This window comes from Finegoldia magna ATCC 29328, from assembly GCF_000010185.1.
Lineage (GTDB): Bacteria > Bacillota > Clostridia > Tissierellales > Peptoniphilaceae > Finegoldia > Finegoldia magna_H.
In genome coordinates this window covers 1095757-1185000 of sequence record NC_010376.1, presented here as the reverse complement: position 1 = coordinate 1185000, position 89244 = coordinate 1095757, and the positions used below count along the sequence as shown (strand labels likewise).

Below are 89244 nucleotides of genomic sequence, written 5' to 3'. Positions count from 1 at the left end.
CGATGAACAGGAGTCAGACCATGAGGGATAAGCTTCATAGTCAAAAGGGAAACAGCCCAGACCACCAGTTAAGGTCCCAAAATACAGATTAAGTGGGAAAGGATGTAATACTACTCAGACAACCAGGATGTTGGCTCAGAAGCAGCCATACATTTAAAGAGTGCGTAATAGCTCACTGGTCAAGTGGTAATGCGCCGAAGATGAACGGGGCTAAATCTGATACCGAAACTGTGGGATAGAAAAGCAATTATGCGAGAAGTATGAAGTAAAAGTGATTAGGAAATATATCAACTAGTAAAGTAAGAGAGAAAGACATAAACAAAATTTGTGAAAACACAAAGCGTAAAACTATTAAACGATACAATTTCTAAAACTTAACAACATACAACTGGCATAATAGCTTTTCTATCGGTAGAGGAGCGTTGTATATGAGAAGAAGCAAAAAGCGTAAGCAATTGTGGATTATATACAAGTGAGAATGCTGGCATGAGTAGCGAAAAGGGATGTGAGAATCATCCCCGTCGAAAGCCCAAGGATTCCTGAGCAAGGCTCGTCCTCTCAGGGTAAGTCGGGACCTAAGGCGAGGCCGAAAGGCGTAGTCGATGGACAACAGGTAGAAATTCCTGTACTACAAGATTGTGATTGAGAGAAGTACTGACGCAGAAGGAAAAGTCGAGCGTGCGAATGGTTGTGCACGTCCAAATAATAAGCCAGAATATACAGGCAAATCCGTATATTCGTCAACGTAAGTTATGATGGGGAGCAGAAAGATGCGAAGCGACAGATTCAAACTGCCAAGAAAAGGTGCTATCGAATAATCTTGTACCCGTACCGCAAACCGACACAGGTAGGCAAGAAGAGAATTCTAAGACGCGCGGAAGAACCTTTGTTAAGGAACTCGGCAAAATAATCCCGTAAGTTAGCGAGAAGGGATGCCTAAGAAATTAGGTCGCAGAGAATAGGCCCAAGCGACTGTTTACCAAAAACACAAGTATCTGCTAAATCGAAAGATGAAGTATAGGTGCTGACACCTGCCCGGTGCTGGAAGGTCAAGGGGACTTGTTAGAGCAATCGAAGCAACGAACTTAAGCCCCAGTAAACGGCGGCCGTAACTATAACGGTCCTAAGGTAGCGAAATTCCTTGTCGGGTAAGTTCCGACCCGCACGAAAGGTGTAACGATTTGGGCGCTGTCTCAACAAAGGATCCGGTGAAATTGTAGTAGTCGTGAAGATGCGACTTACCCACGGTAGGACGGAAAGACCCCGTGGAGCTTTACTGCAGGTTGACATTGAATTTTGGGATTAAATGTACAGGATAGGTGGGAGACGAAGAAGCAAGCTCGCCAGAGTTTGCAGAGTCACTGTTGGGATACCACCCTTTTAATTCTAAAGTTCTAACTAGTTACCATGAAGCTGGTAATAGGACACTGTCAGTCGGGCAGTTTGACTGGGGCGGTCGCCTCCAAAAAAGTAACGGAGGCGTTCAAAGGTTCGCTCAGAATGGTTGGAAATCATTCAAAGAGTACAAAGGCAAAAGCGAGCTTAACTGCGAGACATACAGGTCGAGCAGAGACGAAAGTCGGACTTAGTGATCCGGTGGTACCGAGTGGAAGGGCCATCGCTCAACGGATAAAAGCTACCCCGGGGATAACAGGCTTATCTCCCCCAAGAGTCCACATCGACGGGGAGGTTTGGCACCTCGATGTCGGCTCGTCTCATCCTGGAGCTGGAGTAGGTTCCAAGGGTTGGGCTGTTCGCCCATTAAAGAGGCACGCGAGCTGGGTTCAGAACGTCGTGAGACAGTTCGGTCCCTATCCACCGTGGGCGTGAGAAATTTGAGAGGATCTGTCCTTAGTACGAGAGGACCGGGATGGACAGACCGCTGGTGTACGAGTTGTACTGCCAAGTGCACAGCTCGGTAGCTACGTCTGGGAAGGATAAGTGCTGAAGGCATCTAAGCACGAAACCAACCTCGAGATAAGATTTCTATGAGATTACTTGAAGAAAACAAGATAGATAGGTCAGAGGTGTAAAGATAGTAATATCAAAGCTAACTGATACTAATAAATCGAAAACTTGACTGGAAATATATACTGTTATTGATTGAGATGAAAAAGAGAATAAGTATGGTGATAAAAGCAAGAGGGATACACCTGTACCCATGCCGAACACAGAAGTTAAGCCTCTTAACGCCGATGGTACTACGATGGAAACGTCGTGGGAGAGTAGGTAGTCGCCAAACAATTAAGATCTAGTGATGACAATGTCCGCTAGGTCTTTTTTTGTGTTATATCAAACCTACGAGCCCACTTGTGGGAGACCTAGACCTAACAGAAATCTATGATTTCGTAGTAGGTCTGGTGCAACCAGTTGCCACGAATCTATGATTCGTAGGAACTGTCTGCTGTAGGTAGTCGCCAAACAATTAAGATCTAGTGATGACAATGTCCGCTAGGTCTTTTTTTGTGAGTTCTTTTTTGTGAGTTCTTTTAGCTATACTAATATAGAAAATGGTGTAAAGATTTCTCTAGACAACAGTTGCAGGATACACATAGGTATATACCTTAGCAAACATCTTGCACGAATATCTAGACTACGAAAATAAATAAATTCTAAGCTTGTGAACCTAAAATCGCAAACTCGCTAACGCTCAAACAGTGCGATTTTTTAACGGTTCCCTTCGCTTGAATTTATGATTATTTTCTCCGTATGATATTCTTAGCTTAGATTGTTTGCTTGAAGGTTTCGCAAGATTTACAGTTGCAAGACACACAGAGCTCAAAAATCAGAGCAAACATCTCGCACGAATATCTAGACTCCGAAAATTAATAAATTCTAATCTTGTGAACCTAAAATCGCAAACTCGCTAACGCTCAAACAGTGCGATTTTTTAACGGTTTCCTTCGCTTGAATTTATGATTATTTTCTCCGTATGATATTCTTAGCTTCGATCGTTTGCTTTAAGGTTTCGCTATGTTGAGAATTGCAAGACAAGGGTAAAAATGGTGCAAATATTTCGCCAGACAACTGTTGCAGGATACACATAGGTTAGGCTAGAAGCAAACATCTCACACGAATATCTTAGGCTAAATTCAATGATCTCACTCGCTCATAAAAAACACTAAATTTTATGTGATGATATTCGGTTCGATTGTTTGCTTAAAGGTTTCGCTATTTTGAGAATTAAAGGACAAGGATAAAAGTTGTGTAATGATGTCATAAATATTTTAACGGGAAGGTTAAGGTGTAAATAAGAAGGTAAGTTTGATATAATAGTTAAGTAAATCAATAGTAATTTTAAATATGATTAATAGAAGCAAAGAAAGGAAATAATTATGAAGGATAATAAGTCGAAGATTTTTTTAGTTATAGGATTTATTGCTGTGGCTATTTTGGTCATGGTTTTTGTAAAAAAGAAGCCTAATGGAACAAGTGAAGTTAAGTCAACTCAATCTGAACAAAATGCTAGTGAAAGCTCGAACAGCTCTGAAAAGATAGACACATCAGACTTAAATAGTTTTAAGGAAGCTTATAAGCAAGTAGACAAGGAAGATGTTTTATTTGCTGGTAAGGATGCTGGTTTTGAGAAGTTTTTCTCATACGATAAGCCTGTGTTTGTAAACTTCACATGGATTGAATGTGCTCCTTGTAAGGAAATGGCTCCGTATATTGAAAACACGTTCGATAAGTTTAAAGGAAAGGCTGTTGTTAAGGATGTTGAAGTTAATGTAAACAATGATTTCGCATCACAAGCTGGTATTAGGGTTACGCCTACTCAAATTTTCATTCCTTTAAAAGAAGATTTTAAATTTTCCGATAAGGCTAAGAGTGTGATGGATGAATATTTCCAAGAGGTTACTGTAAATGGTAAAAAGGGATATATTCACGAAGGTTTGTTGGAGGAAAATGAATTAGAGATTTTGATTTCGGATATGATCAATGGATAGTTTATTAGAATTTTTATCGAAAATAGTCAAGGATTATGTTTATTTAGCTCCGATTATTTCTTTAGTTGCGGGGATTTTGACTAGTTTTCTTCCCTGCTCATTGCCGATGATTCCAATTATAATTGGGTATTTGTCGGGAAATAATTACGATAGAAAAAAATCGTTCAAGGTAGCTTTGGTTTTTAGTTTAGGTAGTATTTTAGTTTTCACAATTTTTGGATTAACTGCTGCCTTGGTTGGTAAAATTTTAAATCAATTTAGTAGAGTATTTTATATTATTATTGGAATACTTTTAATTCTTATGGCGTTTCAAAATTGGCATGTTATCAAGATTATTAGTCTCAATAAGTCTAGTAAGATTACAAAAACTGGACTTCTGGGAGCTTTTATAGCTGGTGTTATCCAAGCGGTGTTCGCATCGCCATGTTCAACACCTGTTTTGGTTTCGTTGATGGCTATAGCGGCTAATACTAGAAACATTTTATTTTCTATTGTTTTATTTGTATTCTACGGCATAGGTAATTGTTTTTTGGTGTTTATGTCTGCTTTATTGATGGGTAAAGTTGAAGAGATTATTCAAAATGATTCATATACTAAGGTTTCTAAGATTATTGAAATAGTTCTTGGTGCAGTATTGATGTTATTTGGATTATATTTCTTGTACCAAGGTATTTAGGAGGAAATTTATTGGAAAAAGACGTATTAGAGTCAAAAAAATTGCAAGATTTGAAAATTATTGCTAAGGCTGTCGGCGTTGCAGGTATTAGCAAATACAACAAGCAAGATTTGATAGAAGAGATTATTAGTCAGGTTAATATTAATGAGAGGAATAATTCTGAAGAAGATTATGACGAATCATCTTCTAACGATGAAAAAGATTTGAAAGATCCATTAAAAGTTGAAGGAATATTGGATTTGCACGAAAATGGATATGGATTTTTGAGATCAGAAGGTTATGATTCAGGAGATGATGATATTTATGTTCCACCTGTTCAAGTTAGAAGATTTAAGCTAAAAACGGGAGATTTTGTAGAAGGATTATCTCGTGAAAAAAAAGATAAAGAAAAATTCAATGCTTTGATTTATGTGAACCGTGTAAATGGAGATACTGTAGAAAATCTAAGAAATAGGCCTGATTTTGAAAATTTGACGCCGATTTATCCAACAGAAAGATTAACGCTAGAAAGAGATTCTAACAATGTATCGATGAGAATTATGGATTTGATAAGCCCTGTTGGAAAGGGACAAAGAGGATTAATTGTTGCCTCACCTAAAACTGGTAAGACGACTTTGCTTAAAAATATTGCAAATTCTATTAGAAAAAATTATCCAGATATTCACGTTATTGTTTTGTTGATTGACGAAAGACCGGAAGAAGTTACTGATATGAAGCGTTCTGTTTTGGGAGCAGATGTTGTAGCTTCAACTTTTGATGAGATGCCTCAAAATCATATTAGGGTTTCTGAAATCGTGATTGAGAGAGCCAAGAGGCTTGTAGAACATAAAAAAGATGTTGTAATATTGGTCGATTCAATTACTAGATTATCTCGTGCATATAATGTTACTAGCCCTTATTCAGGTAAGACTTTGTCTGGTGGACTTGATCCTCTAGCATTGAATGGCCCTAAAAGATTTTTCGGTGCTGCGAGAAATATAGAAGAAGGCGGTTCTCTGACTATATTGGCGACGGCTTTGATAGAAACAGGATCTAGAATGGATGATGTTATATTCGAAGAATTCAAGGGAACTGGAAATATGGAAATCAAATTGGATAGGAGCCTGTCGGAACAGAGAGTGTTCCCTGCAATTGATTTGAATAAATCTGGAACTAGAAAAGATGAATTGCTTCTTACTAAAGAAGAATTATCTGCAATTAATAAAATAAGAAGACAATTGAATTCACAAGAAAATAAAGATATTGCAGATCAAATTATAAAAATGATTAAAAACACAAAAACAAACAAAGAATTTGTAAAATCAATAAATGATTTGCAAAGTTTGTAAATAAAATTATAATGAAATATTCAAATTTGGTAGACAAGTTCATACTCATGTGTTATAATAGGTAAGTCGAAAATAATTTTGAGAAAAACGAGGTGATAATATGAAAAAAGATTTACATCCAGAATACCACGAAGCTACAGTAACTTGCGCTTCTTGTGGCAATACTTTTAAAGTAGGATCTACTAAAGAAAACATAAACGTCGAAGTTTGTAGTCAATGTCACCCATTTTATACAGGACGTCAAAGATTTGTAGAACATGGTGGTAGAGTAGAAAAATTCAAGAAAAAATACAACATGGATTAGCATTTTTGCCAGTGCCTTTTTGGTGCTGGTATTTTTGTGTTAAAAAATAGATAATGAACAATGAAAAGGTAAATTGAAATGAAGAAAACTACAATTGGGGGACAAGCCTTAATCGAAGGAATTTTGATGAGAGGTCCTTCAAAGTATTCCGTAGCCGTAAGGAAACCCGATCAAGACATTGATTTGGTTGTAAAAGACTTAGAAAACAATAAAATAAATTTGATGAAGATTCCTTTTATTAGAGGAGTTGTTAGCTTGTTTGATTCTATGAAATTAGGAATGGATGCATTGATGTATTCGGCAAGCTTCTACGAAGATGATAGCGAAAATTTTTTCGATAAACATTTTAAAAGCAATGCCAGAAAGATAGAAAATGTGTTTTCTATAATAGTATCAGTGGCATTGGCGTTATTGTTTTTCTTCTTTATTCCAACTTTTCTTACATCATTTGTTAAGCTAAACCATTCATCTTTTAGCTTCAATTTAATAGAAGGACTGATACGAATTATAATATTTTTTACATATCTTTTTATAGTTTCTCGTTCAAAAGATATGAAAAGAGTATTTGAATATCATGGAGCTGAACACAAAAGTATTTATTGCTATGAAAAAGGACTTGATTTGACAGTTGAAAATGTTAGAAAACAAAGTCGACTTCATCCAAGATGTGGTACTAGCTTTTTGTTTACTGTTATGATAATTTCAATCTTGGTGTTGGGTTTAGTTGGATGGCCAAATCCACTGATGAGAATGTTGTATCGTATAATATTACTTCCGGTGATTGTGTCAATCTCTTATGAAATTAATAGATTAATCGGAAAATATGATAATAAACTTACTGCAATGCTTGTTAAGCCAGGATTATGGGTTCAAAAGTTTTTCACAGTAAGAGAACCTGATGACAAGATGATTGAAGTAGCTATCTTGGCGCTAAAAAATGTAATTCCAGAAAAAGAAGATGAAGATTTATGGTAATAAAAGATATTTATAATTTGTTCGATAAATCCGATTGTCTTATGATTTTGGAAAAATTGTATAACTATAATTTCTCTGACTCTATTATCCATTCAAATGACAAGATAAATGAGAATGATGAGAAAACAATATTAGAATATAAAAAACTTTATGATGAGGATATTCCAATCGAATATATACTTGGGTTTAAATACTTTTACAACAGAAAATTTTATACAGATTCTAGTGTGTTGATTCCAAGATTTGATACTGAAATTTTGGTAGATGAAATAATAAAAATAAATCGTAAGTTTGAGAACATATTGGAAATCGGGATTGGATCGGGGATAATATCAATCACTTTGAATTTGGAATTGAATTCAAAAGTTTTGGGAGTAGATATAAATAAAAAAGCTATTGAACTTTCCAAGAAAAATGCAGAGAGTTTGAATGCGACTAACGTTGAATTTATTTATTCTGATTTGTATGAGAATGTGAATTATAAGTTTGATTTGATAGTTTCCAATCCGCCTTATATAGACAAAAAAGATTTCAATTCACTTGAAACAAAAATTTTAAAAGAACCACGATCTGCACTTTTCGGTGGAGATGATGGACTGTATTTTTATAGAAAGATAATAAATCAAGCTAGTGATTATTTAAATGAAGATGGTATGCTCGCTTTTGAAATAGGTTATAATCAAAGAGAGAGCATATTTGAGATTTTAGATGAAAACGGATTTGAAAATCACTATTGCATAAAAGATTTTAACGGTTTTGATAGAGTAATAATTGCGAGGAGGTAATTATGTTTGAAAATTTAGATAGTGTTGTTGATAAATTCAAAGACTTAGAAGTAAAAGTCGCAGATCCTGAAGTTATCGCTGACATGGAAAATTGGACGAAATTAATGAAAGAACACGCTGATTTAGAACCAGTTGTTAATAAATATTTGTCATACAAAGATAATTTGAAAAATTTAGAAGAAGATAAGGAGCTGTTGGGTACTACTGGAGATAGTGAAATGGAAGAACTATTGAAAGATGAAATCTCAACATTGGAAGAACAAATCGAAAAAGACCAAGAAGAATTGAAAATTTTGTTGTTGCCTAAAGATCCTAACGATGAAAAGAACGTATTTATTGAAATAAGAGCCGGCGCCGGTGGAGATGAAGCGGGATTATTTGCTGGTGAACTTTTGAGAATGTATCAAATGTATTCCGACAAAAAACACTGGACAACTGAAATAATGGATATTCAACAACAAGGTGTTGGTGGAATCAAAGAAGTTGTAATGATGGTAAAAGGAAAAGGCGCTTATTCTAGATTAAAATATGAATCTGGAGTTCACAGAGTTCAAAGAGTTCCTCAAACTGAAAGTTCGGGAAGAATTCACACTTCTACTGCAACTGTTGCGGTATTGCCAGAAGCAGAAGATGTCGATGTAAAAATCGAACAAAAAGATTTGAGAATAGACGTGTTCAGAGCGAGTGGTAATGGTGGACAATGCGTAAACACTACTGACTCTGCTGTCAGAATTACACACATCCCAACAGGTCTTGTAGTAACATGCCAAGACGAAAAATCACAAATTAAGAACAAAGACAAAGCTATGAAAGTTTTGAAATCTAGATTGTATGATTTGATGGAAGAAGAAAAGAATAAAGATAGAGCAGATGCTCGTAAATCTCAAGTTGGTACTGGAGATCGTTCTGAAAGAATTAGAACTTACAACTTTCCACAAGGAAGAATTACTGACCACAGAATCAACAAAACAATATTCCAATTACAAAATTTCTTAGATGGAGATATAGAAGAAATGATTGATGATTTGACAAGCTACGATCAAGCTGAAAAATTAAAAATGATGAATTAAAAATTAACTCGAGTTTAATCGCTCGAGTTTTTTATATTATAGTAAGTAATGATATAATTAGATATATATTTAGATTTAGGAGATAAAAATGAATAGCGAATTAATTTATGAATATTTAGATAAAATCGGAAGAGATGGTTACAAGTTGGGACTTGATAGAATGCAAAAAACTTTGAAGATTCTAGGCAATCCCGAAAAAAGTTTTAAAATAATCCATGTTGCTGGAACTAACGGGAAAGGCTCAACATCAACTTTTATATACCAAACGCTTAAAGAACATGGATATAAAACTGGACTTTTCACATCGCCTCACATAATTAATTTCTACGATAGAATAAAAATCGACAAGGAAATTTCAGAAGAAGATTTCATGAGGATTTTCGAAATTATCAAGGATACTATTGAAAAAAATGATATAAAAGTGTCTACATTCGAATTTATAACTTTGTGTGCGATTTATTATTTTGCAGAACAAAAATGCGAATATGTTGTACTTGAAGTTGGAATGGGTGGAAGATTGGATGCAACAAATGCTACAGATGAAACATTGTTATCAGTAATTACAAAAATTGGATTGGATCATCAAGAATATTTGGGAAATACATTGGAAGAAATCGCCTACGAAAAAGCTTGCATCATGAAGCAAAACGGAAGATGTGTCGTTTACGATCAACAAGAAAGTGTATTGGACGTTTTCAGAGAGGTCGCAGAAGAAAGAAACAACAAACTATATATTTGTGATTTTGATGAAGCTAAAAACATCGAAATCAACGCAACACACAATTCTTTTGATTGGAAAAATTTGCACATTGAAACTAGATTAGTTGGTAGATATCAATTATTTAACGCTCAGTTAGCATTGACTGCGATTGACGTATTAAGAGACGAACTTGATTTGTCTGATGAAGATATTATAAATGGGTTCAAAAACGCATACATTCCTGCAAGATTTGATGTAATTAGACACAATCCTACAGTGATTTACGATGGTGGGCACAATGCCGACGGCGTAAAAGCATTAAAATCATCAATAGAATCTGTGTTTGGCGATAAAAAAATTGTATTTGTTTACGGAGTATTGAAAGACAAAGACTACAACGACGAAATCAAACTAATTCATGAAAATGCCAAAGCATTTGTTACATTTACTCCAGATTCTCCAAGAGCATTAAAAGCAGAAGATTTGAAAAAACAAATTGAAGTTTATAGTGATAATGTTGTTGCAAAATCAAATGTAAATGACGCCGTGGATTATGCTATTGAACATTTCAAGGATGATGTAATTATAATTTTTGGAACATTGTACAGTGCGGAGCAAGCCTATGAACATTTATAAACAAGTTTTTGATGGAAAAAACATCGGGGAAATCTTGTACGATGAACCGATGAAAAATCACACTACTTTCAAAATTGGAGGTAATTGTGATGTTATGATATTTCCACAAAATGAAGAACAAATAATAAATTCTCTCCAATTAATTAAACAAAACGACTTTGCATACAGAATTATAGGCAACGGATCGAATTTGTTAGTTAGCGATGATGGGCTAAGAGAAGTTGTAATTAAATTACACGATAATTTCAATGAAATAAGAATTGATGGTGATCTTTTAATAGCACAATCAGGCGCGTTATTGAGCTCTGTTAGTAAATTAGCTATTAACAACTCATATGCTGGTTTTGAAGCCGTTAGCGGCATACCTGGAGACATTGGAGGGGCTATTACAATGAATGCAGGTGCCTATGGAACTGAAATGAAAGATATTGTTCACAGAGTTAAGGTGATTGATACAGATTTGAAAGTAAAATATCTTAACTGTGACGAGATGGATTTTTCATACAGACATTCAAGAGTTCAAGATGAAAAATTAGTCGTGTTGGAAGTTGAATTTATACTAAAAAAAGGCGACCAAAAAGAAATTCTCGATAATTTTCACGACTACACAGAAAGAAGAACATCAAAGCAACCTTTAGAGCTTCCTTCATGCGGCTCAGTGTTCAAAAGACCAGAGGGACACTTCGCTGGACAATTGATTGATGAAGCAGGCCTCAGAGGCTATAGGTACAATGATGCGATGGTTAGTGAGAAACATTGCGGTTTTATAGTTAATGTTGGAGATGCAAAATGCTCTGATGTTGTAGCTGTTATAGAACATGTGCAAAAAGTAGTGTTTGAAAAGTTCAATGTGAAATTAGAACCAGAAGTGAGAATTATCGGTGGAAAATAAAATAAAATTAACCAGAGAATATCACGTGCATTCAGTTTACAGTCGTAACAATCACGGAAAAAGTACAATCGAAGAAATTGTACAAGAAGCTAGAGCAAAAAAGTTAAAGACTATAAGTATAACGGATCACGGTCCAGGGCACATGATGTATGGAATAAAAAGAAAGTTAATTCCAGTACAACGTCAAGAAATCGACAGACTCAAAGAAAAATACGACGACATTGAAATTTTGATGGGAGTTGAAGCCAACGTAATTGGATACGATGGCCAAATAGATATTACAGAAGAAGAAAAAAAGTATTTTGATTTTATTAATGTCGGATTTCACAATGGAGTTAGATTTGTAGATAAGAAATCTTTTTATAATTATCATGTTTTAAAAAGATTGAGTTGGATGGGTCCATCAGTCAGAGAAAAAATGATTGATTTGAACACAACAGCAATGGTAAAAGCATTGGAAAAAAATGATATTTTCATAATAACTCATCCAGGAGATAAAATAGATGTGGACATCGAAAAAATCGCACAAACATGCGAAAAAACAAATACGGTAATGGAAATTAACAACCACCATCCACATTTATCAGTAGAAGAAATCAAAATTTCTTCACATTATAATGTTAAATTTAGTCTAGGAAGTGATGCTCATCACAAGAAAAATATTGCGAATGTAGATGACAGCATCAGAAGAGTAATTGAATCAGGTTTGGATATTAGTAGAATTATAAACATCGATTAGGAGAATTCATGGAAGTTGTAATTGTTACAGGAATGAGTGGAGCTGGCAAGAGTGCTAGCAGCCATATTTTAGAAGATTTGGGATATTATACATTAGATAATATGCCTCCATCTCTTTTATTAAGTTTTATAGATTTGACTACAAAAAGCAAGAAAAAAATCAATAAAATCGCGTGCGTAGTTGACATTAGAGGTGGAGAATTCTTCGCTGATTTGATGAAGTCAATAACACTTTTGAAAAATCAAAGTATTGATGTTAAAATTTTGTATTTGGATGCATCGGATGAAATTCTAATCAGAAGATACAAAGAACACAGAAGACCACATCCTTTGGCTATCAATGGAAATATTTCACAAGGAATTTCTAATGAAAGAGAACTTTTGAGTGAAGTTAGAAATTCAGCAGATTCAATCATCAACACATCAAATCTTACACTAGGAGAATTGAGAAGAAAAATTTTATATGTATTTTCTCTTAAAGATGTAGACACCAAACTTGCAATATCTGTTGTATCATTTGGATTTAAGCATGGGATTTTGTTGGATGCAGATTTGGTATTTGATGTAAGATTTCTCCCAAATCCTTACTACATTGAAGAATTAAAAAAATCTTCGGGATTAAATACAGACATCAAAGATTATGTATTCGGCTTCGATGAAGCAAATGAATTCTTAGATAAATTAGTAGATATGGTGGAATTTTTGATTCCCAAATATTCAAAAGAAGGAAAAACAAACTTGGTTATAGGAATAGGATGCACCGGTGGAAAGCACAGGTCCGTTGCAATAGCACAAGCTTTGACAGCAAGGCTTGAAGGAAATGGAGAAAAAGTTTATGTATCCCACAGAGACCAAAAATTTTGGTAAAAAAATAGTAACTATCGGTGGAGGAACAGGCAATTCTATATTATTAAGAGGAGTAAAGAATTTCACATCAAACATAACCACAATTGTAACTGTGGCTGATGATGGTGGTGGAAGTGGAGTTCTAAGAGAAGATTTGGGAATGCTACCTCCTGGTGATATTAGAAACTGTCTTGTGGCCCTAGCTAATACTGAACCGATAATGGAAAAATTAATTAATTATAGATTTTCAAATGGCCAATTAAAAGGACAGAGCCTAGGCAATTTATTGATAGCAGCGATGAATGATATATGCGGAGATTTCAATGAAGCGATAAAAGAAATAAGCAATGTCCTTGCGATTACAGGAAAAGTGTTGCCAATGACTTTAGATAATGTCAAATTATTCGCTGAATTGGAAGATGGATCTACAATTGAAGGTGAATCTAATATCACGTTTTTGAACAGAAAAAACGGAGGTAAAATCAAAAGGGTATACACATCACCAAAACTTATTTTGCCATTGAAAGAATCCATAGATAGTATAATGGATGCAGATATTGTTCTTTTAGGGCCAGGATCATTATACACATCTATAATTCCTAATCTTCTAGTAACAGATATATCACAAGCCCTAAAAGAAACAAAGGCAGAAGTTGTGTACATATTGAATATAATGACACAACCTGGAGAAACTAATGGCTACAGCGTTACAGATCATGTAGCTGCCATTATCGATCACGCAAATTCAAATATTATCGATAAAATAGTCGTTAATTCCAAAGAAGTAGACAAATATGCCAAGTACAGATACAAATCAATCGAAAATTCTACTCCTATATATCTTACTGATGAAGATCGTGAAGATATGAAAGAATTAGGAATAGAAATTATCGAAGCAGATATATGTGATATAAGCTATGACTATATTGTACACGATCCTAATAAATTAATGAAAGCTATATTAGAAAGATATTAATATGAATACAATTATTGAAAATTTAGATGAAAAAAATAAAATAAAATCACTTGAAAAAGCTGCAGAGTTGATAAAAAATGGAAGCGTAGTAGCATTTCCTACAGAAACTGTTTACGGATTAGGTGCAAATGGATTGGACGAAGAAGCTTGCAAGAAAATATTTGATGTCAAGAGAAGAAAAAGAGATAATCCATTAATTTTACACGTAACTAACGAAGATATGGTGAAGAATTTATCATCAGAAATAACTGAAGATCAGAAAAAATTGATGGATAATTTGTGGCCAGGCCCATTGACTATAATTTTTAAAAAAAGTGATAAAGTTAATGATGTGGTAAGTTGTGGTGGAGATACAGTTGCAATTAGAAATCCTTCTGATGAAATTGCGAGATTTTTGATAGATAAATCAGGATGTCCAATAGCAGCCCCTTCTGCAAACAAATCAGGAAGACCATCTCCAACTAACGCTCAAGATGTATACAGCGATATGCAAGGCGAGATTGAAATGATTTTGGATGGAGGAAGTTGTAACATTGGAATTGAATCAACAGTTGTTGATTTGACAGAAAAACCTTACACAATACTTCGACCAGGTTTTTACACAAAAGAAGATTTGGAAGAGTATTTGGATGAGGTTGTTTACGATAAATCATTAATTGATTCTAACACTATTCCAAAATCACCAGGACAAAAATACAAACACTACGCTCCCAAAACAAAACTTATAGTAATCAAAGGAAACATGGATAACATACAAAATTACGTGGATAACTTGGGGATAAATACTGATGAAATTGGATTTATACTCACAGAAGAAACTGCAGAAAATGTAAATTTTGAAAATGTAAAAATAATTTCGAAAAGAAATGATTATTTAAATTTTGCGCATAACATATTCACATACCTCAGAGAATTAGACAAATTCAACTACAAATTATTAATTTGTGAAGGGGTAAATGAACAAAAAATGGGTATAAGTATAATGAACAGGCTTAAAAAATCTTGTGCTAATAACATAAAAGTAATTTAGTGTGTTATAATAAAGAGTATAAAGTTTATTTTATAGGAGGAATTATGAGTAAAGTAACTGTATTTGATCATCCGTTGATTAAACACAAATTAACAATTTTACGTGATAAAAACACAGGAAGTAATCAATTTAGACAGTTAGTTTCAGAAATAGCAACTTTAATGTGCTATGAAGTTACTAGAGACTTTAAATTAGAAGATTGCGAAGTAGAAACTCCGATAGGAAAAACTACCGGCCAAACATTGAGTGGTAAAAAGCTGGGAGTAGTTCCAATTTTAAGAGCAGGTTTGGGAATGGTTGAAGGATTTTTAAGTGTATTACCAGCAGCAAAAGTTGGACACATTGGATTATACAGAGATCCAAAAACATTGAAACCTGTTGAATATTATTGTAAATTGCCAAAAGATGTTGAAGAAAGAGATATTATCGTTGTAGATCCAATGCTTGCAACAGGTGGATCTGCAGAAGCAGCAATTACGTTCTTAAAAGAACATGGATGTAAGAACATCAAATTGGTGAATATAATAGCAGCTCCAGAAGGAATCAAAATGGTTCAAGAAAAGCATCCTGATGTTGATATATACGTGGCAGGTCTAGATGAAAAATTAAACGATCACGGATATATCGTACCTGGTTTAGGCGATGCAGGAGACAGATTATTTGGTACTAAATAGCTTTAAGCTTTTAGTTATATACTTATGGTTTTAGAATAATTTTCAAATATTCTAAAACCATCTCTAAATTAGGAGGTGAAACAATGTCAGATACTGCTATATCAAAAATTAAAGAAGCTGAAGAGAAGGCTAGGCTTATTGTCGATGAAGCTAATGAAAAAAGAAAAAGCATTGTAGAAGATGCAAAATCAGAAGCTAAACAAAAATACGACGAAATTATCAACGAAGCTCAAAAAGTTCGAAATGAAAAACTTGAATCTTCAAAAAATAAAGCTATTGAAGAATCAAAAGATTTAGAACAAAAAGCTAAGATGAATAACGAAAGTATTAAAAACATCGACTTAGATACAGTTGAAGGACTTGTAGACAAAATCGTTGAAAGGATAGTGAGTTAATGGCTATTGTAAAAATGAGCAAATTTGATTTGTATTCATTTGATTATGATAGAGAAAAATTACTCGAAGATCTTCAAAAGTTTAATTATGTTCATATTGATGAAAAGAAAGTAGAAGACGAAAATCAAGGTGTAAGGAATTTAGATAATTCTGAACAAATTGTTAGCATTAGTGAAAAGCTTACCAAAGTAAAATGGGCTATAGATTTGCTTGAAAAGTATTCAGAAAAGCACAATAAAATAGACGAATTAAAACAAGGTAAGAAAACATTTAAGCTAGATGAGCTTACTAAAAAAGCACTTGATTTTGACTTTGATGAACACTACAAAGAACTTTCATCTTTAGATAAACAACTGATAGAGCTCGATCAAAATAATCAAACTTTGAATCAAAAGAAGTCCGAATTAATTCCTTGGGAGAATTTGGATTTGGATATTTCAAAAATCGATGATTTTAAAAGAGTTAAGGTAGTTACTGGAACCGTGAGTGATAAATTCATCGATCAGTTGAAATTAAACACAAAAGATATTGAAGATATTTATATCGAAGAAATTTCTCGAAATTCAGGCTTTGTATACTTGCTTGTTATCGCTAAGGATTATGAAAAAGCTCAAGATATCCTCAGAGACAATGGATTTGTCAATATTAATATTAAATCACATGGACTTGTAAAAGATGAAATTAAAAATATTGATGAACAAATCATTGAAAACAAAAAGCACTACAAAGAAATAGAAGATCAAATTAAATCAAAAACAGATTTGACTGAACAATTTAAGATTTATCATGATTATCTTGAAAACAACAGCTTAAAAGAAGAAGCTACAAGTAAAATTAAGAGGACAGATAAGATTGATATAATCGAAGGATACATTCCTTCTGACAAGGAAAAAGACTTTGAAACTCTATTACAAAACTCATTAAATAATAAGTATTATTTGGAAATGAATCCAGCAGATAAAAACGATCCAAATGTACCAATTATTTTGAAAAACAGAGGATTTGCAAAAGCTTTTGAAAGTATAACAGGAATGTATTCATTGCCAAAATACAACGAAGTTGATCCAACACCATTATTGGCACCTTTCTATTGTTTCTTCTCAGGAATGATGATTGGTGATTTAGGATATGGATTGATTGTATTTATAGCAATAATAGCAGCACTCAAGATTTTTAATCTTGATGAAAAGAAAAAGCAATTCTTGAAGTTCTTTATGTTCATATCAATTGCATCGATGTTTTGGGGATACATTTATGGATCATTCTTTGGTGGAATTATACCAATGACTCCAATCATCGACACAAGTAAAAATGCTATGACTTTAATAATTTTATGCTTAATATTTGGTTTTATACATTTATTCTTTGCATTGGGAATCAAGGCATACATGTTGGTGAGAGATCACAAGCCTTTGGATGCATTTTATGATGTAGGACTATGGTATCTAATTATTATTAGTATATTAGTTTTACTAATTGGCAAGTCTTTAGCATTTCCGGCTATTGCATTGACAATTGCAAAATGGATTGCTATTGCATCAGCTGTTGGAATTATTCTTACAGCAGGAAGGGATGCAAAAAGCATTGGTGGTAGACTTGGCTCAGGTTTGTATTCATTGTACGGAATATCAGGCTGGATAGGAGATTTCGTATCTTACATGAGACTTATGGCTTTAGGTTTATCAGGAGCATATATTGCAGTAGCAATTAATATGATAGTAAAAATGATGGCTGGTTCAAGCATTATAGGATTTATATTTGGACTTATCATATTCGTGGTTTTCCAAGCGTTCAACGCATTCTTATCATACTTGTCAGCATACGTTCACTCTGCAAGATTGATTTTCGTAGAAATGTTTAATAAATTCTACGAAGGTGGTGGAGTGCCATTCAAGAAACTTATAACAGAATCAGATTATTTTAACATAACAAACAAATAGGAGGATATTATGGAAAAATTCTTTTTAGAAAATGGTGGATTAGTTTTAGGAGTATTATCAGTAGTAATAGCAGTTTTGTTCTCAGGTATGGGATCTGCTAAAGGTGTAGGTATGGCAGGGGAAGCTGCGGCTGGAGTAGTTATTGAAGAACCAGAAAAGTTTGGTAAATCATTAGTACTTCAATTATTACCAGGTACACAAGGTTTATACGGATTCGTAATTGGTATCTTAATTCTATTCAAACTTGTAGGTGGAAATATTTCTTTGGCACAAGGTTATGTTTACATCGCAGCAGCATTGCCAGTAGGTGTTGTAGGATATTTCTCAGCAATTGCTCAAAGTAAAGTAGCAGTTAGTGGTATCAACATCTTAGCAAAGAATGAACCTCAACAAGCAAAAGGTATTATCTATGCCGTAATGGTTGAGTTATATGCCATCTTAGCATTCGCTATTTCATTCTTATTAATGAACCAAATCCAAGCTTAGTGGTGATTTAGATGTCTAATTTAGATAATATAATTAATGAAATTCTTGAAGATGCAAAAAAAGAATCAGAACACATTCTAAATGATGCAAATCAAGAAAAAGAAAAAATCATTGAAACTAAAATAGACCAGGCTAATCAAGAAAAAGATACAATATTAAAAAAAGCAGAATCTGAAGCAAAAGGTGTATACGACAGACATTTATCTCAAGTTGTTTTAAAATCAAGAGATAATGCGCTTTTTGCAAAACAAGAAGTAATTGATAGTGTTTTACAAAAAATTAAAGATAAATTAAAAAACATGTCACTTGAAGATTATAAAAAATATTTAACAAATAGTTTATCCAAAATGGATTTGAATAGCGATGATTTGTTAGTATTACAATCAGATAAATACGACAGTTTGAAGAATGAAAACTTTAATGTAAAATTATCAGATGAAACAGTTGACAGCGGATTTTGTATTAAAAGAGGTAATGTATTAATTAATAATAATTTTTCTTCACTGGTCGATTCAATGAAAGATGAATTGGAAGTAGAAATTGCAAAAACTCTTTTTAAGAAGTAGGTGATAATATGAAAAAAGAAAATTTCATACATCAATCTGCTATAACTCGTGTCAAAGAAAAAGAATTATTGAGCAAGAATGATTATGAAAGACTGATAGATGCAAGTAACTTAGAAGAAACCGTAAGACTACTTTCAGATTCAGTATATCAATCAGAATTTGCGAAGCTTGATAATTATAAGAATTACGATGTTGCTTTGAAAAATGAGTTAAAAAAGACTTATAAATATATGTATGATATGAGTAGTTTCCAATATCCTGTTGATTTAATTGCATTAAAATACGATTATCATAATTTAAAAGTGTTAATTAAAGAATATCTAAAAGATGAAGATTTTTCTTCTATGTTAAGTGATATAACTAGAATGGAATTCAAAACTATGAGGGATTCTATTAAAGAAAATACCGAAAGTGAAATGGAACATTTCGATAAAGTTATAAGAGAATCAATCGCTGATTACGAAGAAAACCAAGATCCTCAAATGGTAGATATTTATGCTGACAGAGAGTATTTTGTGGAAACATCAGAAATTGCAAAACAAATAGATTCAGTTTTGATAAATGAATATGTTGAAGATTTGATAGACTTTACAAATATTAAAACTTTACTTAGAGTACAAAATCAAAAGAAAAGCTTAGAATTTTTGAAAAAAGTTATTATTCCAAATGGAAGTATTGAATCTGAAAAATTTGAAGCTGAATTGCATTCTGAAATTACTGAAGATAGTCCATTATTCAAACAAGCTAGAATTTACTACTATGTGAAGGAAGCTATCAGTGAATATAAGAAATCAAATAGTTTGTCTGTTTTTGAAAAAGCAATGGATGATTATTTGATGGAAAAAATCAAAGAAATCAAAAAGGTTACTTATGGACCTGAGGTTTTGTTTGGATATTTATTTGCAAAAGAAACTGAAATTAAGAATTTGAGGATTATTTTTGTAGGAAAGATTAACTCATTGAAACCTGATTACATCAGGAGTAAGTTGAGGTTAAGTTATGCGTAAAAAAGTAGCTGTAGTAGGTGATAGAGATTCTGTATTAGTCTTTAAAGCTTTGGGAGTAGATGTATTTGAATCTATTGAAAGCACAGATGCTAGAAAAACTGTAGACAGACTAGCAAAAGAAGATTACGGCGTGATTTTTATTACTGAACAAATAGCAGAAAAAATCAAAGAAACAATAGACAGATATAATGATAAAGTTTCACCAGCTATTATCTTGATACCTTCTAATCAAGGTAGCTTGAACATTGGAATGAACAGAATCAACACCAATGTTGAAAAAGCTGTTGGAGCAAACATTTTGTAAAGGAGAGCTTATATTGAAAGAAGGTAAAGTATTAAAAGTATCCGGACCTTTGGTAGTTGCTGAAGGAATGGAAAACGCAAGCGTATATGACGTGGTTGAGGTTTCAGACGATAAGCTCATTGGAGAGATTATTGAAATGAGAGGCGATAAAGCCTCAATTCAAGTATATGAAGAAACAACAGGAATAGGCCCTGGAGATAAAGTTGTATCTACAGGACATCCACTTTCAATCGAATTGGGACCTGGTATATTAGAGCAAATGTTTGATGGTATTCAAAGACCATTAAAATCTTTGCAAGAAAAAGCTGGAGACTTCTTATTAAGAGGAGTTAGCGCTCCATCATTAAACAGAGAAAAGAAATGGGAATTCAAACCTGTTAAATCTGTTGGAGATGAAGTTGAACCAGGAGATATTATTGGTGAAGTTCAAGAAACTGAAGTTATTGTTCACAAAATAATGGTTCCAGCAAATGTATCTGGTAAAATCAAATCAATTGAATCTGGAGAATTTACTGTTGAACAAACAGTTTGCGTTGTTGAAGATAAATCAAACGATATTGAAATAAACATGATTCAAAGATGGCCTGTAAGAGATGGTAGACCATATAAGGAAAAAGAAGATCCAATTAAACCATTGATTACTGGTCAAAGAGTTATTGATACATTCTTCCCAGTTGCAAAAGGTGGTACCGCAGCAATTCCAGGACCTTTCGGTAGTGGTAAAACAGTAGTTCAACACCAATTAGCTAAATGGGCAGACGCTGAAATAGTTGTGTATGTAGGTTGTGGAGAACGTGGTAACGAAATGACAGACGTACTTAACGAATTCCCTGAGTTGATTGACCCTAAGACAGGACAATCATTGATGAAGAGAACTGTTTTGATAGCAAACACTTCAAACATGCCAGTAGCAGCCAGAGAAGCAAGTATCTACACTGGAATTACAATTGCTGAATACTACAGAGATATGGGTTATTCAGTAGCAATGATGGCCGACTCAACATCAAGATGGGCAGAAGCTCTTCGTGAAATGAGTGGTAGACTTGAAGAAATGCCAGGTGATGAAGGTTACCCTGCATACTTGGCATCAAGAATTGCTGATTTCTACGAACGTGCTGGTAAAGTAAAATGTTTAGGTAGTGATGGAAGAGATGGATCATTAACAGTTATTGGTGCGGTATCTCCTCCAGGTGGAGATATTTCAGAACCAGTTACACAATCTACACTTAGAATTGTAAAAGTATTCTGGGGATTGGATTACGCATTAAGTTACATGAGACACTTCCCAGCTATTAACTGGATTAACTCTTATTCATTGTATCAAGATAAGATTGACGAATATTTGGATGCAAATGTAGATTCTAAATTCTCAGATTATAGAAAACAATCTATGAAGTTATTACAAGAAGAATCATCTTTACTAGAAATAGTAAGATTGGTTGGACGTGATTCATTAAGCGATGAAGATCAAATCAAACTTGAAACTTCAAAATCTTTGAGAGAAGATTTCTTGCAACAAAACGCATTCCACGAAACAGATACATTCTGTTCATTGGACAAACAAGCAAAAATGTTGGATTTAATATTAACATTCCACAAGGAATCCTTGGAAGCTTTGCAAGAAGGAGCTTATGTTTCAGAAATTTCAAAACTTCCTGTAAGAGAAAAAATCACACGTGCAAAAAATATTCCAGAAGACGAATTACAAAGATTTGACGAAATTAAACAAGAAATTAAATCACAAATTACCGATTTAGTTAATGGAGGTGAACGTTAATGATTAAAGATTATAATTCAGTAACAGAAGTAGTCGGACCATTAATGGCGGTAGAAGGTGTAGAAGGCGTAAAATACGACGAACTTGTTGAAATAGAATTACAAAATGGTGAAAAAAGACGTGGTCGTGTTGTAGAAATTGACCACGATGTAGCAATGGTTCAAGTATTCGAAGGTACAAAAGGAATCAACTTACAAGAAACTACAGTAAGATTTTTGGGTAGACCTTTGGAACTTGGAGTATCTGAAGATATGATTGGTAGAGTATTCGATGGTTTAGGTAGACCAATAGATAATGGCCCTAAAATTATTCCAGAAGATAAAGTGGACATCAATGGTTCATCTATCAACCCAGTATCGAGAGATTATCCATCAGAATTTATTGAAACAGGTGTTTCTACAATAGATGGTTTGAATACTCTTGTTAGAGGACAAAAACTTCCTATATTCTCAGGATCAGGTCTTCCTCATAATAAATTAGCAGCCCAAATAGCAAGACAAGCAAAAGTATTAGGTAAAGACGATAAATTCGCCGTAGTATTTGCTGCGATGGGAATAACATTTGAAGAAGCTCAATATTTCATCGGAGACTTCAATAAAACTGGAGCCATCGACAGAGCAGTATTGTTCATGAACTTAGCGGATGACCCAGCAATTGAAAGACTTTCAACTCCAAAAATGGCACTTACTTGTGCAGAATTCTTGGCTTTTGAAAAGGGCATGCACGTATTAGTAATCATGACAGACATGACAAACTACGCAGAAGCACTACGTGAAGTATCAGCAGCTAGAAAAGAAGTTCCAGGACGTAGAGGATATCCAGGATATTTGTATACTGACCTTGCAACTTTATACGAAAGAGCTGGTAAGATTGTTGGAAGAGAAGGATCTATTACACAAATTCCTATCTTGACAATGCCAGAAGATGATATTACTCACCCAATACCAGACTTGACAGGATACATTACAGAAGGTCAAATCATACTTTCACGTGAATTATACAAGAAAGGTTATGAACCACCTATCAATGCGATTCCATCACTATCAAGACTTAAGGATAAAGGTATTGGTAAAGGCAAAACAAGAGAAGACCACGCAGATACAATGAACCAAATCTACGCAGGATATGCATCAGGACTTGATGCAAAACAATTATCCGCAATCCTTGGGGAATCTGCGTTAAGTGATGCTGATAAAGCATTTGCTAAATTTGCTGAAAGATTCGAAAGAGAATATGTAGATCAAGGTTATTATACTGATAGATCAATCGAAGAAACTCTTAATATAGGTTGGGATTTATTAAAAGAAATACCACGTACAGAATTGAAGAGAATCAAAGATGAATTAATAGATAAATATCTTGGAAATGGTGAAGGGACTGATGAGTAATGGCAAGACTCAATGTCAATCCTACAAGAATGGCTCTTTCGGAGCTGAAAGCTAGGCTCAAAACATCTTCTAGAGGTCACAAGTTATTAAAAGACAAACAAGATGAACTTATGAGACAATTCATCGAAATGATTAAAGAGAACAAAGCTCTAAGAGAAAAAGTTGAAGCGAAACTTCAAAACTCTTTTAGTGATTTTCTAATGGCCAGTGCAATAATGAGTCCAGAGTTTTTAGATGAAGCGGTATCTTTTCCAAAAACAAAGGTAAATGTTGATATCGAAACTAAAAACGTAATGAGTGTTATTATTCCACAAATGAAATTTACTCGTGAAGGTGAAGCTGATTCTAGTGAAATATATCCTTATGGATATGCTCAAACATCTCAAGATTTGGACTTGGCAATTGATTCATTGAATTCAGTAATGGATGAAATGTTAGAATTGGCACAAATCGAAAAAGCCACACAATTAATGGCGGATGAAATTGAACAAACTAGAAGAAGAGTAAACGCTTTGGAATATAGAACAATTCCAGACTTAGAAGAAACAATTAAATATATCAGAGCTAAGCTTGATGAAAATGAACGTGCTAATATTACAAGACTTATGAAAGTTAAAGATATTATAGCAAAACAAGAAAGCTAATAAATTAAAATTAGACTGTATTTGATAAATAAAATTATTAAATGCAGTCTTTTTTTATTTTTTTGGATAAATTTTTTTAAAAATTTCGCATAAAATTATGATTAGTTATGTTGATAATATTTATTAGCTATGCTATTATTTTAGTAGTATTAATCTAAGTTCGAAGGATAAATGAAAAAATTTTTATCAGATTTAGTTATTTAATTTTTTGAACTATTTTAAAATATTGTTTTTTATTAAAAATCGCTTTTAATTAGAATTTTTTAAATAAAAAACTTTATACTTGGAAAGGGACTGCTCAATGAAAATTACGATAGATTATAAGAAACAATTATTGGATATTATGTTTGATATTTACATAAAAGACCATAAAAGTGAAAAAGATTCGATGGAAAGCCTAAGGATGTATTCTCACAATAGATTGGAAAATTGTCAGAATAAAGATAAAAGAAATTTTTGTTCATCATGTTCAATTAGATGTTTCAGCAAAAACAGAAGAGAAGATATCAAGAGAGTTATGAAATATTCAGGGCCGAGGTTGATTTTTTACAGACCATTAGCGCTTCTCAGACATACATTTAATCACTTTTGGAGGAATTTAAATGATAAATAAAAGACTTATTGCTATGATGAAGGATTCAACAAAATATGTTTTGTACACTGTTTTATTAAACTGGATTGGGCTTGTTTTTAATATTATTTTTGTAATAACGATTTCAGGCGTTATTCAAAATATTTATGAAAAAAAAGAAATTGGAGACTCATTTTACATTTCTTTGGTTATTATGATTTTGACAATAATTGTAAGGTATTTTACAAGTTATAATAGTCATATTCTATCGCAGAAAGCATCTGTTATAGTGAAAAAAGAGTTGAGACATAAATTATACGAAAAATTACTTAGCTTCGGTACATCATATAACAAATTCGTAAACACGTCAGAATTATTGCAACTTGCGGGCGATGGAATAGAACAACTTGAAATGTATTTCGGTGGATTTTTACCTCAGTTTGGATATAGCATTCTTGCACCAGTTACTCTATTTGCGGTACTTATGTTTTTTTCTCCAAAAGCAGCTTTGGTGATGATAATAGCAGTTCCGTTGATTCCATTATCCATAGTAGCAATTATGAAATTTGCAAAAAAACTTTTGGGAAAATACTGGGGAAATTACGCAAATTTAGGACAGACATTTCTTGACAATGTAGCTGGTCTTACTACATTGAAGATATATCAAAGAGATTACGACTACGAGAAAAAAATGGACAGGGAAGCTGAAGATTTCAGAAGGATAACGATGAAAGTTTTGAGTATGCAGTTAAATTCCATTACCGTGATGGATGTAATCGCATTTGGAGGAGCTGCGATTGGTTCTATCATATCAATAGTTCAACTTGTAAATGGTCAAATTTCACTAAAATCTGCGATTATTGTGATATTACTTGCAGCAGATTTCTTCATTCCACTAAGGCAACTCGGTTCGTTTTTTCACGTATCAATGAATGGTATGGCAGCAAGCGATAAAATATTTAAAATACTTGATTCTCATATTGAAGAAAGAGGAGATAGAGAATTTCCGAGAGAACTATCTTCTATTAAATTTGAAAATGTGGATTTTTCATACGATGGAATTAGAAACATAATAAACAATTTGTCTTTTTGTATAAGTTCCAATTCTATTACTTCTTTTGTTGGAGAATCTGGTTCGGGAAAATCAACTGTTGCATCTCTTCTTCTCGGTATAAACAAAAGAACTTCCGGAAAAATAATGTATGAAGATACCGAGCTTTTCGACATTAAAGAATCTGATTTGATGAAAAATGTGACGATAGTTTCGGCTAACAGTTATATTTTCAAAGGCAGTCTGAGAGATAATCTTTCTATGGGAGATGTAGATGTATCAGATGATGATATGTATACTATACTGAAAAAAGTAAATCTCTATGATTTTTTCGAATCTGAAAACTCATTAGACACAAAAATTAACGAAGCGGGCTCAAATCTATCGGGTGGACAAAGACAGAGATTGGCAATTGCGAGAGCCATACTAAAAGATAGCAAAGTATATATTTTTGATGAAGCGACATCTAACATAGATTTGGAAAGCGAAGAAATAATAATGAATCTCATAAATGAAATTGCAAAAGACAAAATCGTTGTGTTGATTTCTCACAGACTTGCAAATGTTACTTCATCAGAAAAAATTTACGTTTTGAAAAACGGAAATATTATAGAGCAAGGTTGCCATAAGCAATTAATCTCGAATGATGGTTTGTATAAAAAGATGTTCACAGAGCAATATAAATTAGAAAATCTAGGAGAAATATAATATGAGGAGAAGTGGATTTAATATTATGATGAAATTGATAACTCTTGTAAAACCGCTAATAGGGTTTATGTTTCTGGCAATAATAGCAGGAGTTATTGGGAATTTGGCAGCAATTTTTATCCCTGCATATTCTTCTTATGTAATTGCAAATATTGTATCAAGAGCAGATCAAATTAATTTGAATATGAGCTTCATATTGTTGATAGTGCTGGCGATTTCACGAGGATTTTTGAGATATGTAGAGCAGTTGTGCAACCACTTTATCGCGTTTAAGCTACTAGCTATAATAAGAAATAAAGTTTTTAGAGCGCTTAGGAGACTTGCACCAGCAAAGCTAGAAGGAAAAGAAAAGGGAAATCTTATTTCTCTTATTACAAGCGATATAGAACTTCTTGAAGTTTTTTATGCACACACTATATCGCCAATTTTTATAGCTTTTATCACAAGCGTTATTGTTGTTTCGATTTTATTCGCATACAGTGTTAAAGCTGCGATTTTTGCGATGATTTCATATTTAATTGTTGGGCTATTTCTACCTATCTTTTCTTCAAAAAGTGGCAAGAAGGAAGGGTTGGAATTGAGAAATGAATTTGCAGATTTAAATTCATATCTTTTGGATTCTTTGAGAGGAATGAAGGAAGTAATACAATACTCTTATGGAGAAAAAAGACTCGACTACATTGATGAAACGACTGTGAAACTCAATAGAAAACAAGAACGTATAAAAGTTTTTGAAGCACAAAATAGGGGTTTTACAACATCGATTGTTGCACTTCTTGGTCTTATTATGTTTGTAATTATGAAAAACGAAATGGTAGCTATCTTCGATATAAATAAATTAATTGTAGTCACAGTTCTTTTTATGTCGAGTTTTGGGCCGGTGATAGCTCTTTCAAGTCTGTCGGCAAATCTTAGAAGCACTTTTGCCAGTGGAGATAGAGTGCTAAACATACTTGAAGAAAAACCTCAAGTTCTCGAAGTTTACGACCAAAATAAAACGTATTTTAGAGATTTGAAAATTGAGGACATAACTTTTAGCTATAATGATGAGATTATTTTGAATGATTTCAACCTCAATTTAGAAAATGGCGAAAAATTAGCGATTTTTGGAAAAAGTGGATCTGGAAAATCGACTCTTTTGAAACTTATAATGAGGTTTTGGGATGTCGACAAAGGCGAGATTAAAATATCGGACAGAAACATCAAACAAGTCAACACAAAAGATTTGCGCGACATAGAAAATTATATGACTCAAGAGACGTTTCTTTTTCAAGGTAGCATACTAGAAAATATTAAGATAGCAAAAAAAGATGCGAGCTTGAATGAGGTGATAGAGGCTTGCAAGAAAGCATCGATCCATGACTTTATTTGCTCGCTTAAAGATGGATATGAGACAAATGTCGGAGAACTCGGAGAAAAATTGTCCAGTGGTGAAAAGCAGAGAATTGGTCTAGCAAGGGTTTTTCTACACGATGCGCCATTATATATCTTAGATGAGCCAACTAGTAATTTAGATGCGTTGAATGAGGGCATTATTTTAAATGCGATTTCGAAAGAAGAAAACAAATCTATGTTAATAGTGTCCCACAGGAAATCTGCGTTAAATATCGCTGATAAGACTATTGAGATAAAGACAAAAAGAAATTCGTAAAGATTTGATTGAATAGATGAAAATTTCTTACGAGCGATTTTATCACGAGTGATTTGAAAATATGAACAGGAACGGATAATGAAAATTATAATTTCACCAGCGAAAACATTTAAGATTAGAAAATTAAAAAAAGAGAATATTGATTGTTTATTTGAAAATAAGAAAAATGCGCTAGTTTCAATAATGAAAGAAAAATCCATTGAAGAACTAAAATCAATGTGGAAATGTTCGGACAAAATAGCTGAGGAAAGTTACAAGCTATATAAAAACTTTGATGTATCACCAAAAGGTTGTGCTATAAGAAGCTTTGACGGGATTCAATATCAGTACATGGATGTTGACTCATTAGATGAAGATAAACTCGAATATTTAGAAGAACATCTCAGAATTTTATCGGGACTTTATGGAATACTTAGACCATTTGATCAAATATCAAAATACAGATTGGATTTCGAAGATAAGTTTATTAATCTGTATGAGTTCTGGGAAGATGAAATAAGAAATCACTTTGAAGGTGAAGAAATAATCGACTTGGCTTCAAAAGAGTATGGCCAAAATATTTACAAGTACCTAGATAAAGCACCAGTTAAAATTGAGTTCAAAGAAGAAGTATTGATCGATGGAGATATTAAATTGAAGACAAAAGCGACTCCATCGAAAATTCTTAGGGGTAGAATGGTAAATTATATGGCAAGAAATCATATTGAAAATATTGAACAGCTGAAGAAATTTTCTTGTGATGGATATAATTATTCTGAAAAAAACAGCGATAAGAAAAAGCTGGTGTTTGTGAAATCATTAGTGTCTGAATAAGTAAAAAAAGACTTTGTTTGAAACATTGATATGTTAAACAAAGTCTATTTTTTTATTTTTTTGATTTTTGTTTTGTATTTGTTTCTATAATCGTTAGGAGTGACTTTTACAACTCTACGAAACGCTTGATCAAAATAAGATTGTGAATTGAATCCGCAGAGTTTTGCTATATCGTTAATAGGCTTATTTGATGTTTTTAATAACAACATTGCTGATTCCATTCTTCTGTTGAGCAAAAACTGCATTGGAGTTTTTCCGTAATTATTTTTAAATTCATGAATTAAATGTGATTTGGAGATCATGAATTTTTCTGATATGGAGTCAAGTGTTATTTCTTGGTTGAAATTTTCATAGATGTAATCATGGACATGTTTAGTAAATGAATCTTGTGCGGGATCATCCATTGTAAACTTTAGATCTCCTCGTCTTTGAATTTCTGTAATCAAAATACTTATCAAACAAGAGCATACCCTTTGATATCTAAATCTCTTGTACTTGGCTTCTTCAAGAATTTTGTTAATATAGTACAAAATAACCATATCTCGGTCATTAATGTGGTTGTGTTTGATGCTTAGTACGGCTTTATCTTTTTGTTCTGTATCAAATGAAACTTCCGAAATAGCTAATGTATAAAACTCAAAACTTTCTGATTTTGAAATTTCTGTTATTTTGGATCCTTGATTGACGATTAATACATCAAAAGGTAGTATTTCTATTTTTTTGTCGTTTACAATAAAAGTTCCATTTCCTTTTAGACAATAGTACATTTGGTGAAAAGGAAGAATTCCTCGTTTTATTTCTTCGTTGATTTTCAGTTCTGTTTTTGAAATAAACAATAACTTGATGTACAAATCATCTCTAGGTTCAATCTTGTAAAACTCACTATTCATTTTCTTTATCCAAACAGTCCTTACATATTCCATTAATCAAAATATTTGTAGAATTGATTTTGAATCCTTTTAAATCGGAACTTTCGATTGTATTTTCCGTATTAAAATTGTAAATCTTACCACATTTTTCGCATTTAAAGTGACCGTGAGTTTCTGTTTTAATGTCGTATCTAAGTTCAGAATTATCGATATTAAGTTCGGACACAATTCCTGCTTTGACAAAAACCTTAACTGTATTATAGATAGTTGTCCTGGATAATGTAGTTAATTTTGGAGCTAAATAATTGTAAATATCATCAACAGTAGGATGAATAAGATTATTTTCCAAATAATCTAAAATTACAATTCGTTGATATGTAGGTTTGATACCATTGTCTAGTAATTTTGTTCTCAAATAATTTCCATTGTTTTCCATAATAAATTCCTTTCAAATAACGACTTTTATTATATCAGTTAGAAGATATACAAGTCAAACTACTTGAAATATATTTGACTTCAATGTAGAATATAAAAGATAAAAAATCAAGGAGGATTTATGAAAAGAATTATTGGAGTAGACGAAAAAGTATCTCCAAAGATGCTAATACCTCTAAGTATTCAACATACTTTTGCAATGTTCGGTGCAAGTGTATTAGTACCTATAGTTTTGGGGATCAATCCTAGTATTGTTTTACTAATGAACGGTATCGGGACACTGTTATTTATTTTGATTACAAAAAGAAAAGCACCTGCTTATTTGGGAAGTAGTTTCGCTTTCTTGGGACCCGCAACAATAATTATTGGGCAATCGGGATTTCGTTATGCACAAGGAGCCTTCGTTGCAATAGGACTTATTGGATGTATTCTGGCATACATAATTTATAAATTCGGAACGGATTGGATTGATGTTGTTTTGCCACCTGCAGCTATGGGGAGTGTTGTAAGTTTGATAGGATTTGAACTCGCACAAGCTACTGTTTCTGGCGGTAAAATCGGTGCAAATATTATGACAGATACAAGAACTACAAATGACCTTATAGTTTTCTTGGTTACATTGTCAGTAGCAATTTTAGGTTCAGTTTTGTTTAAAAAATTCTTAGCTACAATACCAATTTTAATCGCAATTATAACAGGATATATTGTAAGTGTTGCTTTAAAGATGGTTGATTTTACACCGGTTATGCAAGCATCACTATTTACATTACCTAAATTTCAACTTCCAATATTTGACCTAAAATCAATAATCACAATGTTGCCTGTAATTTTGGTAATAACTAGTGAACATATATCACACCAAGTAGTTACAAGTAATATCATAGGAAGAGATTTATTAAAAGAACCTGGTCTTCATAGATCGATTTTTGCAGATAACTTTTCAACTGCATTATCTGGTTTTATCGGAGGAGTTCCAACTACAACTTACGGTGAAAATATCGGCGTAATGGCAATTACTAAAGTTTATTCGGTATATGTAATTGCAGGAGCAGCTTGTATATCAATTTTAATGGCATTCATTGGACCATTATCAGCATTAATATCATCGATACCAGGTAATGTAATTGGTGGAGTAACATTCTTACTTTACGGAATGATTGGAACAAGTGGTATCAGATTATTAGTAGACCAAAAAGTAGATTACTCACAATCCAAAAACTTAATATTAACTTCTGTAATATTTGTAACTGGACTTTCAGGATTGAAAATAAACTTCTTGGGAGTATCATTATCAGGAATGGTTCTCGCATCAGTTGTTGCAGTAGTGTTAAGCTTATTATTCTATGTATTTGATAGAATGGGAATAATGAACGATTAGTAAATATAATTAGTGAACTTTTATTAGTTCACTAATTTTTTTATTGCGACAATAGCATAAGTATCATTTTCACTTTAGTTTATGTATAATTTTAGTATGAAGGTTTTAATTATTGAAGACGATAAAATAATTTTAAATTCGCTTAAAGAATATTTAGAAAATTGGGAATACGAGGTGTTCACAAATTCTGGAATAGATATTATGGAGGATGTCAAGAAAATAAAGCCAGATATAATTTTGATGGACATTATTCTTCCTAGCTTTAATGGATATTTTTGGTGCGAAAAAATACGAAATACAACTGACATTCCAATAATTTTTATATCCTCAAAATCAGAAGATTTGGATATCATAATGGGAATGCAGATGGGAGCAGATGATTATATCACCAAACCATTTAATTTTGATGTACTAATGGTGAAAATTAATGCCATAATGAAGAGATATTACGGAAATAATACAATCAAAAGTGCCTTAGATTTTAATGATGCTGTGCTCTTTATTAACGAATTTAGGCTGGAATATAAAGACAAGGATACTAATCTTACCAAGACAGAAATGCTAATTTTAAAATCGTTATTCGAAGCTAAAGGTGAAATAGTAACTAGAGAAAAATTGATGGATCAGTGTTGGCAAAATGATTTTTTCATTGATGATAATACATTAGCCGTGAATATCAACAGAATCAGAAAAAAATTAAATAAACTTGGCTTGGATAACTTCTTGTTGACGAAGAAATATTCAGGCTACTATTTAAATGACGGAAGTAATCAAAATGAATAAATTATTATACTTTTTGAAGAAAAATCTCAATTCGATTTTGTTTTTTATATCAATACATGCTATCTATTTTATAGTCTGTTATTTGAACAATGTGGATATAAGAGTGTTTATCCAAGGATTTGAAATATGTTTGATTGTATTTTTTATTTATTTGGTAATTAAATACTTTGATTTTCAAAAGGAATTGTCAAATGAAGAGAAAATTGAAGAATTAGAAAAGCAAATTGAAAGTATGAGAAATGACTACATTTCATGGCAAAAAGATATCCAAGAATATTTTTCTATGTGGGTACATCAGATCAAAACACCAATAACTTGCTTGGAAATTCTGACAGAAGATAATAAAGAAATGAAAATGCAACTTAAATCAATCGACAACTACACGAATATGGCTATAAATTATTTGAAGCTTAATTTGCACGAAAAAGACATGGATATAAGTGTTGTAGATGTTGATAATCTACTCAATATGTTGATAAAAAAATACTCACTTCTGTTTATTAACTCACATATACGATTGGATTTTAGAAAAAACGGATTAAAATGCATTACAGATAGCAAATGGCTAAGTGTTTTGTTGGAACAAATTCTCTCCAATGCGATTAAATACTCCGAAAATTCACAGATCATTGTAGATTCTTTTAAGAAAGACAATTCTATAGTGATTTTAATAGAAGATTACGGAATAGGGATTCCAGAGGAAGATATCAATAGGATTTTTGATAAAGGATATTCGGGATTTAATGGAAGATTAAAACAAAAATCGAGTGGGTTGGGTTTGTATTTGGCAAAATCTATCGCAGATAAACTGGAAATAACTTTGAAAGTCGATTCTACTGTAGGTCAAGGTAGTAAATTTTATATAATTGTGAATAACTAATCTTACGATTTTGTAAGATTGAATGATTTTTGTTAGTTTAGATAAATGCTACTTTTTCTAAATTCATTTAACATATAGTTATGGAGGGTGTTATGAATATTTTAGAATTAAAAAACATAAGAAAAGTATACAAAACAAAAAATGTAGAAACAGTAGCATTAAAAGATGTGAATTTTTCTGTAGAAAAGAATGAATTTATAGCAATAATGGGAGAATCAGGTTCAGGTAAAACAACTTTACTGAATGTAATATCAACATTAGACAAGCAAACTAATGGCAAGGTTGTGATAAATGGCAAAGATATATCCACTTTAAAAGAATCGGAAGTTGCAAAGTTTAGAAGAGAAAAACTTGGATTTGTATTTCAAGATTTCAATTTATTAGATATTTTCTCAAACAAAGACAATATATTTTTGCCAATGGTACTTTCAGATTATAAGCCAAAAGAAATGGAGCAAAGATTGTCTGAAATCCAAGGATTATTGGGAATTGAATCATTTGTCAACAAATATCCTTATGAGGTTAGTGGTGGACAAAGGCAAAGAATTGCGATTGCAAGAGCTTTGATTACAAAACCAGATTTGATATTGGCAGATGAGCCTACAGGGGCATTGGATTCAAAATCATCAGATATGATACTTGATTTATTCACAAAAATCAATAAATTAGGACAAACTATATTGATGGTAACTCACTCTGTGAAAGCAGCTTCATTTTCTAACAGAGTAATATTTATAAAAGACGGCGTTGTGTTCCATGAAATTTACAAGGGAAACAGTGACAACAAAGAATTTATGGAGAGAATTAATGAGTCATTGACTGTTATTAATAATCGAGGTGTAGATAATGAATTCTAAATTATCTACGAAATTTGCTCTCAAAAACTTAAAAGCCAACAAAATCGTAAATATTCCATATATTTTGTCAACGAGTATTATGGTGGCGATTTTGTTCATAATGATATCTTTATTAGATAATAAATACGTTATGCAAAAAGATGAATTTGGAGCAATAATAGTTTTCGGATCAATTATAATATCGATATTTACATTCGCTATTATTATGTATGCTAATAGATTTTTGATAAAAAGAAGGTTCAAAGAATTTGGATTGTATCGTGTTTTCGGATTGGAGAACAAGCACATAAATAGAATTTTATTAAAAGAGAAGTCGATATTTTTTGTGCTTATTTCAACATTAACAATTGTTTTTGGAATCACATTGGGAAAAGTATTGTTCTTGGCAGTTGGAAAATTGATGCAAGAAAATTTCAGTATAATGCAGTTTGGGGTTTCGATACTAGCGGTTATATTAACGTTGATATTTAACTTCGGTATGAGTGTGTTGACTTATATTTTTGATATCGTGAATATAAAATCTGCTACAACTAGAGATTTATTTGCAAAAGGACAAAAATCGGAATCAGAGCCAAAAGTCAAAGTAGTATTTTTCGTTTTAGCTATAATTCTAACTGCAATTGGCTATTATATTGCGTTGACAATCGAAGGAAGCTTGGAAAGCTTGTTGATGTTTTTCGTGGCAAGTTTACTTGTATTGTTTGGAACGTACTGTGGATTTGTTGCAGTAACTATTTTTGTACTAAAAATGATGAAGAAAAATAAGAATTTCTTCTACAAATCGAAAAATTTTATTACAGTTTCTGGAATGCTTTACAGAATGAAATCAAATGCGGTGGGATTAGCTAGTATTGCAATTTTGTGCACAGGAGTTGTAGTATCATTGTCGACTACAATGGCAATCTACAATAGTGCAGAAAAAGTTGTAAACTCAACAACAAACAGAGATTACAAATTGACAGGATTGATTACACCAGACAAGGATTTTTCTAAAAACATCGAAAAAGAAAAAACTAGATTGAAAAATATGATTACAGAAAAAACAAATCCTAAAAATGATTATTATCAAGTTAGTACAATGATGTTTGCAAACCTTGATGGCAATAAATTTTCTAAAATTGGAAAGAATAATACCAAGCCTGTCTATATTATGATTCAAACTTTGGATTCTTTTAACAATAAGTTTTCAAAAAATTATTCATTGAACGACGGAGAAATTTTATTGAATTCAAATTACATGAAGTATATAACATCTGATAAGATAACTTTGGGAAGTGCTGATTACAAATTCAAAAAAATCAACGAGATCGAAGGAAGAAATATTGCTGCGGATATGTTCTACGTCGTTGTAAAAAACTATGAGGATTTGATAAGATTTTGCGATGATTTCAGAATGCCTACGGATAATGAAGTGGCAAGTAAACCTTTAGAAGTAGATGTATCTTACTTTTTAGATTCAGACAAAAAACTAGATGGAAAAGAATTTATCTCCAAGGACAGTTCTCTTCAATTTGTATCTAGACAAGAAACAAAGTCCGCTGTGTACACTATGTTTGGAGCATTCTTGTACATTGGTTTCATCATAAGTTTTGTTTTATTAATTGGAACTTCAATCATTGCGTATTACAAGCATTTATCAGAAGGGATTGAAGATAGGAAAAACATTCAAACGATGAAAAAAGTCGGACTATCAAATAAAATGATAAAAAAGACATCATCGCAACAAATTTATTGGATGTTCTTCTTACCACTTTTTGTGGCAGTAATTCATTCTGCAGTTGCATCAAAAATGTTGTATCAATTATCGGGAATGTTCGGGGTAAGAAGTATATCTGAATTTGCAATTCCATTTGCAATATCAGTAGCTATAATAATTGTAGTGTATTTTATAATATTTAAAATAACAAGCAACGTATATTATGATTTGGTTAGCGAAGAAGAATAAACTGGAGGAAACTCCAGTTTTTTCGTTGTGTGTTTTAAAAAATAAAGATTTCGTGATAAAATAGGAATATCAATTAAGAGGGGTTTTTAAATGAAAGTAGTTAGAACTGAAGATGCGGTAGGTCACATTTTACCGCATGATATGACTAGAATTGTAAAAGACGTGGTTAAGGAAAGAGCTTTTAAGAAAGGTCACGTTATTACAGAAGAAGATATTCCTGTTTTGTTGAGCATGGGCAAAGAACATATTTACGTTATGGAATTAGAAGATGATGATTTGCACGAAAATGATTGTGCAATTATATTGAAAGATATCTGCATCAACGAACACATGCACTCATCTGATATAAAAGAAGGTAAGATTGAAATAATTTCCGATGTGGATGGATTTTTGAAAGTCGACAGAGATAGATTATTTAGGTTGAATTCAATTGATGACATATCCATTGCAACCGTTCTGGGTAATCAACCAGTAAGAAAAGGACAAAAAATTGCTGGAATGAGAATTATCCCGCTTTTCACAAAAGAAAAAGTAATGGATGAAGCGAAGAAAATAATGAATGGTGTTCCTATTTTAGAAATCATTCCATTTGATACGACAAAAAAATGCTCCATCATTACAACGGGATCTGAAGTGTACAAAGGTCTTATCAAAGATCAATTTGGGCCTGTGTTAAAAGAAAAAATGAGAAATTACAATTGTGAAGTAATAAATCATGTAATTGTCGATGATAATAGCGAAAATATTACACGAGAAATCAATAAGGCACTAGAAAACAAATCAGATATCATTTTGGTTTCTGGTGGAATGAGTGTCGATCCAGATGATATGACACCAAAAGCGATAAAAGATTCCAAGGCAGAAGTGATAACTTATGGTTCTCCTGTACTACCAGGGGCTATGTTTATGTTGGCTTATAAAAACGACACTGCAATTATGGGACTTCCAGGATGTGTCATGTTCAACAAATCTACAGTTTTCGACATTATTTTGCCTTATATTTTTGCAAATATTAAAGTTACGAAAGATATGATTAATAGTTTGGGTTATGGTGGATTTTGCATGCAATGTTCAGACTGTCACTTCCCAAATTGTGAGTATGGTAAAGGGTTATGATTGGAAAGGTAATAAATAAGAAAAAAATATATTTGTCAGCGGTAATACTTGTGGCTTCATTAATTTTTGGAATGGTAATTAGAAAACAATCAGGTCTATCTTTTGAACCGAAAATAATGAATTTTGCACAAAATCTTACGAGTAATTTCACTTTTTATATTTTCAAAGCATTCACAATACTTGGAAATTTCAGTACGTATTTTTTAATATTGGCGATTAGCTTATATTATTCAAAACGTATTGGCAAGAATTCTTTTTTTACTATTACACTTATATCTTGTCTGATTGGGCTTGTGGCTATGAATGTTTACAAATATAGTTTTCTCAGAGTAAGACCTCTAGATTTCTTCAAAATAGAACAAGGCGGTTATAGTTATGTCAGTGGACATAGTTTGGTGAGTACAAGCTTTTATTTCACTTTGAGTTATTTGTTATGCAGCTTAAAAAATTACAAATTCATCTATCTGAGAATAATTCCATTTGTAATTGCTTTTAGTAGGCTTGTTGTAGGAGTGCATTGGCCAACAGATGTTTTTTTTGGAATGCTAGTTGGATATGTAAGTTATTTGGCTACGGTATTTGTGGCAGAAAAATATATAATAAAATCAAATAAAATTCTTGATGAACTATAAATTTATTTTTATGGTTCATTTTTTATTGGAAGTTTTCCTACTATACATTTGAACTTGGTTGGTATAAAATTTAAGATGAAGTATAAAAGGAAGGATTAAAAATGAATAAATACGATTGGTTTGTAATAATTTGTAGTATTGTTCTATTATTGATTACTTTTTTTCTAGGGTTTGTTGTATTAAAAGATACTGAAACAAACTTGGATAGAAAATTAAAGGATCATTTTACAAAAATGGGACAAAATTCTCTTATTGCGATGATGGCAAAAATCACAAAATTTGGTAACGTTGAAACACTTATGATTATAAGTATACCTATTGTGTTTTTTACTGTGAGTCAGCACAATTATGTATCAGCATCATCAATAATCATGAGCGTTATGCTTAGTGTTATTGCAGTTCACACATTAAAATTTGTGTTTAGAAGAAAAAGACCGAAAGTAAATAAAGGAATAAATTATTTTGGGTATTCTTTTCCTAGCGGTCATTCATGTGTTAGTATGAGCTTTTATTTGACGATTGCGTATGTACTAAGTTACGGATACAAGTTTTTCTTCGTGACGATGCTTATAGCGATTGTGTTCGCATTTATGATTGCGGTTTCCAGAATTATTCTTGGAGTGCATTGGTTTACGGATGTCGTGATAGGAAGTTTGATAGGGCTAATATGTGCATATTGGTCTATATATATGTTTAGAATGAATTATTATTTTACATTTATTTTTGGTTAGGAGTGAAATTATGAGTACAATTGAAAAATTAAGAAAAGATAAAATGTTGGCAATGAAGAACAAGGACAAGTTAAAATCTGGAGTTATTTCTTTGATGATGAGCAATATTTTATTGGAACAAAAAGAAAAGAAAAGAGATTTAACAGATGATGAACAAATAGCATTTGTTAAGAAAGAGCTTAAAGAAACTGTGGATGCTTTGGAACAAACACCAAAAGACAGAGTAGAAACTATAGAAGAAACAAAACAAAAGATTGAAATTATCAAATCTTATCTACCAGAACAAATTTCTGAAGAAAAACTAAAAGAAATCATAGAAAAATTCATGGAAGAAAATTCACTTGAAAAATCTAACAAGTCAATTGGTCAAATTATGAAATATATGATGGCAGAATACGGCAAATACACTGATGGTAAGACTGTTAACAAAATAGTTCAAGAAATTATAGGTGCGTAGTGGATAAGAATACTGTATTAGATTATTTTAGGGATTTTTCTAAAATAAATAGATGTTCAAAGCATGAAGAAAAAATAGCAGATTATTTGGAAAAATTTGCTCACGATAATGATTTAGAGTGCAAGAGGGATAAATCAAATAATATCTACATTAAAAGAAAAGCTGACAAAAGCTTGGAAGAAAGTCCTGGAATAATCCTTCAAGCACACATGGATATGGTGTGCGTTTCCGATGAAGAATATGATTTTGACAATGGAATTAAAATCATAGAAGAAGATGGATTCATGTTTGCTGACAAGACAAGTCTTGGAGCAGACAATGGAATTGGCCTTGCAATTGCTATGGCTACTTTGACATCTAATCAAAAACTTCCTCAAATAGAAGCTGTGGTGACTACTAGTGAAGAAGTTGATATGAGTGGTGCGATGAATTTTGATTTTGATTTGTCTGGGAAATATTTCATAAACATAGATTCAGAAGATGAAAATGAATTGATTGTAGGCAGCAGTGGTGGAGAAAATGTCAACGTTGAAGTTGAAAAAAATTACGGTTCAGAAAGCTTGTCCAATTTTTACAAAATTTCTGTAAAAGGACTTAAAGGTGGACACTCTGGAATGGAAATTGATAAGAACCACCAAAATGCAATCAAGGTTGTTTTTGAATTCTTAAAAACACTGGATGATTATTATATCTGCGATTTTTACGGTGGTACAAAAGACAATGCCATTCCAACAAATGCAGAAATAGTTATATCTACTGATGAATCCATTGACTCACTTAACAAGAAATCAGAAGAATTTATATCTAAGATTGATTTGGAAGATTTTGATAAGGATTTGAAACTTGTATTTGAACAAGTAGATGAACAAAAATGTCTGGATAAAAAAACAACAGAAAATCTTACGGATTTAATTATAGAATTAAATTCTGGTGCTATTTCTTACATCGAAGGTCTTGATGAAACTGTAGAAACATCATGTAACTTGGCGATTGTAAATTCACTGGATGATAAATTTGAAATCATAATATCTAGTAGATCTTCAACCCATGACAAATTATTAGAGCTAAGGGAAGATATAATTTTAAAAGCAAAAAAACACGATGCAACTGCATTCGACTACAATTATTATCCGACTTGGGAATTCAATGAAAAATCCGAATTGATGGAAGTAGCAAAGAAAGCTTTCCAAAAAATAAATGATAGAGAAATTTATGTAAAAGTTATCCACGCTGGACTTGAATGTGGCGTATTTGCAGAAAAATATAAAAACATTGATTGCATATCAATAGGACCTACAATGTACGATGTACACACAACAAAAGAAAGATTAGATGTTGAGTCTTTAGATAGATTTATAAAATTCTACAACGAAATTTTGAATATGTTGACTAATTAGTGCTGCTGTATTATAATAGTATTACAGAGATACAATTAGGAGGTCGTATGAAAAATAATAAAAGATTTGCAATTATTTTAGCTATAATTGCCTTAGCCTGTGTTGGCGGATTGATTTTCAAATTAGTAAATGCTAATCAGAAAAATGAAACTAAGTACAAATTGTATACAGTATCACAAGAAAGTGATTTGATATTTAGTGCAATATCAAAAACTGGAGATGTACAACAAGTTTACAACAATCAAGCTTATGGTGAGGTTGAAAAAGTTCATGTGAAAAATGGTCAATCTGTGAAAAAGGGAGATTTATTGATTACTTTTGTAAACAAGGAAGTTGAAAAACAAATTGATCAAATGCAAATGCAATTGGAACAAGCTAAAAGTCAAGCAGGTTATGCTCTAGAAGATAGAAATAATGCATACAAATCCTACAATAAATTGGTAGAAAAATATAACGAATCTTTTTCACCTGAATTGGAAATGCAAATTGATCAAATGGAGCCTTCGCTTAATCAATCAAATAGAGCTTACAAGCAAGCTCTTGATCAAGTAGAATTACAAAAGAAACAACTTGATGATTTAAAAGAAAGTGCCAGAAAAGCAATAAAAGCTACAATTGATGGAACATGCAAAGTAAATGACAAAAACATCGAGAATCCAATGAGTCAAGGAGCTTTGATTGAAGTAACTAGTGATGAAAATATTATTGAGGGAAATATTTCAGAGTACGACTACAACAAATTAAAAGAAAATGACAATGTGGAAGTAATTCCTATTAATGGTGATGAAAAAACGAAAGGAACAGTAGTAGAGATTTCTAATACTCCAGAAAGTCAAGCTGGATCATTTGGATCCAATCAAATGCAAAACATGACGGAACAATCTGGAAGTAATTCTTCGAATTTCGTATTCAAAATAAAAACACAAAAGCCTATTCATGTTGGATTTAATGTTCAAGTTAGAAAAAAATCCGATAAAATTGAAATTGCAAAAGACATGGTAAAAGAAGAAGACTCAAAGTACTATGTATTTGAATACAAAGATTCAAAAGCTGTAAAAAAACAAGTTCAGCTAGAAAAAAATGCAAATTCATACACAGTGATTTCTGGATTAAAATCTGGTGACAAAATTATTTCTAAAGTAAAAGATTTGAAAGATAATCAAGAAATAAAGGTTGAAGATTAGTCATGATAGATTTAATAAAAATTAACAAGTTTTATAATTCAGGAGAGAACCAACTTCATGTTCTTAAAAATGTTAGTTTGGATATTAATAGCGGGGATTTTGTTGCAATAATGGGAGAGTCTGGATCTGGGAAGTCCACATTAATTAATATTCTTGGGTTTTTGGATAAGAATTTTACAGGAATATATAGGTTTGAAAATGTGGAGATTAGCAAATTTTCAGATAATAAATTGTCCGATCTTCGCAACAAATCTGTAGGATTTATTTTCCAACAATTTCAACTTATTCAAAACTACACAATAGCTGAAAATGTAGAATTACCTCTTTTGTATCAAGGGAAATCTTACAAATACGCCAGAGAAAAAGCATTGAAAGCTTTGGATTTGGTCGGGATTAAAAATCAAGCAGACAAAAAGCCAAAACAACTTTCAGGAGGTCAGCAACAAAGAGCTGCGATTGCTCGTGCTATCGTTCACAATCCAAAATTTATCATAGCCGACGAGCCAACAGGCGCGCTTGATTCAGAAACTAGCAAGGAGATAATGACGCTATTCGATGAACTGAATAAAAAACTGAAAATCACAATAATAATGGTTACGCACGATAAAAATATTACACATAATTGCAACAGAAAATATTTTATGTTAGATGGTGTTTTACAAGAGAGGGATAGTTATGAAGTTTAATGTTTTATTTAATACTGCCTTCAAAGATATCATCAAAAACAAAAAACGTTCATTGTTGACTATGCTGGGAATTATTATTGGGATTGCAGCAGTAATAACTATTATTGCAATCGGTAGAGGTTTCCAAGACTACGTTGTTGATAGCTTAATGGGTGGAGAAGATAAGGAACTTAGCGTTGCCTTTTATTTCCAACCTGATAATCCAACAAATTCTGTTGGAAGCAATACATCAGTATTCACCGAGAAAAATATTAGAGATATTTCACAAATGACAGATGTCGTAAAAGTTGAATCTGATCCAGATCAATTTCAAAATGATTTGCTAAATGTTTCTATACGAAAAAATGATGGCAAAATGGAAAGCGCGTTCGCAAAACCTGTCGAAGAAACTGAAAGCAAAATTGTAAATGGAAGAGCTATTACGAAATTAGACGGAGAAAATAACCAAAAAGTTGCAGTCATTTCTCAAAAAATAGCCGACGAAATATTCGAAAATGAAGATCCAATCAACAAGACAGTTCTTGTAAAAAATGATTATTTTGTTATTGTTGGAGTAAAAGAGAATAATGCTGCGACAAGTTTATTCAGTATCGGAAATGATGTAGATTTGCCAAAAGGTACACTTCAATCACGTCAACCGAAAGACAACAATTCAATCTCAATGATTAATGTTGTTTTAAAAAATGGTACCAAAGTTCAAGATAAAGCAAAAGAAATTAAAGAATATCTCGAGAAAAATGGACCTATGAAAGCGGCAGGATCATATAGTTTCGTAGATATTGCAAAACAAATTGAAGGTATCAGCAGTGTATTGGGTTCAATCACTATTTTTATATCTTTAATAGCTGCCATTTCTCTTTTAATCGCTGGAATTGGAATGATGAATATGATGTACATTTCGGTTGCAGAAAGAATCAAAGAAATAGGGATTAGAAGGGCGATAGGCGCAAAGAAAAAAGAAATCTTGTATCAATTTATGCTAGAAGGAATTATTGTTACTGTAATTGGCGGAATAATTGGATACATCATTGGAATGATTGCTGCATTTATTGCATCAAAATTCTTGCCATTCCCAATTAAACTAGAATTAATGCCAGTTCTAATATCTTTAGGTATTTCTTTGGGAATAGGAATCGTATTTACTTATTCTCCAGCAAATACAGCAGCAAACAAAAATGTAATAGATATTATTTAAGATTTTGAAAATGAGTTTATTATTTAATAGACTCATTTTTTTATTTGATTTTTAGTATAAAATCTTATATATTTTTATTGGGTGATAATATGATACTAATGATAGATAATTACGATTCGTTCACATATAACATTGTTTCTTATTTGAGAATATTAAAAGAAGAAGTTATTGTGAAAAAGAATGACGAGATAAATTTGGAAGAGATAAAACAATTAAATCCAGAAATCATAGTGATTTCACCAGGGCCAAAAACGCCGAAAGAATCCAAAATTTCTCTTGAAATATTTGAAAAATTAAAAGGGAAATATCCAATTCTTGGTATTTGTTTGGGCCATCAAGCATTGGCTTATTCAATGGGACTTGACATTATAAAAGGGCCACGACCAATGCATGGTAAAATGACAGAGATTAATCATGACGGTAAGGGAATATTTTCAAATATTACAAATCCAGTAAAAGTAATGAGATATCATTCGCTAATCGTTGATGATAGTAAATTTGAAAATGAAAAATATGGAGATATGATTATAACATCGAAAACGTTTGATGGAATAATTATGGGATTTAGAGATTCTAAAAACAAGATAGAAACTGTTCAATTTCATCCAGAAAGTGTGGGAACTGATTACGGACTAAAAATGATTGAAAACTTCTTAAAGGAGGTAAGAAATGATTCGTTCTAAGAAAGTTAAATCAGATGTAACAATTCTAGATATTCTATACAACATCAAAGATAAAAACTTGCCTTTTTTATTAGATAGTGCGAAGGGAAGCTATAATCAAGGTAACAAATCATACATAGGTTTCAATCCAGAAATTGTTTTGAAATCGAAGGATAACAATGTTGAAATCAGTGGACTTGTAAATAAAAATATTAGCGATAATCCACTTAATCAACTTAAATTAATAATGGATGATTATTTGCAAGAAGATGATAATCAATTTATCGGTGGAGCAGTTGGACTCTTGTCTTATGATTTTACGAGTTCCAATTGTAATGTCGTTTTAAATTCTGAGAAAAACACTGATGTGTACGATGCTTATTTTGGAATTTATTTTAAAATAATTGAATTTGACAATAATACAAAAGAATACACAATCTATTACTTGGAAGATACAGATATTACAGATGTTGAAGCCGTATTTGTAAAACCAAATTATGAAGAAAAACAATACAAAACATCTGAGCTTATCAAAACAATAAAAAAAGAAGAATATGCGAAAAGCTTTGATGACATCAAAACTATGATTGAAAATGGTGATGTGTATGAAGTTAACTTAACTCAACAGTTTATTGTAGACACGACCAAGGATAAGTTCGACATTTATAAGAAACTTCGAGAAGTTAACAAGGCAGACTTCATGGCTTATATGGATTTTGGTGAATACTGCGTTTTATCTTCATCTCCAGAGAGATTTTTCGATTGTCAAAATGGACACGTTCAAGCGAGACCTATCAAGGGGACAATTCGAAGATCTGATGATAAAGACGAAGATGAAAAATTGAGAAATGAATTATTAAATAGTGACAAGGATATTTCAGAGTTATTGATGATAGTTGATTTGATGAGAAATGATTTGGGAATGAGTTGTGATGCAGAAACCATAAAAGCTATTAGCAATTATTCATTGGAAACTTACGAAAATGTTCATCATTTGGTGGCTACTATTGTTGGTAAATTAAGTGAAGATGAAGATGTATTCAGTTTAATTAAAAATATTTTTCCAGGTGGATCAATCACGGGAGCTCCGAAGCTTGCTTCAATTGAAGCGATTGACAAGGTTGAAAAATTCAACAGAAACATTTACACAGGATCCATTGGTTACATTTCTTTCAACCAAAATTGTGATTTCAACATTTTAATCAGAACAATTTTAAAAATAAATAACCGCTGCTACTTCTCAGGTGGTGGAGCAATAACTTGGGATTCTGAAATGAATAGCGAATATGATGAAACAATTCAAAAATCAAGAAAAGTGTACGAGGCTTTGATATGAATGATGGAATAAAATACGGCAAGGGGCTTTTTGAAACTATAAAAGTAGTAGATTCAAATCCTGTTTATTTTGAAGATCATATTGAGAGACTTGAAAATTCTATGAAATTTCTAGGGATTAATGCAGATAATTTAAGAGAAAATATAAAAGACAAAATGCAAAACATCAATTTAGCTACTGATTGTTTGAGAATTATGGTCTTGGACGATAATGGTGATTATGATTTGTTTGTTACTACAAGAAGTACTGATTATTCCGATGAAAAATACAAAGAAGGATTGAAATTAAAAGTTCTCAATCAATTACGAGATAAAAACAACCCTTTAATTTATCACAAAACAAATAATTATTTGCTAAATGACTATTTGCACAAAAAATTATTGGAGGAGGGATTTGATGAGGGGATATTTCTAAATAAGGATGGAAATGTGACAGAGGGAACTTATACTAACGTGTTTTTTATCCAAAAAGAAACAATATTAACTCCACCGGTAGAAGATGGAATATTGCCAGGCATTTTTCGCAAGAAATTAATAGATTTTTTACGAGTAAAAAGGTATAATATAGTTGAAGAGTCAATTAAGTTAAACGAATTACGAGATATGGATTGTTGTTTTGTAACAAATTCTCTGATGGAAATGAGATTAGTTAAACAAATTGATGAAATATTGTTTTCAAAAAATAATCTGTTCTGTGAAATATCGAAAAAACTGAGGATAGAAAATTAATTACGATTTTCGAATGACTGGTAAAAATATTTGGAACTGGAGGATTTTATGGATCAAGATTACAAAGAATATATGAAGTTAGATAAACAACTCTGTTTTCAACTTTATGCCGCATCACGTATAGTAACAAATACATACTCAAAATTTTTGAAACCTTTAGGATTAACTTACACTCAATATATTGTGTTTTTAGTTCTTTGGGAAAAAGATGGGATTACAGTGGGGCAATTGTGCGATAAATTATACTTGGATAATGGTACTATTACTCCTATAATAAAAAAGATGCAATCCCAAGGCTACCTTGAAAGAGTGCGTAGTTCAAAAGATGATAGGATTGTAATGATTTACTTGACAGATGAAGGGAAAAAATTACAAGAAAAAGCAAAAGAAGTACCTAAGTTAGTTTCTGAGTGTGCATATATTTCTGATGATAAAAAAGTTCAAATGAATAATATATTACAAGAGTTTTTTGATAATTATAATAAAACAAAAAAATAAAAAGCAAAAAAACGATTCAGTATTGATATTAATACTGAATCATTTTATTTTAATTAACTCTAGATAGTAATAATTTTACTATTTCACTGTTATCATCTAATTTTATTGAAGGGATAGTTCCAACTTCTTCGTTAGTAGAACCGTCTTCATTTAATCCTTGTCCTAGTGGATACTCTACGATTAATCCTGTGTTAGGAAGTGACTTGTAAGTGGGAACGATATTTAATCCATTTCCTGAAGTTGTTTCTCCGACAGTAGTTGCAAACTTAGTTCTGTTCGCAATTTGGCACACGAAATCCGCACTATTTCTTGTGTTCTTGTTCTGCAATATATAAACATCACATTGTTGTTCTCCTGTTTTTTTAATAGTTAAATTAAACTTTGTAATGTATTTTATATTTTTTTGATTATCATTTATTTTAATATTTGAAACATTCTCTGTGGTTTTGAAACTTATACCATTTCTATCTAAAATATTTTTAGAAATAATAGGTTGAGTTTTATTTGCAACATTAAAATCAACATTGATATCAGATTTCAATAGAGGTTTGATTATCACATTAATAGCATAATCCAAATTATCGGAATCATTATCTCTTAAATCTATTATGATTTTATTTTTCTTTTTATTACTTTTCAAAATATTTTCAAAAATTTTAGCGTCTTGTTCAATATTCACTGAATCAAAATCTGACACCTTAACGTATAGTGCATCCTTGTAGTTATCGATAGAATATGCTCTAAAATTTTTTTCAGGAATTTCATCTGCTAGATTGGAATACCTATTCACAGATAAATTATTTAAAATTTGATTCTTGTTTTCTTGTTGTAAAATTTGATTAAATGTGTGTTTATCGGCTATTCTTACATTTGAATCATAAAGTTTCTTTAAAATATCATTATACAAATCACACACTTCTTGTGTCGACATTTCACCATTTTTTTTAGAAGATTCCAATTTGATTTTTGATTTGAAATTTGGTTTTAAGGATAAAAAGTCTGTATCTTTGTATTTTTTTGTCTGTGGTAGATTCATATATGAATTGTCGATTTGATTACATATTTCGTCAAAATCTTTTAGTATATATTTTTTGGGAATTACTGGACTATACTCAGCAGGCCTGGAGTTTATGTATTTATAAGTGAATAAAGCGAAAATAAGAATTAAAAATAATAAAAAAATTTTTCTAAAAATTTTTACCCTATTTTTGCTATTTGCATAGATTTTACGTGATCTTTTCATGTCTCACCTCTTTTTAATCAGTATAATATAAAAAAAAGTCCTGGTCAATTGAATAAAATAATAGAAACTGGGTATATAACAATATAGAGAGAAGAAGAGGTTAGTTATGAATAATGTTTTACTGATAAATAGAATAATTCCCACAATTGATGATGATAGAATTTGCAATGTTACTTTTGTAATTGCCGATATGCATCTACAAGAGGTGCACGACAAAATTATTAAAGTCATTGGTTCATCGGAATATATGGATTTCAATAATACAGAAATAAGCTACAATGGGTTTACCACTAAGCAGAAAGCTAAAATAATTCCAGAAATTATGAAACTTTTGGTGGAAAATAATTTGCGAGTTTATGGTGTGTATGATTTATATTCATAAATTTGATGTAAAATGATTAACTAACAGTCTATAAATTAATTTAAGGAGTATGATAAAAATGAAAAGAGAAGAATTATTAAAAAAAATTGACGAACAATTAGTTTTTGAATTACAATCAGGCTACGAATATAAACAAATGGCTTCTGAATTCAATGATATGGATTGGGATGGATTTGAACACTTTATGGAAATGCAAGCCCATGAAGAATATGAACACGCTGAATACTTCAGAAAATGGTTACAAGAAGTTGGATATAAGATTGAATACAAAACAATCGAAGCTCCAAAAGCTGACTACGATAAAGATGTATTAAGCATTTTTAAAGCGGCTTTAGAACACGAAAAAGAAGTTACAAGAAGAATCAGAGAATTATTTGATGCAGCTCATGAAATCAAATTCTATGAAGTATACACTCTTCTACAAAAATTCATTGACGAACAAATCGAAGAAGAAGCTACTTTTGATAATATCATAACTAAACTTGAAAGAACTGAAAACAGTAACGCAGGTCTTGCAATATTAGATCACGAAATGGCACAAAGACAATAAATTGTTTATAAGAAAGCGACTTTTTTAAGTCGCTTTTTTAGTGAAAATAATCTAAAGTTTTGTTATAATAAGTGGTATATTTCTTAGATATTTAGTGGAGGTGAATATGAAAATAATTAACTCTGATTTAGAGAAAATTGCTTTTTTAATAGAACAATATCCTGATGAATCTCTGCCAGAAATTGCTTTTTGCGGTAGAAGTAACGTTGGCAAATCATCTTTTATCAATTCTATTTTGGACAGAAAAAACTTAGCAAGGACTTCTTCAAAGCCCGGAAAAACTCGTACGGTAAATTTTTATAACGCTAATAATGAGTTCAGATTGGTGGATTTGCCTGGATATGGATATGCTCAGACATCAAAATCTGAAAAGAAAAAATGGGCTCAAGTTATAGAAACTTACTTAAATAATAGAAGAAATTTGTATGAGGTATTTTTAATTGTAGATATTAGACATAAACCTACTGTTCAGGACAAGGAAATGTATAATTGGATTATTCAAAGTGGTTTTTGTGGATTTGTAATTGCTACAAAATTAGACAAAATTGGTAAAACAATGATAAAAAAGAATTTGAATATCATAAAAAAAGAACTAAACATAGATGATGACAATCTCATCTACGAATACAGTTCAACTTCGAAAACAAATAAAAAAGCTGTTATGGAACAGCTCGAAATGATTTTAAAATACGGTAGTGGAATTGAAGAATAAAAGTAAGAAAACCCCATTGTTGGGGTTTTAATTTTTAAACTACTTTTATACGACAATAATATTTTTTATGTCATGTATGATTTATTATTGCCAATCATAAAAATTTATTGGATTATTCTACTTCTGAAAAGTCGTCTTTTCCAGCACCACAAATTGGGCAAACCCAATCTTCAGCTAAATCTTCGAAAGCTGTTTGTGGTTGAACACCTGCATCTGGATCTCCTTCAGCTGGATCATAGATATATCCACATACGTCACATACATATTTTTTCATGATTAATTTCCCCCTTTAAGATAATTACCTGTTATCAGGTACAAATTATATATACCCACTGTAAAAAATTTTAATCATTATTTCATTTTTATTTTTATAACAAATAATTAATGGCGAAATGTTAAAGTATTTTAGTATTTGGGTATAATCATATTGGGTGATAATATGTATATATTTAAGAGGCAGTTTGTCAGCGATAGGACAATTGCTACTAAAAATATTCATACTATGCTCAGACTATTAAGAAAAGTTGTACCAGATGAAGAACTTCTTTATGATTTAAGATTGATAATTAATGAATTGATTTTTAATGGGCTAGAACATGGTAACCAGTTTGATATAAATAAAAAAATAACTTTTAAAATAAAATTGAACGATGATTATATTCGAATATGCGTCAAGGATGAGGGCACGGGAATTGATTATTGTTCTAATAGTTATTTCAATAATGATATTTATGTCAGAGGTAGAGGATTATTTATAGTAAGTAAATTGGCTGACGAGTTAAAAATTAGAGAAAATTGTGTAGAAGCGAAGCTATTAGTGAAACCTAATTAATAAGTGATCTAATAGCTTCTTTTATTGAGTAAAATTAGTAAATGCGATTTTTACACAAATTTTTCTTTTATTTTTTTGAATTTATGATATAATGAATTGTCACAAATTAGAGGGAAGTGGAATTTTGAAAAGAGAAGATGTAAGAAATGTAGCAATAATCGCCCACGTTGACCACGGTAAGACAACTTTGGTAGATGGGTTATTGAAAACAAGTGGTATTTTTAGAGAAAATCAAGATGTTCAAGATCGTGTAATGGATAGCAATGACATCGAACGTGAAAGAGGAATTACTATTTTATCTAAAAATACGGCAATAAACTACAAAAATCATAAAATTAATATTATAGATACTCCGGGTCACGCAGACTTCGGAGGAGAAGTAGAACGTGTATTAAAAATGACAAACGGAGTTGTGTTGGTAGTAGATGCGTTTGAAGGACCTATGCCACAAACTAAATTTGTTTTGAAAAAGGCTTTTGAATTAAATTTACCTACAATTATTTGTATCAATAAGATTGATAGAAAAGAAGCTAGGGTAGATGAAGTAGTTGATGAAATTTTAGATTTATTTATTCAGTTAAATGCAGATGAATCATATTTGGACTCACCATTTGTATACGCTTCTGCAAGAGAAGGATTTGCAACTGATGATTTAAATGAAAGACCAGAAGATATGACAGCTTTGTTGGATAAAATCATCGACTATATTCCAGCTCCAGAAGGAGAAGAAGATGCTCCTTTCAAACTTTTGATTTCTACAACTGATTTTAGCGATTACGTTGGAAGAATTGGTATTGGTAAAATTGAGCAAGGTAAAGTAAAGGTTAACGATAGCTGTGTAATTGTAAATTACAATGATCCTGATAAGAAAAAGAAAATAAAAGTAACTAAAATTTATGAATTTGACGGATTAAATAGAGTCGAGGTTAACGAGTCAAAATTCGGTTCTATTGTAGCTTTAACAGGCGTTGAAGGAATAGAAATCGGAGACACTTTAGCGAACGAAGAAGACTGTGAACCTATTGAATTTGTAAGTATTTCTAATCCTACTTTGGCGATGAATTTTTCGGTTAATAACTCTCCATTTGCAGGGCGTGATGGAAAGTTTGTTACAAGTAGACAAGTTCGTTCAAGATTATATAAAGAATTAGAAACAGATGTAAGCTTGAAAGTTGAAGATACAGATTCTACAGACACTTTCAGAGTTAGCGGTAGAGGAGAGCTTCACTTGTCTGTATTAATTGAAAATATGAGACGTGAAGGATTTGAATTCCAAGTATCTAAACCAGAAGTATTATTTAAAAAAGATAAAGATGGAAAAGTCCTTGAACCAATCGAAATTGTTACAATTGATATTGAAGAAGGATTTGTTGGAACTGTAATCGAGAAATTAGGTACTAGAAAAGGTGAATTGCAAGATATATCAAATACTTCTAGCGGATACACAAGACTTATTTTTGAAATACCTTCAAGAGGCCTTATAGGATACCGCCAAGAGTTTTTAAGTGATACAAAGGGTAACGGAGTTATCAATACAGAACTTAAAGGATATGAGCCATATAAAGGGGAAATTCCAAAACGTCAATTGGGTTCATTGATTTCATATGACACAGGTACTGCAACAGCATATGGATTAAACGCGGCACAAGATAGAGGGATATTATTCGTTCAACCTCAAGATGAAGTTTATGAAGGAATGGTTGTTGGTTCTAATGCAAAGGGATTAGACATTGAAGTAAATATTTGCAAGAAAAAAGCTCAAACAAATATTAGATCTTCAGCAGCTGATGAAGCATTAAAATTATCTCCTCCAAAAATTATGAGTTTGGAAGAAATGATGGAGTTTGTTGAAGAAGACGAATTAATAGAAATTACTCCTCATCATTTAAGATTGAGAAAAAGAATTTTGGATACTCAATTGAGATACAAATCAAAAAAATATAATAAATAATTTTAAAGGAATTTATCGTTTGATAGATTCCTTTTTTTATTCTAAAATTAGTTAAAATCAAATTTAACAATAAATTAATACAATTAGAATAAACGCTGGTTGTTTTGGGTATATAAAGTTTATAAAATTATAAAGTATGATTGTTTTTCTAATAAATTAGTTTAATAAGATACAATAGAATTTTAATTTAAAAAAATATTTGCTTTAGTTTGAAAAAGCGAGTATACTTAAAATATAAGAGGCATTATATTTATATTATTAATAGGTAAAGGTTACCTAAAAAAATTTAAGGAGTAAAGTATGGGAGAAATCAATATCAAAGACAAAACATTAGATGAGTTTTTCGATGCAATTATGATGCTAAATGGTAGAGAAGAGTTACAAAGATTTTTTGAAGACGTTTGCACAATTAGAGAACTTCATTCAATTTCACAAAGATTAGAGGTAGCAAAACTACTAAAAATCAGAAAAACATATAGTGAAATTGAAAAAGATACTGGTGCATCTACTGCTACAATTAGTAGAGTTAATAGATCTTTACAAAGTGGGGCACAGGGCTATGAATTAGTTTTGGATAATTTGATAGCAAAAAACTTGGAAGAAAAAAGAAAAAGAAAACAAAATTAATTTATTATCCGCAAATTAAAGTTTGCGGATATTTTACTATCTTTTAACATTTTGGGTATATAGTAATAAAGAGGTGATTTAATGAAAATTACATTTTTAGGAGCGGCACAAGAAGTAACTGGTTCTTGCTATGTAGTAGAAACTGAAAAACATAAATTTATGGTTGATTGTGGATTGTTTCAAGGCAGCAAAGAATTAGAACAAAAAAACCATGATGAAATAGATTTTAGTGATGTTGAATTCATGCTTTTGACTCATGCACATATTGATCATACTGGAAGAATTCCACTATTATATAAAAATGGATTTAGAAAACCAATTTATTGTACAAAAGCTACAAAAGATTTGGCAGAAATAATGTTGATGGATAGTGCGAAGATTCAAGAAAGTGATGTTGAATGGGAAAATAGAAAAAGACAAAGATCTGGAAAACCTCTTCTCATCCCACTTTATACGACAATTGATGCGATGAGTTGTATTTCATTGTTTAAGGGACGATTTTACGATGAAGTTGTCAAAATAAATGAAGATATACGAGTAATTTTTAGAGATGCTGGTCACATGCTAGGATCATCGAGCCTTGAAATATTTATAACTGAAAACAAAAACACTACTAAAATTATATTTTCTGGAGATATTGGAACTTCAAATAATCCGATTTTAAACAATCCTTATGTTTTATCAGGTTGCGATTATTTGGTTATGGAATCTACTTATGGTAACAGAATTCATGAGCCTTACAAAGAAAGCGTTCATGAATTGATAAATATAATTGAAAAGGTTTCAGCAAAAGGTGGGACAGTGATTATTCCTAGTTTTGCAGTGGGAAGAACTCAGGAGATAATTTATGAGTTGAATAGCTACTATGATTATCAAATTAAGGATCATTATGAAAAGAAAGTTCCGGTATATGTGGATAGCCCGATGGCTCTTGAAGCGACTAAAGCATTTATGGAAAATACTGATTTGTTTAATCAAAAAGCTAAAGATTACATTTCCAGTGGAGATAATGTTTTTGAATTTGAAAACTTGCACTATGTTAAAAATATTGACGAATCTAAAATGCTAAATAGCGTAAAATTCCCAAGAGTTATCATATCTTCAAGTGGAATGGCTACAGCAGGTCGTGTTCGTCACCACTTGAAACACAATTTGTGGGATGAGAAAAATGCTGTAGTATTCGTTGGATATCAAGCTCAAGGTTCACTAGGAAGGATTTTATTGGATGGAGTTGATGAAGTTAAGCTATTTGGTGAAACAATTAAAGTAAACGCCAAAATATTTAATTTAGGTGGATTTTCAGGACATGCCGATCAAAATAATCTGATGGAATTTGTAGATAATATGAAAATAAAACCTAAAAAAATTTTCATCACACATGGCGAAAATGATGGCGCAGAGACTTTATCTAAATTGTTAATAGAAAAGTATAATGTTGAGGCTATTATTCCAGAAATTTATTCAACAGAAGAATTTGAACCTGGAAATTATAATATAGAACAAGAAATATCGACAAATCGTGAAAATAACGATTTGTATGAAGAATTAGAAAAAATAAAGAAAAAAATAGATAGATTGTATGAAAACAAAGAATTGTTTGACCACAAAAACATGGATTCTGAAGAATATAATCAACTTAACAATCAAATTTTAGATTTAAAGAATAAAGTTATGACGATAAACATGATAACTGGAGAATAATTTTAAATATTGTATCACTTTTATAGCTTGGAGAATATATGGAAAAATATTTTTATCATGGAAAAAATGAAACAGATGTTTATTTATTTCATGAAGGAAACAACAATAATTTGTATAAATTTTTAGGATCACATATTTATACGGATGATATTGGGACCTACACCAGATTTTTGGTGTGGGCTCCTAATGCAAAAAATGTAAATTTGGTTGGAGATTTCAATAATTGGAACGACTATTCACTTCCGCTTAGAAAATTACAAGATGGAGAAATTTGGGAGATATGCATTAGAAATGTAAAAATATTTGATTCATATAAGTACAGAATAGTCACTCAGGATTCAGATGTTTTGTATAAAGCTGATCCTTTTGCATTTCATAGCGAATTAAGACCGAAAACTGCTAGCAAAGTTTATGATATTGAAGGCTATAAATGGAATGATAAAAAGTGGCTTAAAAAAAGAGAAAAAACAGATAAATTTAATAGTCCTATGAGTATCTATGAGATAAATCTTTCTTCATGGAGAAAACATGGTGAAAATTATCTGTCTTATGTTCAACTATCAGATGAATTGGTAGCTTATCTCAAAGAAATGAATTACACTCATGTTGAGTTTATGCCATTAATGGAGCATCCTTTTGATGGCTCGTGGGGATATCAACTTACGGGATTTTTTGCAGCGACTTCTAGGTTTGGATGTCCAAAAGATTTGATGTATTTGATTGACAAATTACACCAAAACGACATTGGAGTTATCATGGATTGGGTTCCAGCTCATTTTTGCAAAGATGATTTTGGCCTTAGAAAATTTGACGGAAGTAATTTATTCGAAAAAACAGATCAATATTTAGCTGACAACGATCAATGGGGAACGTTGAACTTTGACTTTTCAAAAAAAGAAGTTGTAAATTTCCTTATATCTTCTGCGTTATTTTGGTTCAAGTACTATCACTTGGATGGGCTAAGAGTTGACGCAGTGGCTTATATGATTTACTTAAATTTCTCTGGAAAAGACATCCGTAACGAAGATGGTGGATACGAAAACAAAGAGGCAATTGAATTTATCAAAAAATTAAATAATACAATTAAACAAGAGTTCCCTAGTGTTTTTGTCATTGCGGAAGAATCGACTGCTTGGCCAAATGTAACAAAGCCAGTAAAAGAAAATGGTCTTGGTTTTGATTTTAAGTGGAATATGGGTTGGATGAATGATATCATAAAATACATGAAAATGGATCCTCTGTTTAGAAAAGATCACCATAACTTACTAACTTTTTCGATAATGTATGCATTTAATGAAAATTACATTTTGCCATTTAGCCATGATGAAGTTGTTCATATGAAAAACTCGATGATTGGAAAAATGCCAGGAACTTACGATCAGAAATTTGATCAAATAAGACTTTTGTATTCGTTCATGTTTGCACATCCTGGTAAGAAACTTTTGTTTATGGGTAATGATATAGGCCAATTTGATGAGTGGAATGAGTATAAAGAAATCACATGGGAAGTTTTGGAATACGAAAAACATCAAAAACTTAAATATTTCATGAAAGATTTGAATAAATTCTACTTAAATAATGATGAATTTTATGATTTGGATACAAGCTATTCTGGTTTTCAATGGGAAGATGTGAATAATACAAATGAATCTTTGATAATTTTTGAGAGAATTAATTCTAAAAATGAAAAAATTTTTTGCATTTTTAATTTCACACCAGTTAGAAGAAAAAAATATCCAGTAGGAGTAGACGAATATGCACTATATTCAGTTGTACTTAATTCTTCGATGAAAAAATACGGTGGAAGTTTACTAAGAAATAAACCTTATTATTCAAAAAATAAAGAACATAACGACAGAAAATTTTCTATTACGGTTGATATAGAACCATTTTCTGCAATGTTTATTAAATTGAACAAACTTAGATGTATCAATAAAAATTAGGAGGACTTATGAAGGCACGAAATAGAGTAGTAGCTATGCTTTTAGCGGGAGGACAAGGCTCTAGATTAAAAGCTTTGACAAAAAAAGTTGCAAAACCAGCAGTTTCATTTGGTGGAAAATATAGAATAATTGATTTTGCTTTGAGTAATGCTGCAAATTCTGATATAAGAGATGTGGGAATTTTAACACAATACAAACCATTTAAACTTAATTCACATTTAGGTAATGGATCTAGCTGGGATTTATCCAGAAATTCTGGTGGTTTAAGAATTTTGTCACCATTTGCCACAGAAGTTGGCGGTAATTGGTATGAAGGTACGGCAAATTCAATTTACGAAAATATGAATTATTTGGATGAATTAGATGCTGAATATGTTTTAATTTTATCTGGTGACCATATTTATAAAATGGATTACAATGAGATTTTGAAATATCATAAGGATAAAAATAGCGAACTTACAATTGCTGTAATGGAAGTAGATTGGAGTGAAGCTAGCAGATTCGGTATTATGAATACCGATGAAAATGGAAAAATCGTTGAATTTGAAGAAAAACCAAAAAATCCGAAGAGCAACTTAGCTTCGATGGGAATATATATTTTTAATTGGCACACTTTGAAAAAATATTTGATTGAAGATAATAAAGATAAAAATTCTAAACACGATTTTGGAATGAATATAATTCCTAAGATTATAGATGACGGTTTGAATGTTTTTGCTTGGAAGTTTGATGGTTACTGGAAAGATGTGGGAACTGTAAGAAGTTATTGGCAAGCAAACTTGGATTTATTAAATCCTGATAATAAGCTTGATTTATACGATACTAGTTGGAGAATCTACACAAAAAATAGAAATCTTCCTCCTCATTATGTTGATGAATTTGCAGATGTTAAAAAATCATTAATCAATGAAAATTGTTTGATTTATGGAAATGTAAATAATTCTGTATTGTTTTCATCGATAACTGTGGAAAAGAATGCAGAAGTTCATGATTCTGTAATTTTAAGTGATACTGTAATAAAAAAAGGAGCAAAACTTTACAACTGTGTAGTAGCAGAATCCATGACTATTGAAGAAAATCAAGTCATCGGCGAAAAAGACTCCGATAAAATCTTCTTAGTTAGTGAAGATGGAATTGAAGAGTGCTAGGAGGAAATTATGCAAAATTGTATTGGAATTATATATGGTGGAAAAGGTAGACAGGATTTCGGATATTTAACTGATTCTAGACCAGAATATATGCTTCCTTATGGGGCTAGATATAGAATTATAGATATTGCTTTGAGTAACTTTGCAAATAATGAATTTTCAAATGTTGTTTTGTATGGCGGAAAAATCATGAGATCTACTCTAGATCACTTGGGAAATGGTGAAAGTTATGAATTAAATAGAAGAAGAAACGGACTTGTTATTTTCCCTCCGACTTTTGAAAATTCAGGCAAGGAAATTGTCGCTTACAACGAAACAATAGAGTTTTATTTGAGGTCAAAAGAAGATGAGTTGTATTTCTACGATCCTATGGTTATTTTTAGAGAGGATTTTTCAGTATCACACGATAGATTTATCGAGCAAGATTTGGATATACTTTTATTTTGCAAAAAGGTAGATAATGCAACAGGATTATTTATCGGAGAAACAAGACTAAACTTAGATGATAATGGTAACTTGATTAGTATAGGAACTAATCAAGGGATTGATGATGAATTTAATTTGATGACAAATATTGGGTACATGAAAAAATCTGTTTTCTTAAATTTGATTCACGATGCAGCAAAGAATTCAAGTTCCAATGAGTTAATTGATGTTATTATTTCTAATTTAGATAAATTAAAAATCGGCGTGTACATGATAGACGGATATGTTGAAGTTATCAGAAATTTGACGCAATTTTATGATGCAAATTTAAAATTATTAAATGAAGATGTTTACAAAAATGTATTTTTCAAAAATGGATTGCTACTAACAAAATCAAAAGACGAGCCATCTGCTTTGTATGGAGAATCTGCTTGCGTGAAAAATTCATTGATTGCAAACGGAGTCAAAATAAACGGAAAAGTCGAAAACTCAATTATTTTCAGAGGTGTAGAAATTCAAGAAGGGGCAGTTATTAAGAATTCTGTTATTTTTGAGAGGTCAATGATTGAAAAAAATGCTGTTGTTGTAAATACAATTACAGATAAAGGGGTTTTAGTAAAAGAAAATGTAACTGTGGTTGGTAATCCAAATTATCCATACGAATTAAAAAAGAATGCTATATTAGAAGATAAATAGGGGAAGTTAAATGAAGATATTATACTGTGCAGCAGAGGCTGATCCGTTTATAAAAACTGGTGGACTTGCAGATGTAGCTGGAACACTCCCACTAGAAATGAAAAAACAGGGTCATGATGTAAAAGTGGTCATCCCTTTGTACAAATTAATTGATGAAGAATACAAAAAGAAATTTGAATTTGAAGGAAGCTTTTACGTAGACTTGGATTTTAAGCATCATTATGTTGGCGTATTTAAATACATTCATAGAGGTGTTGAATTTTATTTTCTAGATAATGAAGATTATTTCAATAGAGATAATGTTTACGGAGAATATGATGACTGTGAAAGATTCGTGTTTTTCTCAAAAGCTTGTGTCCAACTGTTAAGATATATAGATTTTGATTGTGACATTATCCATTCAAATGATTGGCACACGGCCATGGTTAATGTTTATGCCAGAGACTTTGCAAAAGGGGATCCTTTCTATGAGTCAATTAAAACAGTTTTTACAATTCACAACTTAAAGTATCAAGGTGTTTTCAGTTCCAATTCATTAAGGCAAACAGACTTATCACCGATGTATTTTACCGAAGATGCATTAAAATTCTATGATGCAATTAACTTCATGAAAGGCGCAATAGTTTTCAGTGATAGAGTTACAACTGTTTCCAAAACATATGCCGATGAGATAAAATATTCTTTCTTCGGAGAAGGATTAGATGGAGTTATCAGACAATATCACTATAAAATATCTGGAATTACAAATGGCATTGATACGACAATTTGGAATCCAGAAACAGACAAATATTTATTCAAAAATTATTCGTTGAAAAATATAAAAGACAAGGATGAGAACAAAAAAGCACTACAAAGAATGTACGGTTTAGAAGAAAAAAATGTGCCTGTATTCGCCATGGTGACTAGATTGGTTGAGAACAAAGGACTAGAACTTGTTAGATACATTATGGATGAATTTTTGACGACAGAAGATGTTCAAGTGGTAATTTTGGGAACAGGTGACTATTCTTATGAAGAAATGTTCAAATACTACGAGTGGAAATTCCCAGATAAATTAAAAGCAAATATTTATTATAACAATGAAGAATCACACAAGATATATGCGGGTGCAGATTTCTTAATGATGCCTTCAATATTTGAGCCTTGTGGTATATCACAATTAATCGCTATGAGGTATGGAACAATACCAGTAGTGCGTGAAACTGGAGGTTTGAGGGATACTGTTCAATCATTTAATGAATTTAGCAAAGAAGGTAATGGATTTTCATTTACAAATATCAATGCACATGACTTCTTGTATACATTGAGACGAGCAATATCTTTTTACTACAATGATGATTTTAATATAATCAAAGAAAATGCTATGAATTCTAAAAATGATTGGGAAAAATCTGCGAAAGAATACATCGAACTTTACGAGGAGATCATTAAATGATTGGAATTTCAGAAGATCAACTAAGAAGATTGCTACAAATCAAATTATCATATAATTCGTTGGTTGATCTTCAAGATGCTAATCTCTATGAAATTAGGATTGCGCTAAATGAAGTAATTAAAGAATTGCTTTCTGAAGAACAAACTAATATTAACACTGGAAAATCATCGAGATCATATATTGTATCATTTGAACTAATGGTAGAAAATTTATTTGAAGATTATCTTGAAAAACTCAATATAAAAACTCATTTGCAACATATTTTACAAGAAAAATATGATGATGTTGTAAATATGAATAATGATTTGCACTTAGGACAAAGTTACATTGGAAGATTTTCTGTAGATTTGTTCGAGAAAATCTCAAAACAAGGTAAGTTTTGTAAAGCGTATTCAATTTTTTACAAAAACTCACAGTTCAAACAACAAATAATCGATGAAAACCAAATCGAGACAGTATTCCACGAACCAAAAACAAGCGTAGTTTTTAAAAGATCTACACAATACGATATAGAATTAGATAATAATAAAATAAAATCTCAAATTTATGATATTCCTTATTTAAATGAGAATACTAATTTTATTAGATTATTTGCACCAAAAGCTAACCCGAATCTAAATTATGAAAATTTTATTCGCGGGAGAATTGAGGAGATTTATTCTGAAGAAAATAAAATTGATTCGATACGTCAATTCGTTTACACTCCTGAAGTAGATGAATTCGGGAAATATATTAAATTCTTGCAACAAAAATTTCTATCGGATTCAATAGTGGAAGACGTATTTAATGATGAAATAAAATTTTTCGAAAACTCAGATAAAATTGAACAGCATATTCAAATAAATATTGTTGAAACGAATGTTTCCTTAGTAATAATTTCATTTTTACAAAAACTTTTGGATTTGGGTTATGATTTTGAAAAAGCTTTGAGAAAGTGTAATAAAATTTTCGGATATATCAATATTAATCTGCACAGAGAGTCATTTGAATTAATGGATTTGAGGTATTTGTATCAGTTTGCTGATATAAAAAAGATAATTGAATTAATAAATGGAAATGCTCTTAAAAATGGATATCCAGAAATTATCAAGGAAGATTTCCTAGATTGTTTTAATCTTATAGCTTTCATATCTCACGAAATAATTGTAGGTTCGAATTATCATAAGAAATATTTATTAGAAAGCGAATATATAGATATTGACACAAATATTCAAGATAAAATTGCGATACAAACTTATGGATTTAACGACGATTTATTCAATAATAAGATAGATTGCGATAATTTACATGCTAGCAAACTAAAGTACAAGAAAAAACTTGTCAATAAGTATAATCTGGAAAATATAAATGATAAGAGTATTTTTAATATGCAATTATCTGATTTTCACGAAGGTAAAAGACAAGTTTTAAATGTTTTTTATATCTTGTATTTATATTTAAAATTAAAAGATAATGTGAACACGATCATTACGCCTACGACATTTTTTATTGGCGGTATGAGTTCATTTGATTATTTTTTTTGTAAGAAAACAATAAGTTTGTGTATTGGTTTATCAAATATAATTAATTCAGATAAACTTATTCAAGAAAAAATCAAATTGGTTTTTGTCGAAAACATAATGCTAGACCAATTGCCAGACTTTGCTAAAGCAAGTGATGTTTTCAATTATATTCCTTACAAAAACTTCGATGTTTCAAATACTTATCCCTATGCTTTTATGAATAACGGAGCAATTTTATTAACTAGTAATTCAAATGTTTATGAAAATGTAAATAATTTAAGCGAAAATAACGGAGTGTTCAAATTTGATAAAAAAATCTCTGCAAATACTGAATCTAGTTGTATGAACTTTATATTAGAAAATATAGAAATAATAAAAAATCAAAAAGTTATAGACGAATTTATGGAGATATATAATTTGATTATCAAATATAATGATAGTTTTAATGTAATAAACTCTTTTGACAATTTTGCTGAAGTTAATGAAAAAGTTCAAATAATGTATCTAGATGAAAATTTGTGGAATGATTATATGTTGAAAAATATAGAAATATCGAACAATTTCGGAATTAATTATTTAAAAGATTATTAGGAGTTATAAATGTATGAGTTAGGATTTAATTACAACAAAGAATATACGTTTTTCAAGATTTATGCTCCTAAAATAAATAGAGTAAAGTTATTACTTTATGAAAATTACAATGATGTAAGATACCAATCTGTTAATATGTATAAAAATGGTGAATATTTTGAAGTCAAAGTTGAAGGAGATTTGGATGGAATGTACTACAAATATCAGATTGATGAAAAATTCGAAATTGTGGATCCATTTTGTAAAGCTTCTTCAATTAATAGCTTAAAGTCATGTGTAATAGATTTGAATTCCACAAACCCTGATGGTTTTATTCATGAAGAATACGAAATAGCAAACAAGAATGAAGCTATAATCTACGAATTATCAATAAAAGATTATTCATCTGATATATCGAGTAAAATTAGAGTTGATTATAGAGGAAAATTTTTGGGATTGATAGAGGAAAGTGATGTTTCTGGGATAAATCATTTGAAAGATTTGGGTATAACACATGTTCATTTGATGCCTGTATTTGATTTTGTAGGTGTTGATGAGAGAAATTCAGAAAGATTTTCTGGAGATAATTACAATTGGGGATACAATCCAGAAAATTATAATTGCATCGAAGGGAGCTATTCCACAGAGCCAGAAAATCCAAAGAATAGAATCATTGAATTCAAAAAAATGATTCAAACATTACATGCAAATCATATTGGTGTGATTATGGATGTGGTTTATAATCATACTTTTAGAAACAAAGATCATCCATTTAATTTGATTTATCCACAATTTTATAGACGTGATAAGGATGGAAATTTCACAAATGGATCTGGAGTTGGAAATGAATTAAACACCGAAGATGAATTCGTGAGACAATTTATTATCGATAGCTTATTGTATTTTCAAAAAGAATTTCACATTGATGGTTTCAGATTTGATTTAATGGCTCTAATAGATTCAGAAACAACCAATAAAATCGTAAGTGAACTAAGAAAAAATAATGAAAATGTAATTATTTACGGAGAGCCATGGATGGCAGATGAATCTCCGTTACAGAAAAATAAAAGAACGATTTTTGGTAGTCAAAAAGGAAAGGATTATGCTTTTTTTAATCCTTTTTTCAGAAATGCCATCAAAGGCGATAATGATGACAATTCTACAGGTTTTGTTCAAGAAAATGTAGATAAAATTGGTTTGGAAACAGGAATTTGTGGATCGATTCATTATGATGAAAAAAGACATGGTTTTTGCGAAAATTCTAATGAAACCATTAATTATTTTAATTCACACGATAATTTAATTCTTCAAGATAAATTAATTAAAACAAACGCAGATGTCGTAACTTCCACGAAGCTTTGTTTTGATTTGATAATGCTAAGCCAAGGCATACCGTTCTTTCATTGTGGAAATGAGTTTCTAAGAAGTAAGTCGATGTATAAAAACACTTATAATCTATCACTTAGTATAAATGCAGTTGATTGGAAATTGAAATACGATAACGCTGAAATATACGAATATGTAAAATCGTTGATTGAATTTAGAAAGATGCATCCGGAATTTAACTTGAAAGATGTGAATGAAATTAGAAATAAAATTAAATTTTACAATGTAAATGATTGTTGTATTTGTTTTAGTATTAAAAATAATGGAGGATTTTTGCTGGCTTTTATGAATTCGGGAGAAAGCTTTAAATTTGATTTGAATGATTATTTTGAAGATTTTAACAAATGCACGAAAATTTTTGATGAAAAAATCATTGAAATGGAGGTCAATGATAATGTAATTTTGATTGATAGAAGAAAAAGCGGGGTATATTCTATAAGTATGGAGAAATAATGAATACTAGATATGAACTTAAAGATGTAGATGAAATTTTGAATATTGAAGGTTTTTTCGGTGGAGATCAACAATGGTTTGAAGATATTTTGAATTCGAACTATCTCACTAAAAAGGGCTGTTCTGTAATTGCCATGACAAATTATTTTATCTACATTGCTAATACAAAAAGAGAATATGCCAAGTTAGTTCCAGAAAATCTTTTGGGAAAAAGAATAACTAAAACTAAATATATAAAATTTGCAGATATGCTGTCAACATTTCTGAAGCCTAAAATATACGGCGTACCATTTTTATTCCCTATGAATAACGGAATAAGAAAGTATGCCAAGAAAAATGGAATGAGTCTTGTAGCGCAAAACTACAATTTTACTTGGAAAATCAGAAACATTGTGACATATATAATAGGAGCAATAGCAAATGGCTATCCAGTTTTGATGTTGACATTAAATCACAAAAACCCCGATGTTAAATTTCATTGGGTTACGATAACTGCGATTTATTATGATAATAGTTGGAAAATTGAATGCTCTAATTGGGGAGTAAAGAGAGTTTATGATTTAGAAAAATGGTTTAAGCAAAAATCTTTGTATAAAGGTTTAATTTATTATCAATAGGAGGATTTATGGATTATTTAAAAGTATACAATGAATGGTTAAATGATAAGTCTTATGATGAAGAAACAAGAAATGAATTGGAAGCAATAAAAGATAATGATGAAGAAATAAAAGATAGGTTTTATAAATCATTGGAATTTGGTACTGCTGGATTGAGAGGAAAAATTGGAGCAGGCACTAATAGAATGAACAAGTACAACATCATGAAAACTACACAAGCACTTGCTGATACTATCAAAAATTACGGAGATGAAGCTTTGAAAAGAGGCGTTAGCATTAGCTACGATGTTAGAAAATTTTCAAAAGAATTTGCAGAAATCTCCGCAAATGTACTTGCATCTAATGGAATAAAAGTTTATTTGTCGGATGATATAAGACCAACTCCAATGTTGTCGTACTCTATTAGAAAATTTAATTGCATTTCTGGAATTATGATTACTGCTTCTCACAATCCAAAAGAATACAATGGATACAAGGCTTATTGGGAAGAAGGTAGCCAAATTCTTGAAGATAAGGCTGATGAAATTTTGAGTAATTTGGACAAAATCAAAAGTTTTACAGAAGTTAAGATAGGAGATTTTGAAAAATTAATAGCTGAAGGTAAAATACAATATTTTGGAGAGAATTTGGACAAAGATTATTTTGAAGATGTTCTAAGTCTTACAATTAATGATGACAACATTGATAAAGATGTGAAAATTGTTTATACTCCATTGAACGGAACTGGAAATAGATTCGTAAGACATATTTTAGATGTTAGAGGATTCAAAAATGTTTACGTTGTAAAAGAACAAGAAAATCCTGACAGCAATTTTACGACTGTTCCTTACCCAAATCCTGAAAATCCAGAAGCATTTGAATATGCAATTAATTTGGGAAAAGAAGTTGGAGCTGATTTGCTATTAGCAACTGATCCAGATGCAGATAGAACTGCTGTCGAAGTTTTAAGTAACGGAGAATATGTTTTCTTAGATGGCAATAAAATCGGAGCTTTGTTGACAAACTACATTTTGAGCCAAAGATATGAAAAACATGATTTGCCAGAAAACCCTGCAGTTGTTAAATCAATTGTAACGGGTGATTTATCATCTAAAATCGCCAAAAAATACGGCGTTGAAATGATTGAAACTTTAACTGGATTTAAAAATGTTTGCGGAAAAGCTAATGAATACGAAAAAACTGGAGAAAAGTCTTGGGTATTTGGCTACGAAGAAAGTATTGGTTATTCTTATGGAACATTTGTAAGAGATAAAGATGCAGTAAGTTCTTCAATGATGATTTCAGAAATGTTAGCTTATTACAAGACACAAGGAAAAACTTTGATCGATGTTTTAAATGATTTATATAAGGAATTTGGATATCACGAAAATTCACTATCTTCCGTTGTTTTAGAAGGATTGGATGGTCAAGAAAAAATCGGAAGAATCATGGAAGAATTCAGACACAATCCAATTAGTGAAATAGGTTCTACAAAATTAGTTGAAACAAAAGATTACGATGTAAATTTTGAAGATTATGGAACTCCAAGATCAAATGTTTTAAAATATTATTATGATGATGGATCATGGTATGCGCTACGTCCTTCTGGAACTGAACCAAAAATTAAATTATATATTTATTCTGTTGCAGATTCAAAAGAAAAAGCTGAACAAAAAGTTTTGGATATTGAAAAAATAGCAAAAGAAAAAATGATGAATGTTAAGTAACTTTATAATATCACTTATTCTATATTTGAGAGTAAGTGATATTTTTTAATTGGCAAATATTGTGATTTTTTGATATTGTATGTATAATATATTTATTAAATTTTAGGAGATATAAATGAGAAAACTTGAAGAGAGAATAATGAAAGACGGTTTGGTATTACCGGGAAATATACTGAAGGTAGACAGGTTCATTAATCATATGATTGATCCTGTTCTTTTTGAAGATTTGGCAAATGAATTTTACGAAAAATTTAAGGATAAAAAAATCAATAAAATACTTACAATAGAAGTCAGTGGAATTGCAATAGCATATGCATGTGGTATTAGATTTAATTGCCCAGTTGTTTTTGCAAAGAAAACAAGCTCAAAAACGTTGGGCGACAATTGCTACAGAACAGAAGTTTTTAGTTTTACAAAAAACAGAAGCTATGAAGTAATGGTTTCAAAAGAATACTTAGATGAAAAAGATCATGTTTTATTGATAGATGATTTTCTTGCAAATGGTAAAGCTTTGGAAGGTTTGATCGATATTTGCTCACAAGCAAATGCAACTGTTGAAGGAATTGGAATTCTAATCGAAAAAGTTTTTCAAAAAGGTGGAGAAAATCTAAGAAGACAAGGATACACCATAGAATCATTGGCAAGAATCAAAGGATTTACTGACGATTCTGTTATATTTGAAGATTAATTTTGACAAATTGTAACTTTATTATTCATTTATTAAGTTCAAAATGTGATATATTATATTAGGATAAAAATGAGAAAGGATGGAATTCTATGAAATACATTATTGACATATTAGATGCATTCTTTTCTATACAAATTACTCCGAATTTAAAATTATATAATTTAATTTCTATGTTTTTTAAATATTTGTTTGTAATAATCATTTATTATTTTATTTTCAATATAATCAAGATGATTTATTTGGATATAAAAGGAACAAACAATATGAATTACAGTTCAAATACGTATTTAAAACTTATTAATAGAAAAGAAAATTTGCCTTTTAAAATACAAGAGCATTATTTTATAGGAAGAACTGCCACTATAGGAAGAGATGATAGCAATCAAGTTGCATTGAAGGATAGGTTTATCTCTAAGAGACATGCACGTATTTATAAAGAAAAAAATAATTATTATATTGAGGATTTGAATTCTGCTAATGGAACTTTTTTGAATGGAAATAAACTGATTAATTCTGCTAGACTAAACGACAAAGACTTAATAGATATTGGACAAATTGAATTCATGTTTGTAAATGGTGACAAAGATGCAAACTAAACGTAAACAAAATAGCAGATTCAAAGAATTTATCGATAACTTAAAGCCAATGCGTGTTAATGGTAGGATGATTAAGCCAGTTTATTTAATACTTTTGTTTAACATATTTGGCTTTTTTCTTGCTTTAGGATCAAACGAAAAAGGATTAGATACAAAAGCACTAGCTTACTTTTTGTTTGCTACGATTTTAATGTTTTTAGCAAATAAATACGTAACAAAAATCACTAGGGGAGACGGATATATATTACAAATTGCATGTATGCTTTTTAGTATAGGTATAATCGTTATTTACAGACTTAATCCCCACGAAGGATTAAAACAAATAATGTGGTTCACAATTGGAATACTGTTGTTTTTTGGAACTTTTTTTATTTTGAAAAGTTATAAAAAATGGTACAAATTTACTGCACTTTATTTGATTGGTTGTATAGTAATGTTTTTAATGACGCTACTACTTGCAGAAGATAAATATGGTGCTAGAAACTGGATAAGTATTTTTGGTATTGGTTTTCAACCATCTGAAATCACTAAAATATTGTACGTATTTTTCTTAGCAAGTTATGATTATAATACTGATTTATTGGACAGAATAAATTTAGATTCAGCAAAAAAATACAAGAAATACATTCCAATAATCAAAAGATACTTTCTAATGATTGTCGTGTATTTTTTTATAGGATTGTTTTTCTTGCAAAAAGATTTGGGAACAGCGATGATTTTTTACGGATTATTTTTAGTTTACCAAATTGTTAATCAAGAAGACATCAGATTAATTATATTGAACTTACTAATCGCTATAGTTGGAGCAGTGGCTGCGTATATGCTTTTTTCTCATATAAGAATAAGAGTGTCTACATGGCTTGATCCATGGAAGAATATTGACGGAATAGGATATCAAATCACGCAAGCTTTATTCGCAATAGCAAGTGGAGGATTTTTTGGGACTGGACTTGGATTAGGAAGGCCTGATGTAGTTCCTGTTGTCACAAGTGATTTTATTTTCGCAGCAATTTGCGAAGAAATGGGAACTTTCACAGGAATGGGTGTAATAATGTTGTTTTTGATTTTGATATATAGAGGAATGAAAATTTCGTTGTATCAATCAAATAAGTTCTACAAAATTGTTGCCCTTGGAATTTCTGTTATTTTTGCAATTCAAGGTCTTGTTATGTTCGGTGGAGTTATGAAATTGGTTCCTTTGACAGGAATCACAATACCGTTTGTAAGTTATGGTGGTACTTCAATGGCGATGTCATTTATTTGCTTGGCGATTTTACAATTCTGCTCAACTGATCAAGGAGAGGAAGATATTTATGCAAAATAAAATGAACAAAAGAATTATAGTGGTTTTATCTTTCTTGATGACTTTGTTTGTGCTATTGGTTTTGTATTTGACTTATTTCCAAATAGTAAAAGCAGATAAAATAGCAAACAATGAATACAATAAAAGATTATGGGTAGATGAAGATAAGGTTGAGCGTGGAACTATCTATGACAGAGATAAAAATGTTTTGGTAGAAACTAAGAAAGATTCAGCTGGAAAAAATTATAGATTTTTTGATTATGCTGATATTTATGGAAATATTACAGGATATAACTCAAAAACTTACGGTACAGCTGGTCTTGAAAAATCTTATATGAAAGAATTGTTGAATATTAACAAAGACACTCCTTTATCACAATTGAGAAATATAGTAAGTTCAAATAATAAAGGTAACGATCTTGTATTGACAACAAATTCTACTTTACAAAAACTTGCCTACAATTTGCTAGATGGAAAGAAAGGTTCAATCGTAATGATGAATCCGACTACTGGAGAAGTTTACGTAATGGCGACTTGCCCATCCTATAATCCAAATGAAGTATCTTCACAATGGCAAGAACTTTTGAACAGGGAGTCTTCTCCATTATTAAATCGTGCAACACAAGGTATGTATACTCCAGGATCTGTTTTTAAAATAATAACTGGTAATGCAATATTGGAAAACGAAGATAAAGTTGACAAAGTTGTTGAGGATAACACGGGTACAATTGAATTTAATAAATACACTATTTCAAATAACAATGGAGCTGTGTATGGGGAGACTGATTTAAGAAAGGCTCTTGTAAAATCATCAAATGTTTATTTTGCATCTCAAGGTGTAAAATTGGGCAATAAAATTTTGCAAGAAAATACTTCGAAATTTATGATTGGTAAGAAAATTCCTTTTGATTTGCCTGTTGCAGTGAGCGTCAATGGATATATGAAAACAAAAAGTAATGCAGATATTGCAACAACAAGTTTTGGACAAGGAGAAACCTTGGTAACGCCATTGAATATGGCGATGGCTATGAGTGCTGTTGCTAATAATGGACAAATGTTGAAGCCATACTTGGTTAGTCAAATAATAGATTCTGAAGGAAAAGTTGTTAAAGAAACTAAGCCTGAATTATTATCTGAAATTGGTAATAAAAAAAATATGGAAATATTAAAAGATTATTTGAGATCGACTGCAGAAAGCTACGATACATTAAATGTGAGTACTTCTGTGATTGCAAAATCAGGTACAGCAGAAATTAAGGATAAAACAAGTACACATGCTTGGTTTGTTGCAGCTGCACCTGCCAAGAAACCTAAATTTGCTATAGCAGTAATCTTGGAAGATGATAACTCTTACGGTGTAAAAACTGCAGGACCTATAGCTTCAAAAATGCTTAACGCAGCAATTAATGAATTGGGTTTAGAAAAATAAAAAAACATGGATAGCTTTGATAATTCATTGCAATCCATGTTTTTCTTTTTATAAGAATTTGTCTTTGATATTTAACCAATACCAGTCTTTTAAGAAAACTAATTTGTTGATATATTGATCAGAATAAGTGAAATTTACATAATCTACATTATCATAGCTTCTGTTCAATCCGTCTGCCAAAACTATGGAACTTTTTCTGTCAAAATTGTGGTCTCTAAAATACAATGTAACATTACTTTTCGATGGAACTACAAGAGAATTCAAAAGTGAACGATAAGCTTTCGAATTAATTGGAGCTAGTGGAGTCACTTGGAAACCATCTAGACCATGATACAAAACAGATCCACCCGCTGAGAAGTTATATGCAGTTGACCCAGAAGGAGTGGAGACTATTATTCCATCTCCAGCAAATGATTCTAAGTGATTATCATCGATGTATACATCCAAATATACAATAGAGGAGTCATCGCTTTTTACTACGAACTCGTTAAGTGCTTTGTGTGTATAAGTTTTGCTGCTATTTCTGATTGCGGTTTTTGATTCTAGTAAAGAAATTTTTTCAATTCCATAATTTTCATTGATTAAATCTGAAATAAATTTGTCGATATTTGGAATTAAAATTTCTTGATAAAATCCAAGATGTCCTGTATTTATTCCAACGAAAGGAATTGTTGAAAACTCGTATTTATGAACAGCTCTTAAAAAAGCACCATCCCCGCCAATGCATAGATTAATTAGTGCATTTTCGTCAAAATCAAATGTAGGTTTGAATCCTTTCTGTTCTAATTTATCTTTGACAATCAGCGCTGTTTCCAGCGATTTTTGGTTATCGTTTACATATATATTTATAATTTTGCTGTTATTGTTCATTTATTCTAAAAGCTCCTAATATTTGTTATAATTTTATTATACCAAATAACTGGAGATTTAAACAATGAGACAAATTAGTTTTAATGTAGATAAAAAAATAAGATTAGATGAATTTTTGAAAAAAAATCACATTTCCCATAATTTATTCATCAGTATTTACAAAGACGATATTTTTATAAATGGGAAACATGCTAAGAGAAACTCTAAGTTAGAAAAAGGAGATATTGTAACTATCAATCTTAGGGATGAAGAAAACAAATATGAGCCAATTAACATGGACATCGAAGTTCTTTATGAAGATGATGATATTTTCGTATTAAATAAACCTGACAAGCTAACTATGAATAAAGATGGAGAAAAAAGCTTGGCAAATTTCGTGTCTTATTTGTTTGAACAAAGAAATATTAAGCAGAAAGTTAGATTTATAAATAGATTGGATCAAGACACATCAGGTGTTGTAATGGTTGCGAAAAACAAAATAGCACAAGCATATTATCAAAAAAACTCATTTAAGAAAAAATATTTGGCGATTGTTAAAGGAAATCCTAAAGACCAAAAGATAGAATTGAATTTGAAACGAGATGGAATTAAAACAGAAATTGATGAAAATGGGAAAAAGAGCGTGACAATTTTGGAAAATTTGAAAAATTATGGCGATTATTCATTGGTAAGTTTAGAGCTATTAACAGGAAGAACTCATCAGATAAGAGTTAGCATGGAATATATCAATTGTCCAATAGTTGCAGATAGCTTGTATGGAGAAAAAATTGAAAATTTTACCCAAATGCTTCACGCTAATGAAATAGAATTTGTGGATATGAAAGGGGAGTACCATAATATTACGACAAATCTTCCACAGAGATTCAAAGATTATTTGAAAGAATAACTTCCCTTGAAAACAATTTTACGTTGTAGTATAATTAAATTAACCTCAGAAGAGGAACCCTGAAAAATTAAACCGACACACTCTATAAGGGATGACGGACGTTTGATAATTGATGACGAGCCCTCCTTGAAGGGATGCCAGATGTTTGATACAGTCAACCCACCTTCACATACTGAAGGTCATTAATTGATTAGGGTCTTCTGAGGATATTTTGTGAATAAAAGCGATTTCGCTTATTAGCATGGGAAAAATCTCATGCTTTTTTATTATGCATTTAATTTTAGGTTATCTATTCACTTAAGTAGCATGAAAATGTATAATATATGATAGATAAGGTGAGTGATATTATGAAAGATTCTAATTTAAAAAAGTGCCCAAATTGTAATTCATTTGTAGGCAATGAAGATAGATTTTGTAGAGTATGTGGTCATGATTTTTCAAAAGATGATGATTATTCTTCTGAAGGCAAAACATTCGAAGATTTTTTGTTAGAAGCTTCTAAATTTAGAAACGAAACTCAAAACCATAAGCTTGGATTAACAGAAAATGAAGAATTTTTAAATTCTTATGAAGAAAATCATTCTAATGAGAAGAATAATTATCATGAGAATAAATACTCAAATCAAGACACTACAGACAGGTTAAATGTTGTAAATATTGAATCAGAATCCTTGAAAGAAGAAAGAAAAAAAGCATATCAAGAAACAAACAACGATTATGAAGATTACTATGATTATTACGATTACGATGATGATAAGTCACCTATAATTAAAAAAATTATCTTGTCAGTTATTGGAATAGCTTTATTAATTGGTATTGTATTTGGAATCAAATACATAAAACCAATGTTTCAAGAAAAATTAGCAGAAAGAACCATCACTGCAGAATCTGTAAAAGCTAAATTCATACAATCTGTGCAATCAAAATCATCAGAACAAATGATAAGCGTTGTTCAATCTTCAAACCAATCTATACCTTTTAAAAACAAAGATGCAGAAGAATTTATAAACGAAATAAATTCTAATCCAGAGCATCAAGCGACTATTTTGAAATGGTTAGAGGATGATGAAGCAAAATTAAAATCAAATAAATCATACAAAAGTACTAATCCAATAAAGATGGTTAAAGGAAATGATGGATATAAAATTTTGATAGATCCAATCAAACTTACAATAGAAAATCCAATAAATGCAAAGTTGAGTGTAGAAAATGCATCGGAATATGCATTTGCTGGAAAGAAAGTTTTAGTAATTGAATCAAATGATTTAACTTTGAGACAAAATTTTGATTTGTCATTTTTCTCTAAGAATAATACTATTAATTGGGACACGGTAGATATCAGTAAATCTCTTCCTGATTTTGATGTAACAAGTGGGGATAAAAATTACGAAATCAGAAAAACAATTGATGAAGACTGTCTTGTATATGTAAATGATAAAAACACAGGACTTACTACAGATAATTTTAATGATAGAGGTAAAAAAAATCTAACAGAAGATCAAGATTTTGTGAGAATTGTAGCCAAAGGGAAAAATGGACTATTAAAATCTCCTAAACAAACTGTTGGTTGGGAAACTTGGGTTAGATTGTATTTAAAAGACTAAATTATAATTATTTTATTAAAATGATTGAGCATTTTAATAAAAGGGTATAATAAAAACATAGTAAAAAATTATTTAAGGAGATGTTATTATGAGTTTAATGGATTACTTGGAACATAAAAGAAGAGAAAAAGAAAGACAAATCAAATGGGAAATTGCTAAACGTAAATACGAAGACGAAGCTAAAATTACATTAGGTACAGTTATCGGTGCTTCATTAGGATTAGCAGCTGGTTTATTATTAGCGCCTAAATCAGGTGAAGAAACTAGAAAAGATATCAAAAAATTTGCTGAAGAAACTAAGAAAACAGCAGTAAATAATTTTAACGATGCAGTAGACACTGTAAAGTTAACTGCAGATAATGTTACGGACAGCGTAAGAGACAAATATCAAGATTTCCAAGATAGGGGAATGACTGAATTAAATAGAGTTTCTGATCAATTTGACGAAGTTAAAAATGATTTAGGAGTTCTTGGTGAAGATCTTAAAGAAGTAGTTAAAAAAGACGCAAAAGATATCAAAGAAGATGTAAAAGATACTAAAGATCAAGTAAAAGATTCAGCAAAAAAAGTTGGAGATTCAGCTAAAAAAGTCGCAGAAGAAGCAAAAGAAGGCGCAGAAAAAACTGTAGAAGAAGGAAAAAAACAAGCAAAGAAAACTGCTGAAACTGCAAAAGAAGAAGCAAAAGAAGTAAAAAAAGAAATCAAAAAGTAGGTAAGAAATGATAGATGCTTTATATATATTTAAAATAATATTATATATTTGTTTATCTGGATTCTTAATTGCTTTAATCGTATTCTTATTAAAACTTACTGACCTAATCAAAAGCATAAAAGCTGTTTTGGCAGATAATAAAAAGGATATCGATAGATCAATTGGCGAAGTTCCACAAATCTTGGATAATGTATCAGGAATTACTAATAAAGCCGATAGATTAATTGGCGATGTTTCTCCAGATGTAAGAAATATTACAAATAATGTAAGTAACACTTTATCTCATGTGGAATCTGTTTCAAGCAATGTATCTAATACTGTAGATTATGTTGCAGAATCTGTAACAGATACTGCTACTAATATAAAATACGGATTTTTAAATTCTGCAGACTATGTTGGATCTGCAAGGGATATTATCAATTTCGTAAAAAGTTTAGCTAGAAGATAATTGAATAAAATTTTTTAAGCCAATCGGAGTATTTCTGATTGGCTTATTGTAAATTTTAAGTTTATTTTATTTCTATGAAAACAATTGTAAAAATGTTAAATTCCTATTGAAAAACGATTGAATTTTTGATATGCTATTAAGGAAAGATGGGATAGAATGAAAAAAATAAAAATTATCTCGAATCCATCGTCTGGGAGTCAAGCACATAGTAGAGATTTGACGAAACTAATTAATTATTTAATAGAAGATAATTTTGTGGTTCAACTTTTTAAAACAAAGAAGAAAAATGATGCTTACAATGAGGCATTTAACACATCTTCAGATGAGTGGGATTTGATAGTTATTTCTGGCGGAGATGGAACGGTTAATGAAGTTGTAAATGGAATTTGCGATAGCGAAAGTGATATTCCGATTACGATATATTCTACAGGTACAGTAAACGATTTCGCAACTTATCTAGACTTGCCATCAACACCTTACAAATTATATAGAATGATTAAAACGGGTAAAATCATAAAAAGCGACGTCGGAAAGATAAGTAATGATGATTCGCATAGATTTTTCATCAACGTTTTTGCAGTAGGAAATATTGCTTCTGTTAGTTATGTAACTGATAAGGCTCAAAAAGCGATTTTTGGTAGACTGGCCTATATTGTAGAAGGATTAAAAGAACTTCCAAATACATTGAATCAGCCTATGGAGTTGAAAATCAAAACTAAGGATGATTATTTAGAAGTTAAATCGCCTATAATGATTATTTCAAACTCGAATACTGTAGGTGGATTTGAAAATATTTGCCCACAAGCAAGAATCGATGATAAAAAATTAGATGTTTTGATTATTAAACATTCTCGTCTTAAAGAAGTTGCACAGATTATGATAGATGCTTTTAGTTCAAAGCATATCTACTCTGAAGATGTATTATATTTTCAAACTGATACTTTAACCATTGAATCATCACAGACTGTTCCAGGAGATGTTGATGGTGAATATGGTGGAAATTTACCAGTGAAAGTTGAGATTAATAACAAACCAATAAATATTTTAGTAAGGAGCGATTAAATGTCATCACCAACAATTAAAGATGTAGCAAAACTAGCTGGGGTTTCGATTTCTACAGTATCTAGAGTTATGAATGATTCTAAGCCTGTAAGCCCAGAAGCACGTAGAAAAGTTTTGGATGCAATCGAAAAACTTGATTTTAAGCCAAATGAATTGGCAAGATCTTTGGTAATGAAAAGATCCAATTTGATTGGCGTTGTAGTGAAAGATATCGGTATTCCATACATGGCACAAATTGTAAGAGGTGCCGAAGAAATTGGAAGAATGTACAAATACGATATACTTTTATCTTCTACATATGGCGATTTGGAACAAGAAAAAAAGATTATAGATTTCATGTTCACAAAGCAAGTGGAAGGAATAATTTTGATTTCAGAAGATATTGAGCCAGAGGTTATTTTTAAATTAAAGGATCAAACAGTTCCATATATTCAATTGGATAAGTTCTGGAATATAAAAGATGTTCATACTGTACAAATAGATTACAAAGAAGCTATGATAAATATGATTAATCATATTTATGATTTAGGTCACAAGAAAATTTTATTTGTAAAAGAAAATCAAGACACTGAAATTGGTCAAGAAAAATTAAAAGGATACAGACAAGCTTGTGATGATTTGAAATTAGAAAAATTTGAAATCTCATCAGAAGGAGTTTCTGTAAAAGATGGTTATGAAGCAGGAGATAAGATTTTCCAATTAAAAGAATTACAAGATATAACTTGTGTAAGTTTTAGTGAAGATGCACAAGCTATTGGATTTATAAATTATTGCTACGATAACAACAAAAAAGTTCCTGAAGATATTTCTGTATCCGGATTTGGAGATATACCAATGACAAGTATTTACAGACCAACTCTTACTACAGTTCAAGAACCTTATTATGATATTGGGGCAGTATCAATGAGAACTTTAGTAAAGGTCTTGAAAGAAAACAAAACTATTAATGAAAAAGCAATACTAGGTTCTCAAATAATGAAAAGAGAATCTGTAAAAGATATCAATTAAAATATTTTCCTGTTTAAAAAATCGAATAATAGGATATAAATAAAGTAGTCATAGGAGGATTATTATTATGGTAGAACAAAATGTTATAGTTAAAAATGAAACTGGTTTGCATGCTCGTCCAGCTGCATCATTGGTACAATTTGTAAAGAATTTTGATGGTAAAGTTGAGCTTATTAAAGACGGAAAAACAGCTAACGCTAAATCTATTTTCAACGTTATGGCTTTAGGTATTTCACAAGATACTGAAGTTACTGTTAGATTAGATGGCGAAAACGAAGAAGAAAATTTAAAAAAACTAGTTGAATTTATAGAAAATTTGGAAGACTAATTCAAGTAAGAATGTATAGCCGTCACTTTTGTGGCGGCTTTAGTTTATAAGGAGGTAATATGAGTTTAATTAAAGAAGGTATTATTGCAAGTGAGCAGATAGCTATTGGTAAAGTTAAACTTATGAGAAAACAGGAAGTTAAGATTAATACCGAAAAAATTTCTGACGAAGAAATTAAACTTCATGTAGATAAGTTTAATAAAGCTTTGGATGATTACAAAACAATTTTATCTGAGACTAAGGTTGATAATGATACACAAAAACAAGTTATCGAAGCTCATTTGAGTATGTTGGATGATCCTTTTTTATCAGAAACTGTTATCGGAAAAATTAACGAGAATAATTCAAGTGACAAAGCACTAACAGATACAATAGATGAAATGGTTGTGATGATGGAGTCTCTTGATAATGAGTATATGAGAGAAAGAGCTGCGGATTACAAGGATATAGGACAACAATTATTATACAAGATTAAAGGAATTGAATATCAAAAACTAGATTCGTTGGAACCTAATACTATTTTGGTTTCAAAAGAATTAACTCCTTACGAGACATCTATAATTGACAAAGATCATGTAGTAGGTTTTTTGATGGATTTAGGTGGGAAAACCGCTCATACATCAATTATTGCACAAACTTTAGGGATTGCTTGTCTTGTAGGAATGAAGGATATTACAGAACATGTTAAGGATTCCCAAACAGTTATTATAGATTCATTTAAGGGAATTTGTATAATTGATCCTGATGATAAAACTATTTCAGAATATAAGAATATAAAATCTGAATTAGATAATGAAAAATTAAGGCTCGAAGAAAATAGGCATAAAAAAGCTATTACTAAGGATGGAAAAGACATTGATGTAATGACTAATATTGGAAACATCGAAGATCTTGATAAAGGTTTAGAATCCGGGGCTGAGGGTGTTGGATTATTCAGAACAGAATTTTTGTATATGTACAATGACCATTTTCCAACTGAAGATGAACAATTTGAATCTTATAAAAAAGTTGTGGAAATTTTAGATGGAAAATCAGTAATTATAAGAACTTTGGACATAGGTGGAGATAAAGAACTTCCTTATTACAAATTCCCCAAAGAAGATAATCCATTTTTGGGTTGGAGAGCTTTGAGATTTTGCTTTGATATGAGAGATGTTTTTGATGCTCAAATTAAAGCTATTTTAAGAGCTTCTGCATTTGGAAAAATTAGAATAATGCTTCCTATGGTTATTTCGGTTGAAGAAATAGAGAATGCACTTGAAATCATAGAGAATAATAAAAAACAATTGAGAAAAGATAATATTGATTTTGATGAAAATATCGAAGTTGGAATCATGATCGAAACTCCAGCAAGTGTTATTGTCGCTGAAGATTTAATAGAATACGTCGATTTCTTTAGTATTGGAACTAATGATTTGACTCAATATATTTTGGCAAGCGACAGAGGTAATGAAAAAATTTCTAACCTATATAACACATATAATCCAGCGGTTTTAAGAGCTATAAAAAAAGTTATAGATGTAAGCCATGAACATGGAAAATGGACTGGAATGTGTGGTGGATTTGCTGGAGATACGAAGGCTACGAAACTTCTATTAGGTATGGGTTTAGATGAGTTTTCTGCACCTGCAGCATCAATTCCAAAAATCAAAGATATTATAGCTAACAATTCATTTGAAGATGCAAAAATTTATGCTGATGAAATTTTAAAATTGAAAAAAACTTCAGAAATTGAAAAGAAGATTTCTGAATAAATATTTTGTTTTTAAATTCTGATGTTTAATGATAAAATTGTATTGGTGATTATATGGAAATCAAAGATTTACAATTTTTTAAAGATAAAGATATTCACGATTGTGATTTGCGAGATGATAAATACATTGTAAATACTAATTCAGGCAAATATATTGTGGAAATATACGAAGGGGACTTGGAGTCTTTCTTGAATTTGAATAAAAGAAATAATAATTTATTGTATGAGCTAAACGACAAATTTACAAAGATTGAAGATAGTGGATTTGAAAATGGGCATACTTTTGTTATCAAGAAATACATTCAAAATCTTACAGAACAAATCAATCCAATAAAACAAATCGAACTTGGCAATGAAGTGGGAAAAGTTCTAAGAAAACTTCACGATAATAGCCAAATTGACGACGATACTACGTGGTCTAAGATTTTTAATTACAAAATCAATAATCTTATATACAATTATTCCATGACAAATTTCAGAGGTGAAAAGGACTATATAGTTTTTGATTATATCGAAAGTAATAGATATTTGATTGATTCAAGAAAGTTGAGTAACATTTATTTGTTTGATAATATAGGATCTATTTATGCAGACGATAACAATTTGAATTTTGTATCTAAAAATATCAGTTACATGGCAGATTCTTTCTATGAGTTCAGAAAAATCAATGAAGTAAATGAGAATAGCAGGATATTCTATTATTCATTATTAAAATCGTATTTTAATGGAAAAATTCCAAGATTATTTTACAGAATTCTTGCAATTTACTCTATATTGGATATATTGGAACCAAAATTGAACGAATCAAAAGAAGTTGATTTAACGCAAGAGTTTGATAGAATATTGAAAATATACAACGACTTTGATTGTATAATTCCTGTATGGATCAAGGAAACTGAAGAAAAAATAAAGGAGCTTGGTGATGAAGGTAAATTGTAAGTTCTGGTTTGAAGATGATAATGGTAAGAAATTTTTTGGAAAAGGAAATTATCTACTTTTAAAAGAAATAAACAAGACAAAATCTCTGAACAAAGCTTCAAAAAATCTCAAAATGAGTTACAGCAAAGCTTTTAATATTATTAAAAATAGCGAAAAAATTTATGGAGAAAAGTTCGTAGATACTGAAATTGGCGGAGCGCACGGTGGAGGTTCCACTTTGACTGATGCAGGAATCAAATTAATCGAAGAATATGAAAAAGCTATGTCAAATTTTAACAAAACAAGTAATAATTTAACAGAAGATATTACAAAATTTTTCTAAAATGCTTGTATTTTTTACAGAATAAGTGTAATATATATTTATCGAAGTGTCTAATAATTAAAATCTCAATGTTTAGCATTGAGATTTTATATTTGGATACTATTTTTAATTTATAAAAAGGAGATAAAATGAAAAAAGTAGTTTTAGCATTAGGTGGAAACGCTCTCGGAAATTCACCGGAAGAACAAATAAAAGCGGTTAGAAAAACCGCGGTATCCATAGTTGATTTGGTTGAAGACGGTAATGAGGTTATCGTTTGCCATGGTAATGGTCCACAAGTGGGTATGATAAATTTGGCTATGGAAACAGCTCACAATTCAAATTCACAAATTTCAAATATGCCATTTGCAGAATGTGTTGCAATGAGTCAAGGATACATAGGATATCATTTACAAAAGGCTATCAAAAATGAATTATCAAAAAGAAATATGAAAAATGCTGTGTCTACTATAGTTACACAAGTTAAAGTAGACAAGAACGATGAGGCTTTCTCTAATCCAACAAAACCAGTAGGACTATTTTACTCAAAAGAAGAATCTGAAAAGCTTGCCAAAGAAAGTGGCTATACTTTTAAAGAAGATGCAAACAGAGGCTACAGAAGAGTTGTTCCATCACCGAAACCAATTGACATTATCGAAAAAGAAGAAATCAATACTTTGATAAAAGAAGATTTCATTGTTATTGCTGGCGGGGGCGGAGGAATTCCTGTTATAGAAAATGATGGTCAATTAGAAGGAATAGGTGCTGTAATAGACAAGGATTTTACTTCTGAAAAATTAGCTGAAATTTCAGATGCAGATTTTTTAATCATTCTAACTGCTGTAGAAAAAGTATGTATTAATTACGGTAAAGAAAATGAAGAAGGATTGGATGAGTTAAACTTATCGAGAGCACACAAATTGATTGAAGAAAAACAATTTGCAGAAGGATCTATGCTTCCAAAAGTCAAGGCTTGCTTGAACTTCATTCAATCAGGTGATAACAAAATCGCTTTGATTACTTCTTTGGAAAAAGCAAAAGAGGGAATCAACGGTTTAACAGGAACTAGATTTGTAAAATAATAGTAGTACTTCCAAAACAAATTATGAAGTTGATTTGATTTTTGGAAGTATTTTTTTATTACTCTTTTAATTATTTCAAATTTAATATAAAATATACTTTAATGAAATTATAAAGGAGAGTGTATATGGAAAGTAAGTCGAATTCATTGTTTGATTATTATGGAAATCCTTCTTTGCTTAAATCATTTCCGATAGCTATGCAACATTTATTGGCAATGATTGTGGGTAATGCTTTGCCATCAATAGTCTTAGCAAGTGCTTTGAAATCAAGTGAGCATGCAATTACAGATGCACAAGCGATTTATTTGATTCAAGCTGGAATGTTTATTGCTGCAATAGCTACATTATTACAATTGTATCCAGTTTTAAAATTTGGTGCAAAATTACCAGTCATTATGGGTGTTAGTTTTGCTTATATTCCTGTTTTACTATCAATTGGAAAACAATATGGAATAGGAGCTGTTTATGCATCACAACTGATAGGTGGTATTGTAGCGATTTTCACGGGTATGTTTATTGGAAAAATAAGGAAATTTTTCCCACCGATTGTTTCTGGAACTGTTGTATTAACTATTGGGCTTAGTTTGTATTCAGTAGCTGTAAATTATATGTCAGGTGGAAATGGTCCAATGCAAGGTGAAATAAGAAACTGGGTTGTAGCGATTATAACTTTGTGTGTTGTTTTATTTTGCAATATGTTTATGAAAGGTTACATAAAATTAGCGGCAATTTTAGTTGGAATTATTGTAGGATATATAATATCATTATTTTTAGGCATGGTTAAATTTGACAATGTTGTTAATGCTTCTTGGTTTATGCTTCCACAAATTTATCCTTTTAAATTCCAATTCCATTTGGATGCTATCTTGACAATGTCAATTATGTATATCGTAAATTCTGTTCAAGCAGTAGGTGATTTAACGAGCACCACTATTGGTGGAATGGATCGTGAACCGACTGATGTGGAATTGTCTGGTGGTATCAAAGCAAATGGTCTTGTAAGTGTTATAGGTGCATTCATAGGAGCTCTTCCAACTGCAACTTATTCACAAAATGTTGGAATTGTATCTATGACAAAAGTAATAGCAAGAAAAGTTTTGTTGATTACTGCTAGCATGGTATTTATTTGTGGATTGATTCCAAAATTTGGGGCATTGATGCTTTCGGTTCCACAAGCTGTAATTGGTGGTGCGACTATATCTGTATTCGCACAAATCGCTATGAGTGGTATGAAGTTAATTACATCAAGCGAAATGAGCATTAGAAACACAACTATAGTTGGATTGGGTGTAGCACTTGGTATGGGAATAACACAAGTAGGACCAAACGCTGTGAGATATTTCCCACAATGGTTCAGAATGGTATTCACAGCATCACCAGTAGTCGTAGCAACATTGATTGTATTTTTCTTGAATATTATAATTCCAGAAAAAACATTAGAACAAGAAGAAAAAGAAAGAAATGAAATAGATTAAAAAATCCCTCGTAAGAGGGATTTTAATATTTCATATATTTTTTATCGATGTATCTTTTTAATACGAATGAAAGATGTGAATACAGAGTAAATCCTTTGTAGTATAATAGTGCTTTTTCATTTCCACAATATAAAATTTGCATAGGATCGGTGTCTGGAACATAAGATTCCAATTCTTCATTGTTTAGTGTATGTGCAATGTTTTTCATCAAAATAGGCGACTGCCTAATTGCATACACGCCTGCTTTTGGTAAATTAGGATATTTGTAGATACTTACACAGTCTCCAACAGCAAATATTTTGTCTGAAATTCTCATATATTCATCGGAAATTAAGAAGTTTTTATCGGTAGTATTTAGATTACCAAAATCAACATTAACACCACTAGAGCCGATGCACATAATCAATTTATCAAAATCAATATCTATTTCATCAATTGATGATACATTTTTGTTTTCATAAACTTTAATACCTTTTTTCTTTAATAATTTTCTAGCTTTCATATTAGCTTTGTCGCTAAAACCTTCCATATTCACGCTGCCTCTTGTTACAATAGACACATTTTTATCAGGATAAATAGTTTTCAACACAAAAGCTAGTTCCAATCCACTTGCGCCAGCTCCTAATATTAGGATATTTTTATCATTTTCTTTGATTTTTTCTTTCAAATCGATAATCGTATTAATAGGTTTAGAATTGATTACATTATCTCCTTTTCCAATTGTCTTTTGTGTAGCTCCTAAATTTATACTCAAATAATCGTAGTCTACAGTGTGATTTTCAGCTATTACCTTTTTGTTTTCATCGTCAATTTTTACGATTTTATCAAAAATTAATTCAGCGCCGTATTTTTCGCAAACTTTTCGTACATCAAAGCATATCTCATCATGAGAATATACTCCTTCCAAAAAACCAGTATACATACCAGAATAATATTGGTATTCGTTGTCTGTGATAACAGTAATTTTTATGTCGGGATATTTTTCTTTAATATTTTTGATTACAAAAATATGACCGTGACCGCAGCCACATAATACTAAGTGTTTCATTTTGTCTCCTTATTAATTTGATATTATTAATTATTTATATAATATCAGAAAATTTGACCAATGTTAAATTCATTTTTTAGTTTGACAATGCAGTTAATAATTGCTAATATTATATTGTATAGAAGGTATCTATATTTACACGATAACAACGTTTACGTTATTAAATAAACCATGAAAAAGTACGATAAAATTTTTTAATTGTAAGCAAATGTTATCATTAAAATTGAAGGAGGACATTATGTCAAAAGTTTACAAAAAAATAATTGCTTTATTTCTTTGTTTAAGTATGGTTTTTGCAACAGCTTGTGGTGGTGCTGGCAAAGATTCATCTGATAGCGGAAAATCTTCAGATAAAAACGACAAGAAAGAAAAAGTAAAAGTAACTATGGTTACTGACCAAGGTGGAATTAACGATAAATCTTTCAACCAATCAGCATATGAAGGATTTGAAAATGCTAAAAAAGAAGGATGGTTGGATTACAGATATATCGAATCACACAAAGAAGCAGAATATGCTCCAAATATGGAAACAGCATTGGATGATGAAAGCGATATAATATTTACAATTGGATATGCATTGTACAAAGCAACAGATGCTGCTGCAAAAGAAAACAAAGATCAAAAATATGCAATAATTGATAATGCAAATGTCGAAAAGAGACCAAATATGATTGGGGTTTTATTTGCAGATAACGAAAACTCATTCTTAGTTGGATACATCGCTGGTATGACAACTAAAACAAACAAAGTTGGTTTTGTTGGCGGTATGAAGAGTGATGTAATCGATAGATTTGAATACGGATTCAAAGCAGGTGTTAAAGAAGCTGAAAGACAAAAGAAACAACCTATTGAATTCCAATCACAATATGCTGATAGTTATGCTGCACCAGATAAAGGTAAATCTATTGCTAACTTAATGTATCAAAAAGGCGTAGATGTTATATTCCATGCAGCAGGTGGTACTGGATATGGTGTTATTCAAGCTGCTATCGACAATAACAAATACGTTATTGGTGTTGACAGAGACCAATCAGCAGATGCTCCTAAAAACATGTTAGTTTCTACAGTTAAAGGTGTTAATGTTGCTGTTCAAACAATCTCAAAAGATCTTAAAGATGGTAAGTTTGAAGGTGGAAGTACAGTAACTTATTCATTAAAAGATGGAGATGCTGTAGATATTGCTTACGCAAACAATGATTTAGTAGCAAAAGATGTTAAAGACAAAGTTGAAAGCTTAAAGAATGATATCAAAGAAGGAAAAATCAAAGTTCCACAAAACGAAAAAGAATTTAAAGAATTCGGATTTGATAAATAAGGTTGAGAACAGGGATTGAAAAATCCCTGTTTTTATAACTGTTTTTAAAAATGAAAGGGAAAAACATGAACGATGAAAAAAATATTGTTGTGGATTTAAAAGATATATCAAAATCTTTTGGCAGCAATAAAGTACTTGATAATGTAAATTTCAGTCTTCATGAAGGAGAGGTTCATGCTTTGTTGGGAGAAAACGGAGCTGGAAAAACAACTCTAATGAACATACTATACGGGTTGTATGAGCCCACATCAGGAAGCGTTACAGTAAAAGGAAAAACTTTTGATCAAATGACTCCTAAATTAGCAATACAAACTGGAATAGGAATGGTTCATCAACATTTTATGCTTATAGAACCATTTACGGTATATCAAAATATTGTTTTAGGAAAAGAAATAACAAGTAATGGTGGATTTCTAGACAACAAAAAATCTATCGAAGAGGTAAAAGCATTATCAGAAAAATACGGATTGACGATTGATCCAGAAGCAAAAGTTTCTGATATCTCAGTAGGAATGCAACAAAGAGTTGAAATCTTAAAATGTCTATATCGTGGAGCGGATATTTTGATATTTGACGAGCCTACGGCGGTTTTAACTCCACAAGAGATAGATGATTTTATAAAAATAGTAAAAAATCTTACTGAATTAGGCAAATCCATAATAATAATTACGCATAAATTATCTGAAATCAAAGCTATGGCTGATTACTGTACTGTAATTAGACGTGGTAAATTTATCGATAAGTTAAATGTAAAAGAAATAGATGAAAATATTTTAGCGGAAAAAATGGTTGGTCGTGATGTAAGATTTAATGTTGAAAAACAAGACCAAGAACCAGGGGAAGTTGTCTTAGATATTAAAGATTTAGTCGTAAAAGACTCCAGAAACATTGACGTTGTAAAGAAATTAAATCTTCAAGTTAGAAGAGGAGAAATTGTTGGTGTTGCTGGTGTAGATGGTAATGGACAATCGGAATTAATTGAAGCGATTACTGGTCTAAGGAAAATAGAATCAGGAACTGTTACATTAAAAGGAAAAGACATCACAAATCATTCTCCACGCGAAATCATTGATTCGGGAATGAACACAATTCCAGAAGACAGACAAAAACACGGACTCATATTAGATTATTCTATTGCTGACAATTTGATATTGGAAAATGTAAAAAAGAAACCTTTTAGTAAAGGGTTAAAGTTAGATTTTAATGCCATTAATGAAAATGCAAAACAATTAATCGAAAAATTTGACATCAGACCAAATGATTATCATCAAAAAACTAAGAATTTGTCAGGTGGTAACCAACAAAAAGTAATTATAGCAAGAGAAATTTCTAACAATCCTGATTTATTAATAGCAGCTCAACCTACAAGAGGACTTGATGTTGGAGCAATAGAATTTATTCACAAATATTTAGTAGATCAAAGAAACAAAAATAAAGCGGTATTGTTAGTATCGTTTGAATTGGATGAAGTAATGGATTTATCAGATAATATAGCTGTTATTTTCGACGGTAAAATTGTCGGAGAAAAACCATCAAACCAAACTAATGAAATGGAACTTGGTAGATTAATGGCTGGAGGTGTTGTAGATGAAAAATAGCAATGAAAAAATTTCAATATTCACAAAATACAACAAGCTATTCTTCATGCTTTTATCTATTGTAATTGGTCTTTTGGTTGGCGCATTAGCATTAATATTAGCTGGATATAATCCACTAGAAGCATACAAACTAATGCTTGAGGGTGTTTTTAAAAGGCCTAAAAATGTCGGTTGGACAATTGTAAATGCCATTCCGATAATATTTACAGGTCTTGGTGTTGCATTCGCCTTCAAAACAGGTTTATTCAATATCGGTGCAGAAGGTCAATATATAGTTGGAACAATGGTAGCATTTATTTTAGGATATAATCTTCATTTACCAGCTTTTATTCACGTTCCTGTAGTAATTATTGTAGGTATGTTAGCCGGTGCTGCTTTCGGTGCATTAGCTGGATTTTTGAAGGCAAAATTCGGCATTCATGAAGTTATATCTACGATAATGCTTAACTGGATAGCTTTTTATTTTAATAATATGGTTGCAAATTATCCAAAATTCAAAGCACCTAACTCAATGGGAACACATGAAGTTCAAGAAACTGCAAAAATAACATTATTGCAAAATGCAAAAGGACTTCCAAAAGCGGTCGATAATTTCTTCAAAGCACCTATTCACTTAGGATTAATATTAGCGATTGTGGCAGCAATATTGCTATGGTATATTTTGAAGAAAACAAACTTAGGATATGAATTAAAAGCGGTTGGTCTAAACCAAGATGCAGCAAAATATGGTGGAATTAATGTCAATAAAAAATTAACATTATCTATGGCTATTAGTGGAGCAGTGTGTGCACTTGGTGGAATTACACAAGTATTAGGATACAGATACACAATCTCAGCATTATCTAGTATGGAAAATTTTGGTTTTGATGGATTGGCTGTTAGTTTGCTTGCAAATAATAACCCAATAGGATGCATTTTCTCGGGATTGTTTTTCGGTGGATTGAAATATAGTGGGGCAAACGTTCAAAGAGTTTTGCATGCTCCAACTGAGATGATTAACATTATAATGGGAACAATTATTTTGTTTACAGCAATTCCGTTGATGTTCAGAATAATTAAATCTAGATTTAAAAACAAAGGAGGCAAATAATGAACTTAGTACTTTTAGGATTAGTAATAGGTAATACATTAATCAACGCAACTCCTATTTTATACGCTGGATTGGGTGGTATGGTTTCTGAAAAATCAGGAGTTACAAACATTGGACTTGAAGGTATGATGACAATAGGCGCATTAATTGCAGCAACTGTCGGTTATTACACTCATAATCCATGGTTAGCATTCTTATGTGGTGGTCTTAGCGGAATGGTATTTGCATTAATCCACGCAATTGTTTCAATAACATTTGCTGGAGATCAAACAATTTCAGCAATTGCTATAAACTATTTGGGACCTGGTGTTGCATTATTTGTATCTAGAATATTTTTTGATGGAGCAACTCAAACTAAACCAATAGAACCACAATATAAAATCCCACTTATCTTTGATGGAATACAAAATAAATTCTTGGCAAATATAATTTCATTGCCAGCTACTGTTTATTTGGTATTTGTTTTAGTATGTTTGATTTATATATTTATGTACAAAACAAAATGGGGAATGAGATTGATAGCTGTTGGAGAACATCCAAAAGCAGCAGAAACTTTGAATATAAATGTATTTTTCGTTAGATATATGGCGGTTTTATTCTCAGGATTTATGGCTGGATTAGGTGGAGCTACAATGTCAATTTCTCTTGTATCTTCATTCTTCCCTGCATTAGTTGCTGGTCAAGGGTTCATAGCTTTGGTTACAGTAATATTTGGTAAATGGACTCCCCAAGGTGTTATGTTAGCGGCATTATTCTTCGGATTTGCTCAATCAGTATCAGTAGTATTGGGAGGAACAAATCTTCCAATACCTTCAGAATTGATATCCATGATTCCATATGTCGCAACGTTAGTTGTACTAATATTATTTGGAGGAAAAACAAAAGCACCTACAGCAGATGGAGTTCCATATTTGAAAGACGATATAGCAATTTAAAATAATCAAAAAAGGTAGTGTGAATTTCACACTACCTTTTAAATTTATAACTACACTAAATGACGTTCTACATAAAAACTCAAAATTTTTCCATCATAAGAAATGATTCCAGAATCAACCATTGAGCCAAGAAGATTTATATCATTATAATCAGATTCCCAACCCAATAAATTCGCGTAATAATCTTCGATTTGAGGAGATCTTCTTACATTAATAAGTCTTTTCATATCTTCAAGATGTTGAGGAG

General features: G+C 31.1%; 86 protein-coding genes and 2 rRNA genes (2 of these 88 cut by a window edge). 81 read left to right on the top strand and 7 right to left on the bottom strand.

The window, feature by feature from the left end; genetic code table 11:
- The 29 genes from FMG_RS05780 to yaaA form a co-directional block, all read left to right on the top strand.
- Positions 1-2084: ribosomal RNA gene (locus FMG_RS05780) — 23S ribosomal RNA — on the top strand; it begins 920 nt to the left of the window's first position.
- A gap of 41 nt (positions 2085-2125) precedes the next feature.
- Positions 2126-2242, top strand: a 5S ribosomal RNA gene (gene rrf, locus FMG_RS05775).
- A gap of 1093 nt (positions 2243-3335) precedes the next feature.
- Complete coding sequence (locus FMG_RS05770; protein ID WP_012290824.1) at positions 3336-3947, top strand: thioredoxin family protein; 612 nt, start codon at positions 3336-3338, stop codon at positions 3945-3947.
- Positions 3940-4623 carry a cytochrome c biogenesis CcdA family protein gene (locus tag FMG_RS05765; protein WP_012290823.1) on the top strand — a complete coding sequence of 228 codons (684 nt, stop codon included), beginning with the start codon at positions 3940-3942 and terminating at the stop codon, positions 4621-4623. The genes FMG_RS05770 and FMG_RS05765 overlap by 8 nt, the downstream gene beginning before the upstream one ends.
- Positions 4624-4634: 11 nt before the next feature.
- On the top strand, positions 4635-5951 hold the full coding sequence (gene rho / locus FMG_RS05760) for a transcription termination factor Rho (protein ID WP_012290822.1): 1317 nt from the start codon (positions 4635-4637) through the stop codon (positions 5949-5951).
- A gap of 100 nt (positions 5952-6051) precedes the next feature.
- Positions 6052-6255 (top strand): 50S ribosomal protein L31, encoded by a 204-nt coding sequence (rpmE, locus tag FMG_RS05755; RefSeq protein ID WP_002836835.1) that lies wholly within the window; start codon positions 6052-6054, stop codon positions 6253-6255.
- A gap of 78 nt (positions 6256-6333) precedes the next feature.
- Positions 6334-7230, top strand: coding sequence for a DUF1385 domain-containing protein (locus tag FMG_RS05750; RefSeq protein ID WP_012290821.1), 897 nt, complete (start codon positions 6334-6336; stop codon positions 7228-7230).
- Positions 7224-8015 carry a peptide chain release factor N(5)-glutamine methyltransferase gene (prmC, locus tag FMG_RS05745; protein ID WP_012290820.1) on the top strand — a complete coding sequence of 264 codons (792 nt, stop codon included), beginning with the start codon at positions 7224-7226 and terminating at the stop codon, positions 8013-8015. Before FMG_RS05750 ends, prmC begins: the two co-directional genes overlap by 7 nt.
- Positions 8016-8017: 2 nt before the next feature.
- Positions 8018-9085 carry a peptide chain release factor 1 gene (prfA, locus tag FMG_RS05740; protein WP_002840294.1) on the top strand — a complete coding sequence of 356 codons (1068 nt, stop codon included), beginning with the start codon at positions 8018-8020 and terminating at the stop codon, positions 9083-9085.
- 88 nt (positions 9086-9173) lie between these two features.
- Positions 9174-10421, top strand: a complete 1248-nt coding sequence (locus FMG_RS05735; protein WP_012290819.1) for a bifunctional folylpolyglutamate synthase/dihydrofolate synthase — start codon at positions 9174-9176, stop codon at positions 10419-10421.
- Positions 10408-11313 (top strand): UDP-N-acetylmuramate dehydrogenase, encoded by a 906-nt coding sequence (gene murB, locus FMG_RS05730; protein ID WP_012290818.1) that lies wholly within the window; start codon positions 10408-10410, stop codon positions 11311-11313. Before FMG_RS05735 ends, murB begins: the two co-directional genes overlap by 14 nt.
- Positions 11303-12052 (top strand): PHP domain-containing protein, encoded by a 750-nt coding sequence (locus tag FMG_RS05725; protein WP_012290817.1) that lies wholly within the window; start codon positions 11303-11305, stop codon positions 12050-12052. Before murB ends, FMG_RS05725 begins: the two co-directional genes overlap by 11 nt.
- Before the next feature lie 8 nt (positions 12053-12060).
- Positions 12061-12918 (top strand): RNase adapter RapZ, encoded by an 858-nt coding sequence (rapZ, locus tag FMG_RS05720; protein ID WP_002842161.1) that lies wholly within the window; start codon positions 12061-12063, stop codon positions 12916-12918.
- Positions 12887-13873, top strand: a complete 987-nt coding sequence (locus FMG_RS05715; RefSeq protein WP_002837756.1) for a gluconeogenesis factor YvcK family protein — start codon at positions 12887-12889, stop codon at positions 13871-13873. The genes rapZ and FMG_RS05715 overlap by 32 nt, the downstream gene beginning before the upstream one ends.
- A gap of 1 nt (position 13874) precedes the next feature.
- Complete coding sequence (locus FMG_RS05710) at positions 13875-14903, top strand: L-threonylcarbamoyladenylate synthase (protein ID WP_012290815.1); 1029 nt, start codon at positions 13875-13877, stop codon at positions 14901-14903.
- Positions 14904-14947: 44 nt separating this feature from the next.
- Positions 14948-15577, top strand: coding sequence for a uracil phosphoribosyltransferase (gene upp, locus FMG_RS05705; RefSeq protein ID WP_002837744.1), 630 nt, complete (start codon positions 14948-14950; stop codon positions 15575-15577).
- Between the two features lie 83 nt (positions 15578-15660).
- Positions 15661-15972: a hypothetical protein gene (locus FMG_RS05700; protein ID WP_002837740.1), complete on the top strand. Its 312-nt coding sequence runs from the start codon at positions 15661-15663 to the stop codon at positions 15970-15972.
- On the top strand, positions 15972-17912 hold the full coding sequence (locus tag FMG_RS05695; RefSeq protein WP_012290814.1) for a V-type ATP synthase subunit I: 1941 nt from the start codon (positions 15972-15974) through the stop codon (positions 17910-17912). Before FMG_RS05700 ends, FMG_RS05695 begins: the two co-directional genes overlap by 1 nt.
- Positions 17913-17921: 9 nt before the next feature.
- Positions 17922-18398: a V-type ATP synthase subunit K gene (locus tag FMG_RS05690; RefSeq protein ID WP_002837669.1), complete on the top strand. Its 477-nt coding sequence runs from the start codon at positions 17922-17924 to the stop codon at positions 18396-18398.
- Positions 18399-18409: 11 nt separating this feature from the next.
- On the top strand, positions 18410-18964 hold the full coding sequence (locus FMG_RS05685) for a V-type ATP synthase subunit E (protein ID WP_002840342.1): 555 nt from the start codon (positions 18410-18412) through the stop codon (positions 18962-18964).
- An 8-nt stretch (positions 18965-18972) separates the two neighbouring features.
- Positions 18973-19971 carry a V-type ATP synthase subunit C gene (locus FMG_RS05680; RefSeq protein WP_002837700.1) on the top strand — a complete coding sequence of 333 codons (999 nt, stop codon included), beginning with the start codon at positions 18973-18975 and terminating at the stop codon, positions 19969-19971.
- A complete protein-coding gene (locus FMG_RS05675; protein WP_002836812.1) occupies positions 19964-20275 on the top strand; it encodes a V-type ATP synthase subunit F in 312 nt (103 codons plus the stop codon). Before FMG_RS05680 ends, FMG_RS05675 begins: the two co-directional genes overlap by 8 nt.
- A gap of 13 nt (positions 20276-20288) precedes the next feature.
- Complete coding sequence (locus tag FMG_RS05670) at positions 20289-22052, top strand: V-type ATP synthase subunit A (protein ID WP_012290813.1); 1764 nt, start codon at positions 20289-20291, stop codon at positions 22050-22052.
- Complete coding sequence (locus FMG_RS05665) at positions 22052-23440, top strand: V-type ATP synthase subunit B (RefSeq protein WP_002837785.1); 1389 nt, start codon at positions 22052-22054, stop codon at positions 23438-23440. The genes FMG_RS05670 and FMG_RS05665 overlap by 1 nt, the downstream gene beginning before the upstream one ends.
- Positions 23440-24084: a V-type ATP synthase subunit D gene (locus FMG_RS05660; protein ID WP_002837680.1), complete on the top strand. Its 645-nt coding sequence runs from the start codon at positions 23440-23442 to the stop codon at positions 24082-24084. The genes FMG_RS05665 and FMG_RS05660 overlap by 1 nt, the downstream gene beginning before the upstream one ends.
- 301 nt (positions 24085-24385) lie before the next feature.
- Complete coding sequence (locus FMG_RS05655; RefSeq protein ID WP_012290812.1) at positions 24386-24697, top strand: nitrous oxide-stimulated promoter family protein; 312 nt, start codon at positions 24386-24388, stop codon at positions 24695-24697.
- Positions 24687-26414, top strand: a complete 1728-nt coding sequence (locus FMG_RS05650) for an ABC transporter ATP-binding protein/permease (RefSeq protein WP_012290811.1) — start codon at positions 24687-24689, stop codon at positions 26412-26414. Before FMG_RS05655 ends, FMG_RS05650 begins: the two co-directional genes overlap by 11 nt.
- 25 nt (positions 26415-26439) lie before the next feature.
- Positions 26440-28065: a thiol reductant ABC exporter subunit CydC gene (gene cydC / locus FMG_RS05645; RefSeq protein ID WP_231840045.1), complete on the top strand. Its 1626-nt coding sequence runs from the start codon at positions 26440-26442 to the stop codon at positions 28063-28065.
- A gap of 78 nt (positions 28066-28143) precedes the next feature.
- Positions 28144-28878 carry a peroxide stress protein YaaA gene (gene yaaA / locus FMG_RS05640; protein ID WP_012290809.1) on the top strand — a complete coding sequence of 245 codons (735 nt, stop codon included), beginning with the start codon at positions 28144-28146 and terminating at the stop codon, positions 28876-28878.
- 44 nt (positions 28879-28922) lie between these two features.
- Here yaaA and FMG_RS05635 read toward each other — a convergent pair whose 3' ends face one another.
- Both FMG_RS05635 and FMG_RS05630 read right to left on the bottom strand, forming a co-directional pair.
- Positions 28923-29768 carry a helix-turn-helix domain-containing protein gene (locus FMG_RS05635; RefSeq protein ID WP_012290808.1) on the bottom strand — a complete coding sequence of 282 codons (846 nt, stop codon included), beginning with the start codon at positions 29766-29768 and terminating at the stop codon, positions 28923-28925.
- A complete protein-coding gene (locus FMG_RS05630; protein WP_012290807.1) occupies positions 29761-30183 on the bottom strand; it encodes a Fur family transcriptional regulator in 423 nt (140 codons plus the stop codon). Before FMG_RS05630 ends, FMG_RS05635 begins: the two co-directional genes overlap by 8 nt.
- A 120-nt stretch (positions 30184-30303) precedes the next feature.
- On the opposite strand from FMG_RS05630, the gene uraA reads away from it, so the two are divergent.
- The 17 genes from uraA (at position 30304) to FMG_RS05545 (ending at position 46647) form a co-directional block, all read left to right on the top strand.
- Complete coding sequence (gene uraA / locus FMG_RS05625) at positions 30304-31560, top strand: uracil permease (protein ID WP_002837683.1); 1257 nt, start codon at positions 30304-30306, stop codon at positions 31558-31560.
- Positions 31561-31656: 96 nt separating this feature from the next.
- Positions 31657-32343 carry a response regulator transcription factor gene (locus FMG_RS05620; RefSeq protein WP_227930510.1) on the top strand — a complete coding sequence of 229 codons (687 nt, stop codon included), beginning with the start codon at positions 31657-31659 and terminating at the stop codon, positions 32341-32343.
- Positions 32336-33223 carry a sensor histidine kinase gene (locus FMG_RS05615; RefSeq protein ID WP_012290805.1) on the top strand — a complete coding sequence of 296 codons (888 nt, stop codon included), beginning with the start codon at positions 32336-32338 and terminating at the stop codon, positions 33221-33223. The genes FMG_RS05620 and FMG_RS05615 overlap by 8 nt, the downstream gene beginning before the upstream one ends.
- Positions 33224-33315: 92 nt before the next feature.
- Positions 33316-34080 (top strand): ABC transporter ATP-binding protein, encoded by a 765-nt coding sequence (locus FMG_RS05610; protein ID WP_002837797.1) that lies wholly within the window; start codon positions 33316-33318, stop codon positions 34078-34080.
- Complete coding sequence (locus FMG_RS05605; RefSeq protein WP_012290804.1) at positions 34070-36025, top strand: FtsX-like permease family protein; 1956 nt, start codon at positions 34070-34072, stop codon at positions 36023-36025. Before FMG_RS05610 ends, FMG_RS05605 begins: the two co-directional genes overlap by 11 nt.
- 90 nt (positions 36026-36115) lie before the next feature.
- A complete protein-coding gene (locus tag FMG_RS05600) occupies positions 36116-37141 on the top strand; it encodes a molybdopterin-binding protein (RefSeq protein ID WP_012290803.1) in 1026 nt (341 codons plus the stop codon).
- Positions 37138-37773, top strand: coding sequence for a phosphatase PAP2 family protein (locus FMG_RS05595; protein WP_012290802.1), 636 nt, complete (start codon positions 37138-37140; stop codon positions 37771-37773). Before FMG_RS05600 ends, FMG_RS05595 begins: the two co-directional genes overlap by 4 nt.
- Before the next feature lie 101 nt (positions 37774-37874).
- Positions 37875-38504 carry a phosphatase PAP2 family protein gene (locus FMG_RS05590; protein ID WP_002840267.1) on the top strand — a complete coding sequence of 210 codons (630 nt, stop codon included), beginning with the start codon at positions 37875-37877 and terminating at the stop codon, positions 38502-38504.
- Positions 38505-38514: 10 nt separating this feature from the next.
- Positions 38515-38961 (top strand): GatB/YqeY domain-containing protein, encoded by a 447-nt coding sequence (locus FMG_RS05585; RefSeq protein ID WP_002837657.1) that lies wholly within the window; start codon positions 38515-38517, stop codon positions 38959-38961.
- A complete protein-coding gene (pepD, locus tag FMG_RS05580) occupies positions 38961-40358 on the top strand; it encodes a beta-Ala-His dipeptidase (RefSeq protein WP_012290801.1) in 1398 nt (465 codons plus the stop codon). The genes FMG_RS05585 and pepD overlap by 1 nt, the downstream gene beginning before the upstream one ends.
- A gap of 47 nt (positions 40359-40405) precedes the next feature.
- Positions 40406-41542 carry an efflux RND transporter periplasmic adaptor subunit gene (locus FMG_RS05575; protein WP_012290800.1) on the top strand — a complete coding sequence of 379 codons (1137 nt, stop codon included), beginning with the start codon at positions 40406-40408 and terminating at the stop codon, positions 41540-41542.
- Between the two features lie 2 nt (positions 41543-41544).
- The gene (locus tag FMG_RS05570; protein ID WP_012290799.1) at positions 41545-42228 is read left to right on the top strand and encodes an ABC transporter ATP-binding protein; all 684 of its coding nucleotides are present in this window, start codon (positions 41545-41547) and stop codon (positions 42226-42228) included.
- A complete protein-coding gene (locus FMG_RS05565; protein WP_002840336.1) occupies positions 42218-43423 on the top strand; it encodes an ABC transporter permease in 1206 nt (401 codons plus the stop codon). Before FMG_RS05570 ends, FMG_RS05565 begins: the two co-directional genes overlap by 11 nt.
- Positions 43424-43512: 89 nt before the next feature.
- Positions 43513-44106 (top strand): anthranilate synthase component II, encoded by a 594-nt coding sequence (locus FMG_RS05560; protein WP_012290798.1) that lies wholly within the window; start codon positions 43513-43515, stop codon positions 44104-44106.
- Entirely contained in the window at positions 44093-45421 is a 1329-nt protein-coding gene (locus FMG_RS05555) for an anthranilate synthase component I family protein (RefSeq protein ID WP_012290797.1), read from the top strand. Before FMG_RS05560 ends, FMG_RS05555 begins: the two co-directional genes overlap by 14 nt.
- Entirely contained in the window at positions 45418-46149 is a 732-nt protein-coding gene (locus FMG_RS05550) for an aminotransferase class IV (protein WP_012290796.1), read from the top strand. Before FMG_RS05555 ends, FMG_RS05550 begins: the two co-directional genes overlap by 4 nt.
- Before the next feature lie 48 nt (positions 46150-46197).
- Positions 46198-46647, top strand: a complete 450-nt coding sequence (locus FMG_RS05545; RefSeq protein WP_002837723.1) for a MarR family winged helix-turn-helix transcriptional regulator — start codon at positions 46198-46200, stop codon at positions 46645-46647.
- A gap of 49 nt (positions 46648-46696) precedes the next feature.
- Here the strand turns inward: FMG_RS05545 and FMG_RS05540 are convergent, their stop codons facing one another.
- Positions 46697-47890, bottom strand: coding sequence for a S41 family peptidase (locus FMG_RS05540; RefSeq protein WP_012290795.1), 1194 nt, complete (start codon positions 47888-47890; stop codon positions 46697-46699).
- A gap of 106 nt (positions 47891-47996) precedes the next feature.
- Here FMG_RS05540 and FMG_RS05535 point away from each other — a divergent pair, with 106 nt between their 5' ends.
- The 3 genes from FMG_RS05535 (at position 47997) to yihA (ending at position 49534) form a co-directional block, all read left to right on the top strand.
- Entirely contained in the window at positions 47997-48272 is a 276-nt protein-coding gene (locus FMG_RS05535; protein ID WP_002837776.1) for a hypothetical protein, read from the top strand.
- Between the two features lie 58 nt (positions 48273-48330).
- Positions 48331-48822: a ferritin gene (locus FMG_RS05530; RefSeq protein ID WP_002837656.1), complete on the top strand. Its 492-nt coding sequence runs from the start codon at positions 48331-48333 to the stop codon at positions 48820-48822.
- Positions 48823-48928: 106 nt separating this feature from the next.
- Entirely contained in the window at positions 48929-49534 is a 606-nt protein-coding gene (gene yihA / locus FMG_RS05525; RefSeq protein WP_002842192.1) for a ribosome biogenesis GTP-binding protein YihA/YsxC, read from the top strand.
- Positions 49535-49646: 112 nt separating this feature from the next.
- On the opposite strand, the gene rd is transcribed toward yihA, so the two are convergent.
- Entirely contained in the window at positions 49647-49808 is a 162-nt protein-coding gene (gene rd / locus FMG_RS05520; RefSeq protein WP_002837650.1) for a rubredoxin, read from the bottom strand.
- A 165-nt stretch (positions 49809-49973) separates the two neighbouring features.
- Here rd and FMG_RS05515 point away from each other — a divergent pair, with 165 nt between their 5' ends.
- The 16 genes from FMG_RS05515 to FMG_RS05440 all read left to right on the top strand — a co-directional run bounded on the left by FMG_RS05515 (position 49974) and on the right by FMG_RS05440 (position 70543).
- On the top strand, positions 49974-50366 hold the full coding sequence (locus tag FMG_RS05515) for an ATP-binding protein (RefSeq protein ID WP_012290793.1): 393 nt from the start codon (positions 49974-49976) through the stop codon (positions 50364-50366).
- 91 nt (positions 50367-50457) lie between these two features.
- Complete coding sequence (gene typA / locus FMG_RS05510) at positions 50458-52317, top strand: translational GTPase TypA (protein WP_002840253.1); 1860 nt, start codon at positions 50458-50460, stop codon at positions 52315-52317.
- A gap of 300 nt (positions 52318-52617) precedes the next feature.
- Complete coding sequence (locus tag FMG_RS05505; RefSeq protein WP_002837684.1) at positions 52618-52944, top strand: YerC/YecD family TrpR-related protein; 327 nt, start codon at positions 52618-52620, stop codon at positions 52942-52944.
- A gap of 81 nt (positions 52945-53025) precedes the next feature.
- Positions 53026-54645, top strand: coding sequence for an MBL fold metallo-hydrolase RNA specificity domain-containing protein (locus tag FMG_RS05500; RefSeq protein ID WP_012290791.1), 1620 nt, complete (start codon positions 53026-53028; stop codon positions 54643-54645).
- Positions 54646-54683: 38 nt separating this feature from the next.
- The gene (gene glgB, locus FMG_RS05495; RefSeq protein WP_012290790.1) at positions 54684-56588 is read left to right on the top strand and encodes a 1,4-alpha-glucan branching protein GlgB; all 1905 of its coding nucleotides are present in this window, start codon (positions 54684-54686) and stop codon (positions 56586-56588) included.
- A gap of 8 nt (positions 56589-56596) precedes the next feature.
- On the top strand, positions 56597-57736 hold the full coding sequence (locus FMG_RS05490) for a glucose-1-phosphate adenylyltransferase (protein ID WP_002840325.1): 1140 nt from the start codon (positions 56597-56599) through the stop codon (positions 57734-57736).
- A 9-nt stretch (positions 57737-57745) separates the two neighbouring features.
- Positions 57746-58858: a glucose-1-phosphate adenylyltransferase subunit GlgD gene (gene glgD / locus FMG_RS05485; RefSeq protein ID WP_002842116.1), complete on the top strand. Its 1113-nt coding sequence runs from the start codon at positions 57746-57748 to the stop codon at positions 58856-58858.
- A 10-nt stretch (positions 58859-58868) separates the two neighbouring features.
- Positions 58869-60293 (top strand): glycogen synthase GlgA, encoded by a 1425-nt coding sequence (gene glgA, locus FMG_RS05480; protein ID WP_002840260.1) that lies wholly within the window; start codon positions 58869-58871, stop codon positions 60291-60293.
- On the top strand, positions 60290-62386 hold the full coding sequence (locus FMG_RS05475; protein WP_012290789.1) for a glycogen/starch/alpha-glucan phosphorylase: 2097 nt from the start codon (positions 60290-60292) through the stop codon (positions 62384-62386). The genes glgA and FMG_RS05475 overlap by 4 nt, the downstream gene beginning before the upstream one ends.
- A 9-nt stretch (positions 62387-62395) precedes the next feature.
- Positions 62396-64204, top strand: a complete 1809-nt coding sequence (gene pulA, locus FMG_RS05470) for a type I pullulanase (protein ID WP_012290788.1) — start codon at positions 62396-62398, stop codon at positions 64202-64204.
- Entirely contained in the window at positions 64204-64821 is a 618-nt protein-coding gene (locus FMG_RS05465; protein ID WP_012290787.1) for a hypothetical protein, read from the top strand. The genes pulA and FMG_RS05465 overlap by 1 nt, the downstream gene beginning before the upstream one ends.
- Before the next feature lie 8 nt (positions 64822-64829).
- Positions 64830-66527: a phospho-sugar mutase gene (locus FMG_RS05460; protein WP_012290786.1), complete on the top strand. Its 1698-nt coding sequence runs from the start codon at positions 64830-64832 to the stop codon at positions 66525-66527.
- A gap of 115 nt (positions 66528-66642) precedes the next feature.
- Positions 66643-67215: a xanthine phosphoribosyltransferase gene (locus tag FMG_RS05455; RefSeq protein WP_002842196.1), complete on the top strand. Its 573-nt coding sequence runs from the start codon at positions 66643-66645 to the stop codon at positions 67213-67215.
- Between the two features lie 89 nt (positions 67216-67304).
- Positions 67305-67811, top strand: coding sequence for an FHA domain-containing protein (locus tag FMG_RS05450; protein WP_002837647.1), 507 nt, complete (start codon positions 67305-67307; stop codon positions 67809-67811).
- Entirely contained in the window at positions 67801-69135 is a 1335-nt protein-coding gene (locus tag FMG_RS05445; RefSeq protein WP_012290785.1) for an FtsW/RodA/SpoVE family cell cycle protein, read from the top strand. The genes FMG_RS05450 and FMG_RS05445 overlap by 11 nt, the downstream gene beginning before the upstream one ends.
- Positions 69125-70543: a peptidoglycan D,D-transpeptidase FtsI family protein gene (locus FMG_RS05440; protein WP_012290784.1), complete on the top strand. Its 1419-nt coding sequence runs from the start codon at positions 69125-69127 to the stop codon at positions 70541-70543. The genes FMG_RS05445 and FMG_RS05440 overlap by 11 nt, the downstream gene beginning before the upstream one ends.
- A 48-nt stretch (positions 70544-70591) precedes the next feature.
- Here FMG_RS05440 and FMG_RS05435 read toward each other — a convergent pair whose 3' ends face one another.
- Complete coding sequence (locus FMG_RS05435) at positions 70592-71413, bottom strand: NAD(+)/NADH kinase (protein WP_002837640.1); 822 nt, start codon at positions 71411-71413, stop codon at positions 70592-70594.
- 64 nt (positions 71414-71477) lie between these two features.
- Here FMG_RS05435 and FMG_RS05430 point away from each other — a divergent pair, with 64 nt between their 5' ends.
- The 12 genes from FMG_RS05430 (at position 71478) to FMG_RS05375 (ending at position 83011) form a co-directional block, all read left to right on the top strand.
- Positions 71478-72299, top strand: a complete 822-nt coding sequence (locus FMG_RS05430) for an RluA family pseudouridine synthase (RefSeq protein ID WP_012290783.1) — start codon at positions 71478-71480, stop codon at positions 72297-72299.
- Between the two features lie 347 nt (positions 72300-72646).
- Positions 72647-73903 (top strand): zinc ribbon domain-containing protein, encoded by a 1257-nt coding sequence (locus tag FMG_RS05425; RefSeq protein ID WP_012290782.1) that lies wholly within the window; start codon positions 72647-72649, stop codon positions 73901-73903.
- A gap of 88 nt (positions 73904-73991) precedes the next feature.
- On the top strand, positions 73992-74615 hold the full coding sequence (locus FMG_RS05420) for a YtxH domain-containing protein (RefSeq protein WP_012290781.1): 624 nt from the start codon (positions 73992-73994) through the stop codon (positions 74613-74615).
- 7 nt (positions 74616-74622) lie between these two features.
- A complete protein-coding gene (locus FMG_RS05415; RefSeq protein WP_002837755.1) occupies positions 74623-75063 on the top strand; it encodes a hypothetical protein in 441 nt (146 codons plus the stop codon).
- Positions 75064-75219: 156 nt separating this feature from the next.
- A complete protein-coding gene (locus tag FMG_RS05410) occupies positions 75220-76125 on the top strand; it encodes a diacylglycerol/lipid kinase family protein (protein ID WP_012290780.1) in 906 nt (301 codons plus the stop codon).
- A complete protein-coding gene (locus FMG_RS05405; protein WP_012290779.1) occupies positions 76126-77133 on the top strand; it encodes a LacI family DNA-binding transcriptional regulator in 1008 nt (335 codons plus the stop codon).
- A 67-nt stretch (positions 77134-77200) separates the two neighbouring features.
- Positions 77201-77461 carry an HPr family phosphocarrier protein gene (locus FMG_RS05400; protein WP_002836732.1) on the top strand — a complete coding sequence of 87 codons (261 nt, stop codon included), beginning with the start codon at positions 77201-77203 and terminating at the stop codon, positions 77459-77461.
- A 59-nt stretch (positions 77462-77520) separates the two neighbouring features.
- The gene (gene ptsP / locus FMG_RS05395; protein ID WP_012290778.1) at positions 77521-79215 is read left to right on the top strand and encodes a phosphoenolpyruvate--protein phosphotransferase; all 1695 of its coding nucleotides are present in this window, start codon (positions 77521-77523) and stop codon (positions 79213-79215) included.
- 53 nt (positions 79216-79268) lie between these two features.
- Positions 79269-80153 (top strand): hypothetical protein, encoded by an 885-nt coding sequence (locus FMG_RS05390; RefSeq protein ID WP_002837782.1) that lies wholly within the window; start codon positions 79269-79271, stop codon positions 80151-80153.
- On the top strand, positions 80137-80475 hold the full coding sequence (locus FMG_RS05385) for a winged helix-turn-helix domain-containing protein (protein WP_012290777.1): 339 nt from the start codon (positions 80137-80139) through the stop codon (positions 80473-80475). The genes FMG_RS05390 and FMG_RS05385 overlap by 17 nt, the downstream gene beginning before the upstream one ends.
- A 128-nt stretch (positions 80476-80603) precedes the next feature.
- Complete coding sequence (gene arcC / locus FMG_RS05380; RefSeq protein ID WP_012290776.1) at positions 80604-81536, top strand: carbamate kinase; 933 nt, start codon at positions 80604-80606, stop codon at positions 81534-81536.
- Positions 81537-81661: 125 nt separating this feature from the next.
- Entirely contained in the window at positions 81662-83011 is a 1350-nt protein-coding gene (locus FMG_RS05375; RefSeq protein WP_012290775.1) for a uracil-xanthine permease family protein, read from the top strand.
- A gap of 22 nt (positions 83012-83033) precedes the next feature.
- Here the strand turns inward: FMG_RS05375 and FMG_RS05370 are convergent, their stop codons facing one another.
- Positions 83034-84059: an NAD(P)/FAD-dependent oxidoreductase gene (locus FMG_RS05370; protein ID WP_012290774.1), complete on the bottom strand. Its 1026-nt coding sequence runs from the start codon at positions 84057-84059 to the stop codon at positions 83034-83036.
- Between the two features lie 238 nt (positions 84060-84297).
- Between FMG_RS05370 and FMG_RS05365 the strand changes: the two genes are divergently transcribed.
- The 4 genes from FMG_RS05365 to FMG_RS05350 all read left to right on the top strand — a co-directional run bounded on the left by FMG_RS05365 (position 84298) and on the right by FMG_RS05350 (position 88997).
- Complete coding sequence (locus tag FMG_RS05365) at positions 84298-85374, top strand: BMP family lipoprotein (protein ID WP_012290773.1); 1077 nt, start codon at positions 84298-84300, stop codon at positions 85372-85374.
- Between the two features lie 65 nt (positions 85375-85439).
- Positions 85440-86972, top strand: coding sequence for an ABC transporter ATP-binding protein (locus tag FMG_RS05360; protein ID WP_002840308.1), 1533 nt, complete (start codon positions 85440-85442; stop codon positions 86970-86972).
- A complete protein-coding gene (locus FMG_RS05355; protein WP_012290772.1) occupies positions 86962-88062 on the top strand; it encodes an ABC transporter permease in 1101 nt (366 codons plus the stop codon). The genes FMG_RS05360 and FMG_RS05355 overlap by 11 nt, the downstream gene beginning before the upstream one ends.
- Positions 88062-88997, top strand: a complete 936-nt coding sequence (locus FMG_RS05350; protein ID WP_012290771.1) for an ABC transporter permease — start codon at positions 88062-88064, stop codon at positions 88995-88997. The genes FMG_RS05355 and FMG_RS05350 overlap by 1 nt, the downstream gene beginning before the upstream one ends.
- 50 nt (positions 88998-89047) lie before the next feature.
- Here the strand turns inward: FMG_RS05350 and FMG_RS05345 are convergent, their stop codons facing one another.
- Positions 89048-89244: the 3' portion of a hypothetical protein gene (locus tag FMG_RS05345; protein ID WP_002837793.1), read on the bottom strand. 148 nt of this gene lie beyond the right edge of the window; the window shows 197 of its 345 coding nt (coding positions 149-345); its start codon lies beyond the right edge, outside the window — the gene reads right to left on this strand; it ends in the stop codon at positions 89048-89050.

What these genes read in the sequence shown, in the direction of transcription:
- FMG_RS05365 (WP_012290773.1), top strand. Translation starts at nt 84,298, where the DNA reads ATGTCAAAAGTTTACAAAAAAATAATTGCTTTATTTCTTTGTTTAAGT.
- FMG_RS05610 (WP_002837797.1), top strand. Translation starts at nt 33,316, where the DNA reads ATGAATATTTTAGAATTAAAAAACATAAGAAAAGTATACAAAACAAAA.
- FMG_RS05700 (WP_002837740.1), top strand. Translation starts at nt 15,661, where the DNA reads ATGTCAGATACTGCTATATCAAAAATTAAAGAAGCTGAAGAGAAGGCT.
- FMG_RS05450 (WP_002837647.1), top strand. Translation starts at nt 67,305, where the DNA reads ATGAAATACATTATTGACATATTAGATGCATTCTTTTCTATACAAATT.
- FMG_RS05425 (WP_012290782.1), top strand. Translation starts at nt 72,647, where the DNA reads ATGAAAGATTCTAATTTAAAAAAGTGCCCAAATTGTAATTCATTTGTA.
- prmC (WP_012290820.1), top strand. Translation starts at nt 7,224, where the DNA reads ATGGTAATAAAAGATATTTATAATTTGTTCGATAAATCCGATTGTCTT.
- FMG_RS05690 (WP_002837669.1), top strand. Translation starts at nt 17,922, where the DNA reads ATGGAAAAATTCTTTTTAGAAAATGGTGGATTAGTTTTAGGAGTATTA.
- FMG_RS05405 (WP_012290779.1), top strand. Translation starts at nt 76,126, where the DNA reads ATGTCATCACCAACAATTAAAGATGTAGCAAAACTAGCTGGGGTTTCG.
- FMG_RS05675 (WP_002836812.1), top strand. Translation starts at nt 19,964, where the DNA reads ATGCGTAAAAAAGTAGCTGTAGTAGGTGATAGAGATTCTGTATTAGTC.
- FMG_RS05515 (WP_012290793.1), top strand. Translation starts at nt 49,974, where the DNA reads ATGTATATATTTAAGAGGCAGTTTGTCAGCGATAGGACAATTGCTACT.
- FMG_RS05360 (WP_002840308.1), top strand. Translation starts at nt 85,440, where the DNA reads ATGAACGATGAAAAAAATATTGTTGTGGATTTAAAAGATATATCAAAA.
- FMG_RS05615 (WP_012290805.1), top strand. Translation starts at nt 32,336, where the DNA reads ATGAATAAATTATTATACTTTTTGAAGAAAAATCTCAATTCGATTTTG.
- FMG_RS05465 (WP_012290787.1), top strand. Translation starts at nt 64,204, where the DNA reads ATGAATACTAGATATGAACTTAAAGATGTAGATGAAATTTTGAATATT.
- FMG_RS05765 (WP_012290823.1), top strand. Translation starts at nt 3,940, where the DNA reads ATGGATAGTTTATTAGAATTTTTATCGAAAATAGTCAAGGATTATGTT.
- cydC (WP_231840045.1), top strand. Translation starts at nt 26,440, where the DNA reads ATGATGAAATTGATAACTCTTGTAAAACCGCTAATAGGGTTTATGTTT.
- FMG_RS05415 (WP_002837755.1), top strand. Translation starts at nt 74,623, where the DNA reads ATGATAGATGCTTTATATATATTTAAAATAATATTATATATTTGTTTA.
- FMG_RS05585 (WP_002837657.1), top strand. Translation starts at nt 38,515, where the DNA reads ATGAGTACAATTGAAAAATTAAGAAAAGATAAAATGTTGGCAATGAAG.
- FMG_RS05455 (WP_002842196.1), top strand. Translation starts at nt 66,643, where the DNA reads ATGAGAAAACTTGAAGAGAGAATAATGAAAGACGGTTTGGTATTACCG.
- FMG_RS05440 (WP_012290784.1), top strand. Translation starts at nt 69,125, where the DNA reads ATGCAAAATAAAATGAACAAAAGAATTATAGTGGTTTTATCTTTCTTG.
- FMG_RS05600 (WP_012290803.1), top strand. Translation starts at nt 36,116, where the DNA reads ATGAAAGTAGTTAGAACTGAAGATGCGGTAGGTCACATTTTACCGCAT.
- FMG_RS05750 (WP_012290821.1), top strand. Translation starts at nt 6,334, where the DNA reads ATGAAGAAAACTACAATTGGGGGACAAGCCTTAATCGAAGGAATTTTG.
- FMG_RS05590 (WP_002840267.1), top strand. Translation starts at nt 37,875, where the DNA reads ATGAATAAATACGATTGGTTTGTAATAATTTGTAGTATTGTTCTATTA.
- FMG_RS05620 (WP_227930510.1), top strand. Translation starts at nt 31,657, where the DNA reads ATGAAGGTTTTAATTATTGAAGACGATAAAATAATTTTAAATTCGCTT.
- FMG_RS05350 (WP_012290771.1), top strand. Translation starts at nt 88,062, where the DNA reads ATGAACTTAGTACTTTTAGGATTAGTAATAGGTAATACATTAATCAAC.
- glgB (WP_012290790.1), top strand. Translation starts at nt 54,684, where the DNA reads ATGGAAAAATATTTTTATCATGGAAAAAATGAAACAGATGTTTATTTA.
- arcC (WP_012290776.1), top strand. Translation starts at nt 80,604, where the DNA reads ATGAAAAAAGTAGTTTTAGCATTAGGTGGAAACGCTCTCGGAAATTCA.
- FMG_RS05490 (WP_002840325.1), top strand. Translation starts at nt 56,597, where the DNA reads ATGAAGGCACGAAATAGAGTAGTAGCTATGCTTTTAGCGGGAGGACAA.
- FMG_RS05560 (WP_012290798.1), top strand. Translation starts at nt 43,513, where the DNA reads ATGATACTAATGATAGATAATTACGATTCGTTCACATATAACATTGTT.
- FMG_RS05660 (WP_002837680.1), top strand. Translation starts at nt 23,440, where the DNA reads ATGGCAAGACTCAATGTCAATCCTACAAGAATGGCTCTTTCGGAGCTG.
- FMG_RS05570 (WP_012290799.1), top strand. Translation starts at nt 41,545, where the DNA reads ATGATAGATTTAATAAAAATTAACAAGTTTTATAATTCAGGAGAGAAC.
- FMG_RS05420 (WP_012290781.1), top strand. Translation starts at nt 73,992, where the DNA reads ATGAGTTTAATGGATTACTTGGAACATAAAAGAAGAGAAAAAGAAAGA.
- FMG_RS05445 (WP_012290785.1), top strand. Translation starts at nt 67,801, where the DNA reads ATGCAAACTAAACGTAAACAAAATAGCAGATTCAAAGAATTTATCGAT.
- FMG_RS05545 (WP_002837723.1), top strand. Translation starts at nt 46,198, where the DNA reads ATGGATCAAGATTACAAAGAATATATGAAGTTAGATAAACAACTCTGT.
- murB (WP_012290818.1), top strand. Translation starts at nt 10,408, where the DNA reads ATGAACATTTATAAACAAGTTTTTGATGGAAAAAACATCGGGGAAATC.
- rapZ (WP_002842161.1), top strand. Translation starts at nt 12,061, where the DNA reads ATGGAAGTTGTAATTGTTACAGGAATGAGTGGAGCTGGCAAGAGTGCT.
- FMG_RS05540 (WP_012290795.1), bottom strand. Translation starts at nt 47,890, where the DNA reads ATGAAAAGATCACGTAAAATCTATGCAAATAGCAAAAATAGGGTAAAA.
- FMG_RS05565 (WP_002840336.1), top strand. Translation starts at nt 42,218, where the DNA reads ATGAAGTTTAATGTTTTATTTAATACTGCCTTCAAAGATATCATCAAA.
- FMG_RS05475 (WP_012290789.1), top strand. Translation starts at nt 60,290, where the DNA reads ATGATTGGAATTTCAGAAGATCAACTAAGAAGATTGCTACAAATCAAA.
- FMG_RS05595 (WP_012290802.1), top strand. Translation starts at nt 37,138, where the DNA reads ATGATTGGAAAGGTAATAAATAAGAAAAAAATATATTTGTCAGCGGTA.
- ptsP (WP_012290778.1), top strand. Translation starts at nt 77,521, where the DNA reads ATGAGTTTAATTAAAGAAGGTATTATTGCAAGTGAGCAGATAGCTATT.
- yihA (WP_002842192.1), top strand. Translation starts at nt 48,929, where the DNA reads ATGAAAATAATTAACTCTGATTTAGAGAAAATTGCTTTTTTAATAGAA.
- FMG_RS05385 (WP_012290777.1), top strand. Translation starts at nt 80,137, where the DNA reads ATGAAGGTAAATTGTAAGTTCTGGTTTGAAGATGATAATGGTAAGAAA.
- upp (WP_002837744.1), top strand. Translation starts at nt 14,948, where the DNA reads ATGAGTAAAGTAACTGTATTTGATCATCCGTTGATTAAACACAAATTA.
- FMG_RS05435 (WP_002837640.1), bottom strand. Translation starts at nt 71,413, where the DNA reads ATGAACAATAACAGCAAAATTATAAATATATATGTAAACGATAACCAA.
- FMG_RS05685 (WP_002840342.1), top strand. Translation starts at nt 18,410, where the DNA reads ATGTCTAATTTAGATAATATAATTAATGAAATTCTTGAAGATGCAAAA.
- FMG_RS05575 (WP_012290800.1), top strand. Translation starts at nt 40,406, where the DNA reads ATGAAAAATAATAAAAGATTTGCAATTATTTTAGCTATAATTGCCTTA.
- FMG_RS05605 (WP_012290804.1), top strand. Translation starts at nt 34,070, where the DNA reads ATGAATTCTAAATTATCTACGAAATTTGCTCTCAAAAACTTAAAAGCC.
- FMG_RS05530 (WP_002837656.1), top strand. Translation starts at nt 48,331, where the DNA reads ATGAAAAGAGAAGAATTATTAAAAAAAATTGACGAACAATTAGTTTTT.
- FMG_RS05630 (WP_012290807.1), bottom strand. Translation starts at nt 30,183, where the DNA reads ATGGAAAACAATGGAAATTATTTGAGAACAAAATTACTAGACAATGGT.
- FMG_RS05505 (WP_002837684.1), top strand. Translation starts at nt 52,618, where the DNA reads ATGGGAGAAATCAATATCAAAGACAAAACATTAGATGAGTTTTTCGAT.
- FMG_RS05460 (WP_012290786.1), top strand. Translation starts at nt 64,830, where the DNA reads ATGGATTATTTAAAAGTATACAATGAATGGTTAAATGATAAGTCTTAT.
- FMG_RS05635 (WP_012290808.1), bottom strand. Translation starts at nt 29,768, where the DNA reads ATGAATAGTGAGTTTTACAAGATTGAACCTAGAGATGATTTGTACATC.
- FMG_RS05355 (WP_012290772.1), top strand. Translation starts at nt 86,962, where the DNA reads ATGAAAAATAGCAATGAAAAAATTTCAATATTCACAAAATACAACAAG.
- FMG_RS05650 (WP_012290811.1), top strand. Translation starts at nt 24,687, where the DNA reads ATGATAAATAAAAGACTTATTGCTATGATGAAGGATTCAACAAAATAT.
- pulA (WP_012290788.1), top strand. Translation starts at nt 62,396, where the DNA reads ATGTATGAGTTAGGATTTAATTACAACAAAGAATATACGTTTTTCAAG.
- FMG_RS05735 (WP_012290819.1), top strand. Translation starts at nt 9,174, where the DNA reads ATGAATAGCGAATTAATTTATGAATATTTAGATAAAATCGGAAGAGAT.
- FMG_RS05410 (WP_012290780.1), top strand. Translation starts at nt 75,220, where the DNA reads ATGAAAAAAATAAAAATTATCTCGAATCCATCGTCTGGGAGTCAAGCA.
- uraA (WP_002837683.1), top strand. Translation starts at nt 30,304, where the DNA reads ATGAAAAGAATTATTGGAGTAGACGAAAAAGTATCTCCAAAGATGCTA.
- FMG_RS05390 (WP_002837782.1), top strand. Translation starts at nt 79,269, where the DNA reads ATGGAAATCAAAGATTTACAATTTTTTAAAGATAAAGATATTCACGAT.
- FMG_RS05715 (WP_002837756.1), top strand. Translation starts at nt 12,887, where the DNA reads ATGTATCCCACAGAGACCAAAAATTTTGGTAAAAAAATAGTAACTATC.
- typA (WP_002840253.1), top strand. Translation starts at nt 50,458, where the DNA reads ATGAATTGTCACAAATTAGAGGGAAGTGGAATTTTGAAAAGAGAAGAT.
- FMG_RS05500 (WP_012290791.1), top strand. Translation starts at nt 53,026, where the DNA reads ATGAAAATTACATTTTTAGGAGCGGCACAAGAAGTAACTGGTTCTTGC.
- FMG_RS05695 (WP_012290814.1), top strand. Translation starts at nt 15,972, where the DNA reads ATGGCTATTGTAAAAATGAGCAAATTTGATTTGTATTCATTTGATTAT.
- FMG_RS05770 (WP_012290824.1), top strand. Translation starts at nt 3,336, where the DNA reads ATGAAGGATAATAAGTCGAAGATTTTTTTAGTTATAGGATTTATTGCT.
- FMG_RS05400 (WP_002836732.1), top strand. Translation starts at nt 77,201, where the DNA reads ATGGTAGAACAAAATGTTATAGTTAAAAATGAAACTGGTTTGCATGCT.
- FMG_RS05535 (WP_002837776.1), top strand. Translation starts at nt 47,997, where the DNA reads ATGAATAATGTTTTACTGATAAATAGAATAATTCCCACAATTGATGAT.
- rd (WP_002837650.1), bottom strand. Translation starts at nt 49,808, where the DNA reads ATGAAAAAATATGTATGTGACGTATGTGGATATATCTATGATCCAGCT.
- FMG_RS05680 (WP_002837700.1), top strand. Translation starts at nt 18,973, where the DNA reads ATGAAAAAAGAAAATTTCATACATCAATCTGCTATAACTCGTGTCAAA.
- rpmE (WP_002836835.1), top strand. Translation starts at nt 6,052, where the DNA reads ATGAAAAAAGATTTACATCCAGAATACCACGAAGCTACAGTAACTTGC.
- FMG_RS05550 (WP_012290796.1), top strand. Translation starts at nt 45,418, where the DNA reads ATGAATGATGGAATAAAATACGGCAAGGGGCTTTTTGAAACTATAAAA.
- FMG_RS05665 (WP_002837785.1), top strand. Translation starts at nt 22,052, where the DNA reads ATGATTAAAGATTATAATTCAGTAACAGAAGTAGTCGGACCATTAATG.
- FMG_RS05555 (WP_012290797.1), top strand. Translation starts at nt 44,093, where the DNA reads ATGATTCGTTCTAAGAAAGTTAAATCAGATGTAACAATTCTAGATATT.
- FMG_RS05430 (WP_012290783.1), top strand. Translation starts at nt 71,478, where the DNA reads ATGAGACAAATTAGTTTTAATGTAGATAAAAAAATAAGATTAGATGAA.
- glgA (WP_002840260.1), top strand. Translation starts at nt 58,869, where the DNA reads ATGAAGATATTATACTGTGCAGCAGAGGCTGATCCGTTTATAAAAACT.
- prfA (WP_002840294.1), top strand. Translation starts at nt 8,018, where the DNA reads ATGTTTGAAAATTTAGATAGTGTTGTTGATAAATTCAAAGACTTAGAA.
- yaaA (WP_012290809.1), top strand. Translation starts at nt 28,144, where the DNA reads ATGAAAATTATAATTTCACCAGCGAAAACATTTAAGATTAGAAAATTA.
- glgD (WP_002842116.1), top strand. Translation starts at nt 57,746, where the DNA reads ATGCAAAATTGTATTGGAATTATATATGGTGGAAAAGGTAGACAGGAT.
- FMG_RS05710 (WP_012290815.1), top strand. Translation starts at nt 13,875, where the DNA reads ATGAATACAATTATTGAAAATTTAGATGAAAAAAATAAAATAAAATCA.
- FMG_RS05370 (WP_012290774.1), bottom strand. Translation starts at nt 84,059, where the DNA reads ATGAAACACTTAGTATTATGTGGCTGCGGTCACGGTCATATTTTTGTA.
- FMG_RS05655 (WP_012290812.1), top strand. Translation starts at nt 24,386, where the DNA reads ATGAAAATTACGATAGATTATAAGAAACAATTATTGGATATTATGTTT.
- FMG_RS05375 (WP_012290775.1), top strand. Translation starts at nt 81,662, where the DNA reads ATGGAAAGTAAGTCGAATTCATTGTTTGATTATTATGGAAATCCTTCT.